The following is a 115,343-nucleotide window of genomic DNA, read 5'->3' as shown; positions in this document are numbered from 1 at the left end:
GGCGATGTTGGTTTCGGCATTGCCGAGGCGCGTTTCGTGATTCTCGAGCGTCGTCGTGTTGCTGCCGACGCGGCCGTCGAGGTTCGTCAGCGCGTCGCCGACGTTGTTGAACGAGCCGCCGCCGACCTTATAAGCCGGCGCGCTGATCGAGCCGTCCGGATTCGCCGTCGCGCCGCCGCCTAGCGCGGCCGCGGTGCCGTCGATCGCGCGGCGCAACTGCGCACCGTTCACCGCGTCCGTGCTGCCGGACGCCACGTTGCCTTCCGCGACGTTGGTCACGCGCACCGGGCTGCCGCCGTTGCCCGCGCCGAGCGAAACCTGCCGCTTGCTCGCATCGTCGTACTTCACGGCCAGCGCATCGAGCTGGCTCGTGCCGTCGTGAATCGCCGCGGTCAACTGATCGACGTTGACCGCGTCCGTTCCGTTCTTGCCGGCCGCGACGTTGCTGATGAGTTGCGGGCCGTTGCCGCCGTGGCTCGCATCGTACGCGCCGAGGCCCGCATTCCACTGGAGCGCATCCTGCTGGAGCGCCGCGATGTTGCCCGTGTTCGTCGTCACCTGGTTGCCGACGGTCGCGATCGACTGATTGAGCGTGTCGGTCGCCTTGCCGAGCTGGCCGACGTTCACCGCGTCGCCCGCGGCAATACCGTCCGCGACGTTGTGCAGGCCGACCGGCGCCTGCGCGCCCTGGCCGCCGAGCGTGACGCCGCCGTGCGCGTCGTCGTCGTACTGCACGGCGTTCTTCGTCGCAGCGCCGATCTGGCTGGTGATCGACGTGCTCAGGTTGCCGAGCGTCGTGCTGAGGTTGTTCGTCACGCTCGTGCTGAGCGATGCGAGGCCGCCGTTCAGTTGCCCGACGTTGACCGCGTCATGCACGTCCTTGCCGTCCGCGACGTTGTGCAGCGTGGTGCCGTTGGTGCCGGCGAACGTCACCGAGTCGAACCCGCTCGCGCCGTCGTACTTCACGTTGCGCGTATCGGCCGCCTGCAAGTTGCCGATGTTCGAGGCGGCCGTGCTCAGCGACGTGTTGATGCCGGAGACGCTGTTCTGCAGGTTCGCGATGTTCGAAGCCGCCGTCGAGATGGACGTTTGCAGCGGCGCGACGCTGCCCTTCAACTGGCCGACGTTCACCGCGTCGGTATCGGCCACGCCGGCCGCGACGCCGCCGATCGTGGTGCCGTTGCTGCCGTCGAGCGCGATCGCCGCATGCGAATCGTCCGTGTATTTCACGACGTTCTGCGTTGCCGACACGATGCTCGTGCTGAGGCTGTTGCCCACATTGGTCACACGCTGGTCGACGTTCGTGATCGACGTCGACAACGAATTGCCGACCGACGTCACGCGCGCGTCGACGTTGCCGATGCCCGTGCTGAGGGTACTGTTCACGTTCTTCAACTGCTGGACGTTGACGGCGTCCGTATCGGCCGCACCGGCCGCGACGTTCCTGAGCTGGCGTTCGTTGCCGAGCGCGCCGAACGACACCGCGCCGCCGACCGGCGCGGCCGTGCCGCCGAATACCGGCGTGCCGCCGTTGTTCGCGCCGACGCTGCCCGAGCCGATCGCCACCTGGTTGTTGTCGTTCGTCTGCGCGCCCGCGCCGATCGCCACGGATTGCGTGCCGCCGGCGCGCGTCTGCGTCGCCGCGTCGTACGCGGCGCCGTTCGATACGCCGTCGCTCGACGTCGGGTTGGCGCCGCCGATCGCGATCGAGCGATCGCCGCTGGCCAGCGCCGAGTGGCCGAGCGCGATCGAGCTCGTGCCGTGCGCATCCGCGACGTTGCCGAGCGCCATCGAGAAATCGCCGACCGCGGCCGACTGGCGGCCGACCGCGAGCGACGTATTGCCTTGCGCGACCGCCACCGTGCCGATCGCCGTGGCCGAGTTCGCCAGCGCCTGCGAGCCGACGCCGATCGCAATCGCGCCGCCGCTGCTGGTGCCGCCCTTGCTGCTTGCATTCGACTGATCGCCGATCGCGATACCGCTGGTGCCGGCCCTGGCATTCGTTCCCTGCGTCACGTTCGAGGTGCTCACCGCCACGTAGCTCCCGCTCTTCGTTGCCACGCAGAGCGGGTTGGTCCCGTCGATGCACTGGCCGTTCAGCGCGTTGTCCGGGTTGCCGCGGTCGACGAAATTGTCCGCGTGCGCGACTCCCGCGATCAGCACACCTGCACCCGTGAACATGGCGGCGGCAAGCGCCGAAATCTGATTCCTCTTCATGCTGTTCTGCTCCGTTTTGTAGCGTCTGGTTTGAATACGGACTACTTACTTTTATTGACAGCTTCGACTTCGACTGCGATTGCGACTTCAGTGCGGAACCTGTTCCCGATGCCCGGCCCGGGCGTGTCGAACACGACACGCACCGACCGCGCAAATCGACAGGGCGTCCGATAGCCCGGGCACGCCGTCTCTTTGCGGCCCGTTCCGTTAATTCGTTACGTACATTAGGAATACGGAGTGTTATTTATGGACGAGCTCTCCCCCGACTGAATCCGGAGATTCAACCCGTCTTTATAACTACCCCGAATCCGACGTCGCGCCGACCGCGACCAACCTCGTCTCTTTTATTTCATCTCCGGCAACCGGATTTCCGCTTCGATGCCCAGAACATCCGCTCGGACATACATCGACCGATGCTTCGGACTTGAATCGCGCAACATCCATCGCGGTTCGCCGAGCCTTCGGTTGTTCCGTGCCATCCGGCGCCCAAAGTTCGGACGAATTATGAGACACGATCGATGATTATCAAAGACGACATTGTTTATAGATTGCAAAATCCAATATATTCAATGAGTTACTTAAAATATTACCGCCTCGCAAACGATTGCGCGCCATTGCGATTAATGGGAATGTTTTTTGCAGCAGATAAATACTTTGCCGAAGCGGATTTGAATTAAATGCAATCGAACGACTCGCGACCACGGAGTCGACTCGACCGAGCCATTGCGTGCCGGACACACATGGAGTCAGCGCGCTTTGACGAACATCAACATGGCGACACCGCAAACAAAAACCGCAGCACATCCTTAAAATGCGTAAAACGACATGACGCGAATATCGACAAGCCATCTGGCGGGATTCGAAATATGCTCCTACAATTCCGCTCGCATCGATACCGGCAGCCGCGACCATTCACGACGCGACCACGGCAATTCTCCGCGCCTTTACCGGCTCAGCGATCAAAACAACGAACGCCGGGTATTGCGCCGAGCGGTTGCCTGCCGCGCAGTCCGGCCCAATCCGATTGTCGATGCGAGCGTGCGATGCGTTTTGCGCATCGTCATAGAGCGGCTTCCGACGATTCCCCGCACCGGGCAGGCCACCCGCGGGATCACAGCCAGCCGCCTTTCCAGAACAGGTGCACGATGCCCCCATCGATCTCCGCATTGAGCGACGCCCATCTCCTGATCGTCGACGATCAGCCCGACCAGCTGCGTTTGCTGATCGACATCCTGCGCAGCACCGGCTGCCGGATCAGCATCGCATTCGACGGGGCGCAGGCGTGCGAGCGCGCGCAGGCGCTGATACCCGACCTGATCCTGATGGATGTCCGCATGCCGCGCATGGACGGTTTTACCGCGTGCCGGCTGCTGGCCGCCGATCCGCTGACGAGCGCGATTCCGGTCATCTTCCTGACCGTGGCCGGCGAATTGCACGAACGCCTCGAGGGGCTGGAGATTGGCGGCGTCGACTATGTGGTGAAGCCGTTCGAGCCTGCCGAAGTGCTCGCGCGAATTCGCGTGCAGCTCGCACGGACCCGGCGTGAGCGGCCTGTCGACACGGAGAGTCCGTTACCGGACGGCAAGGACGACGACATCATCGTGCGCGCGGCCATTCGCCACCTGTCGCGTACATTGAACGATCCGCCGACGGTCGAGCAACTGGCGCGCGCGGTCGGCACGCATGAAAAGCGGCTGTCACGCGCGTTTCGCGACAATCTCGGCCAGACGGTGTTCGAATATCTGCGGCACGAGCGGCTGCGGATCGCGCAGAATCTGCTGGATTCGACGTCGCTCAGCATCGCCAGCATCGCGAAGGAAATCGGCTTTGCCACGCCGGCGAACTTCGCGACCGCCTTCCGCGAACGTTTCGGCATCACACCGACCGAATGGCGGCGCCAGCGCCACGCGGGCCGGCGCGCCGCGACCCGCGAACCGCAACGCGGCGCATAGGCCGGGGCGGCGCGAGCGCGATTACCAGTTGTATTTCGCGCTGGCCAGCACGGTCCGCTCGTTGCCGAACACGCACACCGTGTACGACGTGCAGCCGCTGACGTAACGCCGGTCGAACAGGTTCGCGACGTTCAGCGCGAACCGCCAGTGGCGCATCTCGTAGTGCATCGCCAGGTCGTACAGCGTCGTGCTCGGCACCGTCAGCGAGTTGTCGGGTGCACCGGCCGACGCGCTCTGGTAGCGCACGCCGGCGCCGATCCCGAGGCCCGACAGCGCGCCCGTATGCCAGGTCCAGTCGGCCCACATCGACGCCATCTGCCGCGGCAGCGGCACGGACACCGGCCAGTGGTTCAGCGACGCGTCGTTCGCCTGCACGTTCTTGACGTCCTGATACATATACGACGCGACGACCGACAGCTCGCGTGTCACCTTGCCGACCGCGCTCAGCTCGATGCCGCGCGAGCGCACCTTGCCGGTCTGCACGGATGTCGTGCCGGTGGGATCGAGATTCGCCGGTGTCGGGGTCACGACGTTGGTCTGGTCGATCTGGTAAATGGCCGCGTTCAGCATCAGGTTCTGGCCGGGCGGTTGCCAGCGCAGCCCGGCTTCCGTCTGCGTGCCGCGCGTCGGCTTCGGCAAACCGCCGCCGGCCATCCGCACGCCGATGACCGGATCGAACGACGTCGAATAACCCACATACGGCGACAGCCCCGCATCACCCTGATAGGTGAGCCCGACGCGCCCGGAGAACGCACTGACGTCCTGCCGCGTCTGCGTGCCGGCCGTCCGGTCGTCGAACCGCGCATTCACGCGGTCCTCGCGGCCGCCGAGCGTCAGCGTCCAGCGCTGCCAGCGAATCTGGTCCTGCGCGTACACGCCGACCGCGTTCATCGCCGTGTACTGGTCGACGTGGCCGAGCGACGTCGGGCCGGAGAAGATCGCGGCCGTCACGGGCCGATAGACGGGGTGGTACAGGTTCAGCGACGGCGCCAGCGCGAGCCACACGCTGTTGGTCGTCGTCTGCCGGTCGAACTGCAGGCCGAACAGCAGCGTGTGTTCGAACGGCCCCGTGCCGAAGCGCGCCTGCGCGCGGTTGTCGATATCGAGCCGGCTGTAGTTGAGCTGGAACAGCCCCGCGAAACGCATCATGTTGGTCGTGCTGCGGGGCGCCAGGCCGATGCCGAACACAGTCGCGTCGTCGAGCGACAGGTGCGACCAGCGCACGTCCTGGTGCAGCGTCCAGATCGCATTCACGCGATGCTCCAGCGCGTAGCCGAGCGACCATTGCTTCTTCCGGTAGTCGTTGAACGCAGGGTCGCCCATGTAGATGTCCTGCGACAGGCGGCCGTTCGGGTTCGGCAGCACCGTGCCCGACGCGGGCAGGAAGTTCGACGAGATGTCGCCGCCGTCCTGCAGGAACGACGCGGAAAACGTCAGCGACGTATCGGCGTTCGGCCGCCATCGGAACGACGGCGCCAGCGCGACGCGCCGGTCGCCGTTCGGGCCGGTCACCGCATTGCCGTCGCGCGCAACGCCGACGAAGCGATACGCATACCGGCCGTCCGGGTCGAGCCGGTCGCCGACGTCGAACATGAACTGCTTGCGCGCATCGTTGCCGATCTGCACGCCGGCTTCGCGCACGCGCTCGCCGTCGGCGAGTTTCGTGTGCGCGTCGACGATCGCGCCGGGCTCGCCCGCGCCGTACAGCACCGACGTCGGCCCGCGCAGCACCGCGATCGAGTCGATCGTGTACGGGTCGACGCGCCAGTTCGCGATCACGGCCGTATTCGGCGTCGGCACGCCGTCGACGTACAGCGTCGGCGTGAAGCCGCGCAGCGCCGCATACCAGTCGGTCCGGCTGTCGGCGCCGAACGTCGCGAAACCCGGCACGTAGCGCAGCGCCTGGTTCAGGTCGGCCGCGCCGGTCATCTCGATCTGTTGCGCGGTCACGATGTTGGTCGTCTGCGGGATCTCGGCCACCGGCGTGTCGGTCTTCGTGCCGGCCGTGGTGCGCAGCCCGACGAGCCCGACGGACGATCCGCCGGCCGTTCCTTTCACGTCGATCGGCGGTAGCACGGCCACCGCCGCTGCGCCGGCCTGCTGCGGCGCCGCTGCGTTCGACGCCTGCGCGTGCGCGCCGCCCGCGGCGGCCACGCACAACGCTCCCCCGGCAGCGATCGCCCATGCGCGTCGCGCCGCCCCTGTCTCCGTCAACATCGTTCAATACTCCGTCGTGCTGTCTTGGCCCGTTCGGCCGGATCGAGGCACGGTGCGCCGCCGGCGTCCGTCCTGCGCTGTCTTGATGGTCGTGCTGGTGATGTCGGTCGCGCGCGAGTCGCCCTGCACTGGCCGGCACTGGCCGATGGCGCAATTCGCGAGCGCAGCGATCATACCGGTCGAACGTGGCGCGGTCTTTAAAAAAAAATGCGCTTCCAGGCGAATCACGGGTGCGACGCGTTGGGGGGCAGGCGAGGAAACGCCGACGCGTGACGGATCGTCCGCCGTTCGGCAGCAGGCCGACGCAACGGATACCGGCCTCGGTCGCGCAGGCTTCGCTAAAGCGGTGAAGGGAGAAGGTTCGGGGGCCGACCGCGCTGCATCGCGTTCTGGCGGTCGTGCCGGCCGGCTGCGCACCGTGCCGGGGGCAACTTGTCGTCAGGCGACCCGGTAACGTCCGGGGAGCCGCACGGCGCGTGCGCGCCGGCGGTTCACTACGGGTTCAATTCCGCACGCGCCGCAACCTGAGCGTTGCCGACGGCGACTCGCCGAACGCCCGCTTGTACTCGATCGCGAAGCGCCCGAGGTGTGCGAATCCCCATTTCAGCGCGATGTCGGTGACCGACGCGAGCCCCGGCGTGTCGTCGGCCAGCAGCGCCTCGCGCACATGCTGCAGCCGCAACTGCCGCACGAAGCCCATCGGCGTGATCCCGTGGCGATTGCGGAAACCGGCGAACAACGTGCTCGGGCTGACACCGGCGAGCTCGGCGAGCCGTTCGATCGTCAGCGGCTCGTCGAGATGCGCACGGATGTATTCCTCGACGCGCCGCACGTAGAACGGCGCGAGCGCCATCGGCACGTGCCGCGTGCCGTTGCGCGCGCTGTTCGGGTGGCCGTGCAGCAGCAGGTTGAGCAACGTCGATTCGAGCTGCTCGAACGCGAGCGGGTGACGCAGCGGATGCGTATCCGTCGCGATCGCACCGGCGAGGATCGGCAGCATCTGGGCCAGACACGTCCCCTGCTGCGACGACAGGCTGAATTCAGGTTCGAATTCGACCGGCGCGCGCCGATCGTCGCCGAAATGCCGCTGCGCGTGGCGCTCCATCACCTCGCGCTCGATGCGCAGGATGACTTGCGGGCATGCATCGCCCCACCGCATCTTGAGCGGCAGCGTCGGCGAGATCAGCGACGCGGTGCCCGGCGACGACACGAAGCGCGTCGAGCCGCACTCGATCTCGGCGTCGCCGCGCAGCGGGATCTGCAACAGGAAGAAGTGTTCGAGCGGCCCCGGCTCGATGCTGACGCCGCCGCCGTAATCGAGCAGGTTCAACGACAGGTTGCCCCAGCGCGCATGGTGCATGCAGCTGTGCAACGCGCGCGACTGGCCGATAGGCGTGAGGCGGTGCGGCTTGAACACATCGGCGACGCGTGCGCGCACCTCGTCGACATCGTCCGACTGCAGCAGCAGGTTGCCGTGATTGAAACAGGCGGCGTCGGCAAGCCAGCCGGTTTCGCAAATTTGCGCCATCGAAGTTCTCCCGTCATGCTCGATCGCACTCGCGCCGTGCATGTGTTCCCGGTATTGGGGAATCCCGCTGCACGATCCGGATAGCGCCCGGAGTATCCGGACAGTCCGGCCAGTCCGGCCATCCGAACCCGCAAGTCCCGCGCAAACGACGCAAGAATCGGACCGTTCGCGCATCGTAGAAAACTGTGCGGGGCTTCCGTATCCGCACATACCCGCAGTCGGCCGCGCGCCCGCCCTGGCGCGGCGGCCGGATCGTCAGGTTTCCGGAGTTCACGGATACCGGCCGAAGAAAGCGGATAGAAGCGCGGGTTTCGTCCGCCAATACTGGGCCCGTCACTGAAACGAACAGCATGGAGGGACACATGAAAGGACGTTACATCGAGATTCCGTCGCCGGAAGGCGGGACGTTTCGCGCATACCTGAGCACGCCGGCCGACGGCACGGGGCCGGGCATCGTGCTGTGTCACGAGATCTTCGGCGCGAACGCGACGATGCGGGAAACGGCCGACTACTATGCGGAGGAAGGCTACGCGGTGCTCGTGCCCGACCTGTTCTGGCGCCAGTCGCCGGGGATCGAGCTCGGAGATTCCCCTGCCGATTTCGAGCGCGCGATGGCGCTTTATCGCGAGTACGACGAGAACAAGGGCGTCGAGGACGTCGGCGCCGCGCTGCGCGTGCTCACGCAACGGCCGGAATGCACGGGCGAAGCCGGCGTGCTCGGCTACTGCCTAGGCGGCAAGCTCGCGTATCTCGCCGCATGCCGGCTGCCGGGCGTGGCCGCCGCGGTCAGCTACTACGGCGTCGGCATCGAGCACGCGCTGGACGAGGCCGCGCACCTGCGCGGGCGGCTCGTGCTGCAGATCGCGGCGCAGGACCGCTTCTGCCCGCCCGACGCGCAGCAGCGCATCGCCGAAGCGCTGTCGGGGCGCGAAGGTGTCGAGGTGTATGTCTATCCGGGCGTCGATCACGCGTTCGCCCGCATCGGCGGCGACCATTTCGACAAGGCCGCCGCGATCATGGCGCATCAGCGCTCGATCGCCGCGTTCCGCGCCGCGCTCGGGCCGCGCTACGACCTCTCCGCGCTGTGGGAAGCGCATCTCCTGCACGAGTTCGACACGCGCAACGTCGACGCGACGATGGCCACGATGGTGGCCGAGCCGTACGTCAACCATATTCCGACGCTGACGGGCGGCGTCGGCTACGACGAGCTCAAGCGTTTCTACACGCATCACTTCGTGCATGCGAATCCGCCCGACACCACGATCACGCCGATCTCGCGCACGATCGGCGCGAGCCAGATCGTCGACGAACTGCTGTTCTGCTTCACGCACACCACCGAGATCGACTGGATGCTGCCGGGCGTCGCGCCGACCGGCAGACGCGTCGAGATCCCGCTCGTCGCGATCGTGAAGTTTCGCGGCGACAAGCTCTATCACGAACACATCTACTGGGATCAGGCGAGCGTGCTCGTGCAGATCGGCCTGCTCGATCCGGCCGGCCTGCCGGTCGCGGGCGTCGAAACGGCGCGCAAGCTGCTCGACGAAACCGTGCCGTCTAACGGCCTGATGCGCCGCTGGCAGGACAGCGAACCGTCGCCGGACGTGCGTTGACGCGGCCCTTCCGTCACCCTTCGATTCCGGGAGATACCCCATGACTACCCTTGCTGGCAAAGTCGCGATCGTCACCGGCGGCGCCACGCTGATCGGCGCCGCGGTCGCGCAGGACCTGACCCGTGCCGGCGCGTGCGTCGCGATACTCGATCTCGATACCGAGAACGGCTCGCGCGTCGCCGATTCGCTCGGCGAACGCGCGATGTTCGTCGCGATCGACATCACCGACGACCGTGCGATCGAGCGCGCGGTGTCGGCCATCGCCGAACGGTTCGGCGCGATCGACATGCTCGTCAACCTCGCGTGCAGCTATGTCGACAACGGCATCCAGGCGACCCGCAACGACTGGCTCGCCGCGATGGACGTGAACGTCGTGTCGGCGGCGATGCTGGCGAAGGCCGTTCATCCGCACATGGTCCGGCGCGGCGGCGGCGCGATCGTGAACTTCAGCTCGATCTCGGCCCAGTGCGCGCAAACCGGCCGCTGGCTGTATCCGACCTCCAAGGCGGCGATCCGCCAGCTCACGCGCAGCATGGCGATGGATCTCGCGCCCGACCGGATTCGCGTCAACTCGGTGTCGCCGGGATGGACATGGTCGCGCGTGATGGACGAGATGACGCGCGGCGACCGCGCGAAGACCGATCGCGTCGCCGCGCCGTTTCACCTGCTCGGCCGGGTCGGCGATCCGTCGGAGGTCGCGCAGGTCGTGACGTTCCTGTGCAGCGATGCGGCGAGCTTCGTGACGGGCGCCGACTACGCGGTGGACGGCGGTTATTCCGCGATGGGCCCCGAACAGGCGGTGCCGGCCATTCCGCGCCTGGCGGAATGACCGCCCGCCGCCGCTCCCCGCATCCATTCCGGCCGGCATCCGGCCATCCAAGGACATTCTCATGAGACGCATCGCTATCGTCGGCGCCGGCCAGTCCGGCCTGCAACTCGCCTTCGCCCTGCTCGACCAGGGCTACCACGTCACGCTCGCGACCAATCGCGACGCGGAGCAGATCCGCGCCGGCAAGGTCATGTCGAGCCAGTGCATGTTCCATACCGCGCTGCAGATCGAGCGCGATCTCGGCCTGAACACCTGGGAGGAAGCGTGCCCGTCCGTCGAAGGCATCGGCATCGCGGTGCCGCACCCGGACGGCAACGGCCGCAAGGCGATCGAGTGGTCGTCGCGGCTGACCCGCTATGCACAGTCCGTCGACCAGCGCCTGAAGATGGCCGACTGGCTCGACGGCGTTCGGCGCCGCGGCGCGGACGTGCGTATCTGCGACGTCGGCGTGCCCGAACTCGAGGAACTGGCGCGCAGCCACGATCTCGTGCTGCTCGCCGCCGGCAAGGGCGAGATCGTCAACCTGCTCGGCCGCGACGACGCGCGCAGTGCGTTCGACCGCCCGCAACGCGCGCTCGCCCTCACCTACGTGAAAGGGATGGCGCCGAGCCAGCCGTATTCGCGGGTGCGCTTCAACCTGCTGCCCGGCATCGGCGAGTACTTCGTGTTCCCCGCGCTGACCACGACGGGCCCGTGCGAAATCATGGTGTTCGAAGGCATTCCGGGCGGCCCGCTCGACTGCTGGGCCGACGTGAAGACACCCGAGCAGCACCTCGATCGAAGCCTGTCGTTCCTGCAGCACTATGTGCCGTGGGAATTCGAGCGCTGCCGCGACGTCGAGCTCACCGATCCGAACGGCACGCTGTCCGGGCGCTTTGCGCCGACGGTGCGCAAGCCGTTCTTTCGGCTGCCGTCGGGTCGCACGGTGTTCGGGATGGCCGATGCGGTGGTGGTCAACGATCCGATCACCGGGCAGGGCTCGAACAACGCCGCGAAATGCGCGAAGGCATATTTCGACGCGATCGTCGCGCGCGATGCCGCGCCGTTCGGCGAGGACTGGATGCAGCAGACGTTCGAAGGCTACTGGGCCTACGCGCAGCATGTCGTGCGCTGGACCAACTCGCTGCTCACGCCGCCGCCGCCGCACATTCTCGAACTGCTCGGCGCGGCCGGCCAGTTGCCGTCGCTCGCCGCGGCGATCGTCGACGGCTTCGACGATCCGCGCCGGTTCTCCCCGTGGTGGTTCGAGCCGTCGGCGTGCGCGGCGCTGATCCGCGAACACAGTACCCGTTCGGAGTAACCGACATGGAAACGACCGTTAACTGCAGCCCAAGCGTCGACCCGATGCAATTGCGTGCCGCGTTCGGGCAGTTCCCGACCGGCGTCACCGTGATCACCACGTGCGCGGCCGACGGACGCAAGGTGGGCCTCACAGCCAATTCGTTCTCGTCGCTGTCGCTGGATCCGCCGCTCGTGCTGTGGAGTCTTCGCAAGGTCGCGCCGAGCCGGCCCGATTTCGTCGCGGCCACCCACTTCGCGATCAACATCCTCGCGCACGACCAGATCGACCTGTCGCGCCGCTTCGCGACGCCCAGTGCCGACAAGTTCGACGGCGTGCTTCACGTGGATTCGGACAGCGGCGGCGTGCCCTGCCTCGACGGTGCGAGCGCGCGCTTCGTGTGCCGCAACGTCGGCCATTACGAAGGCGGCGATCACCTGCTCTTCATCGGCCAGATCGAGCAGTTCGACGCGTTCGGCAAGGCACCGCTCGTGTTCCATGCCGGCCAGTATCGTGCGATTGCCGATCACCCCGATCTTTCACGCGCCGTTTGATTAGTTATACAAATAAATATCCAGGAGGTGGTGAACATGAAACTCGGCTCTCGCTTGCTCGTCGCCGCAGGCCTCGCGATCGCCGGCCTGGCCGGCCACGCGTCGGCCAACGCGGCCGACCTGCCGCCGGTCAACCTCGGCATGACCAGTTTTCTCGACGGGATGCCGCCGGCTGGCTCCGGCTGGTACGGCACGCAGTACCTGCAGTACTACACGGCCGGCCGCATCGACGACAATGCCGGCAACAAGGTCGGCCTGCCGAAGCAGGACATCGACCTGTTCGCGGGCCTGAGCCAGCTCGTCTATCAATCGCCGCTGACGTTCGCCGGCATGCATCCGGGCCTCGACGTGATCCTGCCGTGGATTGCATCGGCGCGTACCGACGACGGCATCGGCAACGTCGCGCTGAATTCGCGGGCCGGGTTCGGCGATCTGCTGATCGGCCCGTTCATCCAGTTCGACCCGGTGATGGGCGCGCAGGGCCCGCGCTTCGCGCAGCGCGTGGAATTCCAGTTCATCGCGCCGACCGGCGCGTATGATCCGTCGCGCGCGATCAACCCGGGCAGCCATTTCTGGTCGTTCGACCCGTACTGGGCGGCGACGCTGTGGCTGACGCCGAAATGGACCGTGTCATGGCGCCTGCACTATCTGTGGAACGCGACCAACCATCAGCCGGCCGCGTCGCTCGGCCCCGACGTGACGTCGACCCGGGCCGGCCAGGCGATCCATGCGAACTTCGCGACCGAGTATGAAGTGCGCCCGGGCCTGCGGCTGGGACTCAACGGCTACTGGCTGCGCCAGACCACCGACATGAAGGAAAACGGGCAGGACGTGCCCGGTACGCGCGAGGCCGTGCTGGCAATCGGCCCGGGCGCCATGGTCAGCTTCTCGCCGCACGATCACCTGCTGTTCAATACGTACTTCGAGTTCCAAGCGCGAAACCGGCCGCAGGGGACGCGGATGGTGCTGCGTTATGTGCATCACTTCCAGTGATGCGGTGGCGCGGCGGGCACGCAAACCGGCTTGCGCGAGCGGCGCGATTCGTTCGGCCCGCGCACCGGCCGGGAGGCCGGCAACGGCCTTCAGGGATAGCAGTAGGGGGCAGCCGACGAAGGCGGTGGACTACGGCTTGCTCCATGGCCGACCATGGGTCCAGGATGCGTTGACGCCGCTATGGTCAACCTGTCTCGCGGCGCCGCCTGGGGAGGGAGCCTCCATGAAGCCTGTTGCCGTGCCGGCCGGCGCGTGTGTCGGGGCCGGCACGCAAAACCTTTGGGGCGCTACGCTCGAAGCCGCGCGTGCCCGCCGCTCACGGCGCTCACGGCGCGATGGTGACGAACGTCGGCAGCAGCACGCGATAGACGTGAATCATCGCCGGCCCGAGCAGCACCAGCATCAGCGCCGGAAAGATGCAGAAGATCAGCGGGAACAGCAGCTTCAGCGCGATCTTCGCCGCGCGCTCCTCCGCGCGCATCCGCCGCCGCGTGCGCAGCATGTCCGACAGCACGCGCAGCGATTCGCTGATGCTCGTGCCGAAGCGATCGGCCTGGATCAGCATCGCGCAGAACGATTCGATGTCCTCGACACCGGTGCGCAGCGCGAGATTACGCAGCGCCGTCTCCTTCGTGAAGCCGGAGCGCATCTCGAGCAGCAGCAGGTCGAGTTCGCTCGCGACCACCTCGCTGCGGAACCGCAGCTCCTCGCTCACCCTCATCAGCCCCGCGTCGAGCCCGAGCCCCGCTTCGACGCATACCGTCAGCAGGTCGAGCGCATCCGGAAAATCCTCGAAGATCTTCTGCTGACGCGCCTTGATCCGCTTCGACAGCACGACGTTCGGGATGTAGTAGCCGATTCCGGCGAGCGCCACGAGAATGACCGACAACAACTCGCGCTCATCACCGAGCTTGGTCGTGATCAGCCCCAGCAGCGCCGCGCACGGCAACGCGAGCGCGAGCACCGTCTTCGCGGTGAAGTAGAGTGCGGCCGCGCTCTGGTTGCGCCATCCGGCATTCATGAGCCGGATGCGCAGCGGCGAATTCTCCCAGCCCTCCTTCGGCACCGACAGCTTCGAGATCGGGGTGGACAGCTCGACCAGCTTCGCGACCCAGCGCGACGCCAGGTCGTCGCCGTCGCCCGCGCCCGCAACGGCGCCGCCACCGGCCCCGCCCGCCTGCTGGAGCCGGCGCTGGATGCTGCGCGGCGCGAACAGCAGCATCGCGACGAGCACGCCGCCGGCCACGAAGATGAACAAGCCGCCCAGCATCACGGCCTGGACCACGCTCAGATTTTGCATGACAGCCTCGCAACGGTTCGTTATTCGATTCGCGCGTCAGACACGAATCCGGACAATACGGCGAATCCACAACATGCCGAGAAGCATCGACATCAGCATCCCGCCGACCAGCTTGAGCCCTGCCGGATCCTCCCAGAGCACGGCCAGGAACTCGCGGTTCACCACCGCCATCACCGCGGCGGTGCCGAACGGCAGCAGCCCGAGAATCCACGCCGACAGCCGCCCTTCCGCCGACAGCACGCGCACCTTGTCGAACAGCTTGAAGCGCTCGCGGATCAGCGCGGAGATGCTGTCGAGCAGCTCGGCCAGGTTGCCGCCCGTATCGCGCTGGATCAGCACCGCGATCACGAAGTAGCGCAGGTCCTGCACCGGCACGCGCGTCGCGAGGTTCATCAGCGCGTCGTGCAGCGACACGCCGTAGTTGACCTCGTCGAACGTGATCCGGAATTCGCCGCCCATTGGATCGGGAAACTCTTCGCCGACCATCCCGATCGTGCCCGTGAACGAATGACCGGAACGCAGCGCGCGCGCGATCATGTCGCAGATGTCCGGCAACTGCCGCTCGAGCTTGAGCATCCGGCGCGCACGGCGGCGCATCATGTGCATCGTCGGCAGGCACGCGGCAAGCAGCGCGACCGGCAGCGCGGCCAGTTGCGGCAACGTGGCGAAGCTCAGCGCGACCCACCCGATTGCCGCGAACACCGCGCTGAGCACGATCAGCTTGGGGAGCGTCCAGTCGAGGCCCGATTGCTGGATCACGAGATCGAGCGAGTGCACGCGCGGCAAGCGCATCAGCAGCCGGTCGAACGGCTTCGAATCGTCGAGCATGCGCTTCTTCAGGATCGACAGCCGCTCCTGCTGTACATTGCCGCCGGCCGACATCGCGCGAATGCGCGATTCGATCCGGCGCGCGGCGGCGCCGTGCCGCGCGTTCCACCATTGATAGACGCCTTCGATCGCGAGCACGACCGCGACGAAGGTGAGAATCACAAAACCGTAAAAGATCGTGTTCATGAAGCCTCCCCGAATGCAAGCGGCGACAGGCCGTCAGTTCGTCTCGTAACGCTGGGACGGGTCGTACAGCGAATCCGGCAGGTTGATGCCGAATGCCTGCAGCCGCTCGACGAACTTCGGCCGTACGCCGGTCGCGCAGAAGTGGCCGCGTACCGTGCCGTCGCGATCCACGCCCGTACGCTTGAACGTGAAGATCTCCTGCATGTTGATGATGTCGCCTTCCATCCCGGTCAGCTCCTGGATGCTGACGATCTTGCGCTTGCCGTCCGTGAGCCGTGCCGCCTGCACGACCACCGAGATCGCCGACGCGATCTGCTGGCGCATCGTCTTCGGCGGCAGCGACAGGCCGGAGACGTTGATCATGTTCTCGAGCCGCGTCAGTGCATCGCGCGGCGTGTTCGCGTGGATCGTCGCGAGCGAGCCTTCGTGGCCGGTGTTCATCGCGTTGAGCATGTCGAGCGCTTCGGCGCCGCGCACTTCGCCGAGGATGATCCGGTCCGGCCGCATCCGCAGCGCGTTGCGCACCAGCGTGCGCTGCGTGATCTCGCCCTTGCCCTCGATGTTCGGCGGGCGCGTCTCGAGCCGCAGCACGTGCGGCTGCTGGAGCTGCAGCTCGGCGGCGTCCTCGATCGTCACGATCCGCTCGTTGCGCGGGATGAAGCCGGACAGGATGTTGAGCAGCGTCGTCTTGCCGCTGCCCGTGCCGCCCGACACGAGCACGTTCACCTTCGCGCGCGACAGCGCGTCGAGCAGCTCGGCCATCGGCGGCGTCAGGCTCTGGTAGCGCACCAGGTCGTCCATCTTCAGCGGGCTGACCGCGAAGCGCCGGATCGACATCAGCGGCCCGTCAATCGCCGACGGCGGGATGATCGCGTTCACGCGCGAGCCGTCCGGCAGCCGCGCATCGACCATCGGGCTCGATTCGTCGATGCGGCGCCCGACGCGCGACACGATCTTCTCGATCACCTTCATCAGGTGCGCGTCGTCGTAGAACGTCACGTCGGTCAGTTCGAGCTGGCCGAAGCGCTCGACATAGACCTGTCGGTACGTGTTCACGAGGATGTCGGAGATGCTCGGGTCGCGCAGCAGCGCTTCGAGCGGGCCGAAGCCGAACATCTCGTCGTACACGTCGATCGCGAGCTGCCGCCGCTCGATGTCGTTCGCGGGCGTGCGCTGGTCGTCGAGGATGCGCGAGATCAGCGAGGAGATTTCCTGGCGGACCTGCTCCTGCTGCAGCCGCGACAGGCGCTCCAGCTCGACGCGTTCGAGCACGGCCTGGTGAATTTCGCGGCGCAGCTTCTGGTATGCGTCGCGTACCGACGAATGCGCCGGGCCGGCCGGTTCGCTGCCCGCCGCCAGAGGCTGGGCCCGGTGCAAGGACATCTGTTCGCGCAATGACATGATGAATTCCCCGAAAGAGTTACATGGACTTGAGCTTCGGCGTGACCTTGCGCCCGAAGAGCCTGGAGATCAGCGGTTCGCTGTGCGCCGTGCTGCGTCCTGCGCGCACTTCCCCCTCGACGAGTTGTTTCGCGCAACCCTGCAATGCACGCGCGACCGCGGTGCCGCGCGCGAGCCGCGATACCGGATGCCCCTGGTTGATCGCCTCGAGCACGGTTTCGGCATCGTCGGGAATCGTGCACGCGGCATGCAGGCCGAGCACTTCCTCGAGCGCGGTGCGGGTCCGGTCGCTCGCGCGCGTTGCGCGGTTCACGATCAGACGCAGCCGGTCGGTCGAATAACCGAGCGACACGAGGATCTCCAGCAGCCGGCGCCCCGCGCGCACGTGCGGCATCGCGGGCTGCAGCACGATCTGGATCTGGTCGCTGCGATCCAGCGCGACCATCGACAGCGGATTGATGCCGACACCGACGTCGAAGATCACGAAGTCGTAGCGCGGCGCGGCGACGCCGAGGATCCATTCGAGCGCGTCCTCGCGCATCTCGGCGGCCTTCACGGGATCGCCGGCGCCCGCGAGCACGTGGAAGTTCTCCGTCACGTGCGCGACGCTCGCGTCGAGAAACGCGCTGTCGAGCCGCTCGATCTGCGCGCAAAGCTGCGGCAGCGTCGACGGCGGGGCTTCGTCGCTGACGAGGAACGCCGCGTCGGCGAACTGCTGGTTCAGGTCGATCAGCAGCACACGGCGCTTGAAGCCCTCGGCGATCTCGAACGCGACGTTACTGGCGACGAAGCTCGTGCCGGTCCCGCCCTTGCACGATATGAACGACACGATCCGCGTGTCGTCGGTGTCGCTCCGCGTGCTTTGCATGGCGGCACGCTCGAGCGCGTTGCCGAGCGCCTGCCGATCGAGCGGCCACTGCAGCACGTCGCGCGCGCCCGCGCGCATCGCGTCCAACAGCACGTTAGGCGATGCGTCCGCGGTCACGAGGATGCAGGTCAGGCCCGCGTGAGCGCGGCAGATCCGCTCGATCGCCGACAGCTCGGACGGGTCGAACGACGTGCCGTCGACCAGCAGGATGTCGAACGCGTCGAGCCCGTCGGTGCGATGCTCGATCTGCGACGGGCGGCCGGTTGCGCGTGTCGCGCGATAGCGTCCGCAGTCGGCCACGAGGCGCGCAATCTGCGTGAGCCGCGCGGTGTCGTCGGAAGCTACGAGGATGTTGATCATGTTGTGTACCTCGTCTGTTCGATTAATTGCAAGCGTTGCCGCCAGTCGCGGAGTTCAGGCTTTCGCGCGGCAGCGTCGTCGTGAACGGCGGCATCTTGACCGTGACGTTCACGAAAGGGATCATCGTCTTCACCGTGACGTTCGTGACGCTCACGGTCACGAACGAGCAGGTGGTCACGTCGCAGCTCGCCGGCGAGTAGTTCACCGAAACGTTCGCGGTCGACAACAGCGGCAGCAGCGCCGTCACGCGCTTCGCGACGCCTGCGGCATTCACGTCGCAGACCACCGCCGTGCGCGCGCCGAGGCGCACGGCCTCGCTCGCGGTATTCCAGTAGAACAGCACGCGGCCGAATTCGAAGATGCCAATCAGCAGCATGATCAGCACCGACGCGATGAGCCCGAACTCGACCATCGTCGAGCCTCGCTGGCCGCGCCGGCGCGACAGGGGGAAAGGGCGCGCGCTCATGACACTTGCCTCATCACGGTGATGATGTTGCCGAAGGTGATCGACATCAGCCCCGGATACGCGGGGATCGGCTGGTACGTGTAGCCCTTGACCTTCACTTCAACGACGTTGATCGCACCTGTCGCCGTGCCGCTCGCCGCGTTGTTGTTCGCGTCGTAGGTCGGCAGGTTCGAGAATTGCGACGGGTCAGACGCGTCGCCGCAGCCGGTCGTGTGCGACGCATCGCAGATGGTCACCATCGACGTGGTGAGCCCCGGCACCAGCTCGGTGCCGGCCGACCCGCAGGTCGTGCTGCCGTACACGACGAGACACTGCGCCGCCGACACCGGATACGCGCTGTCGGTCGGCAGCCAGATCGACAGGTAGCGCGCGGCGTCGCGCGTCGCCTTGGTCAACGTCTCGTACTGGTAGATCGCGCGGCCGAACTCGGCCACGCCGGTCGCGAGCACGATCATCGGCATCAGCACGAGCGCGAATTCGACGGCAGCTGCGCCACGGGTGCGCGAACGGCGAAACGGGGACCTTTTCATGATCGCCTCTCCCTATTGAACGAGCATCGGCACCTGGATCCCGGACGCGCTGCCGTCGCCGGGCAACCCGTGCGTCGCGCACGGGTTGTTGCCGGACACCGACGAGCCGAGGTATTCGAGGTGGGCTATGACACTGCCGCTGCCGGCGCTGAACGGCAACGGATCGAGCATCAGCACGCAATCCCATTGCGTGACGTGCACCTTGCCGCTGGCGCCGCTCAGCGCCGAGCAGTCGCCCTCCGGCGCGAGCGCGACACGGCGGTCGCCGCCAAAGGTCTGGTAGTTGCTCGCCGTCGTGGTGCCGTTGGTAGCGATCCCGCTGCCTGCCGGCGGCGGGCCGTCGCCCTGGTAGGACTTGAAGGTCGCGCGGTCGGTCACGAACTGCGTGTACGCGTCGCCCTTGATGCCCGCCGTCCCGGGCGGCCCGTAGTTCGGGCCGACGTACGCGTAGCCGGTGAAGTCGGGTTGCCCGCTCGAGCCGTTCGCGCCGTTCGTATAGATGCCGAAGCGCGTATTCCAGGCGCGCAGCGACGCCGATTTCAGGCCGGTGCTGCCGAGGTCCGGCGGGCTCTTGATATTGCAGGTGTTGCCCGACAGCTCGCTCGCGATGGTCGTTTCGTTCGTCGAGCCGTCGAGCGCCGCCCAGCCGAAGTTGCCGGGCCCGTAAGTCGAACCGGACGGCGACGTGATCCAGTCGCCGACGTTGTAGGGCGGCGCGCCCGTCGCGCGGCACACGAACACCGGGATCGCGCACGTTGTCTGCCCGCCGCCGACCGTCGCGATCGCGCTCGCCGACACTGTGGCCGCGTTCGCGAGCTGCGTGCCCGGCAGCACGTTCAGCACCTCGATGAACCAGTGCGCGATGTTGCTCAACGTCGCGGTGCACTGCACGTACTTGATGTTCGCCGGCGTCGTGACCGAGTTCTTCGGCAGGAACGGATTGGACAGCGAGTCGCTGAACGTGACGTTCGAATTCGTCACCATCTGCACCGACTGGTTCTGGAAGAACACGAAATTCAGGTGGCCGGCGGCGATCCCGTCGGCCTCGGCCACCGACAGGCTGATGGCCGAAGTCAGGTCACGCGCAGCCGACAGCGCGCACGCATCGGCGCTGTTCTGCAGTTCGCTGCGCGTGACGTACAGCTTGCCGAGGTCCAACGCGAGGCCGACGAACCCGATCATCACCGCCAGTGCGAGACCGACGATGATCGCGACGGCGCCGCGCTGGCGATGGAGGCCGCGACGCGTGACTTTCGGATAACGAGCTGCGCTGGACATGGCGTTCTCCCTGAGCGTGCTGTCGTTATTGCGCGGACTTGCCGATGCCGATGACGAACGCATTGGTCGGCGGCTGGACCTGCTTGAACGACTTGTCGTAGTTGTCGAGCGCGGCCGCGGCAGCGCCGCCGTCGACGCCCGCCGCCGACGCCGATGCCGCGTGTTCGGCGGCATGCGGGTCGATGATCTGGGCCTGCATCACGGAGCGGACCGAGTCGCCAAAGCGGCTGTCCCACACCGGGGTCGACGACATGCAGCCGGCAAGCGCGAACGCGAGCGGTGCGGCGAGCGCCGCGCGGCGCACGAATACGAGGTAGGCGGATTTCATGGAGCTTCCCCTTGGATGGCTTCAACGATCGCTGGACTTGGGTTCCGAGCGCGCGACCTGCGCCCGGGCAACCGCGGGCACCCGCTGCTTCGGTCGCGCCGCCGGCTGGGCCGACGTGTCGGGGCCGGCCGCGGCGAGGCGTGCGGCGGCGGCTTCGATACGCGCGACGCGGGCCGCGTTTGCCGCATTTGCCGCATTTGCCGCATTTGCCGTGTCGGGCTGCGGCGCGGTGGCCACCACCGGCGCGGGTGTCTTCTGCGGCTCGGCCGACACCGGCGGTTGTGCGTCCGTGCCTTGCGGTGCGCGGGGCGCGGGCAGCGCGGCGGCCGCGGCGGCGGGCGCTTCCGATTGCGGCGCCGGTGCCGGTGCCGGTACCGGCGCCTGGGCCGGTGCCTGCGGTGCCGCCGCTGCGCCGTTCATCGGTTGTGCGCCCGGCTTGCGGACCCCGCGGCGGCCTTCCATGTTGCCCGTCGCATACACGTCGGCTTCGTTCGGCTTCGAGAAGCTGTCGGTCGGCAGCGGCACATCCGCGGTCTGCAGCGGCTTCACGAGGTGCGGCGTGATCAGGAAGATCAGCTCGGTGCGGTCCTGCTGGAACGACGTGCTGCGGAACAGCGCGCCGAGCACCGGCACTTCACCCACACCCGGGATTGCCTTCAGCGCGCCGCTCGCGTTGTCCTTGATCAGCCCGCCGATCGCGAACGATTCGCCGTCGCTCATCTGGACCGTCGTCGACGCACGCCGCGTCGTGATCAGCGGCAGGATCGACGTGCCGCCGATGTTGGACGCGCTCAGCGTGACGCCCGTCTGCGACAGCTCCGACACTTCCGGTGCGACCTTCAGGCTGATCCGGCCGTTCGACAGCACCGTCGGCGTGAACTTCAGCGCGACGCCGAACTCCTCTTCCTGCAGCGTGATCGTCGAGATGCCGTTGCCGCTGCTTTGCGGGATCGGGATGAAGATCTTGCCGCCGGCGAGGAACGTCGCTTCCTGGCCGCTGATCGTCACGAGATTCGGCTCCGCGAGAATCTTGACGAGGTTGTCGGTATTCTGCGCATCGGCCGCGATGTTGAACGGCTTGTTGTTCGCCTTGCTGAAGGCGACCGCGCTCGAGACGCCCGCGAGCAGGCTGCTGACCAGCGCGCCGCTCCACGAGCCGAACCCGCCCTGGATGTTGAGCGCGCTGCCCATCTGGTTGATCAGCGTCTTCGACACCTCGGCGACCTTCACCTCGAGCATCACCTGCTGCGGCGACGTGACGCTCAGCATGTTCAGCACGCCGCCGCCCGGCTTGCCGCCCGCGGCGGGGTCGCCGCCGCTGTCGCCGTATGCGCGTGCGATCTGCATGGCCTGCTGCGCGGCCTGCGAGTTCGACACGCTGCCCGCCAGCACGATCGTGCCGGCGGCGGTCGACACGTGGATGTCGCGTTCTGCCGGCAGCAGTTGCTGCAGCGATGCCTGCAGGCCGCCGGCGTCCGCGCCGACCGCGACGTCGATCACGCGGCACGCGCCGCTCTTGCCCTGCACGATCATGTTGGTCGTGCCGACCGACAGCCCGAGGATGTACAGCGTCTGCGGCGACACCATCGTCGCCTGCGCGACGGCCGGGTTGCCGATCGTCCGATTACGGACCGGCTCCGGCATCGGCACCAGCAGCGACTTGCCGAGCGGCACGCTGACGCTGGTCGACTCGCGCACGGCGCCGATGCAGTTCGGCCCGCGCAGCGGCCCCGCCGCAGCGGCGGCCGCGGCGACAGGCGCCGGAGCCATGCTGATGGTCATCTGCACGGGCCCCTTGCCGACCGCGGCCGGCGCGCTGGCGCCGCCCTTCGTCAGCACGCCCGCCTCGATACCTTCCTGGGCCAGTGCGCCATAAACGGTCAGCCATCCTGAACAGAGGATCGCGGCCATCATCGTGCCCCGTGCGACGCGCGTCCGCAGTGGGCCGGTACCTGTACGTTGCGGTTTGAGCTTCATTTTGTCTGATCCCCCGAGAGACCGGCGCCGTGCCGGTTGTCGACTTCCGAGGCCGCCGTACCCTGCCGGCGGCCGATCTGTTTATCTGGCTGTGTTGATCTGCTTCAGAAACATTCCACGCTGCCCTTCACGCCCGCCAGCACGCCGACGCAGTCGCGCCGCGCTGCCGCGTGCGACGCGACGTGCACGCGCACCGTCCGCACCTGTGCGGGAGCGGGAAGCGGCGGCAAATCGGGTACGGGCGGCTTGCCGAGCAGCGTCATCTTGGTCGCGCCATCCGTGTTCAGCGTCTTCTGGTCGACCTGGTTGCGCAGCACGAGCGACAGCGTGCCGACGCTGCGCGCGAGGTCGAGCCGTTCGGCCTGATCGGGCGTGACTTCCAGCGTGACCGCGTTGACGACCTTCGGTGCGGTGTCGTCGCGGCTGACCTGCTGCGCGACGGCGAGCACGAGGATGTGCTCGAGCACGATCTTGGAGATGCTCTGGCCGTCGGTCTTGCCCTGCTGCTCCTGCGTGTTGACGATCACGTCGACGTAGGTGCCCGGCAGCGCGAAGCCCGCGACGCCGACCACGTCGTTCACTCGCACCGTGATCGCGCGGCTGCCGTCGGCGATCACCGCGGACAGCCCGCCCTTCGTGCCGAGCGGCGCCAACTTCGACTCGATCACCGGCTCGCCGCGCGCCAGGCTGGTGCGCACGACGCGCCCTTCGAGGGTTTTCGTATCGGTGAACGCGCCGGTCGGCACGCTGCCCGACGGCCAGCTCACCATGTGGATCTGGTTCTGCCCGAGCGGCTCGCCCAGGTTCAGATCGGCGGCCGCCACCGCGACGGGCGTGACCGAGCTCGTGGATGTCTGCACCAGCCAGTGGGACGCGAACACGACCGCGGCAAGACCCGCGACCATCGCGACGGCCAGCATCATGAGCGCTCGACTGTTTTTCATGGCAATGCTCCTCGACGATTCGTGAAAAAAACGGCTCAACCGGTGATGTACGTACGTCCGCCTCGCTCGACGGGCGGCGTATGGTTGCCGTCCCGTTCGGGCGCCGCGCCGAAATAACTCGCCCACGCGTCGTACAGCGCGTCGTGCGTCACCTCGGGCGGATCGCCGCGGTAACGCGCGCCGGCGGCGACAAGGCGCAGAAGATCCGCCGGAAAGCACGCGAGAAACGCCTTGCCGGTCGGCAGGTGCAGCCGATGCAGCAGGAACTCGAATGCATCGCTCGCCGATACGAGACCGAGCGATGCGCAGGCCGCGTCGTACACCGCGCGGTAGTGGTCGATCGACAGCGCGCCGACGTGAAGCTTCGAGCCGAGGCGGCGCAGGAACGCGTCGTCGCAGAACTGCTCCGGCGCGAGGTTGCTCGAGAACACCGGCCACACGTCGAACGGCAGCACGAAGCGGTTGCCGGATTCGAGCGTCAGGAAATCGACACCGCGATCGAGCGGGCGCAGCCAGCGATTGAGCAGGTCGCGCGGCTCGACGCGCTGGCGGCCGAGATCGTCGACGATGTACATGCCCATGTTCGCCTTCATGTGCGGCGGCGCCTGGTAGAAGCCGGCCGCCTCGTCGCGGCGCAGGTCGAGCTCGTCGAGCGTCAGTTCGCCGCCGGACAGCACGACCGGCCGCTTGCACAGGCGCCAGCGGCGATCGACCGACTGGCCGCCCGATTGCGGTTCCGCGTCGACATGCACGAGCGGGTCGTAGACCTGGATCACTTCACCGGCCGCGCAGATCGCGTGCGGCACCGGCACGCGGCCGTGCATCAGCGAGCCGAGCCGCTCGGCGAGGAAGGTCTTGCCGCTGCCGGCCGGGCCGTAGATCAGCAGCGGACGGCCGGCGTTCAGCGCCGCGGCCGCCGCGTCGATGACCGACGTGTCGATCACGATGCCTTCGAACGCGGCCCACACGTCGCCCTGGTCGATGTGCAGCTTGCGCACCGAATGCGCGCTCACGGATTCGAGATACGCGGCGAGCGTGACCGGCGCGGGCCCGCTGTAGCCGCTGCGTGCGCGTTCCTCGAGCGCGAGCACGCGGCCCGCGTCGGTCAGGCGGAACGTCACGTCGAGATCGGTCGCGCCGCGATGGGTGAGCTCGACGAGATGCTCGCGCACCAGGAACGCGAAGACGTCGTCGAGCACCGCGAGCGGCAGGCAGTGCCGCTCGACCAGGTCGCCGTACGACGGGCGGCCGAGCATCAGCGTCGACTTCAGCACGAGCCCGGCGACGAACGTCGTGCTCAGCCCGGTTTCGCCGAGCGAGCGCGGCGCCGCCGGCAACTGCGCGCCCAGCTTCGTATTGGCCTCCCGCGACGGCAACGGATCGGGCAGTTTGGATACCTGCGCGTCGCGTCTCGGTTCGGTGTGATTCGTGTTCATGGTCGTTCCGTCCTCGTTGCGGGTTCGTCGCGCTATGCGCACGACGCGAACAGCATGCCCAGCGTGCCGGCCGCGATCGCGACGCCGTACGGCAGCGTGCCGACCGATGCGATTTCCGCGGGGCTGTCGGCTGCCCCTGCGCGCGCCCCTTGCGAACGATGCGCGAGCAGCGCGCCGACGTTCGCCCACATCTGGCGCATCCGCCCGCGCAGCAGCGCGAACGCGATGGCGCCGATCCCGCCGGCCACGAAGGTGGCCAGCACGATGTAAAACGTCATTTCCGCGCCGACCCATGAGCCGATCGCGAGCATCAGCTTCACGTCGCCGGCCGCCATCCCGCGCAGCAGGTAGAGCGGCAGCAGCAGGCCGAAGCCGGTCGCGGCGCCCGCAAGCCATCCGAGTGCGCCTGCCAGGACGCCGTGCAGCATGCACTGGGCCACCAGCGCACCGGCGAGCCCGGCCGCGACGAGGCGGTTCGGAATACGGCGGGCCGCGATGTCCGTGCTGGCCGCCGCGACCGCGAGCAGCGTCACGCACAACGGAACCGGGTAAGGCGGCGCAACAGGTAACATGGCGAACCTCGCGTAGCGAATCGATGGATCAGGAAACCATGGCCAGCGCGGTGGTCACTGCAGCCGTCACGGCTGTTGCGATCCCCGCGTACATATCGGCCAGCGAGTCTTTCAGCGTGACGACGCTGCCGAGCACCGCGACGGCGAACATCGCCCCGAGCAACGCATACTCGATCGACGCGACGCCTTGCTCGTCATCGATCCAACGTCGACATGCGACACGCACCCTCGCTTGCATGATGGTCTCCGGTTCCGGTTGATCGGATCACAGGGGACGGCTCGAACACTGCACCGGCCGAGCCGTCCACGCGCTCTGCTTCTCGATGACATCAAACCGCAGCGGTCAGATCGGCAGCAATCGTCGTGAACACATCCTTGAGTTCCGTGCCGACCGCCGTCACTGCCACGATGATGCCCACCGCGATCAATGCGGCGATCAGGCCGTATTCGATGGCCGTTACACCGTCTTCATCGCGAACGAAGCGGCTGACTTGTTGAATGAGCTTGGACATGATGATCTCCTTACGTGGTGACTTTCAAAGCCCTCGCGTACCGGCGGGATCGATCGATCTGGCTTCGATACGTCAAGGAAGTTGCTAATGCCGTGTGGTGGCGACAAACGATCCGGATGAGCCGTTCGCCGTACCGTCCATCAGATGGCTGTTACTGCCGAGTCCAGAGTCGCGGCGACCGTGCTGAACACAGTCGACAGATCCGTACCGATCGTCGTCAACGCGACGACGATACCGAGCGCGATCAACGCGGCGATCAGGCCGTATTCAATGGCCGTCACGCCGCTCTGGTCCAGCGTGAACCAGGCGATCTTTTCGATGACTCTTACCATGAGCATTCTCCATTCGGACTGCTATTAAATTCCCTTCGTCGCTCGAGACGTCGGGGACGGGCACCACCGGCACTACAAGAAAATCGAAACGTGACGCTCAGCTGCGGGGACAGGGATGCACACACCTGTCCGTGCGAACGGATTTCCGTGAGGGGGAACGCGAAAGATGCGCGTCCGATTCGACGAGCCGGATAAACCGGGCTGGACGATCGACCTGAACGGCGTGGCTGCCGTTCGACGCACGGAGTTCGATTGAACGGGAGCAAAACTCCCGGCGATGCTGAAAATCGCTTTTGCCGCGGCTCGCGGGCCGCGATGTGCTCTGCTGTTTCATTTTTATTCCCCGACTGCTGCGATACCGATTTCTTTTTGCCCTGACGATCCCGGGTCTCGTTGGCCGATCGACGAAAGTTCTCGCGGTTCGTTGACCTGGAGCTGCGTGTTCCCCGTCGCGCTCCGGCCTTCTTTTCCGCAGATGATTCCGAAGCTGGTTCCGTCTGTCTGTTCCTGGAATCGCCCGGTCGTCACGTCGCCGACTGCCGTGCCAACGCTTACGCAAAGAGCAGGCCATCCCGAGCGAAATCCAGGCGCATCAAGGGTTCCGGCGATCGCCGGGTTTCCGTGCCAATGGCGCGACGGCCGAAATGTTTCAACTTTGATATATGCATTCCCGCGAGCGGGGTACGCCGGAACGCTCGCCGTCGCGCTGCACAAAGGATCCAAAAAATTTTCTCGGGATTTTCCCGGACGCGGGCATCCGGTTGCGTTTCACGGCACGGGCAGGATGCGACATCGCTCGAAAACGCGGAATGTTTCAAGCCAGAAACATAAATCCGGCCCGGGTCGTTTTCTCGTGCCTGAAAACGCGGTTTTCACACCTGTCACCGATTAATCGGGATCCCGGCTTTCGGTGCGTGGTTTGCAACACGCGATTTTTTCTTCAACAATGCATTCACCGGACAACGCCGTTCAGAGCGATTCGATCCGGCGGCACGACAACGTGAAACGGCTGCGACAGACCAAGCAGCCTCCACCACATACGGGGCATCATGTACACAGCCAATCGTGGAACGCGCGATCGCGCAATACGCTGTGCTCAATGGCTGACAGCTGACCGGATCGTTCCGTACAGCTGCATCATGCTGATGCTCTTCGTCGCGCTGCTGGCCATCTGGGGCGTCGTGACGGACGGCTTCACGTCGAATTCCAGCGCCCGCCCGGGCATCGACTTCTCGGTCTTCTGGACCGCATCGCATCTCGTGTTGCAAGGCCATGCCGCAGCGGCCTACGACACCACGTCATTCCTGCAGGCCGAGGCCGCGCACTTCGGTGCGTATCTGCAGCACCGGCCGCTTCCCTGGCTCTATCCGCCGACGATGTTGCTGTTCATCGCGCCGGTTGCCCTTGTGCCTTTCCTGCCCGCATATTTCCTCTTTTTCGCGGGCAGTCTTTTATGCTACGCGTTCGCCGTCTCGCGGTTGTCGGGATTGCGCGCGCATCTTCCGCACCCGCGCGCCGCGGCGCTCGTCGTGGTCGCGTATTCGGCGGTGTGCATGTCCGCGCTGTTCGGCCAGAACAGCATCCTGACCGCCGGCCTCGCCGCGCTCGCGCTGCATCTGCTCGGCAAGCGCCCGGTTGCGGCCGGCGTGCTGATCGGGCTGCTCGCGATCAAGCCGCAACTGGCCGTCGTGTTCCCGTTCGTGCTGATCGCGGCGCGGGCATGGCGCACGTTTGCGGCGGCGGCGATCAGCGCGACGCTGTTCGCGGCGGCCGGCATCGCGCTGGCCGGCCCCGGCGCGCTGCACGGGTTGAGCCACGCGATGCAGACGGTACGCGACCAGCATTTCATGCTCGCATCGTACTGGCTCGCGTCGCCGACGCCGTTCGCCGCGCTGCGGCTCGCGGGCGCGCCGGTGGCGGCTGCGCTGGCCGCGCAAGCGGCGGTCGCGCTGCTGGCGATCGCCGCGGCCGTCGACGTGTGGCGCCGCACGCGCGACATGCGCCTGCGCGGCGCGGTGCTGGCCGTCGCCACGCTGCTGACGACGCCATATCTGTGGCATTACGAGCTGACCTGGCTCGGCATCGCGATCTTCTGCCTGATCGCGCACGGCCTCGATGAAGGCTGGCTGCCCGGCGACCAGGGCATCCTCGTGCTTGCGTGGCTGCTGCCGATCTTCGAGCTGTTCAACCGGCTGATGAAGCTGCCGCAGATCGGGTCGGTCGTGCTGCTCGCGGTGCTGTTCGTCGTCGTGCGCCGCACGGCACTCACGTCACGGAGCATGCAATGAAAGCGCCTTCGTTCGCTCGCCACGCGCATTCCGCCGTCGATCTGCATCCGGAACTCCCGATCGCGGGCCCGCGCCGCTATCCGCACTGGCTCAATCGCGAGCGCGTGCGCCTCTATGCGGCCGCCGCGCTGCTGACGGAACTGCTGTTCATCGTCATCTACGTGACCCGCGTGTTCCTGTCGCACAAAGGTGCACTGGAACAGCTGTCGCAGGATTTCTCGCCGATCTGGAGCGCCGCATGGCTCGCCGCACACGGGCATGGCGCCGACGCATGGCATTTCCCCGCGCTGTTCGCGATCCAGAAGCTCGCGATCCCGACGATAAGCATCGCGGACGGCACGCTGCCGTGGCTCTATCCGCCCACCACGCTGCTGTTCGTGGCGCCGCTCGGCTGGCTGCCGTACATGGTCGCGCTGGTGCTGTGCCTCGGCGTCACCTACGCGTTGTTCGCCGCGACGATCCGCGCGACCGTGCAGCGCGATGCCGCATGGCTGTGCGCGCTCGCGTTCCCCGGCGCGTTTCTCACCGTGATCGTCGGTCAGACCAGCCTCCTTACCGCGACACTCGCCGGCGTCGGCCTGCTCGCGTTGAACCGCCGCCCCGTATGCGCGGGGATCTGCTTCGGCTTGCTGACGATGAAGCCGCAACTCGCGGTGCTGTTCCCGCTCGCGCTGCTGTGCGCGGGCCAGTGGCGCGCGCTGGCCGCATGGGCCGCGACGATCGCCGGCAGCGCCGCGCTCGCGACGCTCGCGTTCGGTGTCGGCCCGTGGGTCACGTTCGTGCATGTGATCGGCAACGTCTACGCGATCGTCGGCGCCGGTCACGCCAAGCTCGCGCGCATGCCGACCGTGTTCGCACTCGCGACCATGGCCGGCTGGCCCGCGATCGTCGCGCGCGGCCTTCAGCTGCTGTCTGCCGCGGCCGCCGCGGTCGCCGTCGTCTACGCGTGGCGCGGCGCGTGTTCCTACGCGCTGCGCGCCGCGACCCTCGCATGCGCATGCCTGCTGGTCAGCCCTTATCTGTACGACTACGACCTGACCTGGTACGGCATCGTGATCGCGTGGTACGCGCGTTATGCGTGGACGCACGGCTGGCGGCGCTTCGATCGCGAATGGCTGATGCTGCTGTGGACGATGCCGCTCGCGGGCCTCGCGGTCGTCTCGCATCTGTCGTTCCAGTTCATGCCGCTCGTGACGCTGGCATCGCTCGCGCTGCTCGTCAGCCGGATCGCGCAGGAAAGACACGACGTGCCGTCGATGCCCGACGCGCGCGACGACTCGACCGAGACCGGCTTCGCACATCCGGTCCGACCGCACCACCGCCCGGCGCACGGAATGCGCCGCACCGGCCGCCCGACGCTCGGCGCAGGCCGGTGAAGCGACATCACAAGGGGAATCATCATGCGGGAACCACTCTACACGCCGCTCGTTTCGCTGGTCGTGCCGTTCTATAACGAAGGCGAGGCCGTCGAGCGCTTCTTCGACGTCGTGATTCCGCTGCTGACGGCCATCGACGCGATCCGCTTCGAGATCGTCTGCGTGAACGACGGCAGCCGCGACGACACGCTCGAACGCCTGATCCGGATCAGCACCGGCGAGCGGCGCGTGCGCGTGATCGATCTGACCCGCAACTTCGGCAAGGAAGCGGCGCTGACGGCCGGCCTCGACGAAGCCGCCGGCGACGCGGTGATCCCGCTCGACGCCGACCTGCAGGATCCGCCGAGCCTGATTCCGGTGATGATCGAACACTGGCGCGCCGGCGCGGAAGTCGTGGCGGCGAAGCGCAGCAACCGCGCGTGCGATTCGTTCGCGAAGCGCACCGCGGCCGCGATCTACTACCGCGTGCACAACCTGCTGTCGGACGTGAAGCTGCCGGAGAACGTCGGCGATTTCCGGCTGATGGACCGCAAGGTCGTGAACGCGCTGCGCAACCTGCCCGAGCGGCATCGCTTCATGAAGGGGCTGTTCGCGTGGGTCGGCTTCAAGACCGTGATCGTCGAATACCAGCGCGACCCGCGCAGTGCCGGGCACTCGAAGTTCTCCGGCTGGAAGCTGTGGAATTTCGCGCTGGAAGGGATCACCAGCTTCAGCACGGTGCCGCTGCGCAGCTGGACCTACATCGGTGTCGGCATCGCCGCGCTCGCGTTCCTGTACGGCTCGTTCATCATCTTCCGCACGCTGCTGTTCGGCAATCCGGTGCTCGGTTACGCGTCGCTGATCTCGGTCACGCTGTTCATCGGCGGCATCGAACTGATCGGGATCGGTGTCGTCGGCGAATACATCGGGCGGATCTACGACGAGTCGAAACAACGGCCCGTCTACCTGATCCGCCGCCGCTACCAGGCACACGGCAAGGTGATCGAACTTCCGGTCGCGCGCGATGCGCGCCGCCAGATCGCACGCCGGCGCGTGCAGCCGAACCGTGCGCGGATCGACGTACGCTGAACGCGCGCAGACGGCCATGATCGACCTGCTCCATGCCGAGCGCACGAGGCTCGTGCGCTTCGGTTTGTCCGGGCTTGGTTCGACCGCGATCCATACGCTGGTCGCGTCCGCGCTGTTCGCGCTGTTCGATGCGACGCTGGTCGCCGCGAACGCGGCCGCATTCCTGTGCGCAACGGCGTTCTCGTATCTCGCGAATACGCTGTGGAGCTTCTCGTCGACGGTACGCACGCGCAACGCGCTGCGTTTTCTCGTCGTCACGCTGGCCGGCTTCGTCGAAACGCTGCTGCTCGCGCGTGCCGCCGAAATGCTCGACGTGTCGCGCGCGATGAGCATCGTCGCGATCGCACTGCTGATCCCGCCGACGACGTTCGTGCTGCATCGGCTCTGGACCTACCGGTAAGCGCGCGATCGCCTGCCGCCCGGCCGCCGCCTACCTGCCGCGAATCACTCCTTTCCGCTCCCGAATCGTCATGCCGCCACGGCGACGGTCGCTCGCGATCGCGCCGGCTATCCACCCCTTTCTCCGGTCAAAAATAATCGGCAAATCGATTAACAGATTCAATTTTCTTCTATTTATGTAACGCATCGATCCGATTGAATCCGATTTTCAAATTAATCCACGATAATCATTTTTATAACCCTGTTTACTCTTACAGCTTCCAGAATTAACCGAACGGGATAATCTGCATTCGCCATCGCACCCGCACGTGCCAGACATCGCACAAAGCCTTACAGCGCAAGGCGGTGGCGGATGCACGAAGCAATTCGCGCAACGATGATTCCCATTACTTCAAACGGGAGCTTCTATGTCACGCGTTACCGATGTGCTCGTCTCGATCGATACCGAAACCATTCTCAAAAATTATCCGAATCCCAGCAGGAATCCGAAAAACCCGACGCTGATCGACTGGAAGCACGTGTACATGGTCACCAACCAGGACAACGTGGTTTCCGGGCAGGCGGGCGGCGAACTCGACCTGAAGGCGCAGGTCGGCGACCTGATCCGCTGGCGCGAAACGAGCCTGTCGCTGGGCTTCGAGAAACAGGTGGTCTTCTACGGCTTCATCGCCAACCAGGGCAAGGACCTGATTTCGACGCCCACGCCGCGCAAGGCCACCGCATCGGTTCCGATTCCGAACCCGAGCTCGCCGTCGACGCCGACCTGCCAGAAGATCGACAACTACTACTGGTCGTCGGAAACGCTGTCGGAAGGGCGCGTCACCTACCACTTCTACTTCCAGATCATCGACCGCAACTGCCAGTCGCTGGGCTGCTATCAGTGGGATCCGTTCATCTCGATCCACAACTGATCGCGGCAGGCGGGCGGCCGCGCGGTGGTCGCCCGCGTCATTCCCTTGTTGCGGAGGAAGCGCTCATGTCTGGTCTTCGTTGCGATGTGCTCGCGATCGTCGACGCCGTCACGCTGCTGTCGACCTACCCCGATGCGAGCCGGAACGCCGACGCGCCGACCGTGATCGACGGCCGGCACATCTATGTGGTGAGCCCCGGCGGCGACGGGCAGCTCGGCCACAACGACAGCCGGCTCTTCGCCGGCCTGTCGCCGGGCGACCAGCTTCGCCTGCGCGAAACCGCGCTCGCGCTGCGCGCCGAGGTGAGCGTGCTGTTCATCCGGTTCGCATTGAAGGACGCCGGCATCGTCGCGCCGATCGAACCGGAAGTGCGCGACGCCGCGACGCCGGTGCCGGATGCCGACGACCTGCTTCATCCGCCGTGCCGGCCGATGAAAGACCACTACTGGCGCAGCGACGTGCTGGCCGCGGGCACCACCACGTGCACGGCCGACTTCGCCGTGCTCGATCGCGATGGTGCCGTGTCGGGCTATTTCCGCTGGGAAACGACGGTCGAGATCGCCGGCAGCCGGCCGAATACGAAACAGCCCGGTTTCCAGCCGTCGTCGGACCGCGACGGCAACTTCAACCTGCCGCCGAATACCGATTTCAAGGCGATCTTCTACGCGAATGCCGCCGACCGGCAGGACCTGAAGCTGTTCATCGACGATGCGCCCGAGCCGGCCGCGTCGTTCGCCGGCAACGGCAACGACGGCGTCAGGCAGTTCACGCTGAACTCGAAAGGCGGCAAGATCCGGATCGACGCATCGGCCAACGGCAGGAAGTCCGCGACCGATGCGCGCCTCGCGCCGCTGTCCGCGGGCGATCAAGTGTGGCTCGGCTGGCTCGGCGCCGAGGACGGCGCCGACCGCGACTACAACGACGGGATCGTCATTCTTCAGTGGCCGATCACCTGAGCGGCGCCGCGTTCGCACGCGCGCCGTACCGCGCTCAGGTGCGCGGCCAGCCGTCGCCAACGGCACCGATGAGCTTCGCGTCGCCGCGCAGCGACACCTGGTGCGCGAGCATCGAATTCATGCTGAATCTCGTACGCGCTTCCCGCACACGCACGGTAGTCACGATCGCATCCTCACGCCCGTTGCTCCAGCTCCGCCGCGTCCGCGTTGTCGCGAGCCCGCCGGACCGGCAGCCGCACGCAGAACGTCGTGCCGCGCCCGGGTTCGCTCGTCACGTCGATTGTGCCGCGATGGCGCTCGACGATGCCGTGCGATACCGACAAGCCAAGCCCGGTTCCCTGCCCGACCGGTTTCGTCGTGAAGAACGGATCGAAGATCCGCCGGACGACATCGGGCGTCATGCCCGTTCCGGTGTCGCTGATCGCGATCGACACCTGCTCGCCATCGCTCGACGTGCGGATCGTGATCACGCCGCGCTCGGGAATCGCCTGCGCCGCGTTGACCAGCAGGTTCATGAACACCTGGTTCAACTGCGACGGCAGGCATTCGACCTGCGGCAGGTCGCCGTAATCGCGCACGATGTCGGCCTTGTATTTCAGTTCGTTATGGACGACGTTGAGCGTGCTCTCGAGGCCCGCATGGAGATCGACCACGCTCCACTCGTCGCTGACCGGGCGCGAGAAATCGCGCAGGTCCTGCACGATGCGCCGCACCCGCACCGCGCCATCGATCGATTCGTCGATCAGCGTCAAGATCTCGTCGCGGACGTAGTCCAGATCCGCGGCGCGGCCCATCGCCGTCAGCGCATCGCGCGCGGCCGGGTCGAGCTGCGGCAGCGCCGCTTCATGCGCCGCGACCACATCGAGCAGGCTTCGCACCCATGTCCTCAACGTATTGAGGTTCGCACTGACGAAGCCGATCGGATTGTTGATCTCGTGCGCGACGCCCGCCGCGAGCTGGCCGATCGACGCGAGCTTTTCCGACTGCAGCAACTGCACGTGGGTTTCCTCGAGCACATGCAGAAGGCGCCGCTGCTCTTCCTTCTCCTGTTCGAGCCGTGCCTGAGCGGCCTTGCGCTCGTCGATCTCGGTCGCCATGTTCTCGCGCGTGCGCTGCAGCATCTCCGTCGTCTGCTCGTAGCGGTGCAACGCACGTTCGAGTTCCGCGGTGCGCATTCGCACGAGCCGCTCGAGCGTGTCGGCCATCCCGCGCAGAAAGGTTGTGCGCGCATCGAAGCGGCTGAGCAGCAGCGTGACGATCAGCGTCGCCATCGTAAACAGCGCGACGGTCGTCGCGAGCCACGGCGCGTCGATCCCGTTCGCGGTGCCGCATCGCGCGTCCGACGCGAAATGGGCCGCCGCCATCCCCGTATAGTGCATGCCGGTAATGGCGATGCCCATGATGAAGGCCGCGCCGACGCGTTGCGCGGTCGCATGACGCGCCTGCCGCACGCGCAGCGCCTGCGCGATCCATAGCGCGGCAGTCGACGCGATCACCGCAATGCCGATCGACGCGGCGAACAGTGCGGGATCGTAGCGAATGCCGGGCTGCATGTGCATCGCGGCCATCCCCGTGTAATGCATGCCGGCAATCCCGCCGCCCATCAGCGTACCGCCCGCGAACAGCCGCCGCCAGCCCAGCCGTGCTCGCGTGACGACGTTCAGCGCGAAATACGACACGAGCACGGCGATCGCCAGCGACGCGCCGGTATCCGGCAGTGCATAACCGAGCGGGATCGGCAGTGAAAACGCGAGCATGCCGACGAAATGCATCGACCAGATCCCGGTTCCCATCGCGGCCGCGCCGCCGCTCAGCCACGCACGCTTGAGCTTCGGGTTGTCGAGCAGCGAAATGAACGCGGCCAGGTCGAGCGTCGTATAGGACGCCAGCGTCGCGATGGCGAGCGACAGCAGGACGAGCGGGATGTCATAGGTGCCGTGCATGATCGAGCGCCCCGATCGATGTGAATGCATTGTCGCCGCATGCGGCCGAGCGCGCGCGGCGGCCATCAGGCCATGTGTTCTTCGTCAGCCGGGAGGCGCACCCGCGTTGTGCGCCGGCATCGATGCGGCCGCACCGGCCAGAACGAGGATGTCGAACGGCGTCCCTTCCCGCGTCTCGAAACGGCGCACGAGCTCGATCTGGTGCGCCGACATCACGCTGCCCTTCGTCATCAACAGCACGCCGCGATGCGTGCGCAGATCGTCGGCGAGCTGCATCCCTTCGCGCAGCTGCGCGGACTTGATCTCCGTGACGGACGCCGCGATACCGAGACTCGCCGGGTCACGCATCAGCTCGATGCAACGTTCGACGATCTGCGGGTCGTATCGCACGCTGGCCTGAGAGCGCAACGCATCGAGCGCCTGTTCGACCGAATGCGGCACACCGATTTCGCCGTTGCGCAGCCCTTCGAAATCGCGTGCGATCGCAACGATCCGCGAGCCGAGCGGAATCGCGTCGCCGGTCAGCCCGTCCGGCGTGCCGCGTCCGTTGAAGCGCTCGTACTGGTGCAGCACGATCGACGCGACCTTGTGCAATTGCGCGACCGGCGTCAGCACCATCTGCGCGCGCAGCGGATGCTGCTGGAACAGCCGGTGTTCGTCCGTCGTCATTCGCGCCAGCGGCTTGTGCAGCAATTCGTCGGGCAGCGACAACTTGCCGATGCCGTGCAGCAGCCCAGCAAAATAAACGTCCTGCGCGTGCAGTTCGCTCATCCCCGACGCCAGCGCGAGCCGGCGCGCGATCTCACCCACGCGCATCGCGTGTCCGCCGGCGGTCCCGCAACGCAGCTCGATCATGCTCGCGCAGACCTGGACCATTGCCGTGAAACTGCTTTTCAGGTCGCGTTGCGCCGCTTCGAGGAACATCACGGTCTGGCCGAGTTCCTCGGTGCGTGCACGCACCTGCGTTTCGAGTTCCGTGTTGAAACGGCGCAGCGCCTCGTTCTGCGCCTCCGTCAGCGCGGTCAGCCGGGCCGCTTCGTGGCGCAAGCGCCGCTGCTCCAGCGCCTGTTCGATGGTCATCAGCAGATCGTGATCGTCCCACGGCTTGTTCAGGTAGCGATACACGCCGCCTTCGTTGACGGCCTGCACGACCGATGCGATATCCGCATAGCCGGTCAGCAGGATACGCATCGTGTCCGGAAACAGCGCCCGCGCGCGGGCCAGAAATTCCGCACCGCTCATGCGCGGCATCCGCATGTCGGACACGATCAGGTCGACCTCGGTCGACGCCAGTATCTCGAGCGCGGCCTCGCCGCTGTCGGCGGTCAGGATGTCGTAGCCCGCGGGCCGGAACACGCGCTTGAGCGCCGATAGCACGTTCGGCTCGTCGTCGACCAGCAGGATCGACGGTGCGCGACACGCGTCGTCGGATGCCGTTGCCGCTTCGGGCGTTTCAGGCAATGCCTCGTTCGGCCCGTTTGTTGCGAATGTCGTCATAATTGCCCCGGATCGATTATTCACACCATATCTCTCTGCAACATCGGCTTGTACGGCGCTTTCCTATATCGGGGGAAACGCTAATACGTCCTTTCGCGAACGCGAATGAAGAACGTCAAAAACATGAGTCGGTTGCACAGCTGCCGTCGAGACCCATTCCGGTTCTTGCCAACCATGCGTTTCGCGCATGGTCAACGTAACACGCCGGCGCACCATCGCACTGCGGTGGGCGAACCATCGCCGCCATTTACGCGTCGTCGCTGCGGTGTTATAACGCGGTGTCGGAAAAGGCAGACTTGGTTTGGTAAGCCCAAGTCCTTTCGTTGGCGAAAGCTCTGGTCTTTGCCCCGTGCATGAGATCCCCACGACGAACATCCGACGCCGATCAGGCGTCCAAACGTTCGTCCGTGTGGCGCTCAACCTGAGAAACGCTCCGGTCGAACATCGACACAGGAGTGGTTCATGCACGAGCACCATCAGGATATTTACGACGTCGTGATTGCCGGGGCTGGCCCCGTCGGTCTGTTTCTCGCCTGCGAGCTTCGCCTGTTCAAGCTGTCGGTCCTCGTGCTCGAGCGCGCCGAAACACCGCACTCCCCGTTGAAGTGCCTGCCGTTCGGCATGCGCGGCCTTTCGGCCCCCACCCTCGAAACGCTTGACAGGCGCGGGCTGCTGGACGAGGTAATCGAGGCCGGGCGTGCCGATCCTATCGCGGACAAGACTGCGACGATCGCGCACTGGATGCGGCAGCCGCGCCGGCCCGCCGGTCATTTCGCCGGCATTCCGTTCCATCACGACGACATCGATACCTCGAAGTGGCCGTATCGCCTGTCAGGCTCGGCCGACACCAGCATGGCAGTCGCAGTGGAGACGCTCGAAACGGTCCTGGCTCGTCAAGCCGGCGTGACGGGATGCGAGATCCGGCGAGGCCTGAGCGCCGACGCATTCCACGAGTCGGATGGAGCGGTGACCGTTCATGCGGGTGGGAACACTTTTCGCGGGCGCTGGCTCGTCGGCTGCGACGGCGGCCGCAGTGCGATCCGCAAAGCCGGCTGCTTTGATTTCGTCGGTACCGATCCGGAGTTCACCGGCTACTCCGTCGAAGTCGACATGGCTGAGCCGGACGCACTTCCCCCCGGCCGACACTACACATCGACGGGCATGTACACCTATGCGCGGCCCGGCACGATTGCGATGGTGGAATTCGACGGCGGCGCGTTTCACCGCCTTCACCCCGTCACGCTGGAGCATGTGCAGGCGGTGCTGCGCCGCGTGTCCGGCACTGAAATCACGCTGACCAGGCTCAGGCTGGCTACCACGTGGACGGATCGTGCCTTCCAGGCAACGACCTATCGGAACGGACGAGTGCTGCTCGCGGGCGATGCGGCGCACATCCACTCCCCTTTGGGCGGTCAAGGGCTCAATCTTGGACTCGGAGACGCGATGAACCTCGGCTGGAAACTGGCAGCCACCATCCGTGGCGATGCGCCGGCCGGTCTGCTCGACAGCTATCAACAAGAGCGGCATCCGATAGGGGCACGCGTTCTCGATTGGTCGCGTGCGCAAGTCGCTCTTATGCGACCTACCCCCGGCACGCGCGCGCTGGAAGCGATCGTTCGCGATCTCATCGAGACCCGGGATGGCGCAACGTATTTCGCCGAGCGCGTCTGGGGTGTTTCGCTCCGCTACGATCTTGGCAGCCCTCATCCGCTGGTGGGCCGCAGCGTACCCGATTTCGAACTGGTCGACGGAACGAAGGCAGGCCGCCTGTTGCGCGACGGGCGGGGACTCCTGCTGGACTTCGATTCAGGCGCATCGCTTCAGGCGCTTGCGAACCGTTGGCGCGAGCGCCTCGCCTATGTCGCAGCCGACGCCAAGGATCGGTTAGGTGTGCGCGCTATATTGGTGCGTCCGGACGGGATCGTCGCGTGGGCATGCGAAGCCGATCCCGACCATGAAGAAGCCGCCCATGCCATCTCGCGATGGTTCGGCGAAACCGGGCGTGCAGGTGATTCGCCTCGTCGATAGCAACGCCAGATAACCTTTTGGCATGCTTATCTCTCTTTCAGTGGGCGCATTCGGACAACCGCCCTATGGGTGTGCGGTAACCGGTTCTAATTCGACGCAACGGGCCTGAACGGCAACGGACGCCTGCTCGCGTCCTGACGATCGATCATCCAGCCGGGATAACAACTGGGCAGCGCACTCACGGCTTCAAGACGCGCAAGCTCGTCGTCGGTGAGAACGACATCGACCGCGCCGAGATTGTCTTCGAGCTGTTCGACCCGTTTGGCGCCGATAATGACGCTCGTGACATGCGGCCTGGCGAGCAGCCAGGCGAGCGCTATCCGGGCGACCGAGATACCGCGCGCGTCGGCGATGGCGCGCATCTCCGCAACGCACGGCCAGGCCCGATCAAGATCGACCGGCGGAAAATCGAAATGGCTGCGCCGCGAACCGTCTTCGGTTGGTGCCCCGGGACCGAACTTCCCGGAAAGCAAGCCGCCCGCGAGGGGCGACCAGACAAGCAGCCCCATCTGCTCGTCGATCACGAGCGGCACCAGTTCGCGCTCCACGTCGCGTCCTGCGATCGAATAGAAGGCCTGCAGCGTTTCGAAGCGCGTGGCATGAAGCGCGGCACTCAGTCCGAGCGCTTTACCGATCCTGCCTGCGCGCCAATTCGACACGCCGACATAACGAACCAGTCCCTGCCGCGTAAGGTCGTCCAGGGCCCGCAGCGTTTCTTCGATCGGCGTGACAGAATCGCTGGCGTGTATCTGGTAAAGATCTATATGGTCGACCTGGAGCCGTTCCAGGCTTCTCTGCACCGAATCCATGATGTGACCGCGCGACGCCCCCTGATCGTTGGGTTTCGGGCCCATCACGCCGGCGATCTTCGTCGCCAGCACGATTTCGTTGCGTGGTACTCCGATGTCTTTCAGTGCCTGTCCGACGAGTCGTTCGGACTGGCCAAAGGAATAAATGTCGGCGGTGTCGATGAAATTGATTCCCTCGGCAAGCGCGCGGGCAATCAACCGGTTCGCATCGTCCTGACCGACTGCGCCGATCGCCTTCCACATGCCCGCGTCGGCATTGCCACCCAGCGTCATCGTGCCGAGGCACAGCTCCGAGACATACAGGCCGGTGCGGCCGAGTTGCTTGTATTTCATGGCCATTCCTTTCAAGAGTGGCTGGATAAACAGGTGGCGGCGTCCGTTCCGTCGCGTCGCGCGCCCCAGGATTTCAGTTGCGTTGAGCGTGTCCGGACCGAAACTGTCCGGCGATCATCGCGACGCGTGCGCCGTAGCGGCGCGCCGTTTCGAGATCCCCAGGCGACATCTCGTCAGGCGACGCATCGGCAGGCGTCTGCGCCATCGGCGCGATATAGGAGCCCATGCGATTCAGGTCGTCACGCATCGAAGCTTTCACGTTCGCCGGCTTGATATCCATGCTGACCCAGATGCCGCCGTGCTGCCCGGCAAGCAGAAAAAAGTATTCGAGCGTATTGAGCTTGTCGCCGTTGATACTCGCGCTGTTGGTGAAGCCGCCGAAAATCTTGTTTTTCCACCCGCCTTCGAACCAGGCTTTCGAGGATGCGTCCGCGAATTTCTTGAACTGCCAGCTGGGGCCGCCCATGTAGGTCGGCGAGCCGAACAGGATCGCATCCGCGCCGGCCAGCGTATCCCACGCATCCTCGGCAAGGTTTCCGTCGATGTCGATTGCGACGAGTACGGCGCCGGCGCCTTCGGCGACGGCTGTTGCCATACGCTCGGTATGCCCATAGCCGGAGTGGTAGACAACGACCGTTTTGATCGCAGAGGTATGTTGTGTCATGGTTGCTCCCTTTCGTGCAAGTTGTCCGCCGTGGACGACATGGGAAGCCACTCTACTGAGGCGCAACTGAGTTATAAATGATGACAAATTGAACGTTCCGTTACTCCCTGGGTGAACAATGCAAAACCTCGACGCGCTTTTGATCTTTGCCCGTGTCGCCGAAATGACGAGCTTCACGCGTGCGGCCGAAAGCCTCGGAATTCAGAAGGGGCGTGTGTCGATGGTGATCCGCGGACTCGAGCGGGATGTCGGCGTGGCGCTGTTGCATCGGACCACGCGCAGCGTGCAGCTTACTGAAGACGGACGCGCCTTTTATCTGCGCGCACGGGACCTGCTGGCCGAAGTACAGGAGTTGCAATCGATGTTCTCGGGTCATGGCACACCGCTGCGCGGAAGGTTGCGCGTCGACATGCCCACCGAGTTGGCACGAAGCGTCGTGGTTCCCGCCCTGCCGCGACTGATGGCGGCACATCCGGAGTTGGAACTGGAACTTTCCAGCACCGATCGGCGTGTCGATCTTGTCCAGGAAGGGTTCGATTGCGTGATCCGTCTGGGTCCGATCGTCGACGAGACGCTGATTGCCCGACCGCTGGGCAAGCTGCGCATGACCAATGCGGCGAGCCCGAGCTATCTGGCACGGTACGGCATGCCGCATACGCTCGATGATCTGCGCAGCCAGGGGCACCGGATGGTTCACTACACGCTGACACTCGGCGCCCGGCATGCCGGATGGGAATACCCGGACGGCGACGGTTATGCGTCGCTTCCGTTGCCGAGCGCGATGCAGGTCAACAGTGTGCAGACCTATCATGCCGCCGGGCTTGCGGGCATCGGGTTGATCCAGGCGGGATATTCGGCGCTCGCGCATCACATCGAAAGCGGCGCGCTGGTGGAGGTTCTGCCCGACTTGCGTCCCGAGCCGCTCGCCGCGTCGCTCGTCGTGGCCCATCGGCGCAACCTGTCGCCACGCGTCCGGGCTTTCATGGATTGGATCGAGGGGGTATTGGAGCCGTATTTCGATTAACCGTCACGTGTAGTGGCTCAACGGGGCAGAAAAAAGCCGAACGCGGAAGTACGAGTTCGGCCCGGCAGCGAGGTATTCGCACAACAGCCGAACTCCGATAGCCGCCCCATGGACCACATTCAGAAGAAGATTTCGGCAAGATGCGCAGCTACGGTCAACGCCAATACGTGGTTGGCAGATGGCCGTCGCGAGGTGGTCGCCGCTCTTCGATCCGTCGCGCCGGCGTTACGCTTGACGCGGTGTTTCAACGGGTGGTGTGCCGTCATGAAATAGCGCTTTCAGCTGTGAACGCAGCTCCGGCGAATCGGCATGCTTGTGAACCGCGACCGCATGCTGTACGGCCGCCTCGAGCAATTCGTTTTCGGAATCCGCGGATAGCGCAACGGAACAATTCATTTCGCTCGGGAATTCCCGGCAATCGATGTATTTGCGCGTCATGATGTCCTTCCTCATACGACAGTAGTCATGGGTCTTGCGTGGATGACCGCGCGGGATGCCGCGCGAAGCATATAGGCACGATTGCGCCTCCTTGTCGCGGACGAAATGATTTTGAAAGTATAGGTCGCGTGCAATGAATTCGCGGTAACGCATCGAAATTCACGACGCTCCGCGTGCGTCGCCCGCACGCCGTGCCGCAGGTGCCGTCTGCGGCCGGGAATGAAGCAGGGATGTAATCAACGGCCGACTACATGACTGACGAAATCCGCACACGAAAGTCCGCGGTCCGGGCGGAAGCGACGTTTGAATGGCAGTCCGAAAGTGCGGGTCGATGACCATAGATGGCCGGGTGGCGTGCAGCGCTGGCTGGTACAGCGTGGAATCGTCGTTCTGGCGAAGTCCGTGCGAAAGGAGCGGATGCTGGAAAACCTGGCCGTCTTCGACTTCGAATTGTCTGATTAATACAGCCTCTTCTCCCATCGCGATCCGGCGATCGTGAAGTGGATGAGCGAACGGAATCTCGGCCTCTGACGCGCAATCGCGGCGGCCGTCCGGCCAAACAACCGTAATTTCGATTGGGTAGACTGCAGGGTCTCGTCCTTGACCTTCTCACCGATTTTATGGCCACTGCACCGTCGGACAACGCCTCTTCCGAGTTCATTCCGGCCGACGTGAGGCAAACCGTCGTCACCCAAACATTGCCGTCCGCGCAGATCGGTATCAGTCGGCTGAAGACGGCACGAAGAAATATGGGTCGGACTGCGCCCTATGACCTCGAAGACGCCGATCTCATTGTGTTGCAATTGCGCGCTTTCGGCGAACAGGAATTGTGGCTTGACGGACGTGCGGCTCGCTTCGTCCCCTACAACGCAGGGACCGTGACGATTCACGACCTCGACCGCAGGTGGGTGGCGGATCTGAAGGGGGCGTTCGACTGCCTCCACTTCCATCTGCCTCGCCGAACGCTGGAGGAAACGGCCGATGAAATCGGCGGCCGGCGACGACCGCAGCTTTATTTGCCGCCGCACTTGAGCGCAACCGACCCGATCGTCCATCACCTCGGACAGTCCTTGCTACCGGCGTTGGCGCAGCCCGAGCATGCGTCGCAACTCTTCATCGATCATGTCGCGCTCGCTTTCCAGACGCATATCGCACGTCAGTACGGCGGTATCGGCGAGCAGCGGGAAAGGCAGACCGGCAAACTCACGCCGTGGCAGGAGCGTCAGGCAAAAGGACTCCTGTTCGAACACCTCAACGGAAAAATTTCGCTTGTCGATGTGGCGAAGGCCTGCGGTCTGTCTCGCAGTCATTTCGTCAAGGCCTTTCATCAGACCACGGGACTGCCTCCGCATCGCTGGCTGATCAATCAACGCGTAGAGCTGGCAAAAAAGTACATGCGCACGTCCCCCATGCCTCTGAACATGATCTCGGATTTGTGCGGCTTTGCGGACCAAAGCCATTTCACGAGGACATTCATGCGCCTGACCGGTGTCACACCTCGTCAGTGGCGTGCGGACAACCGTTGATTTAAGCACCGCGGTACTAACTACTTCCGCGTCGCAATCGCTTTGTCCCGTGCCGCCTGCATTGCGCACGCTCCCTCGATAATCGCCGCCCTGTTCCGCTTCACTCCCCTGACGCGACATCAATCTCGCGGACGATTTACCGATTGAACCAAAAGTTACCGTTCGTTTCAAAGATGCCCAAATAGTAGGCTGAAGCGACGCTATTCTTCGGTTACTCACAATAACACCCATGGGGGGTGACAATGAATAAGCTCTTTAAAAGTGCCTTTTGCGCTGCGATCGTGCCGTTCGTTCTTGCCGGCTGCGGCGGCGGAGACGACGGCGGCAGCGTGCAGAACGGCACGCTGCATGTCGCGATGACCGACGCACCGTCGTGCGGCTTCGATCATGTGTTCGTCACCGTGTCGCAGGTGCGCGTGAACGCCAGTTCGAACGCGGGCGACAACGACGGAGGCTGGTCGACGATCACGCTGCCGGCGCCGCAGAAGATCGACCTGCTGTCGCTGACCAACGGCGCACTCGCCGATCTCGGCCAGACCGCGCTGCCGGCCGGCCAGTACCAGCAGGTACGCCTCGTGCTCGCGCAGAACCAGGGCAACACGCTCGCGAACTCGGTCGTGCCGACGGGCGGCAGCGAGCAGGCGCTCGCGACGCCGAGCGCGACGCAAAGCGGCTACAAGATCATCTCGCCGTTCACGGTCCAACCGAACACGCTCGTCGACCTCGTGCTCGATTTCAATGCGTGCAAATCGATCGTGCAGCGCGGCAACGGCACCTATGCGCTCAAGCCGGTCGTGACGGCAACGCCGACGGTCGTGAGCGGCGCGATTTCCGGCTACGTCGCACAGGCCGAAGCGGGCGCAACGGTCTATGCCGAGCAGCGTGGCAAGGTCGTGCGCGGCACGGTGGCCGATAGCAGCGGCAAGTTCGTGCTGTCGCCGCTGATCCAGAGCTCGACGCAGGGCAATTACGACGTCGTGATCGTGCAGAACAACGTCGCGTCGGGTGTCGTCCGCTCGGTGCCGGTTGTCGTGAACACGAGCACGGCCGTGTCGACGTCGAACCTGCCGATCACGCTGCCTGCTTCGACGATGAGCACGGTCAGCGGCACGGTGACGGCGAGCGCGAACGCGCTGGTGCGCGCACTGCAGACGATCGATGCAAACGCATACGAGATCACGTCGATCAACGCAAACCTGGACACGGGCGCGTACGCGCTGTCGGTGCCGACGGCCGCGCCGATCGTCGGCACGTACTCCGGTTCGCTGCCGGTCACGCTGGCTGCAGCGCCGGCGTCGGCGGGCCAATATACGATCGAAGCGGACGCAGCGTCGGGCGCAACGCAATCGACGAACGTCAATGCAACGACTAGCCAAACGAACGTCAATTTCAATTTCTGACGGTTCAACGGCATAACGGAAAGGGCCGAACGGCCCTTTCCCCTCAACGGGAGAACGAAGTGAAAAAAGGGGTTATCGCGTTGCTTGCTGCGGCGAGCATGATCGGTGCACTCAGCGGGTGCGTGGCTTACGTTCCCGGTCCGCCGGTAGTGGTCGCGCCGCAAGGTGGTCCGGGGAACGGTTTCTGCCCGCCCGGACAAGCGAAGAAAGGTAATTGCTGATGCGAGGCCCGCACAAACGCGGGCCTTTCTTTTATCCGCTGTGCGCCGATGGACCGGATCAGAGCCGCAGATAAACTCGGGAAGCCAAAGCAGCTTTACGTCTGACCGATGACTATCCTGTTACCCGATACACTGCAAGCCACTCGCGAGTAATGCGGCAGTACCTGCGGCCTCTCTGACAAGGCTCGGCGCACAAACCTACGCCAGGACCTGAGCTCACCCTTCTGGGGATCGGCCGGTACCGCCGCCGGCTGCCGACGTCTGCGAGAGGCGACCTCCGCCCCACTCCGGACTCTCGACCCGAAATCAGCAGCTGCAAGCAAGTGCGGATTCAATCCGTCCATGCCGCATTCGTATTTGTCGACGCCTCGTCACTTCCTATCGTCCCGGGCAGCGGCGGTCTCGTGCGTTTGCGGCAATTCTTGTGGACCGTCAGTCCCCGGGGGGGCGTACCGTCACATCGCCGACGACCACTCCTCTAAGCCCCTCCCGTAGCGCCGCGACATTCTCTACGCCGTTCAACTGCTCGAACTCCCGCTGCGCTTCCCGCCATAGTGGGGCCGCTTTTTTGTGCAGGCGCCGTCCTTCTTCGGTGAGCTCAACAACGCGGCTTCGACCGTCCGTGGGCGAGGGCTTGATCGCGACGAAGCCGTCGCGCTCAAGGAAGCCAACCATCTTCCCCATCGCCGTCCGTTCGATATCGAGCCGTTCGGCAAGGGCGTTGACCGCGGCACTTCCCACCTCGTCTAGTGCGGCCAGGGTGAGGAATTGCGTAATGCGCAGGCCCGCCGGCTCGAGATGGCTATCGTAGAGGCGGGATATCTGCCTGCTCGCCTTCCTCACTGCGAAGCAGTTGCATTGATCGATTCCAAGCGGCTGGTCGAACGGCAACATCTGGTTCCACTCCTCATTTCTTTTGATTGCCGGAATGCTACGCGCACGCGCGAAGTACGGCGGTATCTTTCGATGAAAGTCGACACTGAAAACGTTGACGCCCCGGCAATCTGCGCGCCTCAAGTCTCGCCCCGGTAGCCGACTCTCGTCATCTGCGGCGTTTAAAGCCCTTCCGGCGGAGTAATATAGCCTGGCACGTCAGCCGACAGCGTACTCTTTAGCACCGCTGTACCCTCGTCGGCCATAACCTCGCTCTTGCCGGCGGCGAGAGCGTCATAGGTCTGCCGCACAACATCCTCGGGGCTGGCTTTAGGCACGTCAATGCCATTGGTCAGGTCGGTATCCACGAATCCGACGTGCAGGCCGAGAACCTGGATGCCACGCTCATGCAGATGAAAGCGAAGCTGGTTCGTATAACTCCATGCTGCTGCCTTTGACGCCGCATACGGCGTCAGATACGGCCGCGGAAGCCACACGATGTCGGAAAGCACGTTGATGATCGCCGCATGCCGCTTGGCCGCCAATATCTGCTCGAAGGCCTGCGTGACGCGCACTACGCCGTAGTAGTTGGTATCGAACATGCGAGTGGATTGCGCTTCGACGTCGGCCGCCATGGGCCCGTCGATCAGCGCAGCTATGCCAGCGTTGTTGATCAGCAGAGTCGTATCCGCCGCCTGTTTCGCGGCTGCAGCGATCGACGCCGTATCCGTAACATCGATCTTGACCGGCACAATGCCCGGCTCTTCAAAGCCATTCGTGTTGCGCATGCCCGCGTACACTTTCGTCGCCCCGCGACGACGTGCCTCTCGTGCAAAAGCCAGGCCCAGGCCGCGATTGGCGCCGGTGATAAAGACGGTGGCGTTCTTGATTTCCATGACAAGCTCCTTTTTTAAAGCCGCGCGCTCCGGGGAGATGCATCTTCCTCCGCTGGCCTGCGGGCGCCTGGTTCAAAGAAAAAGGTTTTCCGGAAGCTGCTTTGAAAGTGCCACCCGCAGATGGGCAGCGAGAGTCAGCACAGCGTCAAGCGGGCTCATCCGCACGCTAACGCGCGGCACTGATCCGTCGGAGTTGTGGTCGACGACGACGACCGCACTCAGGTTCTCGCCGCTCGTCAGAACGGCCTCGTACTCGAGAAAGAGCCGCGAACCGACAGCCTGAACAAATGTGGGCGTCTGCGAGGCGTAGAACGTTCCGACGGCGTTGACTGCCAGCCGGATTTCGTCGCGCCCTGATACGGGGCCACGCAACACCGAGCTGACCAACTCTGCATCAGTTGTTAGATCGTCCAGAAACGGGTGACGCTCGTCTTGAGTGTGTGCCATTTTCAAACCTCGACTCGTTTGGGGTCGTGCTCACGCGAATACGGCTCGATTCCGAGTAATGAACTGCTGGACCGAGAGTGGCGGCTTTCCGGTAATTTTCTCGATGACATCGTTGGTACCCGCGAATACGCCGTCGCGGTAGTTCTGAGCAACCTCGACCAGATGCTGCGTGAGGAACGGTGGAAATTTGTAGAGATTTTCCATCTTGATCCGAAACTCCTCGATGGAACTTGGCTCGTATTCGATCCGGGCTCCGAGAGCCTCACTCATCGCCGCGGCGATCTCGGTATGGTTCATCTCGACGGGACCATGGAGCGTATAGATCTTGCCCTCGTGGCCTTCGGGGTTGGCCAGGACATGGGCGATAACCCGCCCCTGATCATCAGTGGCGATGGGTGCGTGACGGCCATTGCCAAAGGGAAATTCAATCTTTTTCCGGGCCCAGATCTCCTTCGCAAAATGCGGATAGACGAGCCAATCGGCAAAGAACGTGGGGCGCAGATGTGTAGTCGGAACGCCCGACCAATCGAAGACCCGCTCGGAAACCCAGTGATCCTGGGCCGCGTGGCTTTTCGACTCCCGGCGCGCGGAAATCTGCGACATGTTGACGATCGCCTTGACGTCCGCCTCCTTTGCGGCCTGCGCGAAATAAGCAGCAGCCCCGATGATTCCCGGCGCGATCGGATGGAGAAAATAGGCCGATCGGATTCCTTCCATCGCTGCACGGATGTCATTGATGTCGGTGAAGTCTCCAACGGCGATATCGACTCCGCGCTGCCTCAGGGCGGCCGCCCGATCGTCGTCCGTGCGCACATATGCGCGCACGCGCCTGCCCATCTTGAGCAATTCGTCGATAGCGATACCTCCGGTCCGTCCGGTTGCACCGCTCACAAGTATTTCGGCCTGGTTCATGGCTTGGCTCCATTTGGAAATAAGAGCATATGCTCTATTGCAGCCAAGATAGGAGCATATGCTTCAATTGTCAAGGCATTCTTTTCTTGTCTGCGCTGGACGCGATGTCGCGCCCCCTGGGAACGCTATGCTTTATCGGGCCGAAGGCATTGGGGGGACGGATCGACGGGCTGTCTGGCTACCGCCATGCCCCGAAGTTGCGGGCAAAGCACGTGAGCCTCGCGCACGGCGACAGCCGGACGTCCGTTATGGCCGACGACGCAACGCACATCGTTCACGGTCGAACGGCGGTTCACAGGGGCGGAGCGGTCGCACGAATATCCACGCGGCGGCCTGGATGAATGGCGCTTCATGGCCTGGAAGCGTCATCGTCATATAGAATGGTGCGCTTTGCCCGTACTCCTATGTGGTTCAAAAATCTTCAGCTTCATCGTCTTCCGGCGCCTTGGGCCGTTACCCCCGATCAGATGGAAAAATGGCTGGCGCCCCACGCGTTTCAACCGGGCAGCAGTGTCGAGATGCAGACCTTCGGATGGGCGTCGCCGCGTGACGACGGCGCGCTTGTGTATTCGATCAACCGGCAGATGCTGCTGCTGTTTCGTGCCGAAAAGAAGCTGCTCCCGGCGTCGGTCGTCAATCAGGTGACCAAGGCCCGGGCGCTTGAAGTCGAGGAGCAGCAGGGCTTCAAGGTGGGGCGAAAACAGCTGCGCGAACTCAAGGAGCAGGTTACCGACGAACTGCTGCCGCGCGCGTTCACCATTCGCCGAGATACCCGCGTGTGGATCGATACGGTGAACGGCTGGCTCGTCATCGATGCGGCTGCACAAGCTCGAGCTATCGTTGAAAGTGGTGTATGCGGCGTAGGGTTGAGGCAGGAGAAGGCGGTGGCGATTGAAGGAGAATGTTGCTTCTCACGGTAACACTTCCTCAATCGAACTCCACCACCATGGCGAAACTTACGCAGGATACGAGCGGCAGTCAAACAACAGAAGCAGACATCAAGGGTACGCCCGGCCTGGACGATCTGATCCAGCAAGGGGCGCGGCGGATCATCCAGCAGGCAATCGAGGCGGAACTGGCGGCAATGCTCGAACAGTATTCGAATGTGAAGACGATCGATGGCCGGCGCGCTGTCGTGCGCAACGGGTACCTGCCAGAGCGCGAGATCGTCACGGCAGTCGGTCCGGTGCCCGTTCAGGTGCCGAAGGTCCGCGATCGTTCGGGCTCCGGCATCAAGTTCAATTCGACGATCGTGCCGCCCTATGTGCGCAAGTCGCCGCGCGTGTCATCGTCGCTGCCGTGGCTGTACCTGCGAGGAGTCTCAACCGGCGACATGGGCGACGCACTGTCCGAGCTGCTCGGCGAACAGGCTAAAGGGCTGTCAGCGAGCGTCGTGAGCCGCCTGAAGGCCGCCTGGTCAGAAGAGTACGAGAAGTGGAACAAGCGCGACCTGTCCACCTCGCGCTGGGTCTACTGGTGGGCCGACGGCATCCATACGCAAGCCCGCGCAGAGGATTCGGACGGGCAGTGCCTGCTGGTGATCATCGGCGTGAAACCGGACGGCAGCAAGGAGCGCGTGGCGCTCAACGACGGCTATCGCGAATCGAAGGAATCCTGGAAAGAGCTGCTGCTCGATCTGAAGAAACGAGGTCTGCAGGCGCCGCCGCTGCTTGCCGTCGGCGATGGCGCGATGGGGCTGTGGGCGGCGCTTGAAGAGGTGTTCCCGCAGACACGGCACCAGCGCTGCTGGTTTCACAAGATCGGCAACATACTCAACGTCATGCCCAAATCGCAGCACGGCAAGGCCAAGGTTGCGCTCGCCGAGATCTGGAATGCCGCGACAAGAGCCGACGCAATCGCCGCGTTCAACCAGTTCGTCGACACGTACGCGGCCAAGTACCCAAAGGCCGTCGAGAAGCTCACGAAAGACCGCGACGCACTGCTCGCGTTCTACGACTTCCCGGCCGAACACTGGCAGCACGTGCGGACCACGAATCCGATTGAATCGACGTTCGCGACGGTGCGCCACCGCACGAGCCGCACGCGCAACTGTCTGTCGCGCTCGACCTTCCTCGCGATGGCGTTCAAGCTGATCGAAGCGGCCGAGCAGACCTGGAGGAAGATCCGCGGCGTCGACAGGATCGAACCGCTTCTGAAGGGCATTCCCTTCAAGGACGGCACCCCGGTGATGGAAAGCACACCGGCTCCTCAAGCGCTAGCCGCCTGATCATGCCGCCCGACCCGCGTACACCAGTCTTGACGATTGCTCACCGGCGTGAAAACGGACTCTCGAATGACCTTCCAACGGCCCGGTTGAATCCGCCGCCGGACTCGGCCGGCCGTAGTCCCGGCGGACTGCGACTGGCTCAACCCGACCCCGAGCGGCCCTTGGCATCGTTCGCGCCGATGACCCTTGTTTGCCATGAACCAGCCCCCCGATGTTGAGCCGCCGCAGTCTCCCCTTGGTTTTGGGGCAGCGCTTGTTCTTCAGGAAACCAACGACCAAATGACCAGGAGGATATCTCGACCGCCGATATGCTTGCCCGACGTGTACACACCGGCTACGGCGCAAACGAAGCGGATCTTACTGTTCGTGAGCGCTTGTGGCTCGTCTCCATACGCCTTCCAGCATCGCAGGCACCCATTGCTCGGCCGGGCAGCGACTCCAGGTGTCGGCAAGAAAAATCATCGATTCGTCACCACCCGTCTGCCGAGCATTCTCTAGTTCCAACAGCAGAAGCGTACCCGCAGAGTAGGGGCAGCCACCGACCGTTCCCCCCTCTGTCGCTTGACGAAGGACCACGGCCGGGGCGAAAAGGCAGCGACGGCTAGCCATCTCGGGCGTGAGTGTCTGCCGCACCGCGGCGTCGAGATAAAGACCACGCATTTGATTCAGGCCTTTTACGACATTGTGTATTGCTACGCCGACTGCGTGGACGCCTGCAAGGTCACCACCGACCATCGAAGCGAGTAACGCCTTGGCACGCGTCACCTTGCCGGTCACTTGCCAGACCAGATTGCGCAGCGCATTCCCCGGCGCAAGCGATGCAGCAATCACTTCAGCGGCGGCCCAGGTGGCCTCGCCAGCTTCAAAGGTGGGACTGAATAAACGGCCTATGACCTGTTGCACAAGCGGCCCGACTGCAACGTTGGTGTTTGTGTCGCGAACCCACGCTGCCAATGGCTCCAGGTCGGCAGGAGCGGTGCGGATATCCGGTGCGATGGCATTGAGTCTTTGCCACAACGCGTCCTGTTGGATCTCGCGTCCAGTTGCCTTTCTCGCGCTCATCGTCGGGAATCGATGACCTTTGAGGGACAGCACCCCGAGTATGCGGCGGACCAACAGACTGTTGAGAAACGGCTTGCCCGTCCCAAAGGCGCGGTCTAGCGTGCCGTCACGCGCGATTTGAAGGATGTCGGCAGGCTGATCCACCTTGATGACATCGACAAGACCCGGAATATGTTTATGTTCCACGACTATGTTCCTCGAGGGAGTCATTCGTTCAGCTCGCGTGTGACGGCATACCCAGGCGTTTTGCCATCGCTGCCACTCGGGCCGCTCGAACAGGGCTGACGCCCGCGATCACCTTCCCGCGCCGTCAGATATGAGCCCCGATCATGTCGTCAAAGCAGGCTAATATCTATCAGCTACCCGACAGATTGGGATCGTATGAATTCCGATGTACAACGCTATCGACCACAACTTGCAACAACACCGTGGTTCAAGGATTTGCCGATCGAGCTTCAGGACTATCTTGTCGCTCGCTCTGATCTGGTCCGATTAAAGAAGGGGCAACCGCTCTATCGGCGAGGAGAACGGTCGTTCGGCCTGTACGCGATTCTCGATGGTGCATTGTCGATCGGCACCGTCGGAGCGGATGGAAAAGAAGCGTTGCTCGCCGTACTTGGCCCGACCGCCTGGATTGGGGAAGTCTCAATATTCGATGGGCTGCCTCGCCCGCACGATGCCTCAGCAATCGGTAAGACTCTTGTGCTTCACGTACCCGGTCCCGCATTGGAAACCCTGCTTGGAGCTCATCCTACTTACTGGCGACATTTTGGCTTGTTGATGGCGCAAAAAATCCGGATCTCCTTTGAGAACAACGAAGCCATGATACTGTTACCCGCCGCCCAGCGCCTGGCAAGTCGCCTATTGCTGATCGCTGGTGGCTACGGAGGGATTAATGCGGAACAGAGCAGGATAAGGCTCTCGCAAGATACCTTGGCTTCAATGGTTTCGCTTACTCGGCAGACGACGAACCAGCTACTCAAGAACCTTGAGAGCCAGGGTATCGTGGATCTGAAGTTCGGGGAAATCGTTATTCTTGATTTTGATCGCCTGCGCGCTGCCAGTGCCGGAGATCCCGTTCCTTGAGGCGCAATCCGGCTGCCTAGACCGGGCGGTTTCCAGTGCGTCACTTCGAATCGCGCACGACGAAAGCGTGTCAGAGGCTGTTCAGCCAATTTGTCCGTCAGGCGTCCCATAGCGGTCACCTGCGGATCAATACCGAGGGTCCCCTCGTGGCCGAAAGCCGACCTATCCTGCGTTCAAGACAGCTGGATCGATCTCACTATCTGTCAGCCCAAATCTCGCCATGCGAGCGCGATGATCTGGCGAACCGAGATATGAACGAAGTTGCTGATTAACCGCTTTTAAAAGATCCCCGTTCTCTCGGTTAAATGAAAACGCTCCCAGCGGAGGCGTCCGCTGTCTGCCGTTCATTTCCGGCTCGTGCGCAACGGCCTCGATCACCGAGTTGCCCATCCGGCTCGCAACAATTCGATTTCCCAAGGCCGTACTCGCATATGCGTCAATCGCGCCAGAGAGAACGGCCACGATCGCGTCGGCTTGTTGCTCGAAGATGACGATTTGCTCCTGACTTACGCCTGACGCCGTCGCCGAATCATGCTGTACCTGTCCGGCAATGATGCCGAGGCGCGCATCGGGACATTCGGCGATTGAGGAATAGCTACTGAGCGCTCTCGGGTTTCCTGGTCGAACCAGAAAGCCGTCCTCGATTCCCCACACCGGCACGCTGAACGCCACAGTATTGGTACGCTGCGGCGTCACAAAGAGAGGAACGTTCATGTCCCAACGACCTTCTTCAACGCCGGATAGCAATTCGCTGAACGTCGTCAAGCAATGCTCGATCCTGGTGACGCCGATCTGTCGCAGGATCGTCCCAGCGAGCTCGATATCAGCACCGGTAGCGGTGCCATCCGCTTCGGTCCAGCCGAACGGAGGTTCTTCGATGTACGCAATCGTTACCTTCATCGCTTCGTCTCGCAAACCGAAAACGGCCGCCAGACTTGGCGGCCGATTGTTGACGATTTTACTCCCATGCATAAATGTCTCTTCCCGGACCCGGCCAGCTGCGGTCCCGGCAGCCCGGGACCGTCTCAAACCGACTCAAAGCGGAAGTTGCCGGTTTGGGAAAGCGGACGTTCAGGACAGTGGAGGTCACCGGCGCTGTGCTGCTTTATCGCGCAGCGTCAGGTGGACCGCAGGGTTATGCATCAGATGCGCTGCAACCGTCTCAGCCACGTATCCCATGATTCAATACGAATCCGAGGCGTGGTGTGGGCTTCATAATCTTGACGCTTAATGCTCTCCTCTAGATCGTTCTGAGATCGCCCACCGATCACGACGCACCTGATATTTATGTCCTTGTCAGAATCGACGCCGAGCTTGCTGCGTGGACCTAGAAAAGCGTTATACAGTGTGTCGCCGGATTCGGCCCGCTTCCGAATCGCATGCGCTTCTTTCCGGAAGCTGTTCAAGTCGCGGAAGATGATGCCTAGCCTTTGAGAGATTTGCCCCGCGGCCTCGGTGATTTTGTGATTGAACGCTTTGTAGTGATTGGCGTTCAGAAGATTGAATTCAGCACCTTTGACTTCAACGAGGATGATATCCATCCTGGAGCGTCCGGTAAACACGACGAAGTCAACGGATCCGTCTGCAAGTGGAAATTCAGAGAAACAAATGTACTCGTCGTCGGGTTTTGCGTATGCCTCGCCAAATATTGACAGGTCGGTTTTCAGCAGGCGCTGAAGCTCTTGCTCTCCACTCCCGGATTGAACAAGTGCCTCTACGGATGCCTTTGAGACCATGCTCCCGATAATTTCGAGACGGCGCTTCGTGACCTCATTACTCTCGGGGTACCTAGATCCGATGAAGGGATCTTGGCGAAACAGAAGTCTTTCTGCTTGAGCGACAATCCGTGGGTTGGTGGAAGATCGATCAGATAGCTCGACATCTTCATCGCCAATCATTTCCAGTACCCGACCTCGACTCAGCTTTTCCCAATTGGCGTGAGGCGTAAGAGTCACCTTGTCGAACGAATCAAATGCCCCGTCGTTGGTTTCGTAGTGCTCGATATAGGTCGCGGGCGGAATGATGTAGCCCTGGTCAAGCAAAGATTTGATGATGAGTTCAACAGCATTCGTTACCGATAGACCATCGTTCTTGTTGCCCAGATCAGTCAGAAGAGCCACCATACCAGCAGGGCTGACGAAACAACGAACGCGACAGATGCCTCGGCTAACGTGCGTTCTTGCGTCGTTGAACTGGTGGACTATATCGAGTGTTTTCATGATGTTCAGCGTGGAAATGAGCGGCCTACCCGGCTTTCCGCGCAGGTCCGCTCGATTGCAGGGTTAAGTTCATGTGGGTGGGAAACGAATTATCTATCGTGGCTAATCACTGAGTCACGTCGCGTGCTCCTTCATTGCCGACGGCGTACCTCATGCGTTTTGCGTGATTAGTATGCATAGAAACGCGACAACCGGCTGAGTGCGGCAACGAGCGGTCACTCAAATGACCGTTTGCGTGCAACGGCGAGCGACCGCAGTTGGCAGCCGCCTGATGCGGTCGGCCGAAGCCGACCCACAACGGGCCCTCAAGCCAATGCAAATACGATGGGCGGTTGCAAGCTGAAACGGTTACGCCGAGCGCCTCTTTGCGGTGCGCCTCCAGTGGTCCATGCAAAAGGGAATTCGGCCTGGGCTGCTGTATTGCGGATTGTCCATGCTTCGCGCGGCCGTGCTAACCGCTGTCAGCTTCGAATCAGACGTGCCCTTCCTGCGTATCTCGGAGGAGGCGGCGCAGTCGAACAGTGCGATGCGCTCACGGCTGCCAAGCAGGATGAATCGCGATGCGATGTCGTTGGTGGACCCGTGTCGCAATCGGGTCAAGCGGCGGCGGCTGACGCGATCAGCATGTCGATCAGCGCACGGGAAGCGGCAGACAGGCGGCGATGCGGCGCATAGATGACCGAGAACGGCCGTGTGCGCCCTCGCAGACGGGGCAGCACTTCCACGAGCTTGCCATCCCGGATTCGGTCCTGAACGATGAAGTCATAGGTCTGGCAGATGCCGGCGCCGCTCAGCGCCATCGATACGACACCCAGTACGTCGTCGGAGACCGCGACATTCGAAGGCGGTAGCCAATCCACGTCGTGATCGCCTTCCCGGAACACCCATGGCGCAATACGGCCGCTGCTGGGCAGCATGAAGGGCAAGCAAAGATGCTGCTCGAGGTCGGCCACGTTTTCCGGCATGCCGGCCGCGGCCACGTACCCGGGCGACGCGACGAGGCACAGCGCCGCGTCCTCGAGCTTGCGCGCGACGAGGCCGCTGTCCGGCAATTCGCCCAGGCGAATCGCGAGGTCGAAACCTTCGGCCACCAGATCCACGTTCCGGTTCGCGATATTCAGCTCCACGCGAACGTGAGGATGTTCCTGGGTAAACCGTCTAAGCACCGGCGGCAGACGATAGTGTCCGTACGTCGTCGGTACGCTGAGCCGGACATGACCTGTCAACGTGCCGCCATGTCCCTGGATGGCCCGTTCGGCGTCGTCGATCAGCGCAAACGCCGCCCGCGATTGCTCCAGATAGAGCCGCCCATGCTCCGTCAGGCTCAACCGTCGAGTCGACCGGCGCAGCAACTGCACGCCCAGCCGGGTCTCCAGACGCGTAATGGCCCGGCTCAGGACAGAAGGCGTGCTGCCGAGTGCAACCGCGCCCGCGGTCATGGAACCTTTTTCGATCACCGTGACGAATGCTTCCACATCACCGAGATGGTCGAATCTTCTCGCCATCTTGTCCTCCGAAGAACAAAAGATTTACTTTCAGCCAAGTTTATCTCCTTGATTGATCCAAATACAGTGGCGGCATTGTGACTGCGTCGTTGGGTCATCCACGCAAATCAAGGAGCAGACCATGAATGATGAACACCGTGACCGCGACGATCTGTCGGTGCTGTTCGTCCTCACGAGCCACGCGACGAAAGGCTCGACCGGCGAGCCGACCGGCTTTTACCTCGGCGAAGTAACGCATCCGCTCGCTGAACTCGACGTGGCCGGCATCCCGGTCGAGTTCGCGTCGATCCAGGGCGGTGAGCCGCCCGTCGACGGTCTCGACCTGACCGATGAAATCAATGCGCGCTATTGGAACGACCGTGATTTCCGCGACGCGCTCCGCCATACGCAGCGGCTGGGCGACGTCGATGCGTCGAAATATGCCGCTGTCTTCTTTGCCGGCGGCCACGGCGCGATGTGGGACTTTCCAGGCAATCCCGACGTGCAGAAGGTGACTCGCGAAATCTATGAGGCGGGTGGCGTCGTGGCCGCGGTATGTCATGGCCCGGCCGCGCTGGTCGACTTGAAGCTCGGCGATGGTACTTACCTCGTCGCAGGCAAGAACCTCAGCGCCTTCACGGATGAAGAAGAGCGGGCAGTCCAGCTCGATCGCGTCGTGCCCTTCCTGCTCGCAAGCACCTTGATGCAGCGCGGCGCGCTTCACCATCCGGTACCGAACTGGACCGCAAAGGTCGTCGTCGACGGATGCCTCGTGACCGGCCAGAACCCGCAGTCGGCCGCCGGTGTCGGGGCGGCCATTCGCCACCTCTTGCTGAACCGTTCCGGCAAGGCCTGACATTCCCCATGGAGACAACCATGCATTCGATGCGCAAGCTCGCCGTGGCCGCCGTGGCCGCCGTGCTCGGCATGACGGCATACGGCGCTCACGCTGCCAACGTGCTCGTGGTGCTGTCGGATTCCGACCACCTCGATCTGAAGGACGGCAAGGTCTTCACGACGGGCTTCTACCTGAACGAACTCATGCAGCCCGTGAAAGCGCTGCTCGATGCCGGCCATCAGGTGACCTTCGCCACGCCGCAGGGCAAGGCACCGACGATGGACGCCACGTCGGCCGACAAGATGTACTTCAACGGCGACGACAAGGCGACGCGCGACTACCGGGCGTTGCTCGACAAACTGCAAATCACGTCGCGCACGCATTCCCCGGTGATCAGCCTGGCGCGGGTGGAGCAAATCGGTTACGCGCACTTCGATGCCGTCTATGTTCCCGGTGGCCACGCGCCGATGCAGGACCTGTCGACCAGCGCCGCCGTGGGCAGATTGCTGGCCGATTTTCACGCGCGCGGCAAGACCACGGCGCTCGTCTGCCACGGCCCGATCGCGCTGCTGTCGACGCTGCCCGATGCGCAGGGCTTTACACGCAAGCTCGCGGCCGCAAACGTGGGCGATGGCGATCCGAAATGGCTCTACGCCGGTTATCGGATGACGGTGATCAGCAACGCGGAAGAAGAGCAAGCCAAAGGACTGCTCGGCGGCGGCATGATGAAGTTCTATCCGCAAACTGCATTGCAACGCGCAGGTGCAATCTACAGCAGCAACGAGGTGCCGTTTACCGCTCACATGGTGGCCGATCGCGAATTGATAACCGGCCAAAACCCGGCGTCAGCACTCGACGTCGCCAATGAAATGCTGAAGCGGCTGAAGTAACGCCGCGCAACGGACCGGCATTGCTGGTTCCTCGATGAATAAAGGAGAAGCAAACCATGGATCTGCAACTTGAAGGAAAAACTGCGATCGTCACCGGCGCCACTGCCGGCATCGGCATGGCGATCGCGCGAACGTTGGCCGGCGAAGGCGTGGCGGTGACGATCACCGGGCGGCAACGCGACAAGCTCGATGCAGCCGCAGCCGAGATCTCGGCTGCGCGTCGCGGCAGTGTGCGTGCAATCGTCGCAGATGTGAGCTGCGAGCGAGGTGTCGCAGAACTGATCGACGCACAGCCTGATACGGATATTCTCGTGAATAACCTCGGCTACTACGAAGCCAAGCCGTTCGCGGAGATCACCGATGACGACTGGCTGCGAATGATCGACGTCAACGTGATGTCCGGTGTCCGGCTGTCACGTCACTACTTTCCCCGCATGCTTGCGAAGAACTGGGGGCGTGTGATCTTCATGTCCAGCGAAGTCGGTGCATTCACGCCACCGGACATGGTGCACTACGGTGTCAGCAAATCGGCGCAACTCGCAGTCTCGCGCGGAATGGCGGAGCTGACGAAAGGGACGGGCGTGACCGTCAACAGCGTACTGCCGTCCGCTACGCGCTCTGAAGGCATCGTGGCGTATCTCCGGCAGACCGCGCCGCGACCCGATATGACCGATGCGGAAATTGAAGCGCACTTCTTCGACACGTATCGCCCTAGTTCCCTCATCGCCCGCATGATCGAGGCCGACGAAATTGCCGCGATGGTGGCGTTGCTGGCCAGTCCGCTCGGCGCGGCATCCAACGGGGCTGCGGTGCGCGTCGAGGGCGGCACCTATCGGTCGATTCTCTGAGCCGGCACCACACTCGCGGGCGTGCAAGCGGGCCGGAAAGTGAGGTCAAATGCGGTACGGGGGAACGAGACGGTTAATGGCAAATCCAATTGTGTCAACGATCGGGGCGCTAACGTCAAGTGTCCGTTTCTGGCCGGCAGCCGCCGGTCGTGATCTCCCGCAACTGGCCAAACGGCGAACTTCGAGCGGTCCCGTGTGGCCCACTGGTAAACTCGGGCAGCCAAAGCAACTTTTCCCGGTCGCATGAGCATGCAACCCACCGCAGCACCTGCACCCGTCACTCCAATGATGCAGCAGTACCTGCGCTTTATCTGACCAGGCCTCAATCAGAAAGCTACGCCCAAACCTACGCTTGGCACTTTCGGGGACGTCCATTCCCGCCCCGAATCGGTCCGTCGGTGCGACGAGATCTGGACGACCACCCGCCCTTCTCCGACGTACAGCATGTCCGAGTGAAATGCTTGTCGCCATTTGCCAAGAGTGAGAGAACTGATCCACTACGGGCACCCGCAGTCGTAAGGGTGGAGGTCGAAGCCGGCCAGTTCTCAATGCTCCAGCAACAGTCGTGCGGGTGGCCTTCGTTCAAAGCCACGCTTAGGCCCACGGTCTATTGGGAAGGCGACTAACGAGAAGAATAAAAAATCAGCGGTAATTACAAACATTGGTTCTTTTTTTATACAAAAAATATGACGATTAAACCTCTTGACCAAATACAACACCACTACCATACTGACTTTTGTGAGTGAGAGCAATGTACCGAAAATCACTTCGGCGTAAATTATAGCGTAGATTTACAACCAAAATGGAGGCCCTATGAACATGAAAATGTAGTTTGCGCTGCTACAGTGAAATCATCGACTCGATAGTTCCTGTCGGCAATTTTCATTTTCGAGCGATCGCTACGCTAGGCGACCCATCCAATCTAGAATCGATGCAACGACTTCGATGCCAATTAATAGAGACAGCGCAATGAGTCGCCAGAACTTACCCAAATCCGACAGCAAACTCTTTCTTCATCTCGGGCGATCTACTGGCACGTGCATTGAATATTGAAATCATATAAATTCACTTCATAGCAATGCTTTTGGCTTGCGAACAAAATTCCACAAACCAATTGCCATTAATATTGAGGATTTAACATGGAAGACGATTTGATTTATACGGACTCGAAAATATCCGCCGAACCCGCAGCCTTCGACTCGAAGTATCAGTTCGACTCCGGCTGGATGGCTGAGAGCAATCAGACGAACCACAACTTAGTTATAGCCCACAATCTACATGTCTCACCCACTCAAATAGCTATTATTTTTTCACCCGACCAGGAAACGATATATCCACTGCTCTGGCCATGGGATAACTCCAAATCGGGAAATCCTATTTCAATTTGGGCCGATACAACCACTATCACACTCTCTATATATTCCAAAGTCCCGTTGCACGGAAGTTGGAATGGCCAGACCTCCAGTTGGACATACTGGAACACGGGATATTTCCGGGTTTTTGCCTCATCCTGATTGAGTCACTTGAATGCGAAAAGCTCGTGCTATCGGTCGGCGGGCTTTTTTCACATCGTAAGCTGACCAAGCCTACCACAAGCGCTTGATCGATACAGTCAGTGACAATATCGAATGGAATGCGCAGCCTAACGGCCTGTCCGAGTATAGCCTCCGATTCTGTGCTCATGACAAGCAGCCGCCCGTCGTGACCGCCGGAAACTGGCCGAAAGGCGAACTTCGTGCGCGCCGAGGCCGCCGGTAAACTCGGGCGACCAAAGCAACTTCTCCCGGTCACATGAGCATGCAACCCACCGCAACACCTGCAACCGTCACTCCAATGATGCAGCAGTACCTGCGCCTTATCTGACAAGGCTCGACGCACAAAACTACGCCACAGCCCACGCTAACCGTTTCGAGGATCGACCGTTACCGACCCACTTCGGCCCGTCGCCCCAGCTCGACGACAATGACGGCTTTTCAACATACAACAGTCGCTCGCGCGACGTCAGCTTCGTCCGACTATCGAACGCGCGCGCTTTTGATCCAACGCATCCTTCGTTTTGGCGCACCTCGCTACCCACTCATGCTGCTTCCGTTAACGCGAGGTAAGCCCTTGTGAGATACTGCATTGGAGGCCTTTGCCGCTGTAAGCAGCTTCTATTGTCATGAAGAAAAATGGAACATCTGTCTGAAACACTCGATATACAAACGATACGCGTTCCCGCAGGAACGATTGCATTGAGGGACGACAGAATTGGCCGTAGATGGTCTGTCGACCTACCGCACTTTTTGATCGGCCGCTATCCCGTCACTCAGGCGCAATATGCTGCGGTAACCGGACAATGGCCATCGTCATATGTCGCCGCGCAATGTCCAGTAGTCAACGTATCCTGGATTGATGCCGCCCAGTTCTGCAACATGCTTTCAAAGGCGGCCGGCCTTCTCGACTGTTATGAATTTCATGACGATGGAACGGGGGCTTCTCTTGTCCCAGAAAGTAACGGCTATCGCCTGCCCACCGAAGCTGAATGGGAGTACGCTTGCCGCGCCGGAACAAATGGTCCGAGATACGACAAACTCGGCGATATAGCCTGGTATAGAGAAAACTCGGGGGGGCACACGCATGAGGTGGGTCAAAAGCAAGCAAATGACTGGGGGCTTTTCGACACGCTAGGAAACGTTTGGGAGTGGTGCGCCGATCTATACGACCCAGAAGTCTATGGTTCGTATCGCGTGTTTCGTGGCGGTGGTTGGGCTGATGCCGAACGAGGCTGCCTTGCTACGAATCGACGTCGTAGCCATCCGACATTTGCAATCGATGATCTTGGCTTTCGGGTTGCCCGATCGCTTGACGCTCGTGATGGGTAATCGCGAGCACATCCGGCTTTGTCGACCAGCAGTGTTGGACGAATCTGGGGCTTGCCTGACAGCGGGCTGTTGAAGCACATCAAGTAGCGACGCGACCGAGGGAACATCCGTTATCTAAGGCGCAACGGACATTCGAACGTCCGCTTGAGCGCGCGGTTGAACGACCGAAAGTGGCCGAACTCAGCCAATTTAGCCAGCGAACAAGTTTTATACGCCGCCGTTAATCCCCCGGGCAGGCGTCTCTCGCCTCGGGAAGGATCACCGCACAAAAAAAGTGCATTGATGCTGGCGAACCGGGCTCAACTCTTGCTCGACGTCTTAGCTACAAATGACGTGGGCGCATGCTGAACCTGTTCGCTTCCACATTTCGGGCATTGCGGGTGAGCGGTTTCATGCTCCGCGAGATGTTCAACATGTTCGAACGTCTCGCCACACTTCTCACAACGGTATTGGTAAGTAGGCACGGCATCCCTCCGGCACGAAGCTTGCATGTGTCGCCGCGGACGAAGCCCGGACGGCGTCCAGCACCCCAGATGAGGAATTGTAGTGCAGGACATGTGCAGACACTAATCCTCCATCACCACAACACGCTGCTCCCCGCACGGCCCGGTGATAAGCTCAACGTCGATGCACCATCGCCCATCCGCCCCCAAACGAGCCCCCTCATGCCCCTCGCCCCAGCCATCCTCTCCGCCTTCACCCCAACCGGCAAGCTGCGCGCGTCGATCAATCTCGGCAACCCGATCCTCGCGAACCGCGATCCGGCCACCGGCGAACCGTTCGGCGTGTCGATCGACCTGGCACGCGCGTTCGCCGAGCGCCTGTCGGCCGAGCTGGAACTCGTCGTGTTCGACGCCGCCGGGAAATCGGTGCAGGCGCTGACGGAAGAGCGCGCCGATTTCGGTTTCTTCGCGGTCGATCCGCTGCGCGGCGAAATGGTCGCGTTCACCGCGCCGTACGTGCTGATCGAGGGTTTCTATCTCGTGCGCGACGCTTCGCCGATCCGCACGAACGAGGACGTCGACCAGCCGCACAACCGCGTGACCGTCGGCAAGGGCAGCGCATACGACCTGTTCCTCACCCGCGAACTGAAGGCCGCGCAGATCGTGCGCGCGCCGACGTCGCAGGCCGTCGTGCAGACGTTCGTCGAACAGCAACTGGAAGTGGCGGCGGGCGTGAAGAAACAACTCGAAGCCGACGCAGCGAAGACAACGGGCCTGCGCCTGCTCGACGAACGGTTCATGGTGATCCGGCAGGCGATGGGCGTGCCGAAGAGCCGCGGCGAGGCCGCCGCGGCGGCGCTGAACGAATTCGTCGAGGACATGAAGGCGTCGGGCTTCGTCGCGGATTCCCTGCGGCGGCACGGCATCACCGGCGCGTCCGTCGCACCGCCAGCCTGACCGAAAACCGCGTGAAATAAAAACGGCTCCGGTGTCTGAACCGACACCGGAGCCGCTCATCCGACGCGCCGCATTCAACCGACCCGCGCTTCCCCCTGCCGCTCGGCTTCCCCCTCATCCGCCGCCGTGCGCGCGAGCACCGGCTTCAGCGCCTGCCCCGTATGGCTCGCGCTCACCTTCGCGAGCGCCTCCGGCGGCGCGGCCGCGACGATCGTGCCGCCGCCCACGCCACCTTCCGGCCCGAGATCGATGATCCAGTCGGCTTCCGCGATCACGTCGAGGTCATGCTCGATCACGACGACGCTATGCCCCGCGTCGACCAGCCGATGCAGCACGCGAATCAGCTTCGCGACGTCCGCCATGTGCAGGCCGACCGTCGGTTCGTCGAGCACGTACAGCGTGTGCGGCGCCTTCTGGCCGCGCCGCGTGATGTCGTCGCGCACCTTCGTCAGTTCGGTGACGAGCTTGATGCGCTGCGCCTCGCCGCCGGACAGCGTCGGCGACGGCTGGCCGAGCGTCAGGTAGCCGAGGCCGACATCCTTCATCAGCTGCAGCGGATGCGCGATGTTCGAGATCGGCGCGAAAAATTCCACCGCTTCGTCGATCTCCATCGTCAGCACGTCGCCGATGTTCCGGCCGCGCCACGTGACCGCGAGCGTCTCCGGGTTGAAGCGCTGCCCGTGGCACACGTCGCACGGCACCTTCACGTCCGGCAGGAAGCTCATGCCGATCGTGCGCACGCCTTGCCCTTCGCACGCGGGGCAGCGTCCGTCGCCGGTATTGAACGAGAAACGCGACGCCGTATAGCCGCGCGCACGCGCTTCCAGCGTATCCGCGAACAGCTTGCGGATCGTGTCCCATACGCCGATATAGGTGGCCGGGCACGAACGCGGCGTCTTGCCGATCGGCGTTTGATCGACTTCGAGCACGCGATCGATCTGTTCCCAGCCGCTCAACGACTCGCAGCCCTGCCACGCATGCGTGACGTTCAGCGACGGCCGCGGCGCGCTGCGCGCGAGCACGCTCGAACGGCGGTTGGCCGCCGGCGCGTCCTGCTGCGCGGCCTTGCGCGCGCGCCGCGTGGCCGGCGACGACAGCACCGAGCGGCCGACCGCGTCGAGCAGGTTCGTCATCAGCACGTCGCGCGCGAGCGTCGACTTGCCCGACCCGCTGACGCCCGTCACCGCGACGAGCCGCGCGAGCGGAATGCCGACCGTGACGTCGCGCAGGTTGTGCAGCCGTGCCCCATGCACGGTCAGCCAGGCTTCCGGCACCGCGGCACCGCCCTTCTTGCCCGGCACGCTCACGCCGCGGCGCGTTTGCAGCGGATGCGCCATCGGGTGCGCGAGCAGGCGCCCCGTCACCGAATCGGACTGCGCGGCGAGATCCGCGACCGCGCCTTGCGCGACCAGCGTGCCGCCGCGCTTGCCCGCGCCCGGGCCGACGTCGATGATGTGATCGGCACGGCGGATCGTGTCCTCGTCATGCTCGACGACGACGAGCGTATTGCCCTTGTCGCCCAGCTTGCGCAGCGCGTCCAGCAGGATCTGGTTGTCGCGCGGATGCAGGCCGATCGTCGGCTCGTCGAGCACGTAGCAGACGCCCTGCAGGTTGCTGCCGAGCTGTGCGGCGAGCCGGATGCGCTGCGCTTCGCCACCCGACAGGCTCGGCGCCGCACGGTCGAGGCTCAGGTAGCCGAGCCCGACTTCCTCGAGAAACGCGAGGCGGCTGCCGATCTCGCTGACGATGTCGCGCGCGATCTGCGCGTCGCGCCCGGTGAGTTCCAGCCCGTCGATCCAGCGCCGCGTATCCGACACCGTCCACTGCGCGACCTCGACGATCGGATGCGCGTCGAACGTGACCGCGCGCGCGGACGGATTCAGCCGCGTACCGCCGCAATCCGGGCACGGCTCGTTGCCGACGCCATCCGGTTCCTGCTCGTCCGACGGCAGCGTCTGCTCTCGGCCGCGGCCGTCCTCGGCAAGCACCGTGTCGTCATACGCCGCGCGCTGTTCGCGCGTGAGCGTGACGCCGGTGCCGACGCAGGTCGTGCACCAGCCGTGCTTGCTGTTGTACGAGAACATCCGCGGGTCCAGCTCCGGGTAGCTCGTGCCGCACACCGGGCACGCACGCTTGACCGACAGCACCTTGACCGCGCCGACCCGCGCGGTCGAACGATCGTTCTGCATCGCATCGTGCAGCCCGTCGAGCGGCGCGAGCAGATGCATCACGCCCTTGCCGAGTTCGAGCGTCTCGTCGAGCACGCGCCGCAGCTCGGCCTCGTTGTCCGGCGATACGACGATATCGGCGACCGGCAACTCTATCGTGTGCTCGCGGAAGCGGTCGAGCTTCGGCCACGGATCGACCGTGACGAACTCGCCGTCGACGCGCAGATGCGTGCTGCCGCGCGCCTTCGCCCACTTCGCGAGATCGGTATACACGCCCTTGCGGTTGACGACGAGCGGCGCGAGCAGCCCGACGTGCTCGCCGCGATGATCGCGCAGCAACTGCGCGGCGATCGATTCGACGGATTGCGACGTGACCGGCGTGCCGTCGTGGATGCAATGCTGCAGGCCGAGCTTCACATATAGCAGCCGCAGGAAATGCCAGACTTCGGACGTCGTCGCGACGGTGCTCTTGCGGCCGCCGCGCGACAGCCGCTGCTCGATCGCGACGGTCGGCGGAATGCCGTACACAGCGTCGACTTCGGGGCGGCCGGCCGGCTGCACGATCGAGCGCGCATACGCATTCAGCGATTCGAGGTAGCGGCGCTGGCCTTCGTGGAACAGGATGTCGAACGCGAGCGTCGACTTGCCGGAACCCGACACGCCGGTGATCACGTTGAACTTGCCGTGCGGGATATCGACGTCGAGCGACTTCAGGTTGTGCTCGCGCGCGTTGACGATCCGCACGACATCCTCGCCTTCGATCGCGCGCCGTTCGCGCGCGGCGTTCAGCACGGCCTGCAGCGGCACGCCTTCGTCGCCGAGCAGTGCTTCGGCATCCATTGCACGATCGTACTGCAGCAGCGCCACGCCCGTATGCGACTCGGCGCAGGCCTTCACGTCGTCGGGCGTGCCCGCGCACAGCACGAGGCCGCCGCCGTCGCCGCCTTCCGGGCCGAGATCGATCAGCCAGTCGGCCGCGCGGATCACGTCGAGGTTGTGCTCGATCACGATCAGCGAATGGCCGGCTGCAAGCAGCTTGCCGAACGCCTGCATCAGCTTCGCGATGTCGTCGAAGTGCAGCCCGGTGGTCGGCTCGTCGAACATGAACAGCCGCGCACGCGCGACGCGCGCCTCTTCCGTGACGACCCGGCGGCCGTTGACCGCCGCCGCGGATTCGGCGAGGAAACCGGCCAGCTTCAGGCGCTGCGCTTCGCCGCCCGACAGCGTCGGCACCGGCTGGCCGAGCTTCACGTATTCGAGCCCGACGTCGACGATCGGCTGCAGCACGCGCAGCACCTCGGCGTCGGTCGCGAAGAACGCGACCGCTTCGCTGACGGTCAGGTCGAGCACGTCGGCGATGTTCAGCGCGCGGCCGCCGCGCTCGATGCGCACTTCGAGAATCTCGGCGCGGTAGCGGCTGCCGTCGCAGTCCGGGCAACGCAGGTAGACGTCGCTCAGGAACTGCATCTCGATGTGCTCGAAGCCCGAGCCGCCGCAGGTCGGGCAACGGCCGTCGCCCGAGTTGAAGCTGAACGTGCCGGCGCCGTAGCCGCGTTGCAGCGCGAGCGGCGCCTTCGCGAACAGCTTGCGGATCTCGTCGAACGCGCCGACATAACTCGCCGGGTTCGAGCGCGTGGTCTTGCCGATCGGCGACTGGTCGACGAACACGACGTCGCCCACCTGGTCGGCGCCCGTCAGGCTGCGATATGCGCCCGGCGACTCGGTCGCCTTGCCGTGGTGCCGCGCCATCGCCGGATAGAGCACGTCCTGCAGCAGCGTGGATTTGCCGGAACCCGACACGCCGGTCACGCAGACGAGCCGCTGCAGCGGAATCTCGACCGTCACGTCGCGCAGGTTGTGTTCGCTCGCGCCGTCGAGCACGATCCGCGGCGTATGCGCGTCGACCGGCCGGCGCGCCCAGTTCGACGCGTGCGCGACATGCTTGCGGCCGCCGAGATATTCGCCCGTCAGCGTGTTCGCCGAACGGATGTCGCCCGGCGTGCCGTCGTAGACAATCGTGCCCCCGCGCTCGCCCGGGCCGGGCCCCATGTCGATCAGCCGGTCGGCCGCGAGCATCACCGACGGATCGTGCTCGACGACGACCAGCGTATTGCCCGCGTCGCGCAGCCGCTGCATCGCCTCGACGATCCGCGTGAGATCGCGCGGATGCAGCCCGATGCTCGGTTCGTCGAGCACGAACAGGGTTTTCGTGAGCGACGTGCCGAGCGCCGTCGTCAGGTTGATCCGCTGCACCTCGCCGCCCGACAGCGTGCGGCTCTGCCGGTCGAGCGTCAGGTAGCCGAGACCCACGTCGCACAGGTATTTCAGGCGCGTGCGCACTTCGGCGAACAGCAGCTTCAGCGCATCGTCGAGCAGCGCGCTCGGCAGGCTGACTTCGTCGAAGAACCGGCGGATGCGCTCGATCGGCAGCAGCATCAGGTCGTGCACGGTCAGGCCCGGCAGCGCTTCGAGCTGCGCGCGGCTCCAGTCGACGCCGCGCGGCATGAAGCGGCCGGCCGGCGCGAGCACGCCGTCGGCATTCTCTTTCGAGCCGAGCCGCCATTGCAGCGATTCCGTCTTCAGGCGCGCGCCGCCGCACACGTCGCACGGCGTGTAGCTGCGGTATTTCGACAGCAGCACGCGGATATGCATCTTGTACGCCTTCGATTCGAGGTAGCCGAAGAAGCGCTTCACGCCGTACCACTGGCTCTGCCACTTGCCGTTCCAGTCCGGCGAGCCGTTGACGACCCAGTCGCGCTCGGCGTCCGTCAGCTCGGCCCACGGCACATCGCGCCGGATGTCGGCCTTCGCCGCGTAGCGCATCAGGTCGTCCTGGCACTCCTTCCACGCGGGCGTCTGCATCGGCTTGATCGCGCCGCCGCGCAGCGTCTTGCGCGCGTCGGGAATCACGAGGCCGAGATCGACGCCGATCACGCGGCCGAAGCCGCGGCAGGTTTCGCACGCGCCGTAGGCCGAGTTGAACGAGAACAGCGCCGCCTGCGGCTCCGCGTAGCGCAGGTCGCTGTCGGGATCATGGAGCCCGGTGGAGAAGCGCCACACCTGCGGCTCCGCGGGCGTGCCGACCGCGTTTTCCGGCTCGGCCGCGAGCACGTAGACGTTCACGCGCCCGCCGCCGCGCTTCAGCGACGCCTCGATCGCCTCGACGACGCGCACCTTGTCGGCCTGCTGCACGCGGAACCGGTCGGCCACCACGTCGAGCACCTTGCGCGGCCCGGTGGGCGATGCGACTTCGCGCTGCGCCTGCACGCGCGTATAGCCGCTCGCGGACAGCCATTGCGTGACTTCTTCATCGGATGCCGAGTCCGGCAACTCGACCGGAAACGTGACGACGACGCGCGGGTCGTCCGCCTGCGTGCGCACGACAAGCTCCGCGTAGATCGTCTCGGGCGTGTCGTGCCGCACCTGCCGCGCGGTCTTGCGGTCGAACAGCTCGGCCGCACGCGCGTACAGCAGCTTCAGGTGGTCGTTCAGCTCGGTCATCGTTCCGACGGTCGAGCGCGAGCTGCGCACCGGGTTGGTCTGGTCGATCGCGATCGCGGGCGGCACGCCGTCGACGCGGTCGACCTGCGGGCGGTCCATCCGGTCGAGAAACTGCCGCGCATACGCGCTGAAGGTTTCGACGTAGCGCCGCTGGCCTTCCGCGTACAGCGTATCGAACACGAGACTCGACTTGCCGGAGCCCGACGGGCCGGTGACGACCGTCATTTCGCCGGTGCGCAGGTCGAGATCGAGATTCTTGAGGTTGTGCTGACGTGCTCCGCGAATGCGGATCAGATTGCTGGATGACAATTTGCCTGCCCGTCGAATGAGTTAGCCAGGGTTCACGGTGCCGGAACGCTGCGGCGAATGCCCGCAGGCGCGGCGCGCGAGCCGCCCGGATCATGCCCGGGCGGCTCGAGTTCGACGGATACTATACTGTATATTCATACAGTTTTCCATGACGGGATCGCGATCCCGCCACCGGGCAGGCCGGCAAAGCAGCGGCGGCACGCGCGCCGCCGGTTGCGACGCTCGCGCGTGCCGATGCTGTGTCGCCGCGGCTACTTCTGCAGCAGGATTTCCACGCGCCGGTTGCGCGCGCGCCCTTCCGCCGTATCGTTCGACGCGGCCGGATCGGCGTCGCCGCGCCCCGTCGCCGCGAACGAATCCGCCTTCAGCCCATGCTCGCGCAAATAGGCCGCGACCGCCTCCGCACGCCGCCGCGACAGCGACAGATTGTGCGCATCCGAGCCGGTCGAGTCGGTATAGCCCGTCACGTCCACGCGCGAGTAATGCTTGTCGCCCTGACGATTCAGCAACGCGTCGAGCGCGGACTGCGCGGTGGGCGTCAGCGCGGCGGAGTCGGTCGCAAAGTACGCATCGCCCGTCAGGCTGACTTTCTCGGCGGCCGCCGGTGCGGCCGGCGCGGCTGCCGGGGCCGGCGCTGCCGGCGCGCCGCACTGGAACACGAGCGAGCGCGGGTCCGCGCCGTCGCGGAACGGCGCCGCGGAATCGACCGTGCGCACGGCATCGCTGCCGCACATGCGCGTCGCGACTTTCATGCAGGTCTTCTCGCTCGACAGGATGCCGTGGCAGTCCACGCGGAAGGTTCGAATGCCGTCGCGCGGCTGCAGTTCGTACGCGTTGAACGTCGGCCCCGATGCGCTCGAACACGCAGCCAGGGAAACGACGGACGCCAGCAATGCAAGATGGTGTTTTTTCACTTGATGACTCCGAAAATGCGATGGGCGCAGCGAATGCGGTGCGCGCGGCACAGCCGCATTCGCGTGCGTTCCGTGTGGTTCGCGCTCGCTCACTTCCACTGATACAACATACCGGCGCCGACGACGCGCTGACTGCCGGCGAAACCGCCGTTCAACGTCGCCTTCAGGTTCTCCGTGATGCGCGCCTGCACGCCGACCGCCATGGCCTTCTGACCGAGGAACGTCGAAGTACCGACCCCCATCGCGAAATTGGAGTCGCGATCCATGTGCGGAATCGACGCGATCGCGGCGGTTGCGGCAATCCCTTGGCGCGCCATCGAGTCGGTCTGCTGGATCTGCTGCTGCATCTGCGTGAGCTGGTTGTTGACCGTGTTCAGCGACTGCGTGAACTGGTTCGATACGGCATTCAGCTGATTGACGTTCACCGCGTCGGTGCCCTGCGTGCCCGCCGCGACGTTGGCGACCTGCCGCGGCGCATCCGCCGAGCCGACCGCGACCACGTTCGACCGGCCGCCGTCGTTGCTGCCGGCGCCGATCGCGGTCGAGTTGTTGCCCGACGACACCGCGCCGACGCCGATCGCGGTCGAGCCGCTGCCGGACGCCGTCGAACTGTTGCCGACCGCCGTGCTGTTCGAGCCCGATGCCACCGCGCCCGAGCCGCCCGCCGACGAATTCGAGCCGGCCGGCAGCGGCGCGGTCTTCGTGCCGGTCGGATTCGTCGAATACGAGCCGTTCGCGGTGCGCTGGTCGATCAGCGTCGTCAGCTGGTTGGCGACCGCATCGAGCTGCGACACGTTCACCGCATCGGTGCCGTTCTTGCCGGCCGCGAGGCTGGTGATCTGCCGGTTGCCGACGTTCACTTCGCCGGCCGACGATTGCGGGCTGCTCAGGCCGTACGCGATGTAGTTCGTCAGCGCGCCGACCGTCGTCAGCGAACCGGCGCCGAGCGCGACGCTGTTCGCGAACGTCGACGTCGCGCCGGCCCCGAGCGCGAGCGCATCGGTCGCCGAGCTGCGCGCGCCCGAGCCGAGCGCGACGCTGCCCACGCTGACCGCGACCGCATTGGCGCCCTGCGCGACGGACTGCGCGCCGGTTGCCGTCGCGCCGCTGCCGAGCGCGATCGCGTCGGCTTGCGCGGAATGCGCGGCCTGCCCGATTGCAACGCCGCCGGGAGCGGTCTGGTCGACGATCGCGCCGTTGCCGATGCCCACGCCGTTATCGCCGTTCACCACCGTCGTCGGCCCCACCGCGACCGATTCCGCGCCGACCGCGAGCGAATCCGCCGCAGTCGAATTCGCGTGGAAGTACTTCTGGGGCGTGACCGCGAACGACTGCAACGCGCCGGTCAGCTGCCGCAGCGTCACCGCGTCGTGCTGCCCCGTGCCGTCCGCGACGTTGGTGATCTGGCGATAGGAATTGCCCGCCGCACTGCCGACGGATACCGCGCCGAGCAGCGTCGCGTCGGTCGTATCGAACGGAATCGACGCGCTGCCGTTGCGCATGATCCCGGATGACTGCACGATCGGACGATCGGACACCGAACCCGAGCCGAGCGCGATGCCGCCGTCCACCTGCGAGATCGCCTTCGGCCCGATCGCCACGCTGTCGAGGCCCAGCGCCTGACTGTCCGGCGCGGTCGAGTTCGCGTGGAAGTACTTGATGCCGTTCGCGTTGATGTTGTCGATCGCCGAGCCGACGTTGTTGTTGATCGTCGTCGAGCCGTCGCGGTTGTACGTCACGTACGACGGCGCCGAGATCGTGCCGGTCGTCGGATCGTAGGTCGAACCGCCGCCGATCGCGCCGGCCGTGCTGTTGCCAAGGTTGTTGTTGTTCGACGCGATCGAGCTGAGACCCGTGGACAACGAGCTGATGCCCGTCGACGTGGCCGTCGACAGCGACGTCAGGTTGCTGTTGGTGCTGGACAGGCCGGTCGACAGCGAGCTGATGCCCGTCGACGTCGATGTGGACAGCGACGTGATCGTGCTGTTGGTCGAGCTCAGGCCGGTCGACAGCGAACCGATGCCCGTCGATGTCGACGTCGACAACGACGTGATCGTGCTGTTGGTCGAGCTCAGGCCGGTCGACAGCGAACCGATGCCCGTCGACGTCGACGTCGACAGCGACGTGATCGCGCTGTTCGTCGAACTCAGGCCGGTGGACAGCGAGCTGATCCCCGTCGAAGTCGACGTCGACAGCGACGTGATCGCGCTGTTGGCCGACGACAAGCCGGTAGACGTGGACGTCGACAACGACGTGACCGTGCTGTTCGTCGAGCTCAGGCCGGTCGACAGCGAGCCGATGCCCGTCGATGTCGACGTCGACAACGACGTGATGCTCGACAACGTCGACGTCGACAGCGACGTCACCGCCTGGTTCGTCGCATCGAGCTGCGAGCCGTTGATCGCGTCCGTGCTGGTCGAGCTGATCCGCCCCGCGGCGACGTTGGTGATCTGGCGCTCGCGACCCGGCGCGCCGACGCTGACGACGCTGGTCGGATTGACGCCGTTGAACGTGTACGTGACGCCGCCGATGGTGCCGGTCGCGGTCGGGTTCGGCGCGGCCGTCACCGAGCCGGAGCCGAGCGCGACGTCGTTCGCGTTGTTCGCCACCGCCGACGCGCCGAACGCCACCGCGCCCGCTGCCGCCGCGGTCGACGTATTGCCGAGCGCGACCGAGCCGATGCCCTGCGCGTTGTTCGTGTTGCCGATCGCCACCGCACCGTCGCCGTTCGCGGTGTTGTTCGAACCGGCCGTCACCGCGCCGGTGCCGATCGCGGTGCTCGGATCGCCGATTGCCACCGCGCCGTTGCCGCTGACGGTCTGGCCAAACCCGAGCGCCACCGCACCGATGCCGCCCAGCACCTTCGAGCTGTTACCGCCGGCGATCGACCCGGCGCCTGCCGTGGCGGCCACCGAGTTGCTGTCGCCGATCGCCACGGTGGACCCGGCCGCCGCGACACTGTTGATGCCGATCGCCGTCGCATTCACGGCCGACGCCGTCGCCCCGGGGCCCAGCGCCGATGCCGATATGCCGGTTGCGAGCGCGAGATTGCCCAGCGCCACGCCGAACTGCTGCGTCGCGCTCGACTGAACGCCCATCGCGACCGAACTGAGGCCCGACGCATTGGCGCTCAGGCCGAACGCAATCGCGTTGTCGGCGCCGGCCGTCGTTTTCGAGCCCATCGCGATCGAGCTGGTGCCGAGCGACTGCGTGCCCGAACCGGGCACGCCTGCAACGCCGCCCCAGCCGATCGCGATCGACGACCCGCCCTTCGCGCCGCTGTTGACGCCCATCGCCACGGCCGAATTTCCGGAAGCCAGCGCGCCGCTGCCCACCGCGACGCCGGCCGCGCCCGAACTCGTCGACTGGTTGCCGAGCGCGACCGAGCCCGTATTGGTTGCATTCGACGCATAGCCGAGCGAGACGCTTTGCGCCCCCACCGCGCTCGCCCCGAGACCGAGCGCGGCCGCATACTGGCCGGACGCCAGCGCATTGTTGCCGAGCCCGACCGCCGAGACGCCAGTCGCGGCCGCGCCGCTGCCGATCGCCACTGTACCGCTCTGGGTCGCGCTCGACAGATTGCCGACGGCAACCGAGTAAGCGCCGCTGCCGATCGCCTGCACGCCCAGCGCCGAGCTATTGACGCCGGTCGCCTGCGAGTTGATGCCGATAGCCGTCCCGCCGTCGCCCATCGCATGCGCGCCCGGCCCGATCGCGGTGGACGACACACCCGCGGCCGTCGACAGGTTGCCGTATGCGGTGGAATTCACCTGCGTGGCAAGCGACCCGTTACCGATCGAGATCGAACTGGGACCCCCGGTCGCGGAGCCGCCGCCCTGCGAATATTGCGCATGCGCACCGGCCTGGAACAGCCCGAGATACGCGGCCGCCATCATCACGACGAGTCGCCTGGGCGACAGCGCCGGCGGCGTAGCGATGCCCGCGGCGGAGCCCGCCTCCGCCGCATGCGCGCACGCGCTTCTCGACGACGCAACCCGCTTGCCGCGCGCACGATCGAGCTCCGACGCCGCGACCCACGCGCCCAGTGCTTCGTTCCAGATCGACTTGAACGACTTGTTCATCTTGTTTTCCCTCGGTTCACATGTGCTGGATGACGCAACAGCGAACGCGGCCGGGCGAAGACTGTCTCCGTCTCCGTTTTCACCCGTCTCGCGACGCTCCGCAACCTACTTCGGACTTCTAACTTGACTGCCGGACGGCTCTGCACGACACACGCGACGCACGTCGCGATCACGCGACCGTCCGCCGCCCGTGTCCGTACGACACGACGCACGACGACGATCGTGGTTTATCGAATCATCGAAACCGGGCTCCCGGATCAGGCGGCACGCGGCGCGCCGCACCGCGAAAGAACGCGTGCGCACGCCGTCGCGCCGAACCGCGGGCGACCTCGGATTTCATGAGAAAGCGTCGTTCAGACGCCGGATGGACGGATGCCGCGCCGAACCGCCGCGCGGTCCCGCTATGTCATTCGGGGGGAGGATGGCGTCGCATGGCCCCCGGAGCCGATGCATGCGCCGCCGGCCCGCGGCCGCTGACCGCCGACAACGGCTCGGGCGAACCGGTGCCTTGATCTGCCATGCTTTTGATGTTCATGTTTTTTCGCGCCCGCCTGATTCGAGAGTGCATCTCGCGCAACCGCCTCCCGAAGGATCGAACCGCCCGGCGATCGACGCGAACCCACTCACTCTTTCCATCCTGGCGCGCATCTTCGATTCCGGATTTCCGGAATGGAAGATGACCGCCGGATGACCCCTGCACTCAATTAATCTACTGACTTTGTTTGACGATTTTTTGTTGCCTGATGTGCCAAACTCGCATCTGCTTCATGATTCATCGGTAATTTTTCATATCGGTGCATTCGACGAACGATGAAGCTCGCATTACCTCGTGCCAACCTTCGCCGCATGACCGTCGTCCCGAAAAGTGGGACCGCCAGCATTCAATGTCACATTGAATGCCGCATTCTCGGAAAGACGGCAGCGACAGGAATTTTCGCGCGGGACCGGGTCATGCCAAAGAACCGATTCCAGCCGCGTCCTGCCTAGTGTGCCGAGCTTCTTTCGATCGAACCTTTTCCGGAGCGGACAAATTGTTTTCCGGAGCGGATGTTATTTACATTCATACAATTCCGCGCGACGAGCCGGATATATGTGAAAGTATTTTTAACGAATCATAAAAAAACCTTAATCGTTGAGACAGTGAATCGATGAACCCGATCCGCCGCCGTGCCGACCACCTTCTCGATATAACGAACGTCAATTCATCGTCCGGGCCAATTCGATTCATCGGCCATTCGATCGGAAATAAAATCCGGTATTTAATATCGAAATCGGAATTTTTTTCCATCCGATTTTCCGCCCCCGGTTGCGGCGATCGCGACAGACCGTCGTGTTGTCAAACATGCCCACACGCGCCGCACGGAATCCCCACCGCCTGTGTCTTTGTCGACATATAATTTTTTGCAACAATCGCGCACACAGATGCAGCGAGTCCGCCCCCGGCCTACCCCCTAAGCTTTAGCAACCATGTCATCCCGCTCGTCCAGTCCGGCGTCGCTCCGCGCCACGCCGGATCTCGCTGGCGCACACATTCTCGTCGTGGACGACCGCCCGAACGACCTGCGGCTCCTGACGGAAATCCTGCGCGCCGCGCGGTGCCGGATCAGCGTCGCATTCGACGGTCTGCAGGCGTATCACCGCGCGCAGGCCATCGCACCCGACCTGATCCTGATGGATGTGCGGATGCCGCGTATGGACGGCTTCGCCGCGTGCCGGCTGCTGGCGTCAACGCCATCGACGCAGAACATTCCCGTCATCATCCTGACCGCGGCGGGCGATCTCGAGGATCGGATCGCGGGGCTCGAAACCGGTGCGCTCGACTACATCGTGAAGCCGTTCGAACCTGCCGAGGTGATCGCCCGAATCCGCAATCACCTGAAACGCGCGCGTCGCAGCCAGCCGTTTGCGCACCTGCCCGAACTGCCCGATCATCCCGACGCCGCGCTGGTGCGTGCGGCGAGCGAAATCCTGCTGCGCGAACTGCGCAACCCGCCGGCGCTCGACGAACTCGCGCGGCAGGTCGGCACGCACGAGAAGCGCCTGTCCCGCGTGTTCCGCGATCACCTTGGCCAGACCGTGTTCGAATATCTGCGCGATACGCGACTGCGCGCGGCGAAGCACTTTCTCGCGGAGACGTCGATGGGAATCGGCGACATCGCCGAGGAAATCGGCTTTTCGACGCCGGGCAATTTCGCCACGGCGTTTCGCGAGCGCTTCGGCATCACGCCGTCCGACTGGCGGCGCCAGCGCCCGATGGTCGACGCACCGCCCCCGTCGCATGAACACCCGCGCGATGCATAGGCACCGCGCGTCGGGCTGGCTCGCCGTCCTGCCGCTCCTGCTGGTGCTGGTGGCCGCGTGCGCGGCGCCCCGCGCCGACGCGACGGAGCCATCCGGACGCTCCGCGCGCGTGGAAGCGGTATCGATCGTCGAGGATCCGGGCGCGGCGATGTCCGTCGGCGAGGTGGCCGCGCGGCTTGAAGGTTCGCCACGCGGCGCGCCTGCGGCAGCGGCAGCGGCAGCGGAACCGTCTTTCAACATCGAGTTTTCCCGCTCGGCGTGGTGGGTGAGCGCGACGCTGGCCAATCGCGACAGCGTCGAGCGCGCGCTGGTGCTCGCGATTCGCGACGCACGCGTCGACCGGGCAGACTTTTATGTCGAACGCGGCGGCGCGTGGACGCTCGCCGCCCGATTCCCGGCGGATAACGGCGACGCGAACCGTGCGGCTTCCCGATATCCGGTGCTCGACATGACGCTGCGCGCGGGCGAACGGCTGCCCGTGCTGATCCGCGTCACGTCGCGCAAGGAAATGCGGCTCGCGCCGGCCGCGTTCACCCGCGACGCGTGGAACGCGCAGGAACTTCGCGCCGCGATGTGGAACTTCGGCTTCTTCGGCGGGCTGCTCGCACTCGTGTGGTGCGCGCTGCTGATCGGTTTCTTTTCGCGCAGCGGCAAGTTCGTCGTGCTGGCGGTGCTGGCCCTGAGCACGACGCTGTTCGAAGCGACGTACCGCGGCTATACCGCAATGTATCTGTGGCCCGGCGCCTACGCGTGGTCCGCGCGCGGCGAGATGATCTTCGCGTATCTGTCGGTGGCCTGCTTCATCGCCTTCATCCTGATGGTGGCGCACCGCGAAAAGGCCGGCATGCCGATGCGTGCGATCTACGTTGCGTTCCTCGCGCTCGAATGCATCGGCATGGCCGGCGCGGCGTTCGGCGACCTGCTGACGTTCGCGTGGTTCTGCCTGCGGCTGAACACGGCGATGGGGATCGTGAACATCAGCGTCGCGCTGATGCTCGCGATCCGCCGCACGCCGACGAGCCGCGTGATGCTGATCGCCGTCACGTTCGCCACCTTCAACATCCTGCTCCGGATGCTCGACGGCATGAACGCGATGCCGGCCTGGCTGTTCTGGCTGAAATCCGACCTCTATCCGAACCCCGTCATCGCGATCATCGGGCTCGCCACGCATCTACTGGTGCTGGCCGCATGGATCGACCACGTGGGCCGCCAGCGCACCGACGCGCGCAAGCGGCTCGAGCACTGGCAGCTCACCGAACAGGATCGGCTGCGCGACGAAGTGGCGAGACGCACCGTCGCGCTCAACGACGCGCTGCAGCAGGCGAAGACGCACATGCAGCAGAAGATCGAGACGCTCGGCTATGTCAGCCACGATTTGCGCGCACCGCTGTCCACGATCAACGGCTACGCAAAGCTGCTGCTGCAAAGCGCGACGCGCAGCCAGGCGCGGCTGATCCGGTCGATCGACCGCAGCATCCGCTACCAGCTCGCGCTGATCGACGAATTGCTCGCGTTCACCAAAGCCGAGCTTCAGCCGCTCGGCATTTCGCCCGACGTGACCGACCTGCCCGGCCTGCTGAACGATATCGGCGACTATGCGGTCGCGCTGTGTTCGCAGCAGGGCAACCGGTTCGACTATCGGCCGCTGACGCCGTTGCCGCGCAAGCTGTCGATCGACGGCATCCGGCTGCAGCAGGTGCTGCTCAACCTGCTGTCCAACGCATCGAAGTTCACGCGCGACGGCACGGTAACACTGTCGGTTCGTGCATCGCGGGAAGGCGATGCATGGCGCCTCGTGTTCGAGGTCGCCGATACGGGCATCGGGATCGACATCGCCGGAACAGCCGACATCTTCCGTGCGTACCAGCAGGTGCAGGCCGTCAACGGAGGAACGGGGCTCGGCCTGTTCATCGCGCAGCGTATCGTCGCCGCGATGGGTGGCGAACTGGCCGTCTCCAGCCGGCCGGGCGTCGGCACGTCGTTCTCGTTCCCGGTCGTCGCGCCGGCCGTCGGGCACGCGCTCGTGCCGGCGTCGTGGCTCGTCCGGCGGTTTCAGCCGGCGGGCGACGCCGAACCGGAGCTCGCCGCACCCGTACCGCACGGCCCGTCCGACGATGCGCTCGACGAACTGATCCAGCTCGCCGGCGAGGGCCGGCTCACCGATATCGAGGAATGGCTCGGCCGGTTTGCGGACGAGCCGGCCCATGCAGCCTTCGCGCAGGCGACGCGCGAGCACCTCGACGCCCTCGATCTGCACGCGATCGAGAAGCTCGCCGGCTCGCTGAAACGCGCGCGTATCGCGGATGCGTCATTCGACGTCGAGGCGGATACGGCCGGGCCGACGCGATAGCGGGGCAACGCCCGCTGCCGATCCAGCGAGCACGTCGTTCAACCGCCGTTCAACGCCGCTGACAATCGGCCCGCTCGACGAGCCGGGCGACGCAAATGATCCCGGTCAGCCCGGATTCGCCGGAAGCCGCGCGCGAACGGCCGCACGCCGGCTTCCATCAGCGTCTGTGCACAGCGCACGCGGCCGGCCCGGCGCGCGCCTTTTCATCGTTCAGTGCAGGATGTCCTGCAGCCGGTAATACGCGCCGACGAACGGCAGGAACCACGCGTGCCCGAAATGGCCCGGTATTGCCGGCCAGTCGAGCTCGCGCCACGGATTCGACGCGGCCGCGCCATACATCACGTCGGCCATCACGCGGCCCATGTGCACCGACATCTGCACGCCGTGGCCGCTGTAGCCCATCGAGTAATAGACGCCGTCGTGCTGGCCGGCACGCGGCAGGCGGTCGGCGGTGATGTCGACGAGCCCGCCCCAGCAATAGTCGAGCCGCACGTTCGCGAGCGCCGGGAAATACTCGGCCATCCCGGCGCGCAGGATGTCGCCGCTTTTCGCGTCGGAGCGCGGGCTCGACATCGCGAAGCGCGCGCGGCCGCCGAACAGCAGCCGGTTGTCGGGCGTCACGCGGAAGTAATTGCCGATCTGGCGCGACGTCACGTAGGCGCGGCGGTGCGGCAGCAGCCGGTTCAGTTGTTCGTCGGGAAGCGGCTCGGTCACCACGATGAAACTGCCGACCGGCGCGATGCGCCGCCGGAACCACGCGAACGGCCCGTGCTGCGATGCGCCGGTCGCGACCAGCACGCGATCGGCCACGATCGTGCCGCGCGTGCTGGTGATCGCGTGGCGCTCGCCATCGAGCCGCTCGAGTTGCGTGACGGCCGCATGCTCGTAGATGCGCGCGCCGGCCCGCGCCGCGGCTTGCGCGAGCCCGACGCCGAACTTGCCCATGTGCATCTGTGCGCCGTTGCGCTGCAGCAGGCCGCCGTAAAAGCCGTCGGAACCGACCTCGTCGCGAATTCGCGCCGGGTCGATCAGTTCGATGTCCGGATCGACGTCGCGCCGCAATGCGTCGAAGGTCTTCGCGAGCCCCGCGAAATGCTGCGGCTTCGCGGCAAGCTTCAGCTTGCCGGCGCGCCGGAAATCGCAGTCGATCGCGTGTTCGGCGACGATCGTTTCTACGGTTCGCACCGCGCTCTCGTAGGCGCGATAGAACTGCTTCGCCTGCGCGGCGCCGATTCGCCCGGCGAGCGACGCGTAGTCCTGAGCGACGCCGGTATTGCATTGGCCGCCGTTGCGGCCGGATGCCTCGGCCGCAACCTGTGCGGCTTCGAGCACCACGACCGACACGCCGCGCTGCGCGAGCGCCAGCGCCGCCGACAACCCGGTAAAACCACCGCCGATCACGACCACGTCGGCACGCCCTTCGACGGGCCCTTCGCTGCCGGCGCGAAAGTCGGGGCGGGTATCCAGCCAGTACGATTCGAATTTCATCGGGTCCTTCGTGAGCATTCGGGCGCCGCGAATGACGTGCATGCGGAGCGCCGGCCCGCCTGTCGCCGCAGGTTCGTGATCGGGCGATGGCCGCCCGATGAATACCATTTAAGCATCGCCAAAAAGCGCAGTTGCCGCGTATTGGCGCATGGCGCGCGCATCATCCGCTGTTTTGCGCAGCCGCGGCAGCACAACATGCGCAAGCCGCGCGGCAGCCCGCGCACCGGCCGAATGCCGTCCGATCGCTTCATGGCAGGCGCCGGCACCGTGCGTCACGCCCCCACCGACATGTCGATCAGGACGCGCTTGAAGCGCGGGTCCGCGTTGCAAGCGTAGCGGCCGGGATCGCGATCGGCGGCCTGGCTGGACGTCGACCGCCGCCGCCGGGTGCGCGGCCGTGGCCTACAACATCGCCTGGCTGACGAGTCCGTATAGCCCGCATGCCGGATCGGGCGCTCCGCCGTGTGCCGCGGCGGGCGCGTTGCGAACCATCTTCGAGCAGGTGTCCACCCGCTTCAATCCCTGCATATCGAGCCAGTCCGGCAAGCTCGTTCCCGAAGGTACGTCGATGCGGACGAATTCGTTCTCCAAGCCGCTCAACCAATAGCCGATCAGCGCCCTCGCACGCGCGTCGCCGGTCGAACGCGGTGCGACCACCGGGCCGATCAGGTAGCCGCGGCCGAAACGGCGCAGCACCGAAAATCCGACGATTTCGCCGTCGCGCTCGAGCACGACGCTTTCCCCGCGCGTCAGCAATGCCGACAAAAGCGCATCGCGCTCGAGGCCGGAAGCGCGCGCGTCCAGTTCGACGAGGCGGCGCAAATCGGCAGGCGTCCCGGCCCGCAGCCGCTCGCCATCGGGCAGTGCGACCGCGGCAGGCCGGCTCACGTTCCCTTGATACTGGTCCAGCGATCCGCACACGTCGAAACCGAGCTTTTCGTAGAGCGGCTGGCCGGCCGGCGTCGCATGCAGGAACGTGATGCGCGGCCCCAGTTCCTCGAGGAGCGTCTCCATCAGCTCGCGGCCGATACCCCGGCCCTGGTGTGCGGACGACACGATGACGTGCCCGATGGACGCACGGTCCGCGCCGAACTTCCAGCACATCGCCGTACCGATGACCGCACCGCTCTCCTCGGCCGCGAACGCGATCGACGTGTCGGCGGAAAACTGCCAGTCTTCCAGCCTGAATGGCCAGCGAAGTGCCATGGAGAGCGCGTGGGCCGCGGGTATATCGGCCGCGGTGAACCTTCGATAGCGAAGCTCCGTCATCGAGCGAGAGTCGTTCATCACGTGTTCCTGTTTCATCAAGCGATCCTTCCAAAGGGCACCATTCCGCAACCGGGAGCGAACGCCGGCGCGACCCGGCCTCACCGGATGTTCGACGAGCCCGCATCGACGCCCGGGCGTTCGCGGCATACGCGTCGTACCGGCAAGTTCACGGAGTCGACTATAGGAAATAATGACTTCGTCATGCTTAACAACCAGAAAACCGGCTGTTAACGCGTCTTTAATGTTCAGCCCGCGCATTACCATTCGATGCGGCTCGGCTACCGACTTGTTCGGCATCGGGCATACGTCCCCGGCGAACGCCTGTCGTGACTGCTCCGCATGCGCGATACGGGCACCGCGCCCTGATCGCGCGACGAATCTACCGGGCATGATCGATCGAACCGCCGCGTCATACGGTCGCGAAGTAATGCTGCGCCAGCGCGACCCAATACCGGACGCCGGCCGGAATGATGTCGTCGTTGAAATCGTATTTCGGGTGATGCAGAGCCGGCGCGGCCGTTCCGGCCTGCGCATTGCCGATCAGCACATACGCGCCGGGCCGCTCCTCCAGCATGAAGCCGAAATCTTCGGACGTCATGTTCGGCGGCACGTCGCGGTTAAGGCGCTCGGCGCCGAACGTCTCGCGAATGACCGCTTCGCAGAGTGCGGTCTCGGCCGGCGTGTTGACCGTCGCGGGGTAGTACTGGAAAAACTCGACGTCGACCTGCGCGCCGTAGGCACGGGCCAGCCCGTCGCACATGAGCTGGACGTCGCGCTGCAACTTCTGCTGCAATCCGGACGACAGCGTGCGGATCGTCCCGCGCAACTCGGCGCTGTCCGGAATGACATTGTCCGTCGTTCCCGCATGGAACATGCAGACGGAAACGACGGCGGGATCCACCGGATCCTTGTGCCGCGCGGCGATGGTCTGACACTGCAGCACCATCGAACACGCGAGCGGGACGGGGTCGATGCCCAGATGCGGCTGCGCCGCATGCGCGCCCTTGCCCGTTACCGTGATCCTGAAGCGGGAGCCGGCGGCCATGATCGGGCCGGTACGCAATCCGAAATGCCCGGCAGGCAAACCGGGCCAGTTGTGCATGCCGAATACCGCCTCCGTCGGATAGTGCTCGAAGAGCCCGTCGTCGATCATCTTGCGCGCGCCCGCGCCGCCCTCTTCGCCGGGCTGAAACACGAAATGAACCGTGCCCGGCAACGGCGGCAGCGCCTTCAGGATGCGCGCGGCCCCCAGCAACATCACGGTATGCCCGTCATGCCCGCACGCGTGCATGATCCCCTGCGCGCCCGATGCGTGCGCAAAGTCGTTGGTTTCCTGGATCGGCAATGCATCCAGATCGGCGCGGAGCACGATGCCGCGGCCCGGATCGGCACCGGGCAGGCTCGCGACGACGCCCGTGCCGCCGAGCCCGCGCGACACCGCATAGCCGAGATCCTCGAGCTCGCGGGCGACGACGTCGGCCGTCCTGTGCTCTTCGAAGCGCAACTCGGGATGCGCATGCAGATCGCGGCGCAATGCCGCCCAGTGCGCGTGATGGGCTTTCAGCGACGCGTCGGGGATCACGGGGTTTTCCAATTTCGGCACCTTTACAAGGCAAGCGGATTCAAATCAGGACTGCCGCCGCATCGCGCGCAGCAGCGGCTTCAATCATGAAAACCCAGGATCGACTTGATTTCCATGTACTCTTCCATGCCTTCGATCCCGTACTCGCGACCGTTCCCCGACTGCTTGTAGCCGCCGAACGGAGCCTGCGGGTCCCATGCCGGGTAGTTCAGATGCACCTGACCCGACCGGATGCGCGCGGCCACCGCGTGCACGCGCTCCATGTCGGTACCCTGCACATGTGCGCCGAGCCCGTAAACCGTGTCGTTCGCGATCGCGACGGCTTCCTCGACGGTGTCGTAAGGAAGGATGGCGAGAACCGGACCGAAGATCTCCTGCCGCGCGATCGTCATGTCGGTGCGGACCTCGGAAAAGACGGTCGGCCGCGCATAAAAGCCTCGATCGAAACCCGCGGGCCGGCCGGGCCCGCCGGCGATGAGCTTCGCCCGTTCGTCGATGCCCGCGTCGATCATCTGCCCGACGCGATCGAACTGCGCGCGATTGGCCAGCGGGCCGTGCGTCGTCGCTTCGGCGAACGGATCGCCGACGACCATCCGTTCCGTTGCCGCGACGGCCAGTTCCTCGACTCGGCCCAGAACGCCGCGCGGAACGATCAGACGGGTCGGCGCGCTGCACGACTGGCCCATGTTCCGGAACGCGGCGGCCACGCCCGGCGCGACGGCACGCGACAGGTCCGCATCGGGCAACACGATGTTCGGCGACTTGCCGCCCAGCTCCTGCGCGACGCGCTTGACGGTCGGCGCCGCCGCTTGCGCGACCAGTACGCCCGCACGCGTCGACCCCGTGATCGAAACCATGTCGACTTCCGGGTGCGACGCGAGCGCCGCGCCCACTTCCGTGCCGCTGCCGCTCACCAGGTTGAATACGCCCGCGGGCACGCCCGCATCGGCGATCACTTCCGCAAACAGCAACGCGCTGAGCGGCGACAGCTCGCTCGGTTTCAGGACCACCGTGCAGCCTGCCGCGAGCGCGGGGCCGACCTTCGCGGTAATTTGATAGATCGGCCAGTTCCACGGCGTGATCAGCGCGCACACGCCGATCGGCTCGCGCACGACCGCGGTCGTCCCCCGCCGCGTGACGAACGGGTAGCTCGCCAGGTTATCGCGCGCGACCCGGACATGTTCGGCCGCGAGCGGCACATGGGCACCGCGCGCATAGCTGATCGGCGCGCCCATTTCCATCGCGAGCGCGGCGGCGAACAGTTCGGCGCGCTCCAGGATCAGCGCATGAATGCGGTCGAGCAGCGCGGCGCGTTGCTGCGGCGACGTCGCGGCCCAGCGTTCGAAAGCATCGCGCGCGGCCCGCACCGCGCGGTCGGCGTCGCGTGCGTTGCCGAGCGGGATGTCGCAGAGCGTGTCTTCGGTGGACGGGCAGACGACCGCGAACCGGTCGCCGCCGTCGGGCATGACCCAGTCTCCGTCGATGAAGAACCGGTCCAGCCTTCCGGCTTGCATCAGGTGACGCACAGGTGAATTCATTGCAGGGTGTCCTTGAGTCGGTACCACGCGCCCACGAACGGCAAAAACCATGGTTTGCCGAAGTGGCCGGGAATGGCGGGCCAGTCGAAGTTTTTCCACGGGTTGAGATCGGCTCGCCCGTCCATGATCTCCGCCATCAGCGTGCCCATCAGCGTGGCCATGTGCGTGCCGTGGCCGCTATAGCCCATCGAGTAGTAAACGCCTTGTCGCTGGCCCGCGCGCGGCAGGCGGTTGGCCGTCATGTCGACCATGCCGCCCCAGCAATAGTCGATGCGCACGCCGGCCAGCTCGGGAAACACGCCGGCCATCTGTTGTCGCAGGATCAGCCCGCTCTTTTCGTCCGAACGGGGGTTCGACGCCGCGAAACGCGCCCGCCCGCCGAACAGCATCCGGTTGTCGGGCGTGACGCGAAAGAAATTGACGAAGTTCTTCGTGTCGGTGACCATCCGGCGAGTCGGCAGCAACCGGTCCAGGAGCTCGCGCGGCAAAGGCTCGGTGACGATGATGAACGCGCCGACCGGCACGATCCTGCGCCGGATCCAGCCGAACGGCCCCACCTGCGAAATGCCGCTCGCGAGCAGCACCTGGCGCGCACGAATCTCGCCGAGCGGCGTATGCACCGCGTATGCACCGCCCGCCTCCCGCTTCAAGCCGAGCACGGGCGCATGCTCCAGAATGTGCGCGCCGCGCGCCTGCGCGGCGTTCGCCAGACCGCGCACATAGCGGCCGACGTGCATCCCGGCGCTCTTCGCGAAGATCAACCCGCCGTGATAACGGTTCGAGCCGATCTCGTCGCGCAGTTCCGCCTTCGTCACCACGCGCGTGTCGGGGTCCACGCTCGCGGCGAGCAGCGCCTGACTTCGCACCAGCTTGTCGTAGTGCTCCGGCTTCGCCGCGAGCTTGAGCTTGCCGCGGCGCGCGAAATCGCAGTCGATCGACTCCTCCGCGACCAGCCGCTCGACCGTGTCGACACCCGCATCGAACGCGAGATACAACCGGTTGGCCAGTTCGGTGCCGATGCGCTGCGACAGTGACGCGTAATCCTGCGCGAAGCCGTTGTTGCACATGCCGCCGTTGCGCCCCGACGCCGCCTGCCCCACGGTGCCCGCTTCGCAGACGACGACCCGTGCGCCTTTTTTCGACAGCGCCAGCGCAGCCGCCGAGCCCGTGATCCCGCCGCCCACCACGACCACGTCGCAACTTCCGTCAGGCAGCTCCAGCGAGCTGCCCGCGAATGGCTCGGACGTATCGAGCCAGTAGGAACTGAAACGCATCACACACTCCAAAGCTGACGTGCCAGACCGGAAAGCCGGCGGACATTCGCCGCACCGATCCTGCCGGCCGCGCGATCCGAACCGAAGCGCATCGTTCAAACGCCGCCACCGCCTTCCGCGTCACGGCCGTCAACTAAAAATCGGCGACCTTGCCCCACGCGGAATCGCCGAATCGGCCGGGCCGATACGGCAGCGGGTCCACGATCGGTTGCGCACCGGTGGCGAGATCCGCGATCAAGTGGCCTGCGCCCGGGCCGATGCCGAAGCCGTGCCCGGAAAAGCCGGCGGCCAGGATCAATCCCGGCAGGCCCGGCACTTCGCCGATACCCGGGACGCCGTCCGGCGTGCTGTCGACAAACCCGGCCCATGCGTGCGTGATCGTGGCTTCGCGAAGTTCGGGCAGCAGTTCGACGGCACGGCGGTACGTTTCGGTGACGGTCGGCATATCGGGTTTCGGATCGAGAATTCGCACCCTCTCCATCGGTGTCGGCGCATCGAGCCGCCACCGCTTCAGCGTTTCGTGGCCGCCGCGCATGCCTTCGAGGCCGCCCGGAAGAAGGCTGCGCCAGCGCTTCGCGAACATCGGCACGAAATACGGCGCGAATCGCAGGAACTGCGGCGTCACGTCCACGCGCGCGCGGCCGCTGATGGCCAGTGCGTAGCGTCCGTCGCTGCGGCGCGTAATGGACACGCCGGAGGTATACAGCGCATCCGGCAAGCGCTGTTCGACCGGCGACACGCTCAGGATCGACTGGCGGATCGACGCCTGGGGAAACCGGATGCCGAGCTGGCGGCAGAACGACGACGCCCACGCGCCGCCGGCGAGCACGGCCGTCCTGGTCTTGATCACCCCGGCTTCCGTGACGACGCCGGAAACGCGCCCGCCCTCGCGTTCGATGCCGCGGGCCGCGCACTGCTGGATGACGCTGCCGCCGAGCTTCATCAGTGCAGCGGCCACGGCCGGCGCGGCCTTCGCCGGATCGGCGGTGCCGTCGGTCGGCGAAAAGACGCCGCCCTTCCACGAGCGCCCGGTGGGCTGCCCGCGCTCGCTCGCCTGCCGGCTGTCGAGCATGTAGGTCGTCACGCCCGCGGTCTTGGCGAACTCGCCCCAACTGGACCAACGCGACAATTCGGCTTCGTCATTGCTCAGATACAACAGCCCGCAACGATGAAAACCGGTGTCTTCACCGGATTCGGCGGCAAATCGTTCCCAGAGATCGAGGCTCTTGCTTGCCATCGGCAACTCGCGCTCGTCGCGGTTTTGCTGTCGGCACCAGCCCCAGTTGCGGCTCGACTGCTCCGCTCCGATCCTGCCCTTCTCGACCAGCGCGACCGACACCCCGCGCCGGGCCAGGTAGTAGGCGGTAAAGACGCCGATGATCCCGCCTCCGATCACGACGACGTCGGCCGCGGCCGGCAGCGTGGGCGAAGTTTGTATGTGCTGCAGTGGAGGTGACATGATCAATGTTGCTCGGTTGAAACCTGGACGTTTTGCACGACGTAGAACTTCGCCACGCGATCGCTGCTTTCCCACCCGACCGGTGCGCCCCGCGGCACGAAAAGCGCGTCGCCGGCGCCGAGCGACAGCACGCTGCCGTCAGGCGCGGCGAAGCGTACGCTGCCGGCCAGCAGTTGCATGAACTCGTTCACGCGATGCGGGCGAACGATCCGATGATACGGCGTCGAATCCCACGTACCCGCGCAGTAATCCGCGCCGTCGTCGACGAAGACGTTGTCGCTGCGGCATTGCGGAGCGGGACCGAGCAGCACGTCGGCCGGCAGCGATGCGGACGGCTTGAAGTCGGCGTCGGCGCGCAGCGCGAAGAGGCCGCGCTTCGTCGGGTTCGTGCAAGCCGCCGCGCAGAACATGAAAAGCACGGGCGATGCCGCGCTGACGCGAACCGTCGTGCCGCTGCCGATGACCGCCCCTGCTTGCGGGCCGAGCACCAACGGCGCCGCTCCGGGCACTTCGAGCGTCAGCTCGCCTGCCACGACGACGATGGTTTCAATGTGCGGAAAGCTCGGTACGTCGAGTTCGCCGACGAAGCCGATACGGCCCGCGGCCATCGAGTCGGGGCCTTCCCATGCGATTTCACGATGTGGCCCGAACGGGTCGTTCTCGCCGAACGGCTTCCTGCGGAAAACAGTCGACAAAGGCGTGCCGTCGGCACGGTGCAACACGAACGCTACGGTCATTTCTGCTCCTGCGCATGGCGCGACGATCTTGTTGAGTGTCCTGGGGCGGTCCCGGAAATCGTCGTTCTCGCGACTTCGCATCCGGTAACCGTCAGGAGTATTGATTTGTTCGATAACGCGTATTCGTTGCGAAATAATTGAATCGCGCCGCTGGTGGTTCGTGCCTCCAATTATGCGGTGCAGGTCTTCCCGATTGATTAACCTCCAGCAAAGCGATCGTTAAGCACGGTTTAATGACCACGCCATGGCCGGCAGGCGTCTTCACCGGGCAGCCAGGGCCGGTCGCAACCGCGTGCCCGCGCTTGCGCTTACGCGGCGTGACAGGACGCGTCCCGGCGTTCGGCGCGCGTACGCATCGACGTGGTTCGCCCCGGCGCCCCACCCGAGCGCGCGCTCACGTAATCGCGCGGCGTAATCCCGAGCACCCGCCGGAAATGCCGGCACAGATGACTCTGGTCGAAGAACCCGACCTCGGTCGCCACGACCGACGGCGCCACGCCGCCGCGCAGCAAGTCCTGCGCTCGCCGAACCCGTACCAGACACAGATACCGATGCGGCGACAGCCCGATTTCGCTGCGAAAACGCGCGGTGAAACGCGACACGCTCAACCCGGCCACCGCCGCGAGCGTATCGAGATTCAGCGGCTGCGCGAACGACGCATCGATCGTGCGCAGCACGTCGTCGATGGCCGTCGATACGGGGCGCCCGACGCCGGCAGCGCGGAGCACCGCACTTTCGACCGGCTCGTGGAACAGATCGACCATGTTCGCCGTCCTCATGCGGCCGCCCGCGCGATAGTGGCCGGCGCGACGAAGCGCGCGATCGCGAACGGCTCGATCGGCGTGCCGGCCGCGCCGGTGTCGATCAACCGCGCCATGGTGCCGCCGACGCCGGGTGCGAACCGGGAGCGATGTTCGCGGACCCCGAACGCACGATAGAGGCGACGGCCACGTCGGCCCGCCCTTCGGCGGGCCCTTCACGGCCGGCGCGACACGCGCGGCGAATATCCAGCCAGTACGATTCGGGTTTCATCGGATCCTTTCCAAGCCTTCCGGCGACGACGATCGGCGATCGCTCGTTGAAAACCATTTAATCACCATCAAGAAGCGCAGTTGCCGCGTATTCGGGTACGGCGCACGCACAATCCACCGTTTTTCGCGACCGCCGCGGCAGCCTGTGCGGAAAGCCGATCGCCGGCGCACGCGAGCACGGAAAACGAACCGTGCGACACGCTACAGGCGCACCGGCTGCACCGGCGGGACGACCGCCGCCGGCTCCGCCTGGAAGCGCGTCAGGTCGTCCTCGCTGCGATGGCACAGCACCTGTGCGCCGTTGTCGAGGGTGCGCAGCACGGGTGCCGTTTGATTGCATACGCCGTCGATCCGCATCGGGCAGCGCGACAGGAACGGGCACAGCCCGGTGTTGTCCGCGCTCGCACCGATCGGCACCAGCGGCCGGTGGCAACGCTCGGCCGCATCGTCGAGCCAGCCCGCGCGCAGTTCCGGCGCCGACGACACGAGCAGGTGCGAGTACGGGTGATAAGGCGGCGCGCACAGCGCGTCGCGGCTACCCGTCTCGACGCGGCGGCCCGCGTACAGCACGACGATGTCGTCGCTGATCGCGCGCACCTTGGCGATGTCATGCGTGATGAACACGTACGACACGCCGAGTTTAGCCTGCAGTTCGCGCAGCAAGTCCATGATCGCGGCGCCGACCACGGTATCGAGCGCCGACGTCACTTCGTCGCACAGGATCAGGTCGGGCTCCGCCGCGAGTGCGCGCGCGAGGTTCACGCGCTGCTTCTGCCCGCCGGACAGCTCGCCGGTGCGCCGCCCCGCGACCGCCGGCGGCAGCCGCACGAGTTCGAGCAGCTCCGCGACGCGCTGCCGCGCACGCGCGCCCTTGATCCCGTGATAGAACGCGAGCGGCCGCGCGAGCGTGCGCTCGACGGTATGCACCGGATTGAGCGCGGTATCCGCGTTCTGGAACACGATCTGCACGCGGCGATGCTGCTCCTTCGTGCGCTTGCCGATATCGAGCGCGAGCGGCTCGCCGTCGAGCAGGATCTGCCCGCCGTTGGCCGGCACGAGGCCCGCGATCACCTTCGCGAGCGTCGTCTTGCCCGAGCCCGATTCGCCGATCACGCCGACCGTCTGCCCGCGCCCGATGCGCAGGTCCACTTCGTGCAGGATCACTTTCGCCGGCAGGCCCTTCGCGGTGCGGGCGCCGTATCCGGCGACCGCGCCGCGCACGTCGAGCAACGGCGCAGGCGCGGCGGCCGCGGGTTTCGCGTCGCGTTCGGCGCCGTTCGGCGTGACCGCCGCGATCAGGCTCTGCGTGTACGGGTGCGCGGGCGCATGCAGGATCTGTTCGGTATCGCCCGCCTCGCGGATCACGCCGTCGCTCAGCACGACGATCCGGTCGGCCATCTGCGCGACGACCGCGAGATCGTGCGACACGTATACCGCGCTCATGCCGTAGCGCCGGATCACGCTCTTGAACGCCTGCAGCACGTCGATCTGCGTGGTCACGTCGAGCGCCGTGGTCGGCTCGTCGAGGATCACCAGTTCCGGATCGGTGATCAGCGCCATCGCCGCCATCAGCCGCTGCAACTGGCCGCCCGACACCTGGTGCGGATAGCGCTTGCCGATCGTTTCCGGCTCCGGCAGCGCGAGCGCGCGGAACAGCTCGACCGCCTTCGCCTGCGCGTCGCGCTTCGACATCGTCCGGTGAATCAGCGCGCTCTCGATCACCTGGTCGAGGATCGTGCGCGACGGGTTGAACGCGGCGGCCGCGCTCTGCGCGATGTACGCGACCTTGCGGCCGCGCAGCGCGGTCAGCGCCGGCGCGGACAGCGCGCATACGTCGGTGCCGGCGAGCATCACCGAGCCGCCCGCGATCCGGCAGCCGGCGCGCGCATGGCCCATCAACGCCAGCGCGATCGTCGTCTTGCCGGAGCCGGACTCGCCGATCAGCGCGAGCACCTCGCCGCGCTGGATCTCGAAGTCGACGCCGTGGACGATCGTCGTTTCCGCGCCGCCCGGGCGGCCGCCGACGACACGCAGCCCGCTGACCTCGACGAGCGGAGTCGATTCATGTCGCATCAGTGTTCTCCCGCGGCGGCGGCCGCGCCCTTGCGGCGGCCGCGATGCGGCAGGCCGTCGATCAACAGGTTGACGCCCACCGTCAGGATCGCGATCGCGACCGCGGGCATGATCGCGACGGCCGAGCCATCGCCGAGGCTCGCGATGTTCTCGCGCACGAGCGAGCCAAGGTCCGCGTACGGCGGCTGCACGCCGAGCCCGAGAAAGCTCAGGCCGCTCAGCAGCAGCACGACGAATGTGAAGCGCAGCCCCGTGTCGGCGAGCATCGGGTGAATCATGTTCGGCAGCATCTCGACGCACGCGATGTACAGCGCGCTCTCGCCGCGTGCCCGCGCCACCTGCACGAATTCGAGCGTGCTGATGTTCACGGCCAGCGCGCGCGCGATCCGGTACGAGCCCGGCATGTAGCTGACCGCGGCGGTCAGGATCAGCAGCGGCAGCGACGAGCCGAACGCGGCGACGAACATCAGCGCGAACATCTTCGACGGAATCGACGTGAGCGCGTCGAGCAGCCGGCTCATCGTCTCGTCCACCGCGCGGCCCGACACCGTCGCGAGCAGCCCGAGCGTCGTGCCGGTCAGTGCGGCGAGCAGCACCGCCGCGAGCGCGAGCAGCACGGTCAGCCGCGTGCCGTACAGGATCCGGCTCAGCATGTCGCGGCCGAGGAAGTCGGAGCCGAACGGCAGCTTCGCGCTGAACGGCGCGAACACGTCGGGCGTCACGATCGAGCCGACGTCGTGCGGTGCGAGCAGCGGCGCGAACACCGCGACGAACAGCATCAGGCCGGCCATCGACAGGCCGATCCAGCCGCCGGTGGTCAGTGCCGGGCGCATCGCGCGGCGCTTGCGCGGCTGCTCGGGGGACGGTGCGGCAGGCGGCGTGTCGCCCCACGACGGGCGCGGATCGCCGGGCGGCGGCAGCGCGCTGCTGCGTTGTACGGGTTCGGTCGGGTGCATGTTCGGCATCTCGGGAGAAGGACGGGACGCTCAGGTCCGCAGTCGCGGGTTCGACACGATCGAACACAGGTCGGCGAACAGCACGAGCGTCAGGTACGCGACGCAGAAGATCAGCGTGCACGCCTGGACCAGCGGGAAGTCGCGGTTGCCGACCGCATCGACCATCAGGCTGGCGAGGCCCGGATAGTTGAAGATCGTCTCGACGACGATCACGCCGCCGAGCAGATACGACAGGCTCAGTGCGACCGCATTGGCAATCGGCCCGATCGCGTTCGGCAGCGCATGGCGCAGCACGACGCGCGCGGGGCTCGCGCCCTTGAGCACGGCCATCTCGACATACGACGCGCTCAGTTGCTCGATCACCGCGGCGCGCGTCATCCGCGCCATCTGCGCGATCACGACCGCGCACAGCGTGAGCACCGGCATCGCATACGCGCGCAGGAAATCGTGGACGCTTTCGATCGGGCCGCTGTACGACAGCGCGGACAGCCAGTGCAGCTTCACGGCCAGCACGAGCACGGCGACCGTCGCGATCAGGAATTCCGGCGTCGCGACGAGCGACAGCGTGCCGAGGCTGATCACGCGATCGACCACCGACTCGCGCTTGACCGCCGCGAGTATCCCGAGCAGCAGCGCGATCGGCACCGATACGGCGGTCGTGATCGCCGCGAGCGCGAGCGACTTCGGCAGGCGCCCGCCGATCATGTCCGACACCGGCATGTCGCCGGACAGCGAGCGGCCGAAATCGCCGTGCAGCAGCCCGGTGAGCCAGTGCACGTAGCGCACGTGCGCCGGCATGTCGAGGCCGAACTGCTGGCGCAGCGCGGCGATCGTTTCCGGCGTCGCCGACTGGCCGAGCGCGGCCTGCGCGGCATCGCCCGGCAGCAGATTCGTGATCGTGAAGATGATCGCGGACACGATCAGCAACGTCAGCGCGGTGACCGCGATGCGCCGGCCGATCAGCCCGATGAGGATTCGGTTCATGCAGCGGCACTCCCGGAAAGGCCGCGCGCGGCCGGGGCGGTGGCCCGCACCGGCCGCGCGGCGGCGGCAGGCGACGGCGTCAGGCGTTCCACCATACGTGTTCGGCGAACATGCCGCCCATCATCGGGCCGGTCGGAATCGAGCCGAGGCCCGCGAGCCGCTTGTCGTACCCGTCGAGGAAACTGATGAACGCGGGGATGCCGACCCTGCCCTGCTGCGCGACGATCGCCTGCATTTCGCCGTACATCTGCTTGCGCTTCGCATCGTCGGTCTCCGAACGCGCGGCGAGCAGCAACTGGTCGAACTTCGCATTCTTCCAGCCCGACTCGTTCCACGGTGCGTCCGACTTGAAGAACTGCGTGAACAGCACGTCGGCGCTCGAACGCGGGTTGATGTTGCCGAAGCCGAGCGGGTGCTTCATCCAGTGGTTCGACCAGTAGCCGTCGGGCGACACGCGGTTCACCTGCAGGTTCAGCCCGATCTTCTGGCCGGCCTGCTGCAGCAGCACGGCCATTTCGATCGACCCGTTCGCGTCGGACGTCGCATAGACCGGCGGCAGCGCGACGCCGAGCGCGCCCGCCTTGCGGAACAGGAACTTGGCCTTGTCCGGATCGTACGACCGTTGCGGCAGCGACGCGTTGAAGTAGCGATGGCCCGGCGGAATCGGCTGGTCGTTGCCGATCACCGCGTAGCCGCGAAACACGGCCGAACGGATCTGCTCGCGATCGAACAGGTACTTCATCCCTTCGACGAAATCGGGGTTCGCGGTCAGCGGGCTTTCGCTGCGCATGATGAGGTCGGTATAGAGCCCCGACTTGGTTTCCTTCAGCGCATAGCCGGGCGTCGACGCGACGCGCTGCGTCGAGCGCGGATCGATCGCGTTGATCAGGTGCACGTCGCCGGACAGCAGCGCGTTCAGGCGCGCGGCGCTGTCGCTGATGCCGATCAGCTCGATCTCGTCGAGATACGGCATCCCGGGCTTGAAGTAGCTGTCGTTGCGCACGCCGACCGTCGACACGCCCGGCTTGAACGCCTTCAGCTTGTATGGGCCGCAGCCGATGCCGGTCGTGAAGTCGGTCGTGCCGTCCTTGACGATCACGAGTTGCGGCGTCGCGAGGATCACCGGCAGATCGGCGTTCGCGCTCGTGAGCGTCAGCGTGACTTCGTCCGGGCCGGTCGCCTTCGCGTCGGCGAACTGGTCGGCGAGCGGCTTGACCTTCGATGCGGTCGCCGCGTTCTTGTGGCGCATCAGCGAGAACACGACGTCGGCCGGCCCGACCGGTTTCCCGTCGTGGAACGTGACGCCCTTGCGCAGCTTGACGATCCAGGTCTTCGCATCGGTCGTCTGCAGCGACTCGGCGAGATTCATCTGCGGCGTCAGGCTCGCATCGAGCTGCGTGAGGCCGCTGTAGAACATGAAGAAGCGGACGTAGTCGGCGCCCGTCGAGCCCTTGGCCGGGTCGAGCGTATCGGCCGTCGAGCTGGATTCGTTGGCCACGCGGATCTTGCCGCCGCGCTTCGGCGCGGGCGCGGCGAACGCCGGCTGCGTGCCCATCAGCAGTCCGCCGGCGCCGGTGGCCATCATGCCGCCCGCCGCCATGATCCGCATCATGTCGCGGCGCGTGAAGCCGCGGTGATCTCCGCCGTTGTCGATATCGTCGCTCATCCGAACTGCTCCTGACTGTGGAAAGTGGGTCCTGGGGTCCAGCGTGGTTCGTGGTTCCCGTCGCGCCCGCCTGCTGGTAGCAAGTGCAACGTCTTACGCATTGAGTTCATTTAAGCACCGCCAAAATGGCGGTTGTCGCGATTCGGGGCACCTGCACGACACGATTCGACCGTTTTGGGCCGTCCGCGCAGCATGAATTGCTGCGCGAGCGCGTGTGCCGCGTTGTCTTCCCGTCGCCCCGCGACACATGCGCGACGAAGAGAATCGTAAAGCGACGGCCGCCGCAGATTGCACCGACAAAATTGCCCGTTCGGCATCCGAAACGCGTTCGACGGCCCCAAACCGCATGTTTTGCGTCGATTGCACGCTCGCGGGCCGCTGCGGGTCGAAACGAGCGAAATGTCCCGGGCGCCGGCCGCGCGCGCGTGCGACCGTGAGCCGCCCTCGCAGCCGCCGCGCCGGAGCGATTTCCCACCACCGCGAGGACACCCGCGCATGAAAGTTCAGAAGATTTCCCGCTCCGTCGACACCGACTTGCCCGAAGACCGGGGCACGGCCGGATTGCCCGGCACCGGGCGCGCCCGCGTGTCGGGGCGGCAGGTCGTGATCCCGGGCAGCGAGGCGTTCGACACCGGCGTGTTCGAATGCACGCGGGGCACTTACCGGCGCGGAGTGAAGGAAGCGGAGGTGATGCATTTCCTCGCCGGCGCCGGCACGTTCGCGCCGGATGGCGAGGAAGCGATCGAGTTCGGCGCGGGCGACGCGCTGTTCTTCGCCGCGAACACCGAAGGGCTGTGGGACGTGCGCGAGACGATGCGCAAGGTGTATGTGATCTTCTGACGCGGGGCGGGCCGCGCATGCGCGCCGCGCCCGGTTTCTCCCCCGGCAGGCCGCTCAGCCGGCCAGCCGGAACACCGCTACCGCGGACCTCAACCGTGCCGCCTGTTCATCCAGCGAGGAAGCGGCCGCGGCAGCCTGCTCCACGAGCGCGGCGTTCTGCTGCGTGACTTCGTCCATTTGCGACACCGCCTTGCCCACCTGTTCGATGCCGGTGCTTTGCTCGGCGGAGGCCGTGGAGATCTCGCCCATGATGTCGGCCACCCGGTCGATCGACCGGACGATCTCCGTCATGCGCGTCCCCGCCGCCTCGACGAGCCGGCTGCCGCTGCCGACCTTCTCGACCGACACCTCGATCAGCCCCTTGATGTCCTTCGCCGCCGCGGCGCTGCGCTGGGCAAGCGAGCGGACCTCCGAGGCCACGACCGCGAACCCGCGCCCTTCCTCGCCGGCTCGCGCCGCTTCGACCGCGGCGTTGAGCGCGAGAATGTTGGTCTGGAACGCGATGCTTTCGATCACGACGGTAATGTCGGCGATCCGCACCGACTCTTCGGAAATCTGCCGCATCGTTTCGACGACCTCCTGCACGGCGGCACCGCCGAGTTCGGTCGCCTCCTTGGCCGTGGTGACGAGCGCATTGGCCTGACGCGCATTCTCGGCATTCTGTCTGACCGTCGACGTGATCTGTTCCATGCTGGCGACCGTTTCCTGCAGCGACGCGGCCTGTTCCTCCGTGCGTTGCGACAGGTCCAGGTTGCCTTGCGCGATCTCGCCGGTGCCGACGGCGATCGAGTGGGTCGTGGTCTGGATTTCGGCGATCGTCTCGGTCAGGCGCGCCTTCATTTCGCCGAGCGCCGCAAGCAGGCTGCCCGGCGCGGCCTTGGCCGCATCGAACTCGACGTCCAGTTCTCCGGCGGCGATGCGCGCCGCGATGTGCGTCGCGTGCGCCGGCTCGCCGCCCAGCGTGCGCCTGACGCTGCGCAGGACGCCCCATGCGATTGCCGCCAGCGTCGCGGCGATGACGAGCGCGATGGCGCCCAGCACCATCGCGAGCCGGGTGAAGGCCGCGTCGATATCGTCGTAAAAGAATCCCGTGCCGATCCACCAGTTCCAGTCCGGAATGGCGACCACGCCCTGCAGTTTCGGCACCGCATCCGCGTCGGGGCTGCGCTTGACCAGCACGTCGACGAGCGCGAAATGCGCCTGCGCCATCCCCGCGCGGTAAGCCTCGCTATCGGTCAGGCCGCCGGTCGTGCGGTTGCCCTTGGCCCGCGTGCCGACGAACTTCGCGTTCGGATGAACCAGGTTGACGCCGTCGGCAGTCGTGACCCAGTAGTAGCTTTTCGTATCCGCGTTGAGCGCCGACAGCGCGGCTTTTGCCTGCTGCTGGGCCTGATCCGCGGTGAGCGTACCGCTCGCCTGCAACGCGCGGTACGAATTGACCAGATGTTCGGCCTTCGTCAAGAGAATGACGATCTCTTCGCGACGGCTGTCGATCAGCGCGCCGCGCAGCGTCTGCAGCGACATCGCGGCGAGCAATACGACGCCGAGCAGCGCAGCCGCGACGAGCATCAGCAGTTTCGTGGACAACTTCATGCGGGAGCCTCGCGATATTAACCATTCGGTACATATATCGGCGCTGGCGGCTCTACCTTGAACGTCATCGCATCGGTAATTACCCTTGTTTCGTGCGCCGATCGTACGCGCACGACGAAGCGGCCGGGCCGGCCGCTCCTGGATTCGCCCCGGGTGTGCCCGGGTGGCTGCGCGTCGCACGGCACATTCGCGCGCAGCCGGCGCGGCGCTTACAGGCCGAGCTGCGTCGCGAGATGGCCGATGTCGGACACCTCGTAGTAGTTGTAGAACGGCGTGCCGGGCTCGTGGCCGCGATTGACGAACGCCTTGTGCTTGATGCCGAGATCCTCGGCCGTCATCAGGTCGTAGCGCAGGCTCGACGACACGTGCAGCACGTCCTCGGGCTTGCAGCCGAGCTTGCCGAACATGTATTCGAAGCCCTGCATCCGCGGCTTGTACGACTGCGCCTGCTGCGCGGTGAACACCGCATGGAACGGCGCGCCGAGCTTGTCGACGTTGCTCATGATCTGGTCGTCCATTGCGTTCGACAGGATCACCAGCTTGTACTTCTTCGCGAGTCGCGACAGGCCGGCCGGCACGTCCGGATGCGGGCCCCAGGTCGGAACCGCATGATAGAAACGCTCGGCCTCGGCTTCGTCGAACGTCACGCCGATCCGCGCGCAGGTGCGACGGATCGCGTTGACGAGGACATCGCGGTACGGCTTCCAGGCGCCGAGCACCTCGTCGAGCCGATAAGCGGCGAACGCGCGCACGAAGTCCTCCATCGCGACCGGCGACAGCCGGTCCGCGTAAATCTCGCGCGCAAGCTCCGCCATCCGGAAGCGGGTCAGCGTGCCGTAGCAGTCGAACGTGATGAACTTCGGTTCAAATTGGATCATGATGACGTCCTGTCGGTGTGAAGCCCCGGCAGGGCCGGGGACGGGCTGGGTTCAACGAAATTGAATCAGGGCAAAAAGTCGTTCGCACATCGTTCGGCGCCGCCCAAAACGCACAATCGCCGCGAGTTGCCCGGATCGTGCAGCACGATGTGCGGCACGATCCGGCGAGCCTCGCGAAAACCCGGGCAGGCTGCCGGCCGACGCGGCTCGCCGGCAAGCGGCAGCGACACCGTGCCTTCATCGTAGTGGCATTCCCACAGCAGGAGTTGCCGGATCGGCAGCGCGCGCCGGCACGATACGCGTGTTCGTTCGCGCCGATCGAGCGGGTTTGCGTCGATCTGACGCGAGCGGCCGCTGCCGCCGGAAAACAGGCGAATCGTCCTATCCGCGCCGCGGCGGCGCTGGCAGAGTCGAGATGTCATTCCTACCCATCCGGAGTCCGGCGTGGCCGACCTCAATTCTTCCAGCACGCTTACCTATCGCCCGTTCGCCGAAACCGACCTGCCCGCCGCGCACCGGCTGTCGGAGGCGGTCAAGTGGCCGCACCGGCTCGACGACTGGCGCTTCGCGCTCCAGCTCGGCAGCGGCTTCGTCGCCGAAGACGAATCCGGCATCGTCGGCACCGCGCTCGGCTGGCGCTTCGGCGAGTCGCACGCATCGCTCGGCATGGTGATCGTGTCGCCCGAGCGCCAGGGCCGCGGCATCGGCCGCGAACTGCTCGCGCGCGTCGTCGACAGCCTCGGCCCGCGGACCGTGTTCCTGCATGCGACGCCGGCCGGCGAGTCGCTCTACGTGAAGTTCGGATTCAGTGCGATCGGCACGATCGACCAGCACCAGGGCGCCGCGTTCCAGCCGCCGCTGATTTCGCTGCCGCCCGGCGAGCGGCTGCGGCCGCTCGGCACCAACGACGGCCCGCGACTCGCGGCGCTCGCAGCGCGCGCGGCCGGCTACCCGCGCGATGCGGTGGTCGATGCGCTGCTCGGCGTGGCCAACGGGATCGCGCTCGATCGCGACGGCGAACTGCTCGGCTTCGCGCTGTTTCGCCGTTTCGGCCGCGGTCACGCGATCGGCCCGGTGATCGCACCGGACGCGCTGCGCGCGCAGGCGCTGATCAGCCACTGGCTCGCGCTGCACGAAGGCATGTTCGTGCGCGTCGACGTGCCCGGCGACAGCGGGCTGTCGGACTGGCTGCAGGGGCTCGGCCTGCCGCGCGTCGATACCGTCGTCGCGATGGCGCGCGGTGCGGCGCCCGCGCGCGATCCGGCGCTGCGCGCGTTCGCCATCGTCAACCAGGCGCTCGGCTGAGCGGCACGCACGATGAGCTTCCTCTACAAGGCCGACCCGGTGCGCGGCGCACAATGGGCGCAGCGCTTCGCGCAACAGGCGCCCGATCTCGCGTTCCGGATCTGGCCGGACATCGGCGATCCGCGCGCGGTGCGCTACCTCGCCGCATGGCAGCCGCCCGACGATCCGGTCGCGCTGCTGCCGAACCTCGAGATCGTGTTTTCGGTCGGCGCCGGCATCGATCAATTCGACCTGTCGCGCGTGCCCGCGCACATTCCGGTCGTGCGGATGATCGAGCCCGGCATCGTCGACGGCATGGTCGAATACGTGACGCAGGCCGTGCTGACGATCCATCGCGACCTGTTCGACTACGCGGCGCAGCAACGCGCGCAGGCCTGGCACGAGCGGCCGGTGCGCGCGGCCGCATCCCGCCGCGTCGGCGTGCTCGGGCTCGGCACGCTCGGGCAGGCCGTGCTCGACACGCTGCGGCGCTTCGGCTTCCCGTGCGCCGGCTGGAGCCGCACGCCGCGCACGCTCGACGGCATCGACTGTTACGCGGGCGACGCGGCGCTCGATGCGTTCCTGGCCCGCACCGACATCCTGATCTGCCTGCTGCCGCTGACGGACGGCACGCGCGGGCTGCTCGGCGCGCGCGTGTTCGACGCGCTGCCGGCCGGCGCATCGCTCGTGCAGGTCGGTCGCGGCCCGCAGCTCGACGCGGCCGCGCTGCTCGCCGCGCTCGACAGCGGCCGCCTCGACAGCGCGATCCTCGACGTGACGGACCCCGAACCTTTGCCGGCCGGACACCCGTTCTGGGCCCATCCGCGCATCCGGATCACGCCGCACATCGCGAGCGCGACGCGGCCCGATACCGCGGTCGATGCCGTGCTCGCGAACCTCGCGCGCCATCGCGCGGGCCAGCCGATGATCGGCGTCGTCGATCGCATGCGCGGTTACTGACGCGCGTGCCCGACCCGGCGGGGCGTGCAGCAGAAAATGCCGAAGCGCCCCGTGCAAACGCCGTATCCATACGTTTCAAGCGGGAAATTGAAGACGCGTGCGGATTTCCCGCCCGGTAGCATGAACTCACGCTGACACCCAACGAGAGTCCCGCCCTGCCATGACCTACTCCGCGCTGATCGAAGCCGATCGTCAACACCTGATTCATCCGGTCGTCAATTACCGTACGCACGAGACGCGCGGCGTCACCGTGCTCGACTCCGCCGACGGCGTGTTCCTGCGCGACGCGCAAGGCCACACGCTGCTCGACGCGTTTTCCGGCCTGTGGTGCGTGAACGTCGGCTACGGCCGCGACAGCATCGTGAAGGCCGCGGCCGACCAGATGGCGAAGCTGCCCTACGCAACCGGCTATTTCCATTTCGGATCGCAGCCCGCGATCGAGCTTGCCGAGCGGCTCGCGGCGCTCGCGCCCGCGTCGCTGAACCGCGTGTACTTCACGCTCGGCGGCTCGGACGCCGTCGATTCCGCGGTGCGCTTCATCACGCACTATTTCAACGCGACCGGCCGCCCGTCGAAGAAGCACATGATCGCGCTCGAGCGCGGCTATCACGGCTCGTCGTCGATCGGCGCCGGGCTCACCGCATTGCCCGCGTTCCATCGCCATTTCGATCTGCCGCGCGCCGACCAGCACCACATTCCGTCGCCCTACCCGTATCGCCACCCGCTCGGCGACGATCCGCAGGCGCTGATCGCCGCGTCCGTCGCCGCGCTCGAAGCGAAGGTCGCGGAACTCGGCGCGGACAACGTCGCCGCGTTCTTCTGCGAGCCGGTACAGGGCTCCGGCGGCGTGATCGTGCCGCCCGCGGGCTGGCTGAAGGCGATGCGCGACGCATGCCGGCGCCTCGGCATCCTGTTCGTCGCCGACGAGGTGATTACCGGCTTCGGCCGCACCGGCCCGCTGTTCGCGTGCGAGACCGAGCAGCTCGATCCGGACTTGATGACCGTCGCGAAAGGGCTGACGGCCGGTTATGCGCCGATGGGCGCGGTGCTGATGTCCGACGAAATCTATGAAGGTATCGCGGGCAGCCGCGCCGACACGGCGGTGGTCGGGCACGGCCACACGTATTCCGCGCATCCGGTCAGCGCCGCGATCGGCCTCGAAGTGCTGAAGCTCTATCACGAAGGCGGGCTGCTCGCGAACGGCCAGGCGATGGCGCCGCGTTTCGCCGCGGGGCTCGATGCGCTGCGCGCGCATCCGCTCGTCGGCGACGCCCGTTCGGTCGGCCTGCTCGGCGCGCTCGAGCTGGTGGCCGACAAGGCACGCAAGACGCGCATCGACCCGGCGCTGAACCTGCCCGACAAGATCGCCGCCGCCGCGTACGCGAACGGCGTGGTGTTCCGCGCATTCGGCGACGGCGTGCTCGGTTTCGCGCCGGCACTGAGCTTCACCGCGGGCGAGTTCGACCTGATGTTCGAACGCGTGCGCAAGACGCTCGACGACGTGCTGGCCGACGCGGGCGTGCAGCGCGCGCTCGACGCCGCCCACGCGCAGCCGGCATGACGCGGGCATGAAGCGGGCGAGGGAAAGCCGGACTTGTGGCGGCTACCGTTCGACTCTAAAGTAACCGGACATTCCATTTCTGCCTTCTCACGCGAACATGACGGACAGCAAGCTAGACCGGATCGACCTGCGCATTCTTTCCCAGTTGCAGAAGCGCGGGCGCATGACCAACGTCGAACTGGCCGATGCGGTCGGGCTGTCGCCGAGCCCGTGCCTGATCCGCGTGAAGCGGCTCGAAAAAGCCGGCTACATCGCCGGGTACGGCGCGCACATCCAGCTCGAGAAGCTCGGCGACGTGCAGGTGGTGTTTACCGAGGTCACGCTCGCCGACCACCGGCGCGAGGACTTCGACCGGTTCGTCGCGGCGATCCGCGATGTCGACGAGATCGTCGAGTGCCATCTCGCGAGCGGCGGCTACGACTATCTGCTCAAGTTCGTCACGCGCAGCGTGAGCCACTACCAGACGATCGTCGAAGGGCTGCTCGAGCAGAACATCGGCATCGAGAAGTATTTCAGCTACGTGATCATCAAGTCGCCGTTCGTCAAGCGGCACTACCCGCTCGAATCGCTGTTCGGCGAACGGCACTGACGAGCGGCGGGCGGCGGCCACGCCGTACGCCCGTCGTCGCGACGCGCCCGCCTGCCGCCGTCGAGCCGCCCTCATCCAAGGATCTGCCATGTCACTTACCCTCTCCCGCACCGAACTCGTTCGCAGTGCAAACCTGATCGACGGCGCGTGGCGCGACGCGCTCGACGGCCGTCGCTTCACGATCACCGATCCGGCGACGCTCGAGCGCGTGGCCGACGTGCCCGACAGCGGTGCGGCCGACGCACGTGCCGCGACCGACGCGGCCGTGCGCGCGCTGCCCGCGTGGCGCGCGACGCCGGCCCGCGAACGCGCGGCGATCCTGCGCGCATGGCATGCGGCGATCGTCGCGCACACCGACGATCTCGCGAAACTGATGTCGCGCGAACAGGGCAAGCCGCTCGCCGAAGCGCGCGGCGAAGTCGCGTATGGCGCGTCGTATGTGCTGTGGTTTGCCGAGGAAGCGACCCGCACCTACGGCGACCTGATTCCGCAACAGCAGCGCGGCAAGCGGCTGAGTGCGGTCAAGGAGCCGATCGGCGTCGTCGCCGCGATCACGCCGTGGAATTTCCCGCTCGCGATGATCGCGCGCAAGATCGCGCCCGCGCTCGCGGCCGGCTGCACGGTCGTCGCGAAGCCGGCCGAGGACACGCCGCTCACGGCACTCGCGCTGGCGTTCCTCGCGCAGGAAGCCGGCGTGCCGCCCGGCGTGCTGAACGTGATCGCCGCATCGCGCGAGCACGGCATCGACGCGGTGGCCGACTGGCTCGCCGACGGCCGCGTGCGCAAGATCACGTTTACGGGATCGACGCCCGTCGGCAAGCTGCTCGCACGCGAATCGGCCGCGACGCTCAAGAAGCTGTCGCTCGAGCTCGGCGGCAATGCGCCGTTCATCGTGTTCGACGATGCCGAGCTCGACGCCGCCGTCGACGGGCTGATGGCCGCCAAGTTCCGCAACGGCGGCCAGACATGCGTGTCGCCGAACCGCGTGTACGTGCAGGCCCGAATCTACGACGCCTTCGCCGCGAAGCTCGCCGCGCGGGTCGGCGCGTTGAAGGTTGCCCCGGCAACCGACCCTGCCGCGCAGATCGGCCCGATGATCAACGCACGCGCGGTCGACAAGATCGCGCGCCATGTCGACGATGCGCTCGAGCGCGGCGCCCGCGTGCTGACGGGCGGCAGGCGCCTGCCCGAACTGGGGCCGAACTATTACGCGCCGACCGTGCTCGCCGATGCGGCCGCCGGCATGCAGCTCGGTTGCGAGGAGACGTTCGGGCCGGTCGCCGCGCTGTTTCCGTTCGATACCGAGGATGAAGCCGTCGGCGCCGCGAACGACACGCCGTTCGGGCTCGCCGCGTATTTCTACACGCAGGACGTCCGGCGCATCGCACGCGTGTCGGCGCGGCTCGAAACGGGCATCGTCGGCATCAATGAAGGTGCGCTCGCGAGCGAGGCCGCGCCGTTCGGCGGCGTGAAGGAATCGGGCTACGGCCGCGAAGGTTCGCGCTACGGCCTCGACGACTACCTGTCGATCAAGTACCTGTGCCAGGGCGGGCTCGACTGATCGCGCACGGCCCGACACGACGCGCTTCGTCGACCAGGGCAACCCTACCGGGCTCGAACATTTCCCGGACGCCGGCACCGTGATCGGCCGGTCGAACGAGGTTCCCGTCGTGACGCCGTATCCCGACTGCGTGCTCGTGATGCCGTCGCTGCGGCAATTGCGGCCCGGCGTCACCGTCGTCCGGCTCGGGCGGCTCGTCGACGAATCCGCAGCGCCCGTCTGACGGATCGACTTCAACCCGACCGGCGCGGCGGCCGCACACGTTTGCGGCAACGCCGCGCCGATTCGCTTCGCATGCAAACCTCCATTTCCTCGCATACCTGCCGTTAACCCGGATTTCAGCGCAGCCTCGGTCATCGCACCTGGCTTCCCCCACGAGCGCGAGCATGTCCGCATCCACTTCCATCGAGAAAATCGCCGACTGGGCGGGACGAAACCATCTTGTCGTCGGCGCGCTCGGCACACTGATGTCGCTCGCCGCGCTGAGCATCAGCGCGATGACGCTGTGGGCCATGAGAAGCGGCGTCGTCGAGCACGCGCACGAGACTTCGCGCAACGTCGCCGCCGTGCTGGTCAGCGAGATCGCGCGGACCGTCGAAACGTCCAACAACGCACTGAGCGCACTCGCATCCGATCTCGGCAAGCCGGAAGTCAGGCACATGGACGCCGGGCTGCGGCACGATCTGCTGTTCCAGCGCGCGGCCGCGCAATACGTGACCGGAATGGGCGTGACAGACCAGAACGGCCGCCTGATCGACGGGTGTTGCGGGCCGACTCACCATTGGGACTTCGGCGATCGCGACTACTTCAAGGTCCATCGCGACGCGGCGAACGTCGGCCTTTACGTATCGGAGGCCTATCGCGCGCGCTCGCGCAACGGCACGAAGTCCATCGCGCTGTCCCGGCGCGTCGAACGGCCGGACCACACATTCAACGGGATCGCGGTTGTCGCCATCGACCTCGCGTACTTCGATCAGTTGCTTGCCCGATTGAACGTCGGGCCGAACGGCATCAGCGCGATCCTGCGCACGGACGGCACCATCCTGGCCAGAAATCCGCCGCTGAGCGACCACCAGATGGTCCGCCTGAGCCGATCGAAGGTCTTCGATCGCATGCTGAACCAGGAATCGGGGTTCTATGCGGCCTACTCGCGCATCGACGGAACCTTGCGGCTCTATACGTTCCAGCGGGTGCCCGGCACCCCGCTGATTGCCGTCGTCGCCCCTGCCGAGCGCGACGTGCTGGCCGGCTTCACGCGCATGTCATGGTCGGTCGGCGTGTCGGCCTCGTTCATCTGCGCGCTCTTCTGCGCGGTCGTCTGGCTGCTCGCATTCGCATTGCGGGACAATCTTCGCAAGCAAACGTTGCTGACCGATCTCACCCGCACCGATCCGCTGACGGGCCTGCACAACCGCCGCGCGCTCGACGTCGCGCTGGCCGACGAATGGAAGCGACTCCAGCGCAGCAATGAAGGCAGCCTGTCGGTGCTGTTCATCGATGCCGACCACTTCAAGCAGTACAACGACAGATACGGGCATGCGCAGGGTGACACGGCACTGAGATTCCTGGCCGAATGCATCCGGACTCACACGCGGCGGCGCGCCGACATCGCCGCGCGCTACGGCGGCGAAGAGTTCGTCGCGGTGCTGCCGGATACGGATGAAAGCGGCGCCGCGAAGGTCGCCGAGGCCATTCGCGCCGAAGTGGAACGCAACCAGCTCGCCGGATTCGCCGAGACGGTTCCGGCTTTTACGGTGAGCATCGGATACGCGACCGGGCATCGCGCACGCCCGGCGTCCATCGACGCGCTCACGCATCAGGCAGACCTCGCGTTGTATACGGCGAAGCGCCACGGTAGAAACCGCGTGTGCCGCGGCGACACGGGATCGTTTGCGCAATCGGCGTGAGGGCCGTTGCGGTCGACCGCGGGCGCTTTTTCCTTTCGGTGTCCGTCTCGCCCGGTAATGCAGCACACCGATCGCCGGCCGCGCGATCGTACCGCTGCCGCCATTCACCGGTTCCGGCAATCCGGCGGCTTCGCGTCCGGAACGTGACACACCTGCCGTTCCGGGCTTTCGGGCCCGCGTCGATCGACGACCTCATGGTTTTCCGGACGGATGGCGTCAATTTCGTGACGGCATCGCTTCCGGAATCACGCACTCGATAACGTCCGAAGTAAAAAACCTCTCGCGAGAACGCTCCGAATAGTGCGTTCTTGACCATTTCGAAGTTTCTCAACCCGCAAACGATTGCGTTCTTCAAGCCCCCTAAATCCTTCTTTAACCAATCCGATAATAAGGAACGCTACCCAATATCGACACAACGGATCCTGAATGATGCATAACAAACAGTTGATGGTTCGCACGAAACTCACCCTTACGTTTGGCTTCCTGACGTGCGTGGTGCTGCTCGTTTCGTTCCTCGGCATCGTATCGCTCAGCAACGCGAACGCGGTATTCGCGAATTATGTCAATGGCATCAACGCTCGCGCGGAACTGGCAGCCAAGGTACGCGTCGCCGTCGATCGGCGCGCCATCGCGGCGCGCAACCTGGTGCTCGTGACGACGCCACGCGACCTGGAGATCGAGAAGGAAGCAGCGCTGCAGGCCGACCGCGATGTCAGCGCACGAATCGCCGCACTCAAGAACGCCGTAGGTGAAGGCACCGACGCGACCGACAAGGCGCGCGAGCTGGTACGGCAGATCGACCAGATCGAGACAAGGTACGGCCCGGTGGCACGGGCCATCGTCGACGCCGCGCTGAACAACCGGCGCGATCAGGCCATCACGATGATGAACGAACAATGCCGACCGCTTCTGGCGCAGCTGGTCGACGCATCGCAGGCCTATATCGTGTACACGCGCGAACGCGCCGTGCAGATGGTGCAAGAGTCCGAAGACCGCTATGCGTCGCGACGGGTGCTGCTCATCGTCATCTGCCTCGCCGCCGTCGCGGGCGCGGTGGCGGCGGGCGTCATCATCGTGCGAGGGCTGACCCGTTCGCTCGGCACTGAGCCGGCCACGCTCAGCGACATCGCGCAGCGCATCGCCGGCGGCGACCTCGCCGCCGGGTCCGCCACCGTCGACGCGCCGCGCGGCAGCGTGCTGGCCTCCATGCGCGAAATGCAGGCCAATCTGGTGCGCCTGATTTCGCAGGTTCGCATCGCGTCCGGCAACGTCGCGACGGGCGCGAGCGAAATCGCGTCCGGCAACCAGGATCTGTCGTCGCGCACGGAACAGCAGGCCGCGTCGCTGCAGGAGACCGCATCCAGCATGGAAGAATTGACGTCCACCGTGCGACTGAACGCCGACAATGCGCAGCAGGCAAGCTCGCTGGCCAATAACGCATCGGAAGTCGCGCAGCGCGGCAGCACCGTGGTCGGCCTGGTGGTCGAAACGATGACGGACATCAGCGACAGCTCGTCGAAAATCGCCGAGATCACCGGGATGATCGAAGGAATCGCGTTCCAGACGAACATCCTCGCGCTCAATGCGGCCGTGGAAGCGGCACGCGCGGGTGAACAAGGCCGCGGTTTCGCGGTCGTGGCCAGCGAAGTGAGAAGTCTCGCGCAACGTTCATCGACCGCCGCGAAGGAAATCCGGCAGTTGATCACGCAATCGGTCCAGAAGATCCAGGACGGCTCGCGTCTCGCGCACAATGCGGGCGACACCATGGGCCAGGTGACGCAGGCGGTGGCGCGCGTGACGGACATCATGGGCGAGATCGCGGCGGCATCGAACGAGCAGAGCCGCGGCATCGAGCAGGTCAACCTGGCCATCACGCAAATGGATGAAGTCACGCAACAGAATGCGGCGCTCGTCGAAGAGGCCGCCGCCGCATCGAAGTCGCTCGAGGAACAGGGAAATCAGCTTGCCGAGTCGGTATCCCTGTTCCGGCTGGAGGCGAGCGCATCGCACGCATAGCCGCGTCGGCGCGTCGCACCGTTGCTGACACACACTTTGCTTCCGACACCCGTCCCGTTTAGGAAAACAGACTAAACATCATTCCCCGAAAGCGGGACGTGCTCGATCGCGCCGAATGACGTGAAGCGGTTTCGTAACCGTCGCGTCACGATCGGCCACCACAATGCTCCGTCTTCTACCCTCAGGATGGAGTTTGCATGCTTGCGTCACCGAGCCGTCTCCCGCTGCACGTCGCAGCGCTGTCGACCGCGATCCTACTGGCTGCCTGCGGCGGCGGCGACGATGTCGTCGCAACGAGCTCGACGAACGCCGCGGTCCCGGCACCGCCGGCCGACCCCGGCTTCGTCGACAGCGCGCCCGTTCCGAGCGTGCCCGCGTTCGTCGACAACGTCGCGACCAACCAGCGCGGCGACGCCCGTTATGCAACGCTGTCGACCAACGCCGCCGTGCGCGTGGTGAGCCGCTTCCTCGACCTGTGGCAGCCGTCGACGATGCTCGTCGATGCGGGCGTGACCGCGCCGGCCAACGGCGCGTTTCCCGCCATCTCGCCTTCCCCCTGCACGGGGCTGCCCGGCAACGGCACGCCGTGCGGCACGAGCCTGAACGACGCGGTGCTGTCGGCGAACGTGCAATACGTGGTCAACGCGACGACCGCGCGCACGCCGCAGCAAGCCGACGCCGCCTATTACGACGACCGGCGCGGCAAGGGTTACAGCGTGACGGACGGCATGGGCCCGCTCACCGCGGCATGGCGCACCGCGGCCCAGCAGACGACCAGCATCACCAGCGTGCCGGCCGATGCCACGACCGTCCTCTATAACGACACCGGCAACAACGTCGGCGTGGGCAGCAGCGGCAACGCGAGTTTCGGGAAAGTCGTCGACCTGCTCAACGAAATGGGCAACAACGCGTCGACCGAACCCGCGAAGCGCTTCTACAAGTATGCACGGCCGTACCGCTGGAGCTCGAGCGTCGTCGTCGCGCCGACACTCGTACCCGCGGAAAGCGCGACGCCGGCGACCGACGGCGGCTTCATCAGCGGCCACCAGGCCGAAGCGATGCGCGATGCCGTGACGATGGCGTGGCTCGTGCCCGAGCGCTTCCAGGAAATGGTCGGCCGCGGCCTCGAGCTCGGCGAGAACCGGATCCTCGCCGGCATGCACTCGCCGCTCGACGTGATCGGCGGCCGCATGCTCGCGCTGGCCGTCAGCGCGGCCAACCTCGCCGCGTACGCGAGCGACGCGCAGGCCGCGTACGGCCAGGCGCACCAGACGCTGCAGCAGCTCACCGGCACGACCGATGCGACCTTCCCGGCATTCGCGCGCTCGGGCACGACGGCGACCGACCGGTTCGCCGACTACGCGACGAACAAGGCCGCGTTCACGCGCCGCATGACGTACGGCTTCGGCGCGATCGACGCGACCGGCGCGCCGCCGGTCGTGCCGAAGGGCGCGGAGATCCTGCTGCAGACGCGCTTCCCGTACCTGGGCGCGGACCAGCGGCGCGTCGTGCTGAAGACCACCGAACTGCCGTCCGGCTACCCGGTGATGGACGATGCGGAAGGCTGGGGCCGGCTGAACCTGTTCGCCGCCGCCGACGGCTACGGCGCGTTCAACGGCAACGTGACCGTCGCGATGGATGCGTCGAAGGGCGGCCTCAACGCCGCCGACCTGTGGCGCAACGACATCGCGGGCGCCGGCAAGCTGACGCTGCAAGGCAGCGGCACGCTGACGCTGGCGGGCAACAACAGCTATACGGGCGGCACGCAGGTCAGCGGCGGCACGCTCGCCGCCGCTTCCACGATGGCGTTCGGCAACGGCGACGTGTATGTCGGCTCCGGCGGCGGCATCCGGATCGCGGCCGGCGCGCCCGTCACGATCGCGACCCGCTACACGCAGCTCGACAACACGACGCTCGAACTCGACATCGACGGCAACGGCGGCGGACGCCTGCGCGTGGGCGGCGCGTTCACCGTCGCGGGCGGCACGCTGCACGTGAAGTTCGTGAACGGTTATGCGCCGAAAGCCGGCGACACCATCGCACTGATCGACGCGGCAGCAGGCGCCGCGAAGTTCTCGACGGTGACGGTCGACGGCTTCAAGGCGATGCCGGTCTATACGGCGACGGGCGTGTCGATCACGCTGTCGGCGTCATAACCGGCGCAGGCATCGATCCGCGCGACGGCGCCGACCGCCGGTTCGCGCATCAGGGTTTGCATCGCGGGTTTTCCTTCGCAGCCCGATTGCGCGGGCGGCCGCACGCCGCCGCGAGTCGCGACTCGCGAATGGCGGATCAGCATTCGACGAGCGCCTTCACGACGTCATGCACCGCCGCGCGCGGCGTCGATCCGGTAGAAGCGGCGCGCGTTGCCGCCGAACAGGCCGGCAAGCGCCGCGGAGCCGAGCAACTGCGCGCAGTCGTCCTCGCACGCGGCCAGCCAGTCGCCGTAGCCGCCGCACGCCGACGCGACACGCAGCACCGGCCAGTCGCTGCCCCACATCAGTCGCGCCGGCCCGAACAGGTCGGCCAGCGCATGCACATAAGGCCGCGTGCGCGCTCGCACGGCGTCCGGGCCGGCCGACGGCCCGGCCTCGGTCCACAGGCCGGACAGCTTGCAGTGAAGATTCGGCAGGCTCGCGAGGCCGCGCATCGCCGACAGCCACGGCTGCAGCTCGCCGCGTTCGATGAACGGCTTCGCGCCGTGGTCGATCACGATCTGCAGATCCGGGTGGCGCTGCGCGAACGCATGCAGCGCATCGAGATGCCGCGGCATCACCAGCGCATCGAAACGCAGCGCATGCTCGAGCATCGCGGCGACCGCGCGATCGAGCACCGGATCGTCGATCCACGCATCGTCGGGCAGATCCTGCAGCATCGGGCGCAACCCGCGCGCCTTCGGCGCCGACGCGAAGGCCGCGATCCGCGCCGGCGCGTCGGCGGCCTTCAGGTCGACCCAGCCGACCACCGCGCCGACCGTGGGGGTGTCGTCCGCGAGATCGAGCAGGAAGCGCGTGTCGGCGTCGCTCGGCAGCGATTGCACGAGCACGGTGCGGTCGATGCGCGCCGCGTCGAGCAGCGGCGCCAGATCGGCGGGGCCGAAATCGCGGTGAATCGCATCGAGTTCGGCCGGCGGCCAGCAGCCGGCCCGCGCGCCGATCCGCCAGTAGTGCTGATGTGCGTCGACGCGTGCCGTCATGCGCGCGCTCCCGGCACCGGCGCGCGCGCCGCGATCAGCCCTTCGTCGCGCAGCGCGGCCCACAGTTCGGCCGGCACCGGGCGCTCGAACCATGCGATGTTCTGTTGCAGCTGGGCCACGCTGCGCGCGCCGACCACGCACGACACGACCGCCGGATGGCCGAACGGAAACTGCAGCGCGGCAGCGGGCAGCGGGACGTCGAAGCGCTTGCACAGCACGCCGAGCCGCGTGGCCTTGTCGATCACGTCGGCGCTTGCGTCCGCATAGTTGAACTTGCCGTTGCCGGCCAGCACACCGGAATTGAACACGCCGCCGACCACGATGCCCGTCCCCGCGCGGCCGCACGCGTCGAGCAACGGTTCGAGCGCCGTCTGTTCGAGCAGCGTGTAGCGGCCGGCCAGCAGCACGGCATCGAGCGCCGCTTCGTTCAGCGCAGCGGCGGCGACTTCCCATTCGTTCACGCCGAGACCGAACCCGCCGATCTCGCCGCCCGCACGCAGCGCATCCAGCGCGCGAAACCCGCCGCCGCGGGTCAGCTGTTCCCAGTAGTGCGCGTGACGATCGCCGTGCGTCATCGCGCCGATGTCGTGCACGTACAGGATGTCGATCCGCGCGAGCCCGAGCCGCTGCCGGCTGTCGTCGTGCGACCGCATGATGCCGTCGTAGCTGTAGTCGTAGACCGGCCGGAACGGCAGCGGCTCGGCCCAGCCGTCGTCGCCTGGGCGCACGCTGGCGTCGGCGCGCATCAAGCGCCCGACCTTCGTGCTGAGCGTGAACGCGCCGCGCTCGCGCGGCGCGAGCCCCGCACCCACGCGCCGCTCGGACAGCGTGTAGCCGTAATACGGCGCCGTGTCGAAGTAGCGCAGGCCGGCGGCCCACGCGGCGTCGACGAGCGAGCCGGCGTCGGCGGCCGACATCGGGCGATAAAGGCTGCCGAGCTGCGAGCAGCCGAGGCCGAGCGCGGACACCGTCAGCCCGCTGCGCGGCAATGCGCGCGTATCGTTTGCGTTCATGATTCGTGACAGGGTGCGGGAAAGAAGCATGGCCGGCAGCCGCCGCCCGCGCTCGGGCGGCTTGCGCGGCCGCTCAGTACAGGACGTTCCTGGCCGCCTCCGAATCGAGGTTCTGCTTGTCGACCATCACGACGCCGGTATCGATCAGCTTCGGCGCCGGCTTGCGTTCGACGACATCGAGCGCCGTGCGCACGCCCTGGTTCCCCATCTGCCACGAGCCCTGCACGGCGATCGCCTGCACCGTGCCGTCGCGCACGAAGCCCTGCAGATCCTCGTTGCCGTCGAACCCGATCGCCACCACCTTGCCCGCCTTGCCCGACTGCTTCAGCGCCCGGCCCATCCCGACCGCGGTCGGCTCGTTCGCGCCGAAGATGCCCTTCAGGTCGGGGTTCGCCGACAGCACGTCGGTCGTCTGGTTCAGCGCGTTCGCCATTTGCGACTGCGAGTAGTACGGGCCGACGATCTGCAGCTTCGAATGGCTCGCGATGTACTTGCGGAACCCGCCGACGCGGCTGACTTCGGAGCCCGCGCCCGGCACGTACGACATGATCGCGATCTTGCCGGACTGCCCGACGCGGTCGATCAGCGCCTTCGCGCACAGCGCGCCCGCCTTCTCGTTGTCGGTCGACAGGAATGCCTGGTAATACGGTTTGCCGGTGTCCGAGATCGCCGAGTCGATCAGCACGACCGGAATGTGCGCTTCCCACGCCTTCTTGATCGCGGGCACGAGTGCATCGGGATCGGACGGTGCGAGCACGATGCCCGCCACATGACGCGTGACCGCGTTGTCGACCATGTTGACCTGCCCGCTGATGTCGGACTCGGCCGCGGGCCCCTGGAACGTCATCGTGTAGCCCTTGGCGCTGTCGAGCGCCGCCTTCGCGCCTTTCTGCACGTTCTGCCAGTAGTTCGAGTTGACCGTCTTGACGATCACGGCGATCTCGCCGCCCGCCGCGTACGCACCGCTGTTGCATGCCGCGAACAGGCATGCCGATGCTGCCAGCAGGATGGATTTGTTCATGTCTCGCTCCGCTTCTCGTTGGTGGGAACTGCTGCCGGTCAGGGCCGGCGATTGCGCAACTGGTCGATCCAGACCGTGCCCAGGATCACGACGCCGATGATGATCTGCTGGATGAAGCTCGATACGCCGTTCATGTTCAGGCCGTTGCGCAGCACGCCGATCACGAACGCGCCGATCGCCGTGCCGGAAATCGTCCCGACACCGCCCATCAGCGACGTGCCGCCGATGACCGAACTGGCGATGGCGTCGAGTTCGTACATGACGCCCTCGTTCGGCTGCCCGGTGACGAGCCGCGACATCAGCACGCAGCCGGTCACGCCGGCGAGCGCGCCGGACAGCACGTAGGTGAAGAGCTTCACGCCCTGTACGTTCACGCCCGACAGCCGGGCCGCCTCCGCATTCGACCCGACCGCGTAGATATGGCGGCCGAGCGACGTTCTCGACAGCAGCACGGAAACCACGACGAACAGGACGACCATGATCACGACCGGATACGGAATGCCGGGAAACGTCGTGTCGGGGAACCCGTCCGCGCCAATGCGCGAGATGCGCAGCAGCGCGCCGTTGCCCAGCGCGCCGAACGCGTCGCCGAGATCCGATACCGGCCGTGCGCCCGTGATCTGGAGCGCGATGCCGCGCGCGACGAGCATCATGCCGAGCGTCGCGATGAACGGCGGCAGGCCCATGCGCGTCACGCACATGCCGTTGACGAACCCGCACAGCGCACCGACCAGAATCCCGGCCGCCATGGCCGCCGGCACCGGCACGCCCGCCTTGACCAGCAGTGCGGCGGAGACGCCGGCCAGCGCGAGCACCGAGCCGACCGACAGGTCGATGCCGCCGGTGATGATCACGCAGGTGGCGGCCACGCCGAGATAGGCGATGGAGGTCACCTGCAGGCCGACGGTCATCAGGTTGTCGACCGAGAAAAACGCCGCGCTCGATACGGAAAACGCGAACACGAGCACGACCAGGCTGCCCAGCGCAGCGAACTTCTGGATAAGGTCGCGCCGCCGCTGTCGCGCCGCCCGTTCGTCGGCCTGGCTTCGATCCGATGTCATTTCAAGCATGGGAACGCCCCGACGCATAGTGCATGATCTCCTCCTGACTGGTGTGTTGGGTGTCGAGAAACGCGGTCAATCGACCTTCGTGAAAAACGGCGATCCGGTCGGTCATGCCGAGCAGCTCCGGCAGCTCCGAACTGATCAGCACCACGCCGACGCCGTCGGCGGCGAGCCGGTCCATCAGCCCGTAGATCGCGAATTTCGCGCCCACGTCGATGCCGCGCGTCGGCTCGTCGAAGAACAGGATCTTCGAGCCGCGGTACAGCCATTTGCCGATGACGACCTTCTGCTGGTTGCCGCCGGACAGGTTGCGCACGACCTGCTGCACCGACGGCGTGCGAATCGCGAGGTCCTGCACGTAGCGCCGCGCCACGTCGAGCTCGTCGTCGAAGCGCAGGAAGCCCAGGCGCGATGCGATGCCGCGCACGTTCGCGAGCGTGAGGTTCGCCGCGACGGGCATCGGCAGCGCGAGCCCCTCCTTCTTGCGGTCCTCCGACAGATACGCGATGCCGTGGTGGATCGCCTCGCGCGGCGAGCGGATCGTCACGGGCCGGCCGTGCAGCTCGATCGTGCCGCCGTCCGGGCGGTCCGCGCCGAAGATCGCGCGCGCGACTTCGGTGCGCCCGGCGCCCATCAGTCCGGCAAAACCCAGGATCTCGCCCTTGCGAAGCGTGAACGACACCGGCCCGAACACGCCTTCGCGGCGCAGTTCCCGCACGTCGAGCAGCACTTGTTCGGTCGGCGTCGACTGCCG

At 65.6% G+C, this 115,343-nt stretch carries 90 protein-coding genes and 3 pseudogenes (2 of these 93 only partly in view); 37 read left to right on the top strand and 56 right to left on the bottom strand.

Annotated features, from left to right (window positions below):
* On the bottom strand, positions 1–2,217 hold the 5' portion of the coding sequence (locus tag FPJ27_RS01205; protein WP_204421115.1) for a YadA-like family protein. It extends 1,377 nt beyond the left edge of the window; the window shows 2,217 of its 3,594 coding nt (coding positions 1–2,217); it begins with the start codon at positions 2,215–2,217; the stop codon falls past the left edge of the window.
* Positions 2,218–3,362: 1,145 nt separating this feature from the next.
* Between FPJ27_RS01205 and FPJ27_RS01200 the strand changes: the two genes are divergently transcribed.
* Positions 3,363–4,169 carry a response regulator gene (locus tag FPJ27_RS01200; RefSeq protein ID WP_072439632.1) on the top strand — a complete coding sequence of 269 codons (807 nt, stop codon included), beginning with the start codon at positions 3,363–3,365 and terminating at the stop codon, positions 4,167–4,169.
* A 21-nt stretch (positions 4,170–4,190) separates the two neighbouring features.
* Here FPJ27_RS01200 and FPJ27_RS01195 read toward each other — a convergent pair whose 3' ends face one another.
* Both FPJ27_RS01195 and FPJ27_RS01190 read right to left on the bottom strand, forming a co-directional pair.
* Positions 4,191–6,386 (bottom strand): TonB-dependent siderophore receptor, encoded by a 2,196-nt coding sequence (locus FPJ27_RS01195; protein ID WP_204421114.1) that lies wholly within the window; start codon positions 6,384–6,386, stop codon positions 4,191–4,193.
* Between the two features lie 502 nt (positions 6,387–6,888).
* Complete coding sequence (locus FPJ27_RS01190; protein WP_204421113.1) at positions 6,889–7,914, bottom strand: AraC family transcriptional regulator; 1,026 nt, start codon at positions 7,912–7,914, stop codon at positions 6,889–6,891.
* A gap of 362 nt (positions 7,915–8,276) precedes the next feature.
* On the opposite strand from FPJ27_RS01190, the gene FPJ27_RS01185 reads away from it, so the two are divergent.
* The 5 genes from FPJ27_RS01185 to FPJ27_RS01165 all read left to right on the top strand — a co-directional run bounded on the left by FPJ27_RS01185 (position 8,277) and on the right by FPJ27_RS01165 (position 13,179).
* Complete coding sequence (locus FPJ27_RS01185) at positions 8,277–9,524, top strand: dienelactone hydrolase family protein (RefSeq protein WP_204421112.1); 1,248 nt, start codon at positions 8,277–8,279, stop codon at positions 9,522–9,524.
* Between the two features lie 40 nt (positions 9,525–9,564).
* On the top strand, positions 9,565–10,353 hold the full coding sequence (locus FPJ27_RS01180) for an SDR family oxidoreductase (protein ID WP_204421111.1): 789 nt from the start codon (positions 9,565–9,567) through the stop codon (positions 10,351–10,353).
* 61 nt (positions 10,354–10,414) lie between these two features.
* A complete protein-coding gene (locus FPJ27_RS01175) occupies positions 10,415–11,653 on the top strand; it encodes a styrene monooxygenase/indole monooxygenase family protein (protein WP_204421110.1) in 1,239 nt (412 codons plus the stop codon).
* A gap of 5 nt (positions 11,654–11,658) precedes the next feature.
* Positions 11,659–12,186 carry a flavin reductase family protein gene (locus tag FPJ27_RS01170; protein ID WP_204421109.1) on the top strand — a complete coding sequence of 176 codons (528 nt, stop codon included), beginning with the start codon at positions 11,659–11,661 and terminating at the stop codon, positions 12,184–12,186.
* Positions 12,187–12,222: 36 nt separating this feature from the next.
* Positions 12,223–13,179 (top strand): transporter, encoded by a 957-nt coding sequence (locus FPJ27_RS01165; protein WP_204421108.1) that lies wholly within the window; start codon positions 12,223–12,225, stop codon positions 13,177–13,179.
* Between the two features lie 325 nt (positions 13,180–13,504).
* Here the strand turns inward: FPJ27_RS01165 and FPJ27_RS01160 are convergent, their stop codons facing one another.
* The 15 genes from FPJ27_RS01160 to FPJ27_RS01090 all read right to left on the bottom strand — a co-directional run bounded on the left by FPJ27_RS01160 (position 13,505) and on the right by FPJ27_RS01090 (position 26,497).
* Positions 13,505–14,479: a type II secretion system F family protein gene (locus FPJ27_RS01160; RefSeq protein WP_175947192.1), complete on the bottom strand. Its 975-nt coding sequence runs from the start codon at positions 14,477–14,479 to the stop codon at positions 13,505–13,507.
* A 36-nt stretch (positions 14,480–14,515) separates the two neighbouring features.
* On the bottom strand, positions 14,516–15,493 hold the full coding sequence (locus FPJ27_RS01155; protein ID WP_204421107.1) for a type II secretion system F family protein: 978 nt from the start codon (positions 15,491–15,493) through the stop codon (positions 14,516–14,518).
* Positions 15,494–15,526: 33 nt separating this feature from the next.
* Positions 15,527–16,894: a CpaF family protein gene (locus FPJ27_RS01150; protein ID WP_204421106.1), complete on the bottom strand. Its 1,368-nt coding sequence runs from the start codon at positions 16,892–16,894 to the stop codon at positions 15,527–15,529.
* Between the two features lie 19 nt (positions 16,895–16,913).
* Positions 16,914–18,122, bottom strand: a complete 1,209-nt coding sequence (locus FPJ27_RS01145; protein WP_204421105.1) for an AAA family ATPase — start codon at positions 18,120–18,122, stop codon at positions 16,914–16,916.
* 22 nt (positions 18,123–18,144) lie between these two features.
* Positions 18,145–18,588 carry a TadE family protein gene (locus tag FPJ27_RS01140; protein ID WP_174417063.1) on the bottom strand — a complete coding sequence of 148 codons (444 nt, stop codon included), beginning with the start codon at positions 18,586–18,588 and terminating at the stop codon, positions 18,145–18,147.
* Positions 18,585–19,118 (bottom strand): TadE/TadG family type IV pilus assembly protein, encoded by a 534-nt coding sequence (locus FPJ27_RS01135; RefSeq protein WP_204421104.1) that lies wholly within the window; start codon positions 19,116–19,118, stop codon positions 18,585–18,587. Before FPJ27_RS01135 ends, FPJ27_RS01140 begins: the two co-directional genes overlap by 4 nt.
* Positions 19,119–19,130: 12 nt before the next feature.
* Entirely contained in the window at positions 19,131–20,396 is a 1,266-nt protein-coding gene (locus tag FPJ27_RS01130; RefSeq protein WP_204421103.1) for a TadE/TadG family type IV pilus assembly protein, read from the bottom strand.
* Positions 20,397–20,421: 25 nt separating this feature from the next.
* Positions 20,422–20,724 (bottom strand): hypothetical protein, encoded by a 303-nt coding sequence (locus FPJ27_RS01125; protein ID WP_204421102.1) that lies wholly within the window; start codon positions 20,722–20,724, stop codon positions 20,422–20,424.
* 21 nt (positions 20,725–20,745) lie between these two features.
* The gene (locus FPJ27_RS01120) at positions 20,746–22,701 is read right to left on the bottom strand and encodes a type II and III secretion system protein family protein (RefSeq protein WP_204421101.1); all 1,956 of its coding nucleotides are present in this window, start codon (positions 22,699–22,701) and stop codon (positions 20,746–20,748) included.
* Positions 22,702–22,805: 104 nt separating this feature from the next.
* Positions 22,806–23,645, bottom strand: coding sequence for a Flp pilus assembly protein CpaB (cpaB, locus tag FPJ27_RS01115; RefSeq protein WP_204421100.1), 840 nt, complete (start codon positions 23,643–23,645; stop codon positions 22,806–22,808).
* A gap of 35 nt (positions 23,646–23,680) precedes the next feature.
* On the bottom strand, positions 23,681–25,081 hold the full coding sequence (locus FPJ27_RS01110) for an ATP-binding protein (protein WP_204421099.1): 1,401 nt from the start codon (positions 25,079–25,081) through the stop codon (positions 23,681–23,683).
* Positions 25,082–25,113: 32 nt separating this feature from the next.
* A complete protein-coding gene (locus tag FPJ27_RS01105) occupies positions 25,114–25,653 on the bottom strand; it encodes a prepilin peptidase (RefSeq protein ID WP_204421098.1) in 540 nt (179 codons plus the stop codon).
* Between the two features lie 28 nt (positions 25,654–25,681).
* Positions 25,682–25,891 (bottom strand): Flp family type IVb pilin, encoded by a 210-nt coding sequence (locus tag FPJ27_RS01100; protein WP_152857962.1) that lies wholly within the window; start codon positions 25,889–25,891, stop codon positions 25,682–25,684.
* A gap of 91 nt (positions 25,892–25,982) precedes the next feature.
* Positions 25,983–26,165 carry a Flp family type IVb pilin gene (locus FPJ27_RS01095; protein ID WP_152857964.1) on the bottom strand — a complete coding sequence of 61 codons (183 nt, stop codon included), beginning with the start codon at positions 26,163–26,165 and terminating at the stop codon, positions 25,983–25,985.
* A 140-nt stretch (positions 26,166–26,305) separates the two neighbouring features.
* Entirely contained in the window at positions 26,306–26,497 is a 192-nt protein-coding gene (locus tag FPJ27_RS01090; RefSeq protein ID WP_204421097.1) for a Flp family type IVb pilin, read from the bottom strand.
* A gap of 1,049 nt (positions 26,498–27,546) precedes the next feature.
* On the opposite strand from FPJ27_RS01090, the gene FPJ27_RS01085 reads away from it, so the two are divergent.
* The 6 genes from FPJ27_RS01085 to FPJ27_RS36190 all read left to right on the top strand — a co-directional run bounded on the left by FPJ27_RS01085 (position 27,547) and on the right by FPJ27_RS36190 (position 33,495).
* On the top strand, positions 27,547–28,785 hold the full coding sequence (locus FPJ27_RS01085) for a glycosyltransferase family 87 protein (protein WP_204421096.1): 1,239 nt from the start codon (positions 27,547–27,549) through the stop codon (positions 28,783–28,785).
* Positions 28,782–30,161, top strand: a complete 1,380-nt coding sequence (locus FPJ27_RS01080) for a glycosyltransferase family 87 protein (protein WP_204421095.1) — start codon at positions 28,782–28,784, stop codon at positions 30,159–30,161. The genes FPJ27_RS01085 and FPJ27_RS01080 overlap by 4 nt, the downstream gene beginning before the upstream one ends.
* A gap of 24 nt (positions 30,162–30,185) precedes the next feature.
* Positions 30,186–31,229: a glycosyltransferase family 2 protein gene (locus tag FPJ27_RS01075; protein ID WP_131945952.1), complete on the top strand. Its 1,044-nt coding sequence runs from the start codon at positions 30,186–30,188 to the stop codon at positions 31,227–31,229.
* Between the two features lie 16 nt (positions 31,230–31,245).
* Positions 31,246–31,629, top strand: coding sequence for a GtrA family protein (locus FPJ27_RS01070; RefSeq protein WP_204421094.1), 384 nt, complete (start codon positions 31,246–31,248; stop codon positions 31,627–31,629).
* Between the two features lie 406 nt (positions 31,630–32,035).
* Positions 32,036–32,539 (top strand): inclusion body family protein, encoded by a 504-nt coding sequence (locus FPJ27_RS01065; protein WP_204421093.1) that lies wholly within the window; start codon positions 32,036–32,038, stop codon positions 32,537–32,539.
* A 65-nt stretch (positions 32,540–32,604) separates the two neighbouring features.
* Positions 32,605–33,495, top strand: coding sequence for an AidA/PixA family protein (locus FPJ27_RS36190; RefSeq protein WP_239483158.1), 891 nt, complete (start codon positions 32,605–32,607; stop codon positions 33,493–33,495).
* Between the two features lie 34 nt (positions 33,496–33,529).
* Here FPJ27_RS36190 and FPJ27_RS36760 read toward each other — a convergent pair whose 3' ends face one another.
* The 3 genes from FPJ27_RS36760 to FPJ27_RS01045 form a co-directional block, all read right to left on the bottom strand.
* A complete protein-coding gene (locus FPJ27_RS36760) occupies positions 33,530–33,658 on the bottom strand; it encodes a hypothetical protein (protein ID WP_275557381.1) in 129 nt (42 codons plus the stop codon).
* 10 nt (positions 33,659–33,668) lie between these two features.
* Positions 33,669–35,438, bottom strand: a complete 1,770-nt coding sequence (locus FPJ27_RS01050) for a histidine kinase (RefSeq protein WP_204421092.1) — start codon at positions 35,436–35,438, stop codon at positions 33,669–33,671.
* Positions 35,439–35,522: 84 nt separating this feature from the next.
* Positions 35,523–36,935, bottom strand: a complete 1,413-nt coding sequence (locus FPJ27_RS01045; RefSeq protein ID WP_204421091.1) for an HD domain-containing phosphohydrolase — start codon at positions 36,933–36,935, stop codon at positions 35,523–35,525.
* A gap of 462 nt (positions 36,936–37,397) precedes the next feature.
* On the opposite strand from FPJ27_RS01045, the gene FPJ27_RS01040 reads away from it, so the two are divergent.
* A complete protein-coding gene (locus tag FPJ27_RS01040; protein WP_204421090.1) occupies positions 37,398–38,963 on the top strand; it encodes an FAD-dependent monooxygenase in 1,566 nt (521 codons plus the stop codon).
* Positions 38,964–39,049: 86 nt separating this feature from the next.
* On the opposite strand, the gene FPJ27_RS01035 is transcribed toward FPJ27_RS01040, so the two are convergent.
* Together FPJ27_RS01035 and FPJ27_RS01030 are read right to left on the bottom strand one after the other, a co-directional pair.
* Positions 39,050–40,105, bottom strand: a complete 1,056-nt coding sequence (locus tag FPJ27_RS01035) for an aldo/keto reductase (protein WP_204421089.1) — start codon at positions 40,103–40,105, stop codon at positions 39,050–39,052.
* Between the two features lie 73 nt (positions 40,106–40,178).
* Complete coding sequence (locus tag FPJ27_RS01030; protein WP_204421088.1) at positions 40,179–40,769, bottom strand: flavodoxin family protein; 591 nt, start codon at positions 40,767–40,769, stop codon at positions 40,179–40,181.
* A 118-nt stretch (positions 40,770–40,887) separates the two neighbouring features.
* On the opposite strand from FPJ27_RS01030, the gene FPJ27_RS01025 reads away from it, so the two are divergent.
* Positions 40,888–41,793: a LysR family transcriptional regulator gene (locus FPJ27_RS01025; protein WP_204421087.1), complete on the top strand. Its 906-nt coding sequence runs from the start codon at positions 40,888–40,890 to the stop codon at positions 41,791–41,793.
* A 225-nt stretch (positions 41,794–42,018) separates the two neighbouring features.
* Here FPJ27_RS01025 and FPJ27_RS01020 read toward each other — a convergent pair whose 3' ends face one another.
* Entirely contained in the window at positions 42,019–42,231 is a 213-nt protein-coding gene (locus tag FPJ27_RS01020) for a DUF1059 domain-containing protein (RefSeq protein WP_072439835.1), read from the bottom strand.
* Between the two features lie 354 nt (positions 42,232–42,585).
* Between FPJ27_RS01020 and FPJ27_RS36185 the strand changes: the two are divergent.
* From FPJ27_RS36185 to FPJ27_RS01010, 3 genes and pseudogenes are all read left to right on the top strand, one after another.
* Positions 42,586–42,762, top strand: a pseudogene (locus tag FPJ27_RS36185) (aldo/keto reductase); the annotation flags it as partial.
* Between the two features lie 89 nt (positions 42,763–42,851).
* Positions 42,852–43,757, top strand: coding sequence for an AraC family transcriptional regulator (locus tag FPJ27_RS01015; RefSeq protein WP_204421086.1), 906 nt, complete (start codon positions 42,852–42,854; stop codon positions 43,755–43,757).
* A gap of 242 nt (positions 43,758–43,999) precedes the next feature.
* Positions 44,000–45,157, top strand: a complete 1,158-nt coding sequence (locus FPJ27_RS01010; protein WP_204421085.1) for a DUF4382 domain-containing protein — start codon at positions 44,000–44,002, stop codon at positions 45,155–45,157.
* A 653-nt stretch (positions 45,158–45,810) separates the two neighbouring features.
* Here the strand turns inward: FPJ27_RS01010 and FPJ27_RS01005 are convergent.
* The 4 genes from FPJ27_RS01005 to FPJ27_RS00990 form a co-directional block, all read right to left on the bottom strand.
* Positions 45,811–46,272, bottom strand: a complete 462-nt coding sequence (locus FPJ27_RS01005; RefSeq protein WP_175963474.1) for a MarR family winged helix-turn-helix transcriptional regulator — start codon at positions 46,270–46,272, stop codon at positions 45,811–45,813.
* A 161-nt stretch (positions 46,273–46,433) separates the two neighbouring features.
* Positions 46,434–47,147 carry an SDR family oxidoreductase gene (locus FPJ27_RS01000; protein WP_072439563.1) on the bottom strand — a complete coding sequence of 238 codons (714 nt, stop codon included), beginning with the start codon at positions 47,145–47,147 and terminating at the stop codon, positions 46,434–46,436.
* A gap of 72 nt (positions 47,148–47,219) precedes the next feature.
* Positions 47,220–47,594, bottom strand: a complete 375-nt coding sequence (locus FPJ27_RS00995) for a hypothetical protein (RefSeq protein ID WP_072439561.1) — start codon at positions 47,592–47,594, stop codon at positions 47,220–47,222.
* Between the two features lie 30 nt (positions 47,595–47,624).
* Positions 47,625–48,506 (bottom strand): NmrA family NAD(P)-binding protein, encoded by an 882-nt coding sequence (locus tag FPJ27_RS00990; protein ID WP_072439558.1) that lies wholly within the window; start codon positions 48,504–48,506, stop codon positions 47,625–47,627.
* 404 nt (positions 48,507–48,910) lie between these two features.
* Between FPJ27_RS00990 and rdgC the strand changes: the two are divergent.
* Positions 48,911–49,333, top strand: a pseudogene (gene rdgC / locus FPJ27_RS00985) (recombination-associated protein RdgC); the annotation flags it as partial.
* Between the two features lie 74 nt (positions 49,334–49,407).
* A complete protein-coding gene (locus FPJ27_RS00980; protein WP_239483157.1) occupies positions 49,408–50,733 on the top strand; it encodes an IS256 family transposase in 1,326 nt (441 codons plus the stop codon).
* Positions 50,734–51,090: 357 nt separating this feature from the next.
* Here the strand turns inward: FPJ27_RS00980 and FPJ27_RS00975 are convergent, their stop codons facing one another.
* A complete protein-coding gene (locus FPJ27_RS00975) occupies positions 51,091–51,981 on the bottom strand; it encodes a hypothetical protein (protein WP_239483156.1) in 891 nt (296 codons plus the stop codon).
* Positions 51,982–52,176: 195 nt separating this feature from the next.
* Between FPJ27_RS00975 and FPJ27_RS00970 the strand changes: the two genes are divergently transcribed.
* The gene (locus FPJ27_RS00970; RefSeq protein ID WP_204421083.1) at positions 52,177–52,881 is read left to right on the top strand and encodes a Crp/Fnr family transcriptional regulator; all 705 of its coding nucleotides are present in this window, start codon (positions 52,177–52,179) and stop codon (positions 52,879–52,881) included.
* Positions 52,882–53,043: 162 nt separating this feature from the next.
* On the opposite strand, the gene FPJ27_RS00965 is transcribed toward FPJ27_RS00970, so the two are convergent.
* The 3 genes from FPJ27_RS00965 to FPJ27_RS00955 form a co-directional block, all read right to left on the bottom strand.
* Positions 53,044–53,781, bottom strand: a complete 738-nt coding sequence (locus FPJ27_RS00965; protein ID WP_204421235.1) for a transporter substrate-binding domain-containing protein — start codon at positions 53,779–53,781, stop codon at positions 53,044–53,046.
* Positions 53,782–54,023: 242 nt separating this feature from the next.
* Positions 54,024–55,100, bottom strand: a complete 1,077-nt coding sequence (locus tag FPJ27_RS00960; RefSeq protein WP_204421082.1) for a Shedu immune nuclease family protein — start codon at positions 55,098–55,100, stop codon at positions 54,024–54,026.
* A gap of 596 nt (positions 55,101–55,696) precedes the next feature.
* Positions 55,697–56,605, bottom strand: a complete 909-nt coding sequence (locus FPJ27_RS00955; protein ID WP_175963463.1) for a LysR family transcriptional regulator — start codon at positions 56,603–56,605, stop codon at positions 55,697–55,699.
* A gap of 121 nt (positions 56,606–56,726) precedes the next feature.
* Between FPJ27_RS00955 and FPJ27_RS00950 the strand changes: the two genes are divergently transcribed.
* The 4 genes from FPJ27_RS00950 to FPJ27_RS00935 all read left to right on the top strand — a co-directional run bounded on the left by FPJ27_RS00950 (position 56,727) and on the right by FPJ27_RS00935 (position 62,024).
* The gene (locus FPJ27_RS00950) at positions 56,727–57,440 is read left to right on the top strand and encodes a type 1 glutamine amidotransferase domain-containing protein (RefSeq protein ID WP_204421081.1); all 714 of its coding nucleotides are present in this window, start codon (positions 56,727–56,729) and stop codon (positions 57,438–57,440) included.
* Positions 57,441–57,460: 20 nt separating this feature from the next.
* A complete protein-coding gene (locus tag FPJ27_RS00945) occupies positions 57,461–58,312 on the top strand; it encodes a type 1 glutamine amidotransferase domain-containing protein (RefSeq protein WP_204421080.1) in 852 nt (283 codons plus the stop codon).
* Positions 58,313–58,368: 56 nt separating this feature from the next.
* Positions 58,369–59,160, top strand: coding sequence for an SDR family oxidoreductase (locus FPJ27_RS00940; protein ID WP_175963461.1), 792 nt, complete (start codon positions 58,369–58,371; stop codon positions 59,158–59,160).
* Between the two features lie 2,171 nt (positions 59,161–61,331).
* On the top strand, positions 61,332–62,024 hold the full coding sequence (locus tag FPJ27_RS00935; RefSeq protein WP_204421079.1) for a formylglycine-generating enzyme family protein: 693 nt from the start codon (positions 61,332–61,334) through the stop codon (positions 62,022–62,024).
* 299 nt (positions 62,025–62,323) lie between these two features.
* On the opposite strand, the gene FPJ27_RS00930 is transcribed toward FPJ27_RS00935, so the two are convergent.
* On the bottom strand, positions 62,324–62,488 hold the full coding sequence (locus FPJ27_RS00930; protein WP_072440632.1) for a zinc ribbon domain-containing protein: 165 nt from the start codon (positions 62,486–62,488) through the stop codon (positions 62,324–62,326).
* Positions 62,489–62,689: 201 nt separating this feature from the next.
* Between FPJ27_RS00930 and FPJ27_RS00925 the strand changes: the two genes are divergently transcribed.
* The gene (locus FPJ27_RS00925; protein WP_204421078.1) at positions 62,690–63,424 is read left to right on the top strand and encodes an ABC transporter substrate-binding protein; all 735 of its coding nucleotides are present in this window, start codon (positions 62,690–62,692) and stop codon (positions 63,422–63,424) included.
* 74 nt (positions 63,425–63,498) lie between these two features.
* On the opposite strand, the gene uvrA is transcribed toward FPJ27_RS00925, so the two are convergent.
* The 3 genes from uvrA to FPJ27_RS00910 all read right to left on the bottom strand — a co-directional run bounded on the left by uvrA (position 63,499) and on the right by FPJ27_RS00910 (position 74,398).
* Positions 63,499–69,402, bottom strand: coding sequence for an excinuclease ABC subunit UvrA (uvrA, locus tag FPJ27_RS00920; RefSeq protein ID WP_204421077.1), 5,904 nt, complete (start codon positions 69,400–69,402; stop codon positions 63,499–63,501).
* A gap of 251 nt (positions 69,403–69,653) precedes the next feature.
* A complete protein-coding gene (locus FPJ27_RS00915) occupies positions 69,654–70,316 on the bottom strand; it encodes an OmpA family protein (protein WP_204421076.1) in 663 nt (220 codons plus the stop codon).
* An 89-nt stretch (positions 70,317–70,405) separates the two neighbouring features.
* Complete coding sequence (locus FPJ27_RS00910) at positions 70,406–74,398, bottom strand: YadA-like family protein (protein WP_204421075.1); 3,993 nt, start codon at positions 74,396–74,398, stop codon at positions 70,406–70,408.
* 1,467 nt (positions 74,399–75,865) lie between these two features.
* Between FPJ27_RS00910 and FPJ27_RS00905 the strand changes: the two genes are divergently transcribed.
* Positions 75,866–76,699, top strand: coding sequence for a response regulator (locus FPJ27_RS00905; protein ID WP_072440622.1), 834 nt, complete (start codon positions 75,866–75,868; stop codon positions 76,697–76,699).
* On the top strand, positions 76,692–79,049 hold the full coding sequence (locus FPJ27_RS00900; RefSeq protein WP_204421074.1) for a hybrid sensor histidine kinase/response regulator: 2,358 nt from the start codon (positions 76,692–76,694) through the stop codon (positions 79,047–79,049). The genes FPJ27_RS00905 and FPJ27_RS00900 overlap by 8 nt, the downstream gene beginning before the upstream one ends.
* 210 nt (positions 79,050–79,259) lie before the next feature.
* On the opposite strand, the gene FPJ27_RS00895 is transcribed toward FPJ27_RS00900, so the two are convergent.
* The 12 genes from FPJ27_RS00895 to FPJ27_RS00840 all read right to left on the bottom strand — a co-directional run bounded on the left by FPJ27_RS00895 (position 79,260) and on the right by FPJ27_RS00840 (position 95,106).
* Positions 79,260–80,537 (bottom strand): FAD-binding oxidoreductase, encoded by a 1,278-nt coding sequence (locus tag FPJ27_RS00895; RefSeq protein WP_072440667.1) that lies wholly within the window; start codon positions 80,535–80,537, stop codon positions 79,260–79,262.
* Positions 80,538–80,939: 402 nt separating this feature from the next.
* A complete protein-coding gene (locus tag FPJ27_RS00890) occupies positions 80,940–81,842 on the bottom strand; it encodes a GNAT family N-acetyltransferase (protein WP_204421073.1) in 903 nt (300 codons plus the stop codon).
* A gap of 373 nt (positions 81,843–82,215) precedes the next feature.
* Positions 82,216–83,400, bottom strand: a complete 1,185-nt coding sequence (locus FPJ27_RS00885; protein WP_204421072.1) for a M20 aminoacylase family protein — start codon at positions 83,398–83,400, stop codon at positions 82,216–82,218.
* 68 nt (positions 83,401–83,468) lie between these two features.
* Positions 83,469–84,926: an aldehyde dehydrogenase family protein gene (locus tag FPJ27_RS00880; RefSeq protein ID WP_204421071.1), complete on the bottom strand. Its 1,458-nt coding sequence runs from the start codon at positions 84,924–84,926 to the stop codon at positions 83,469–83,471.
* Positions 84,923–86,200: an FAD-binding oxidoreductase gene (locus FPJ27_RS00875; protein WP_204421070.1), complete on the bottom strand. Its 1,278-nt coding sequence runs from the start codon at positions 86,198–86,200 to the stop codon at positions 84,923–84,925. Before FPJ27_RS00875 ends, FPJ27_RS00880 begins: the two co-directional genes overlap by 4 nt.
* A 133-nt stretch (positions 86,201–86,333) precedes the next feature.
* Positions 86,334–87,659, bottom strand: coding sequence for an FAD-binding oxidoreductase (locus FPJ27_RS00870; protein WP_204421234.1), 1,326 nt, complete (start codon positions 87,657–87,659; stop codon positions 86,334–86,336).
* A gap of 2 nt (positions 87,660–87,661) precedes the next feature.
* A complete protein-coding gene (locus FPJ27_RS00865; RefSeq protein WP_204421069.1) occupies positions 87,662–88,396 on the bottom strand; it encodes a cupin domain-containing protein in 735 nt (244 codons plus the stop codon).
* 308 nt (positions 88,397–88,704) lie between these two features.
* On the bottom strand, positions 88,705–89,160 hold the full coding sequence (locus FPJ27_RS00860) for an AraC family transcriptional regulator (RefSeq protein WP_072440665.1): 456 nt from the start codon (positions 89,158–89,160) through the stop codon (positions 88,705–88,707).
* 468 nt (positions 89,161–89,628) lie between these two features.
* Positions 89,629–91,500, bottom strand: a complete 1,872-nt coding sequence (locus tag FPJ27_RS00855; protein WP_204421068.1) for an ABC transporter ATP-binding protein — start codon at positions 91,498–91,500, stop codon at positions 89,629–89,631.
* Entirely contained in the window at positions 91,500–92,456 is a 957-nt protein-coding gene (locus tag FPJ27_RS00850; RefSeq protein ID WP_072440664.1) for an ABC transporter permease, read from the bottom strand. The genes FPJ27_RS00855 and FPJ27_RS00850 overlap by 1 nt, the downstream gene beginning before the upstream one ends.
* A 30-nt stretch (positions 92,457–92,486) precedes the next feature.
* On the bottom strand, positions 92,487–93,440 hold the full coding sequence (locus tag FPJ27_RS00845; protein ID WP_204421067.1) for an ABC transporter permease: 954 nt from the start codon (positions 93,438–93,440) through the stop codon (positions 92,487–92,489).
* 79 nt (positions 93,441–93,519) lie between these two features.
* Positions 93,520–95,106 carry an ABC transporter substrate-binding protein gene (locus FPJ27_RS00840; protein ID WP_204421066.1) on the bottom strand — a complete coding sequence of 529 codons (1,587 nt, stop codon included), beginning with the start codon at positions 95,104–95,106 and terminating at the stop codon, positions 93,520–93,522.
* Positions 95,107–95,601: 495 nt separating this feature from the next.
* On the opposite strand from FPJ27_RS00840, the gene FPJ27_RS00835 reads away from it, so the two are divergent.
* Positions 95,602–95,946, top strand: coding sequence for a cupin domain-containing protein (locus tag FPJ27_RS00835; RefSeq protein WP_072440600.1), 345 nt, complete (start codon positions 95,602–95,604; stop codon positions 95,944–95,946).
* Between the two features lie 54 nt (positions 95,947–96,000).
* Here the strand turns inward: FPJ27_RS00835 and FPJ27_RS00830 are convergent, their stop codons facing one another.
* From FPJ27_RS00830 to FPJ27_RS00820, 3 genes are all read right to left on the bottom strand, one after another.
* Positions 96,001–97,539, bottom strand: coding sequence for a methyl-accepting chemotaxis protein (locus tag FPJ27_RS00830; protein ID WP_204421233.1), 1,539 nt, complete (start codon positions 97,537–97,539; stop codon positions 96,001–96,003).
* 209 nt (positions 97,540–97,748) lie between these two features.
* Complete coding sequence (locus FPJ27_RS00825; protein ID WP_072440596.1) at positions 97,749–98,417, bottom strand: haloacid dehalogenase type II; 669 nt, start codon at positions 98,415–98,417, stop codon at positions 97,749–97,751.
* A gap of 65 nt (positions 98,418–98,482) precedes the next feature.
* Positions 98,483–98,839, bottom strand: a complete 357-nt coding sequence (locus FPJ27_RS00820) for a hypothetical protein (protein WP_204421065.1) — start codon at positions 98,837–98,839, stop codon at positions 98,483–98,485.
* 22 nt (positions 98,840–98,861) lie between these two features.
* Between FPJ27_RS00820 and FPJ27_RS00815 the strand changes: the two genes are divergently transcribed.
* From FPJ27_RS00815 to FPJ27_RS00775, 9 genes and pseudogenes are all read left to right on the top strand, one after another.
* Entirely contained in the window at positions 98,862–99,722 is an 861-nt protein-coding gene (locus tag FPJ27_RS00815; RefSeq protein WP_204421064.1) for a GNAT family N-acetyltransferase, read from the top strand.
* A gap of 12 nt (positions 99,723–99,734) precedes the next feature.
* Positions 99,735–100,661: a glyoxylate/hydroxypyruvate reductase A gene (locus tag FPJ27_RS00810; protein ID WP_072440590.1), complete on the top strand. Its 927-nt coding sequence runs from the start codon at positions 99,735–99,737 to the stop codon at positions 100,659–100,661.
* Between the two features lie 160 nt (positions 100,662–100,821).
* A complete protein-coding gene (locus FPJ27_RS00805) occupies positions 100,822–102,222 on the top strand; it encodes an aspartate aminotransferase family protein (protein ID WP_072440589.1) in 1,401 nt (466 codons plus the stop codon).
* Positions 102,223–102,319: 97 nt separating this feature from the next.
* A complete protein-coding gene (locus tag FPJ27_RS00800; RefSeq protein WP_034182400.1) occupies positions 102,320–102,811 on the top strand; it encodes a winged helix-turn-helix transcriptional regulator in 492 nt (163 codons plus the stop codon).
* Between the two features lie 88 nt (positions 102,812–102,899).
* Positions 102,900–104,372 (top strand): NAD-dependent succinate-semialdehyde dehydrogenase, encoded by a 1,473-nt coding sequence (locus FPJ27_RS00795; protein ID WP_204421063.1) that lies wholly within the window; start codon positions 102,900–102,902, stop codon positions 104,370–104,372.
* A gap of 46 nt (positions 104,373–104,418) precedes the next feature.
* Positions 104,419–104,595: pseudogene (locus FPJ27_RS00790) on the top strand (succinylglutamate desuccinylase); the annotation flags it as partial.
* Positions 104,596–104,758: 163 nt separating this feature from the next.
* Complete coding sequence (locus tag FPJ27_RS00785; protein ID WP_204421062.1) at positions 104,759–106,279, top strand: sensor domain-containing diguanylate cyclase; 1,521 nt, start codon at positions 104,759–104,761, stop codon at positions 106,277–106,279.
* Positions 106,280–106,708: 429 nt separating this feature from the next.
* Positions 106,709–108,295 (top strand): methyl-accepting chemotaxis protein, encoded by a 1,587-nt coding sequence (locus FPJ27_RS00780; RefSeq protein ID WP_204421232.1) that lies wholly within the window; start codon positions 106,709–106,711, stop codon positions 108,293–108,295.
* Positions 108,296–108,492: 197 nt separating this feature from the next.
* Positions 108,493–110,451: a phosphatase PAP2 family protein gene (locus FPJ27_RS00775; RefSeq protein WP_204421061.1), complete on the top strand. Its 1,959-nt coding sequence runs from the start codon at positions 108,493–108,495 to the stop codon at positions 110,449–110,451.
* A 164-nt stretch (positions 110,452–110,615) separates the two neighbouring features.
* On the opposite strand, the gene FPJ27_RS00770 is transcribed toward FPJ27_RS00775, so the two are convergent.
* The 5 genes from FPJ27_RS00770 to FPJ27_RS00750 all read right to left on the bottom strand — a co-directional run.
* The gene (locus FPJ27_RS00770; protein WP_204421060.1) at positions 110,616–111,491 is read right to left on the bottom strand and encodes an amidohydrolase family protein; all 876 of its coding nucleotides are present in this window, start codon (positions 111,489–111,491) and stop codon (positions 110,616–110,618) included.
* Complete coding sequence (locus tag FPJ27_RS00765; protein ID WP_204421059.1) at positions 111,488–112,504, bottom strand: aldo/keto reductase; 1,017 nt, start codon at positions 112,502–112,504, stop codon at positions 111,488–111,490. The genes FPJ27_RS00770 and FPJ27_RS00765 overlap by 4 nt, the downstream gene beginning before the upstream one ends.
* Positions 112,505–112,577: 73 nt before the next feature.
* Positions 112,578–113,525, bottom strand: coding sequence for an ABC transporter substrate-binding protein (locus tag FPJ27_RS00760; RefSeq protein WP_204421058.1), 948 nt, complete (start codon positions 113,523–113,525; stop codon positions 112,578–112,580).
* 38 nt (positions 113,526–113,563) lie between these two features.
* On the bottom strand, positions 113,564–114,595 hold the full coding sequence (locus FPJ27_RS00755) for an ABC transporter permease (protein WP_204421057.1): 1,032 nt from the start codon (positions 114,593–114,595) through the stop codon (positions 113,564–113,566).
* On the bottom strand, positions 114,588–115,343 hold the 3' end of the coding sequence (locus FPJ27_RS00750) for a sugar ABC transporter ATP-binding protein (RefSeq protein WP_204421056.1). Its footprint extends 789 nt past the window's final position; only the last 756 of its 1,545 coding nucleotides appear in the window; the start codon falls outside the window, past its right edge — the gene reads right to left on this strand; it ends in the stop codon at positions 114,588–114,590. The genes FPJ27_RS00755 and FPJ27_RS00750 overlap by 8 nt, the downstream gene beginning before the upstream one ends.

This window comes from Burkholderia sp. MS455, from assembly GCF_016899445.1.
Classification (GTDB): Bacteria; Pseudomonadota; Gammaproteobacteria; order Burkholderiales; family Burkholderiaceae; genus Burkholderia; species Burkholderia pyrrocinia_C.
This window is presented reverse-complemented; position numbering and strand designations above follow the sequence as displayed.

Coding starts and splice junctions, on each gene's coding strand:
- FPJ27_RS01200 (WP_072439632.1), top strand. CDS start 3,363: ATGCCCCCATCGATCTCCGCATTGAGCGACGCCCATCTCCTGATCGTC.
- FPJ27_RS01195 (WP_204421114.1), bottom strand. CDS start 6,386: ATGTTGACGGAGACAGGGGCGGCGCGACGCGCATGGGCGATCGCTGCC.
- FPJ27_RS01190 (WP_204421113.1), bottom strand. CDS start 7,914: ATGGCGCAAATTTGCGAAACCGGCTGGCTTGCCGACGCCGCCTGTTTC.
- FPJ27_RS01185 (WP_204421112.1), top strand. CDS start 8,277: ATGAAAGGACGTTACATCGAGATTCCGTCGCCGGAAGGCGGGACGTTT.
- FPJ27_RS01180 (WP_204421111.1), top strand. CDS start 9,565: ATGACTACCCTTGCTGGCAAAGTCGCGATCGTCACCGGCGGCGCCACG.
- FPJ27_RS01175 (WP_204421110.1), top strand. CDS start 10,415: ATGAGACGCATCGCTATCGTCGGCGCCGGCCAGTCCGGCCTGCAACTC.
- FPJ27_RS01170 (WP_204421109.1), top strand. CDS start 11,659: ATGGAAACGACCGTTAACTGCAGCCCAAGCGTCGACCCGATGCAATTG.
- FPJ27_RS01165 (WP_204421108.1), top strand. CDS start 12,223: ATGAAACTCGGCTCTCGCTTGCTCGTCGCCGCAGGCCTCGCGATCGCC.
- FPJ27_RS01160 (WP_175947192.1), bottom strand. CDS start 14,479: ATGCAAAATCTGAGCGTGGTCCAGGCCGTGATGCTGGGCGGCTTGTTC.
- FPJ27_RS01155 (WP_204421107.1), bottom strand. CDS start 15,493: ATGAACACGATCTTTTACGGTTTTGTGATTCTCACCTTCGTCGCGGTC.
- FPJ27_RS01150 (WP_204421106.1), bottom strand. CDS start 16,894: ATGTCATTGCGCGAACAGATGTCCTTGCACCGGGCCCAGCCTCTGGCG.
- FPJ27_RS01145 (WP_204421105.1), bottom strand. CDS start 18,122: ATGATCAACATCCTCGTAGCTTCCGACGACACCGCGCGGCTCACGCAG.
- FPJ27_RS01140 (WP_174417063.1), bottom strand. CDS start 18,588: ATGAGCGCGCGCCCTTTCCCCCTGTCGCGCCGGCGCGGCCAGCGAGGC.
- FPJ27_RS01135 (WP_204421104.1), bottom strand. CDS start 19,118: ATGAAAAGGTCCCCGTTTCGCCGTTCGCGCACCCGTGGCGCAGCTGCC.
- FPJ27_RS01130 (WP_204421103.1), bottom strand. CDS start 20,396: ATGTCCAGCGCAGCTCGTTATCCGAAAGTCACGCGTCGCGGCCTCCAT.
- FPJ27_RS01125 (WP_204421102.1), bottom strand. CDS start 20,724: ATGAAATCCGCCTACCTCGTATTCGTGCGCCGCGCGGCGCTCGCCGCA.
- FPJ27_RS01120 (WP_204421101.1), bottom strand. CDS start 22,701: ATGAAGCTCAAACCGCAACGTACAGGTACCGGCCCACTGCGGACGCGC.
- cpaB (WP_204421100.1), bottom strand. CDS start 23,645: ATGAAAAACAGTCGAGCGCTCATGATGCTGGCCGTCGCGATGGTCGCG.
- FPJ27_RS01110 (WP_204421099.1), bottom strand. CDS start 25,081: ATGAACACGAATCACACCGAACCGAGACGCGACGCGCAGGTATCCAAA.
- FPJ27_RS01105 (WP_204421098.1), bottom strand. CDS start 25,653: ATGTTACCTGTTGCGCCGCCTTACCCGGTTCCGTTGTGCGTGACGCTG.
- FPJ27_RS01100 (WP_152857962.1), bottom strand. CDS start 25,891: ATGCAAGCGAGGGTGCGTGTCGCATGTCGACGTTGGATCGATGACGAG.
- FPJ27_RS01095 (WP_152857964.1), bottom strand. CDS start 26,165: ATGTCCAAGCTCATTCAACAAGTCAGCCGCTTCGTTCGCGATGAAGAC.
- FPJ27_RS01090 (WP_204421097.1), bottom strand. CDS start 26,497: ATGGTAAGAGTCATCGAAAAGATCGCCTGGTTCACGCTGGACCAGAGC.
- FPJ27_RS01085 (WP_204421096.1), top strand. CDS start 27,547: ATGTACACAGCCAATCGTGGAACGCGCGATCGCGCAATACGCTGTGCT.
- FPJ27_RS01080 (WP_204421095.1), top strand. CDS start 28,782: ATGAAAGCGCCTTCGTTCGCTCGCCACGCGCATTCCGCCGTCGATCTG.
- FPJ27_RS01075 (WP_131945952.1), top strand. CDS start 30,186: ATGCGGGAACCACTCTACACGCCGCTCGTTTCGCTGGTCGTGCCGTTC.
- FPJ27_RS01070 (WP_204421094.1), top strand. CDS start 31,246: ATGATCGACCTGCTCCATGCCGAGCGCACGAGGCTCGTGCGCTTCGGT.
- FPJ27_RS01065 (WP_204421093.1), top strand. CDS start 32,036: ATGTCACGCGTTACCGATGTGCTCGTCTCGATCGATACCGAAACCATT.
- FPJ27_RS36190 (WP_239483158.1), top strand. CDS start 32,605: ATGTCTGGTCTTCGTTGCGATGTGCTCGCGATCGTCGACGCCGTCACG.
- FPJ27_RS01050 (WP_204421092.1), bottom strand. CDS start 35,438: ATGCACGGCACCTATGACATCCCGCTCGTCCTGCTGTCGCTCGCCATC.
- FPJ27_RS01045 (WP_204421091.1), bottom strand. CDS start 36,935: ATGACGACATTCGCAACAAACGGGCCGAACGAGGCATTGCCTGAAACG.
- FPJ27_RS01040 (WP_204421090.1), top strand. CDS start 37,398: ATGCACGAGCACCATCAGGATATTTACGACGTCGTGATTGCCGGGGCT.
- FPJ27_RS01035 (WP_204421089.1), bottom strand. CDS start 40,105: ATGAAATACAAGCAACTCGGCCGCACCGGCCTGTATGTCTCGGAGCTG.
- FPJ27_RS01030 (WP_204421088.1), bottom strand. CDS start 40,769: ATGACACAACATACCTCTGCGATCAAAACGGTCGTTGTCTACCACTCC.
- FPJ27_RS01025 (WP_204421087.1), top strand. CDS start 40,888: ATGCAAAACCTCGACGCGCTTTTGATCTTTGCCCGTGTCGCCGAAATG.
- FPJ27_RS01020 (WP_072439835.1), bottom strand. CDS start 42,231: ATGACGCGCAAATACATCGATTGCCGGGAATTCCCGAGCGAAATGAAT.
- FPJ27_RS01015 (WP_204421086.1), top strand. CDS start 42,852: ATGGCCACTGCACCGTCGGACAACGCCTCTTCCGAGTTCATTCCGGCC.
- FPJ27_RS01010 (WP_204421085.1), top strand. CDS start 44,000: ATGAATAAGCTCTTTAAAAGTGCCTTTTGCGCTGCGATCGTGCCGTTC.
- FPJ27_RS01005 (WP_175963474.1), bottom strand. CDS start 46,272: ATGTTGCCGTTCGACCAGCCGCTTGGAATCGATCAATGCAACTGCTTC.
- FPJ27_RS01000 (WP_072439563.1), bottom strand. CDS start 47,147: ATGGAAATCAAGAACGCCACCGTCTTTATCACCGGCGCCAATCGCGGC.
- FPJ27_RS00995 (WP_072439561.1), bottom strand. CDS start 47,594: ATGGCACACACTCAAGACGAGCGTCACCCGTTTCTGGACGATCTAACA.
- FPJ27_RS00990 (WP_072439558.1), bottom strand. CDS start 48,506: ATGAACCAGGCCGAAATACTTGTGAGCGGTGCAACCGGACGGACCGGA.
- FPJ27_RS00980 (WP_239483157.1), top strand. CDS start 49,408: ATGTTGCTTCTCACGGTAACACTTCCTCAATCGAACTCCACCACCATG.
- FPJ27_RS00970 (WP_204421083.1), top strand. CDS start 52,177: ATGAATTCCGATGTACAACGCTATCGACCACAACTTGCAACAACACCG.
- FPJ27_RS00965 (WP_204421235.1), bottom strand. CDS start 53,781: ATGAAGGTAACGATTGCGTACATCGAAGAACCTCCGTTCGGCTGGACC.
- FPJ27_RS00960 (WP_204421082.1), bottom strand. CDS start 55,100: ATGAAAACACTCGATATAGTCCACCAGTTCAACGACGCAAGAACGCAC.
- FPJ27_RS00955 (WP_175963463.1), bottom strand. CDS start 56,605: ATGGCGAGAAGATTCGACCATCTCGGTGATGTGGAAGCATTCGTCACG.
- FPJ27_RS00950 (WP_204421081.1), top strand. CDS start 56,727: ATGAATGATGAACACCGTGACCGCGACGATCTGTCGGTGCTGTTCGTC.
- FPJ27_RS00945 (WP_204421080.1), top strand. CDS start 57,461: ATGCATTCGATGCGCAAGCTCGCCGTGGCCGCCGTGGCCGCCGTGCTC.
- FPJ27_RS00940 (WP_175963461.1), top strand. CDS start 58,369: ATGGATCTGCAACTTGAAGGAAAAACTGCGATCGTCACCGGCGCCACT.
- FPJ27_RS00935 (WP_204421079.1), top strand. CDS start 61,332: ATGGAACATCTGTCTGAAACACTCGATATACAAACGATACGCGTTCCC.
- FPJ27_RS00925 (WP_204421078.1), top strand. CDS start 62,690: ATGCCCCTCGCCCCAGCCATCCTCTCCGCCTTCACCCCAACCGGCAAG.
- FPJ27_RS00910 (WP_204421075.1), bottom strand. CDS start 74,398: ATGAACAAGTCGTTCAAGTCGATCTGGAACGAAGCACTGGGCGCGTGG.
- FPJ27_RS00905 (WP_072440622.1), top strand. CDS start 75,866: ATGTCATCCCGCTCGTCCAGTCCGGCGTCGCTCCGCGCCACGCCGGAT.
- FPJ27_RS00900 (WP_204421074.1), top strand. CDS start 76,692: ATGCATAGGCACCGCGCGTCGGGCTGGCTCGCCGTCCTGCCGCTCCTG.
- FPJ27_RS00895 (WP_072440667.1), bottom strand. CDS start 80,537: ATGAAATTCGAATCGTACTGGCTGGATACCCGCCCCGACTTTCGCGCC.
- FPJ27_RS00890 (WP_204421073.1), bottom strand. CDS start 81,842: ATGAAACAGGAACACGTGATGAACGACTCTCGCTCGATGACGGAGCTT.
- FPJ27_RS00880 (WP_204421071.1), bottom strand. CDS start 84,926: ATGAATTCACCTGTGCGTCACCTGATGCAAGCCGGAAGGCTGGACCGG.
- FPJ27_RS00875 (WP_204421070.1), bottom strand. CDS start 86,200: ATGCGTTTCAGTTCCTACTGGCTCGATACGTCCGAGCCATTCGCGGGC.
- FPJ27_RS00870 (WP_204421234.1), bottom strand. CDS start 87,659: ATGTCACCTCCACTGCAGCACATACAAACTTCGCCCACGCTGCCGGCC.
- FPJ27_RS00865 (WP_204421069.1), bottom strand. CDS start 88,396: ATGACCGTAGCGTTCGTGTTGCACCGTGCCGACGGCACGCCTTTGTCG.
- FPJ27_RS00860 (WP_072440665.1), bottom strand. CDS start 89,160: ATGGTCGATCTGTTCCACGAGCCGGTCGAAAGTGCGGTGCTCCGCGCT.
- FPJ27_RS00855 (WP_204421068.1), bottom strand. CDS start 91,500: ATGCGACATGAATCGACTCCGCTCGTCGAGGTCAGCGGGCTGCGTGTC.
- FPJ27_RS00850 (WP_072440664.1), bottom strand. CDS start 92,456: ATGCACCCGACCGAACCCGTACAACGCAGCAGCGCGCTGCCGCCGCCC.
- FPJ27_RS00845 (WP_204421067.1), bottom strand. CDS start 93,440: ATGAACCGAATCCTCATCGGGCTGATCGGCCGGCGCATCGCGGTCACC.
- FPJ27_RS00840 (WP_204421066.1), bottom strand. CDS start 95,106: ATGAGCGACGATATCGACAACGGCGGAGATCACCGCGGCTTCACGCGC.
- FPJ27_RS00835 (WP_072440600.1), top strand. CDS start 95,602: ATGAAAGTTCAGAAGATTTCCCGCTCCGTCGACACCGACTTGCCCGAA.
- FPJ27_RS00830 (WP_204421233.1), bottom strand. CDS start 97,539: ATGAAGTTGTCCACGAAACTGCTGATGCTCGTCGCGGCTGCGCTGCTC.
- FPJ27_RS00825 (WP_072440596.1), bottom strand. CDS start 98,417: ATGATCCAATTTGAACCGAAGTTCATCACGTTCGACTGCTACGGCACG.
- FPJ27_RS00820 (WP_204421065.1), bottom strand. CDS start 98,839: ATGACATCTCGACTCTGCCAGCGCCGCCGCGGCGCGGATAGGACGATT.
- FPJ27_RS00810 (WP_072440590.1), top strand. CDS start 99,735: ATGAGCTTCCTCTACAAGGCCGACCCGGTGCGCGGCGCACAATGGGCG.
- FPJ27_RS00805 (WP_072440589.1), top strand. CDS start 100,822: ATGACCTACTCCGCGCTGATCGAAGCCGATCGTCAACACCTGATTCAT.
- FPJ27_RS00800 (WP_034182400.1), top strand. CDS start 102,320: ATGACGGACAGCAAGCTAGACCGGATCGACCTGCGCATTCTTTCCCAG.
- FPJ27_RS00795 (WP_204421063.1), top strand. CDS start 102,900: ATGTCACTTACCCTCTCCCGCACCGAACTCGTTCGCAGTGCAAACCTG.
- FPJ27_RS00785 (WP_204421062.1), top strand. CDS start 104,759: ATGTCCGCATCCACTTCCATCGAGAAAATCGCCGACTGGGCGGGACGA.
- FPJ27_RS00780 (WP_204421232.1), top strand. CDS start 106,709: ATGCATAACAAACAGTTGATGGTTCGCACGAAACTCACCCTTACGTTT.
- FPJ27_RS00775 (WP_204421061.1), top strand. CDS start 108,493: ATGCTTGCGTCACCGAGCCGTCTCCCGCTGCACGTCGCAGCGCTGTCG.
- FPJ27_RS00770 (WP_204421060.1), bottom strand. CDS start 111,491: ATGACGGCACGCGTCGACGCACATCAGCACTACTGGCGGATCGGCGCG.
- FPJ27_RS00765 (WP_204421059.1), bottom strand. CDS start 112,504: ATGAACGCAAACGATACGCGCGCATTGCCGCGCAGCGGGCTGACGGTG.
- FPJ27_RS00760 (WP_204421058.1), bottom strand. CDS start 113,525: ATGAACAAATCCATCCTGCTGGCAGCATCGGCATGCCTGTTCGCGGCA.
- FPJ27_RS00755 (WP_204421057.1), bottom strand. CDS start 114,595: ATGCTTGAAATGACATCGGATCGAAGCCAGGCCGACGAACGGGCGGCG.